The 115,343-nt window shown below is 35.6% G+C and carries 89 protein-coding genes (2 of these 89 cut by a window edge); 45 read left to right on the top strand and 44 right to left on the bottom strand.

Going from position 1 to position 115,343, the window contains the following annotated elements; genetic code table 11:
* The 4 genes from PSU83_RS06030 to PSU83_RS06015 all read left to right on the top strand — a co-directional run.
* Window positions 1–202, top strand: the end of a protein-coding gene (locus PSU83_RS06030; RefSeq protein ID WP_300587906.1) for a GxxExxY protein. It extends 212 nt beyond the left edge of the window; only the last 202 of its 414 coding nucleotides appear in the window; its start codon lies off the left edge, out of view; it ends in the stop codon at window positions 200–202.
* A 45-nt stretch (window positions 203–247) separates the two neighbouring features.
* Window positions 248–571 carry an SUF system Fe-S cluster assembly protein gene (locus tag PSU83_RS06025; protein WP_136151040.1) on the top strand — a complete coding sequence of 108 codons (324 nt, stop codon included), beginning with the start codon at window positions 248–250 and terminating at the stop codon, window positions 569–571.
* A 71-nt stretch (window positions 572–642) separates the two neighbouring features.
* Entirely contained in the window at window positions 643–1,149 is a 507-nt protein-coding gene (locus tag PSU83_RS06020; protein WP_300587900.1) for a DUF2480 family protein, read from the top strand.
* A 94-nt stretch (window positions 1,150–1,243) separates the two neighbouring features.
* Window positions 1,244–2,134, top strand: coding sequence for a DUF3078 domain-containing protein (locus PSU83_RS06015; protein WP_300587898.1), 891 nt, complete (start codon window positions 1,244–1,246; stop codon window positions 2,132–2,134).
* 71 nt (window positions 2,135–2,205) lie between these two features.
* Here the strand turns inward: PSU83_RS06015 and PSU83_RS06010 are convergent, their stop codons facing one another.
* The 4 genes from PSU83_RS06010 to PSU83_RS05995 form a co-directional block, all read right to left on the bottom strand.
* Window positions 2,206–2,451 carry a hypothetical protein gene (locus PSU83_RS06010; protein ID WP_300587896.1) on the bottom strand — a complete coding sequence of 82 codons (246 nt, stop codon included), beginning with the start codon at window positions 2,449–2,451 and terminating at the stop codon, window positions 2,206–2,208.
* A 188-nt stretch (window positions 2,452–2,639) separates the two neighbouring features.
* The gene (locus PSU83_RS06005; RefSeq protein WP_300587969.1) at window positions 2,640–3,806 is read right to left on the bottom strand and encodes a cystathionine gamma-synthase; all 1,167 of its coding nucleotides are present in this window, start codon (window positions 3,804–3,806) and stop codon (window positions 2,640–2,642) included.
* Between the two features lie 35 nt (window positions 3,807–3,841).
* Window positions 3,842–4,297, bottom strand: a complete 456-nt coding sequence (locus tag PSU83_RS06000) for a DinB family protein (protein WP_300587894.1) — start codon at window positions 4,295–4,297, stop codon at window positions 3,842–3,844.
* A 3-nt stretch (window positions 4,298–4,300) separates the two neighbouring features.
* Window positions 4,301–4,738, bottom strand: a complete 438-nt coding sequence (locus tag PSU83_RS05995) for an acyl-CoA thioesterase (RefSeq protein WP_300587892.1) — start codon at window positions 4,736–4,738, stop codon at window positions 4,301–4,303.
* 69 nt (window positions 4,739–4,807) lie between these two features.
* Here PSU83_RS05995 and PSU83_RS05990 point away from each other — a divergent pair, with 69 nt between their 5' ends.
* From PSU83_RS05990 to nadD, 5 genes are all read left to right on the top strand, one after another.
* Complete coding sequence (locus PSU83_RS05990; RefSeq protein WP_300587890.1) at window positions 4,808–5,161, top strand: ArsC/Spx/MgsR family protein; 354 nt, start codon at window positions 4,808–4,810, stop codon at window positions 5,159–5,161.
* Entirely contained in the window at window positions 5,161–6,051 is an 891-nt protein-coding gene (locus tag PSU83_RS05985) for a DMT family transporter (protein ID WP_300587888.1), read from the top strand. The genes PSU83_RS05990 and PSU83_RS05985 overlap by 1 nt, the downstream gene beginning before the upstream one ends.
* Before the next feature lie 85 nt (window positions 6,052–6,136).
* The gene (locus PSU83_RS05980) at window positions 6,137–6,997 is read left to right on the top strand and encodes a YicC/YloC family endoribonuclease (RefSeq protein ID WP_300587886.1); all 861 of its coding nucleotides are present in this window, start codon (window positions 6,137–6,139) and stop codon (window positions 6,995–6,997) included.
* Between the two features lie 106 nt (window positions 6,998–7,103).
* Window positions 7,104–7,673, top strand: a complete 570-nt coding sequence (gmk, locus tag PSU83_RS05975; RefSeq protein WP_300587884.1) for a guanylate kinase — start codon at window positions 7,104–7,106, stop codon at window positions 7,671–7,673.
* Between the two features lie 46 nt (window positions 7,674–7,719).
* Window positions 7,720–8,301: a nicotinate (nicotinamide) nucleotide adenylyltransferase gene (gene nadD / locus PSU83_RS05970; protein ID WP_300587882.1), complete on the top strand. Its 582-nt coding sequence runs from the start codon at window positions 7,720–7,722 to the stop codon at window positions 8,299–8,301.
* Here nadD and PSU83_RS05965 read toward each other — a convergent pair whose 3' ends face one another.
* Together PSU83_RS05965 and PSU83_RS05960 are read right to left on the bottom strand one after the other, a co-directional pair.
* A complete protein-coding gene (locus tag PSU83_RS05965) occupies window positions 8,302–13,710 on the bottom strand; it encodes an AAA domain-containing protein (protein WP_300587880.1) in 5,409 nt (1,802 codons plus the stop codon).
* Window positions 13,711–13,713: 3 nt separating this feature from the next.
* The gene (locus PSU83_RS05960) at window positions 13,714–14,913 is read right to left on the bottom strand and encodes a M48 family metalloprotease (RefSeq protein ID WP_300587879.1); all 1,200 of its coding nucleotides are present in this window, start codon (window positions 14,911–14,913) and stop codon (window positions 13,714–13,716) included.
* A 250-nt stretch (window positions 14,914–15,163) separates the two neighbouring features.
* Here PSU83_RS05960 and PSU83_RS05955 point away from each other — a divergent pair, with 250 nt between their 5' ends.
* The 4 genes from PSU83_RS05955 to PSU83_RS05940 all read left to right on the top strand — a co-directional run bounded on the left by PSU83_RS05955 (window position 15,164) and on the right by PSU83_RS05940 (window position 19,973).
* Complete coding sequence (locus PSU83_RS05955; RefSeq protein ID WP_300587878.1) at window positions 15,164–16,159, top strand: NAD(P)H-dependent glycerol-3-phosphate dehydrogenase; 996 nt, start codon at window positions 15,164–15,166, stop codon at window positions 16,157–16,159.
* 156 nt (window positions 16,160–16,315) lie between these two features.
* Window positions 16,316–18,526: an adenylate/guanylate cyclase domain-containing protein gene (locus PSU83_RS05950; protein ID WP_300587876.1), complete on the top strand. Its 2,211-nt coding sequence runs from the start codon at window positions 16,316–16,318 to the stop codon at window positions 18,524–18,526.
* Entirely contained in the window at window positions 18,527–19,114 is a 588-nt protein-coding gene (locus PSU83_RS05945) for an HD domain-containing protein (RefSeq protein ID WP_300587874.1), read from the top strand.
* Window positions 19,107–19,973 carry a YitT family protein gene (locus tag PSU83_RS05940; RefSeq protein ID WP_300587872.1) on the top strand — a complete coding sequence of 289 codons (867 nt, stop codon included), beginning with the start codon at window positions 19,107–19,109 and terminating at the stop codon, window positions 19,971–19,973. Before PSU83_RS05945 ends, PSU83_RS05940 begins: the two co-directional genes overlap by 8 nt.
* Window positions 19,974–19,984: 11 nt before the next feature.
* Here PSU83_RS05940 and PSU83_RS05935 read toward each other — a convergent pair whose 3' ends face one another.
* The 11 genes from PSU83_RS05935 to PSU83_RS05885 all read right to left on the bottom strand — a co-directional run bounded on the left by PSU83_RS05935 (window position 19,985) and on the right by PSU83_RS05885 (window position 31,302).
* Window positions 19,985–20,392: a hypothetical protein gene (locus PSU83_RS05935; protein WP_300587870.1), complete on the bottom strand. Its 408-nt coding sequence runs from the start codon at window positions 20,390–20,392 to the stop codon at window positions 19,985–19,987.
* Between the two features lie 152 nt (window positions 20,393–20,544).
* Window positions 20,545–21,564 carry a phenylalanine--tRNA ligase subunit alpha gene (gene pheS / locus PSU83_RS05930; protein ID WP_300587868.1) on the bottom strand — a complete coding sequence of 340 codons (1,020 nt, stop codon included), beginning with the start codon at window positions 21,562–21,564 and terminating at the stop codon, window positions 20,545–20,547.
* A gap of 99 nt (window positions 21,565–21,663) precedes the next feature.
* Window positions 21,664–22,020, bottom strand: a complete 357-nt coding sequence (locus tag PSU83_RS05925; protein ID WP_300587866.1) for a hypothetical protein — start codon at window positions 22,018–22,020, stop codon at window positions 21,664–21,666.
* A gap of 145 nt (window positions 22,021–22,165) precedes the next feature.
* On the bottom strand, window positions 22,166–22,912 hold the full coding sequence (locus PSU83_RS05920; protein ID WP_300587864.1) for a tetratricopeptide repeat protein: 747 nt from the start codon (window positions 22,910–22,912) through the stop codon (window positions 22,166–22,168).
* Window positions 22,912–24,675, bottom strand: coding sequence for a BatD family protein (locus PSU83_RS05915; protein WP_300587862.1), 1,764 nt, complete (start codon window positions 24,673–24,675; stop codon window positions 22,912–22,914). Before PSU83_RS05915 ends, PSU83_RS05920 begins: the two co-directional genes overlap by 1 nt.
* An 18-nt stretch (window positions 24,676–24,693) precedes the next feature.
* The gene (locus PSU83_RS05910) at window positions 24,694–25,473 is read right to left on the bottom strand and encodes a BatC protein (protein ID WP_300587860.1); all 780 of its coding nucleotides are present in this window, start codon (window positions 25,471–25,473) and stop codon (window positions 24,694–24,696) included.
* 15 nt (window positions 25,474–25,488) lie between these two features.
* Window positions 25,489–26,529 carry a VWA domain-containing protein gene (locus PSU83_RS05905; RefSeq protein WP_300587858.1) on the bottom strand — a complete coding sequence of 347 codons (1,041 nt, stop codon included), beginning with the start codon at window positions 26,527–26,529 and terminating at the stop codon, window positions 25,489–25,491.
* A gap of 69 nt (window positions 26,530–26,598) precedes the next feature.
* Window positions 26,599–27,600: a VWA domain-containing protein gene (locus PSU83_RS05900; RefSeq protein ID WP_300587856.1), complete on the bottom strand. Its 1,002-nt coding sequence runs from the start codon at window positions 27,598–27,600 to the stop codon at window positions 26,599–26,601.
* A complete protein-coding gene (locus PSU83_RS05895) occupies window positions 27,600–29,228 on the bottom strand; it encodes a hypothetical protein (RefSeq protein ID WP_300587853.1) in 1,629 nt (542 codons plus the stop codon). The genes PSU83_RS05900 and PSU83_RS05895 overlap by 1 nt, the downstream gene beginning before the upstream one ends.
* A 119-nt stretch (window positions 29,229–29,347) precedes the next feature.
* Window positions 29,348–30,214: a DUF58 domain-containing protein gene (locus PSU83_RS05890; RefSeq protein ID WP_300587851.1), complete on the bottom strand. Its 867-nt coding sequence runs from the start codon at window positions 30,212–30,214 to the stop codon at window positions 29,348–29,350.
* An 83-nt stretch (window positions 30,215–30,297) separates the two neighbouring features.
* Complete coding sequence (locus tag PSU83_RS05885) at window positions 30,298–31,302, bottom strand: MoxR family ATPase (RefSeq protein WP_300587849.1); 1,005 nt, start codon at window positions 31,300–31,302, stop codon at window positions 30,298–30,300.
* A 244-nt stretch (window positions 31,303–31,546) separates the two neighbouring features.
* On the opposite strand from PSU83_RS05885, the gene PSU83_RS05880 reads away from it, so the two are divergent.
* Both PSU83_RS05880 and PSU83_RS05875 read left to right on the top strand, forming a co-directional pair.
* A complete protein-coding gene (locus tag PSU83_RS05880; protein WP_300587847.1) occupies window positions 31,547–32,413 on the top strand; it encodes an aldo/keto reductase in 867 nt (288 codons plus the stop codon).
* A 71-nt stretch (window positions 32,414–32,484) separates the two neighbouring features.
* A complete protein-coding gene (locus tag PSU83_RS05875) occupies window positions 32,485–33,636 on the top strand; it encodes an ATP-binding protein (RefSeq protein WP_300587845.1) in 1,152 nt (383 codons plus the stop codon).
* On the opposite strand, the gene PSU83_RS05870 is transcribed toward PSU83_RS05875, so the two are convergent.
* On the bottom strand, window positions 33,637–34,812 hold the full coding sequence (locus tag PSU83_RS05870) for a carboxypeptidase-like regulatory domain-containing protein (protein ID WP_300587843.1): 1,176 nt from the start codon (window positions 34,810–34,812) through the stop codon (window positions 33,637–33,639).
* A gap of 108 nt (window positions 34,813–34,920) precedes the next feature.
* On the opposite strand from PSU83_RS05870, the gene PSU83_RS05865 reads away from it, so the two are divergent.
* From PSU83_RS05865 to PSU83_RS05855, 3 genes are all read left to right on the top strand, one after another.
* On the top strand, window positions 34,921–35,658 hold the full coding sequence (locus PSU83_RS05865) for a metallophosphoesterase (RefSeq protein WP_300587841.1): 738 nt from the start codon (window positions 34,921–34,923) through the stop codon (window positions 35,656–35,658).
* Window positions 35,659–35,751: 93 nt separating this feature from the next.
* Window positions 35,752–36,243 carry a DUF6646 family protein gene (locus PSU83_RS05860; RefSeq protein WP_300587839.1) on the top strand — a complete coding sequence of 164 codons (492 nt, stop codon included), beginning with the start codon at window positions 35,752–35,754 and terminating at the stop codon, window positions 36,241–36,243.
* Window positions 36,244–36,245: 2 nt separating this feature from the next.
* Complete coding sequence (locus tag PSU83_RS05855) at window positions 36,246–36,827, top strand: alkylphosphonate utilization protein (RefSeq protein WP_300587837.1); 582 nt, start codon at window positions 36,246–36,248, stop codon at window positions 36,825–36,827.
* Between the two features lie 63 nt (window positions 36,828–36,890).
* Here the strand turns inward: PSU83_RS05855 and PSU83_RS05850 are convergent, their stop codons facing one another.
* Entirely contained in the window at window positions 36,891–37,265 is a 375-nt protein-coding gene (locus PSU83_RS05850) for a hypothetical protein (protein ID WP_300587835.1), read from the bottom strand.
* A gap of 424 nt (window positions 37,266–37,689) precedes the next feature.
* On the opposite strand from PSU83_RS05850, the gene PSU83_RS05845 reads away from it, so the two are divergent.
* Window positions 37,690–38,508, top strand: a complete 819-nt coding sequence (locus PSU83_RS05845) for a hypothetical protein (protein ID WP_300587833.1) — start codon at window positions 37,690–37,692, stop codon at window positions 38,506–38,508.
* Between the two features lie 65 nt (window positions 38,509–38,573).
* On the opposite strand, the gene PSU83_RS05840 is transcribed toward PSU83_RS05845, so the two are convergent.
* From PSU83_RS05840 to PSU83_RS05830, 3 genes are all read right to left on the bottom strand, one after another.
* Complete coding sequence (locus PSU83_RS05840; protein WP_300587831.1) at window positions 38,574–40,127, bottom strand: aldehyde dehydrogenase family protein; 1,554 nt, start codon at window positions 40,125–40,127, stop codon at window positions 38,574–38,576.
* A 242-nt stretch (window positions 40,128–40,369) separates the two neighbouring features.
* Window positions 40,370–40,906, bottom strand: coding sequence for a 3-hydroxyanthranilate 3,4-dioxygenase (locus PSU83_RS05835; protein WP_300587830.1), 537 nt, complete (start codon window positions 40,904–40,906; stop codon window positions 40,370–40,372).
* Window positions 40,907–40,970: 64 nt separating this feature from the next.
* Window positions 40,971–42,080, bottom strand: a complete 1,110-nt coding sequence (locus tag PSU83_RS05830; protein ID WP_300587828.1) for an endonuclease/exonuclease/phosphatase family protein — start codon at window positions 42,078–42,080, stop codon at window positions 40,971–40,973.
* A 138-nt stretch (window positions 42,081–42,218) separates the two neighbouring features.
* Here PSU83_RS05830 and PSU83_RS05825 point away from each other — a divergent pair, with 138 nt between their 5' ends.
* From PSU83_RS05825 to PSU83_RS05815, 3 genes are read left to right on the top strand one after another with little or no spacing between them, the layout of a single operon-like run.
* Window positions 42,219–45,050 (top strand): carboxypeptidase-like regulatory domain-containing protein, encoded by a 2,832-nt coding sequence (locus tag PSU83_RS05825; protein WP_300587826.1) that lies wholly within the window; start codon window positions 42,219–42,221, stop codon window positions 45,048–45,050.
* A gap of 11 nt (window positions 45,051–45,061) precedes the next feature.
* Window positions 45,062–45,682: a choice-of-anchor J domain-containing protein gene (locus PSU83_RS05820; protein WP_300587824.1), complete on the top strand. Its 621-nt coding sequence runs from the start codon at window positions 45,062–45,064 to the stop codon at window positions 45,680–45,682.
* Between the two features lie 8 nt (window positions 45,683–45,690).
* Window positions 45,691–47,073: a DUF5689 domain-containing protein gene (locus PSU83_RS05815; RefSeq protein WP_300587822.1), complete on the top strand. Its 1,383-nt coding sequence runs from the start codon at window positions 45,691–45,693 to the stop codon at window positions 47,071–47,073.
* Window positions 47,074–47,204: 131 nt separating this feature from the next.
* Here the strand turns inward: PSU83_RS05815 and PSU83_RS05810 are convergent, their stop codons facing one another.
* The 7 genes from PSU83_RS05810 to uvrC all read right to left on the bottom strand — a co-directional run bounded on the left by PSU83_RS05810 (window position 47,205) and on the right by uvrC (window position 58,639).
* Window positions 47,205–48,731 (bottom strand): DUF6770 family protein, encoded by a 1,527-nt coding sequence (locus tag PSU83_RS05810; protein WP_300587820.1) that lies wholly within the window; start codon window positions 48,729–48,731, stop codon window positions 47,205–47,207.
* Entirely contained in the window at window positions 48,731–50,020 is a 1,290-nt protein-coding gene (locus tag PSU83_RS05805; RefSeq protein WP_300587818.1) for a M48 family metallopeptidase, read from the bottom strand. The genes PSU83_RS05810 and PSU83_RS05805 overlap by 1 nt, the downstream gene beginning before the upstream one ends.
* Before the next feature lie 83 nt (window positions 50,021–50,103).
* Window positions 50,104–51,264 carry a 4-hydroxyphenylpyruvate dioxygenase gene (hppD, locus tag PSU83_RS05800; RefSeq protein ID WP_300587816.1) on the bottom strand — a complete coding sequence of 387 codons (1,161 nt, stop codon included), beginning with the start codon at window positions 51,262–51,264 and terminating at the stop codon, window positions 50,104–50,106.
* 179 nt (window positions 51,265–51,443) lie between these two features.
* Entirely contained in the window at window positions 51,444–52,601 is a 1,158-nt protein-coding gene (locus PSU83_RS05795; RefSeq protein ID WP_300587814.1) for a homogentisate 1,2-dioxygenase, read from the bottom strand.
* 243 nt (window positions 52,602–52,844) lie between these two features.
* The gene (locus PSU83_RS05790; RefSeq protein WP_300587812.1) at window positions 52,845–54,482 is read right to left on the bottom strand and encodes an amino acid permease; all 1,638 of its coding nucleotides are present in this window, start codon (window positions 54,480–54,482) and stop codon (window positions 52,845–52,847) included.
* Between the two features lie 84 nt (window positions 54,483–54,566).
* Complete coding sequence (locus PSU83_RS05785; RefSeq protein ID WP_300587810.1) at window positions 54,567–56,843, bottom strand: patatin-like phospholipase family protein; 2,277 nt, start codon at window positions 56,841–56,843, stop codon at window positions 54,567–54,569.
* The gene (uvrC, locus tag PSU83_RS05780) at window positions 56,843–58,639 is read right to left on the bottom strand and encodes an excinuclease ABC subunit UvrC (RefSeq protein WP_300587808.1); all 1,797 of its coding nucleotides are present in this window, start codon (window positions 58,637–58,639) and stop codon (window positions 56,843–56,845) included. The genes PSU83_RS05785 and uvrC overlap by 1 nt, the downstream gene beginning before the upstream one ends.
* A gap of 105 nt (window positions 58,640–58,744) precedes the next feature.
* Here uvrC and PSU83_RS05775 point away from each other — a divergent pair, with 105 nt between their 5' ends.
* Entirely contained in the window at window positions 58,745–59,983 is a 1,239-nt protein-coding gene (locus tag PSU83_RS05775; RefSeq protein ID WP_300587806.1) for a pyridoxal-dependent decarboxylase, read from the top strand.
* The gene (locus tag PSU83_RS05770) at window positions 59,976–60,554 is read left to right on the top strand and encodes a 5-formyltetrahydrofolate cyclo-ligase (protein WP_300587804.1); all 579 of its coding nucleotides are present in this window, start codon (window positions 59,976–59,978) and stop codon (window positions 60,552–60,554) included. The genes PSU83_RS05775 and PSU83_RS05770 overlap by 8 nt, the downstream gene beginning before the upstream one ends.
* Here the strand turns inward: PSU83_RS05770 and PSU83_RS05765 are convergent.
* The 6 genes from PSU83_RS05765 to gdhA all read right to left on the bottom strand — a co-directional run bounded on the left by PSU83_RS05765 (window position 60,523) and on the right by gdhA (window position 69,810).
* On the bottom strand, window positions 60,523–61,140 hold the full coding sequence (locus PSU83_RS05765; protein ID WP_300587802.1) for a lipoprotein signal peptidase: 618 nt from the start codon (window positions 61,138–61,140) through the stop codon (window positions 60,523–60,525). The genes PSU83_RS05770 and PSU83_RS05765 overlap by 32 nt on opposite strands.
* Window positions 61,141–61,231: 91 nt before the next feature.
* On the bottom strand, window positions 61,232–61,612 hold the full coding sequence (locus PSU83_RS05760) for a TraR/DksA C4-type zinc finger protein (RefSeq protein ID WP_300587800.1): 381 nt from the start codon (window positions 61,610–61,612) through the stop codon (window positions 61,232–61,234).
* A 7-nt stretch (window positions 61,613–61,619) separates the two neighbouring features.
* On the bottom strand, window positions 61,620–65,021 hold the full coding sequence (gene ileS, locus PSU83_RS05755; protein WP_300587798.1) for an isoleucine--tRNA ligase: 3,402 nt from the start codon (window positions 65,019–65,021) through the stop codon (window positions 61,620–61,622).
* A 246-nt stretch (window positions 65,022–65,267) separates the two neighbouring features.
* The gene (recO, locus tag PSU83_RS05750) at window positions 65,268–65,981 is read right to left on the bottom strand and encodes a DNA repair protein RecO (RefSeq protein ID WP_300587796.1); all 714 of its coding nucleotides are present in this window, start codon (window positions 65,979–65,981) and stop codon (window positions 65,268–65,270) included.
* Between the two features lie 64 nt (window positions 65,982–66,045).
* Window positions 66,046–68,343: a two-component regulator propeller domain-containing protein gene (locus PSU83_RS05745; protein WP_300587794.1), complete on the bottom strand. Its 2,298-nt coding sequence runs from the start codon at window positions 68,341–68,343 to the stop codon at window positions 66,046–66,048.
* A gap of 123 nt (window positions 68,344–68,466) precedes the next feature.
* Window positions 68,467–69,810, bottom strand: a complete 1,344-nt coding sequence (gene gdhA / locus PSU83_RS05740) for an NADP-specific glutamate dehydrogenase (RefSeq protein ID WP_300587792.1) — start codon at window positions 69,808–69,810, stop codon at window positions 68,467–68,469.
* Between the two features lie 261 nt (window positions 69,811–70,071).
* Between gdhA and PSU83_RS05735 the strand changes: the two genes are divergently transcribed.
* Window positions 70,072–70,857 (top strand): glutamate dehydrogenase, encoded by a 786-nt coding sequence (locus PSU83_RS05735; RefSeq protein ID WP_300587790.1) that lies wholly within the window; start codon window positions 70,072–70,074, stop codon window positions 70,855–70,857.
* A 9-nt stretch (window positions 70,858–70,866) separates the two neighbouring features.
* Here the strand turns inward: PSU83_RS05735 and hflX are convergent, their stop codons facing one another.
* On the bottom strand, window positions 70,867–72,093 hold the full coding sequence (gene hflX / locus PSU83_RS05730) for a GTPase HflX (RefSeq protein ID WP_300587788.1): 1,227 nt from the start codon (window positions 72,091–72,093) through the stop codon (window positions 70,867–70,869).
* 188 nt (window positions 72,094–72,281) lie between these two features.
* Here hflX and PSU83_RS05725 point away from each other — a divergent pair, with 188 nt between their 5' ends.
* The 10 genes from PSU83_RS05725 to PSU83_RS05680 all read left to right on the top strand — a co-directional run bounded on the left by PSU83_RS05725 (window position 72,282) and on the right by PSU83_RS05680 (window position 93,459).
* Window positions 72,282–81,278 (top strand): fibronectin type III domain-containing protein, encoded by an 8,997-nt coding sequence (locus PSU83_RS05725; protein WP_300587786.1) that lies wholly within the window; start codon window positions 72,282–72,284, stop codon window positions 81,276–81,278.
* Between the two features lie 36 nt (window positions 81,279–81,314).
* A complete protein-coding gene (locus tag PSU83_RS05720) occupies window positions 81,315–82,235 on the top strand; it encodes a type IX secretion system membrane protein PorP/SprF (RefSeq protein WP_300587784.1) in 921 nt (306 codons plus the stop codon).
* Between the two features lie 20 nt (window positions 82,236–82,255).
* Window positions 82,256–84,121 carry an OmpA family protein gene (locus PSU83_RS05715; RefSeq protein WP_300587782.1) on the top strand — a complete coding sequence of 622 codons (1,866 nt, stop codon included), beginning with the start codon at window positions 82,256–82,258 and terminating at the stop codon, window positions 84,119–84,121.
* A 407-nt stretch (window positions 84,122–84,528) separates the two neighbouring features.
* Window positions 84,529–85,302: a DUF3108 domain-containing protein gene (locus tag PSU83_RS05710; protein WP_300587779.1), complete on the top strand. Its 774-nt coding sequence runs from the start codon at window positions 84,529–84,531 to the stop codon at window positions 85,300–85,302.
* A 3-nt stretch (window positions 85,303–85,305) separates the two neighbouring features.
* On the top strand, window positions 85,306–86,238 hold the full coding sequence (locus PSU83_RS05705) for a tryptophan 2,3-dioxygenase family protein (RefSeq protein WP_300587777.1): 933 nt from the start codon (window positions 85,306–85,308) through the stop codon (window positions 86,236–86,238).
* A gap of 10 nt (window positions 86,239–86,248) precedes the next feature.
* A complete protein-coding gene (locus PSU83_RS05700) occupies window positions 86,249–87,487 on the top strand; it encodes a peptidoglycan DD-metalloendopeptidase family protein (protein WP_300587775.1) in 1,239 nt (412 codons plus the stop codon).
* 90 nt (window positions 87,488–87,577) lie between these two features.
* Window positions 87,578–89,215: a glucose-6-phosphate isomerase gene (gene pgi, locus PSU83_RS05695; protein WP_300587773.1), complete on the top strand. Its 1,638-nt coding sequence runs from the start codon at window positions 87,578–87,580 to the stop codon at window positions 89,213–89,215.
* Window positions 89,216–89,434: 219 nt separating this feature from the next.
* Complete coding sequence (locus tag PSU83_RS05690; protein ID WP_300587770.1) at window positions 89,435–92,296, top strand: TonB-dependent receptor; 2,862 nt, start codon at window positions 89,435–89,437, stop codon at window positions 92,294–92,296.
* A gap of 103 nt (window positions 92,297–92,399) precedes the next feature.
* The gene (locus PSU83_RS05685) at window positions 92,400–92,822 is read left to right on the top strand and encodes a hypothetical protein (RefSeq protein ID WP_300587768.1); all 423 of its coding nucleotides are present in this window, start codon (window positions 92,400–92,402) and stop codon (window positions 92,820–92,822) included.
* An 82-nt stretch (window positions 92,823–92,904) separates the two neighbouring features.
* Window positions 92,905–93,459, top strand: a complete 555-nt coding sequence (locus PSU83_RS05680; RefSeq protein ID WP_300587766.1) for a septal ring lytic transglycosylase RlpA family protein — start codon at window positions 92,905–92,907, stop codon at window positions 93,457–93,459.
* On the opposite strand, the gene PSU83_RS05675 is transcribed toward PSU83_RS05680, so the two are convergent.
* Complete coding sequence (locus PSU83_RS05675) at window positions 93,460–93,927, bottom strand: CYTH domain-containing protein (protein ID WP_300587764.1); 468 nt, start codon at window positions 93,925–93,927, stop codon at window positions 93,460–93,462.
* Between the two features lie 200 nt (window positions 93,928–94,127).
* Between PSU83_RS05675 and dinB the strand changes: the two genes are divergently transcribed.
* The gene (dinB, locus tag PSU83_RS05670) at window positions 94,128–95,210 is read left to right on the top strand and encodes a DNA polymerase IV (protein WP_300587762.1); all 1,083 of its coding nucleotides are present in this window, start codon (window positions 94,128–94,130) and stop codon (window positions 95,208–95,210) included.
* Between the two features lie 50 nt (window positions 95,211–95,260).
* Here the strand turns inward: dinB and PSU83_RS05665 are convergent, their stop codons facing one another.
* From PSU83_RS05665 to PSU83_RS05640, 6 genes are all read right to left on the bottom strand, one after another.
* On the bottom strand, window positions 95,261–96,013 hold the full coding sequence (locus PSU83_RS05665) for a Bax inhibitor-1/YccA family protein (protein ID WP_300587760.1): 753 nt from the start codon (window positions 96,011–96,013) through the stop codon (window positions 95,261–95,263).
* A gap of 32 nt (window positions 96,014–96,045) precedes the next feature.
* Window positions 96,046–97,476 (bottom strand): pyruvate kinase, encoded by a 1,431-nt coding sequence (gene pyk / locus PSU83_RS05660; protein WP_300587757.1) that lies wholly within the window; start codon window positions 97,474–97,476, stop codon window positions 96,046–96,048.
* Between the two features lie 5 nt (window positions 97,477–97,481).
* Window positions 97,482–97,970 (bottom strand): IPExxxVDY family protein, encoded by a 489-nt coding sequence (locus tag PSU83_RS05655; RefSeq protein ID WP_300587755.1) that lies wholly within the window; start codon window positions 97,968–97,970, stop codon window positions 97,482–97,484.
* A 112-nt stretch (window positions 97,971–98,082) separates the two neighbouring features.
* Window positions 98,083–98,826 carry a ribonuclease III gene (gene rnc, locus PSU83_RS05650; RefSeq protein WP_300587753.1) on the bottom strand — a complete coding sequence of 248 codons (744 nt, stop codon included), beginning with the start codon at window positions 98,824–98,826 and terminating at the stop codon, window positions 98,083–98,085.
* 7 nt (window positions 98,827–98,833) lie between these two features.
* Window positions 98,834–100,087 carry a beta-ketoacyl-ACP synthase II gene (gene fabF, locus PSU83_RS05645; protein WP_300587751.1) on the bottom strand — a complete coding sequence of 418 codons (1,254 nt, stop codon included), beginning with the start codon at window positions 100,085–100,087 and terminating at the stop codon, window positions 98,834–98,836.
* 174 nt (window positions 100,088–100,261) lie between these two features.
* On the bottom strand, window positions 100,262–100,498 hold the full coding sequence (locus tag PSU83_RS05640) for an acyl carrier protein (protein WP_007137004.1): 237 nt from the start codon (window positions 100,496–100,498) through the stop codon (window positions 100,262–100,264).
* Window positions 100,499–100,660: 162 nt separating this feature from the next.
* Between PSU83_RS05640 and PSU83_RS05635 the strand changes: the two genes are divergently transcribed.
* The 4 genes from PSU83_RS05635 (at window position 100,661) to PSU83_RS05620 (ending at window position 105,093) form a co-directional block, all read left to right on the top strand.
* On the top strand, window positions 100,661–101,224 hold the full coding sequence (locus PSU83_RS05635) for a phosphoribosylglycinamide formyltransferase (RefSeq protein WP_300587748.1): 564 nt from the start codon (window positions 100,661–100,663) through the stop codon (window positions 101,222–101,224).
* A gap of 91 nt (window positions 101,225–101,315) precedes the next feature.
* Entirely contained in the window at window positions 101,316–101,795 is a 480-nt protein-coding gene (gene rnhA / locus PSU83_RS05630; protein WP_300587746.1) for a ribonuclease HI, read from the top strand.
* A gap of 320 nt (window positions 101,796–102,115) precedes the next feature.
* Entirely contained in the window at window positions 102,116–103,042 is a 927-nt protein-coding gene (locus PSU83_RS05625) for a PfkB family carbohydrate kinase (RefSeq protein ID WP_300587744.1), read from the top strand.
* Window positions 103,043–103,194: 152 nt separating this feature from the next.
* Window positions 103,195–105,093: an amidophosphoribosyltransferase gene (locus PSU83_RS05620; protein WP_300587741.1), complete on the top strand. Its 1,899-nt coding sequence runs from the start codon at window positions 103,195–103,197 to the stop codon at window positions 105,091–105,093.
* 617 nt (window positions 105,094–105,710) lie between these two features.
* On the opposite strand, the gene PSU83_RS05615 is transcribed toward PSU83_RS05620, so the two are convergent.
* Complete coding sequence (locus PSU83_RS05615) at window positions 105,711–106,316, bottom strand: superoxide dismutase (protein ID WP_300587739.1); 606 nt, start codon at window positions 106,314–106,316, stop codon at window positions 105,711–105,713.
* 107 nt (window positions 106,317–106,423) lie between these two features.
* Here PSU83_RS05615 and PSU83_RS05610 point away from each other — a divergent pair, with 107 nt between their 5' ends.
* The 5 genes from PSU83_RS05610 to PSU83_RS05590 form a co-directional block, all read left to right on the top strand.
* Window positions 106,424–106,948, top strand: coding sequence for a GNAT family N-acetyltransferase (locus PSU83_RS05610; protein ID WP_300587737.1), 525 nt, complete (start codon window positions 106,424–106,426; stop codon window positions 106,946–106,948).
* 81 nt (window positions 106,949–107,029) lie between these two features.
* Window positions 107,030–110,179 (top strand): UvrD-helicase domain-containing protein, encoded by a 3,150-nt coding sequence (locus tag PSU83_RS05605; RefSeq protein WP_300587735.1) that lies wholly within the window; start codon window positions 107,030–107,032, stop codon window positions 110,177–110,179.
* A 31-nt stretch (window positions 110,180–110,210) separates the two neighbouring features.
* Entirely contained in the window at window positions 110,211–111,410 is a 1,200-nt protein-coding gene (kbl, locus tag PSU83_RS05600) for a glycine C-acetyltransferase (protein ID WP_300587733.1), read from the top strand.
* A gap of 123 nt (window positions 111,411–111,533) precedes the next feature.
* The gene (locus tag PSU83_RS05595) at window positions 111,534–112,928 is read left to right on the top strand and encodes an OmpA family protein (RefSeq protein WP_300587731.1); all 1,395 of its coding nucleotides are present in this window, start codon (window positions 111,534–111,536) and stop codon (window positions 112,926–112,928) included.
* A 62-nt stretch (window positions 112,929–112,990) separates the two neighbouring features.
* On the top strand, window positions 112,991–115,343 hold the 5' portion of the coding sequence (locus tag PSU83_RS05590) for a PD-(D/E)XK nuclease family protein (protein WP_300587729.1). Its footprint extends 407 nt past the window's final position; the window shows 2,353 of its 2,760 coding nt (coding positions 1–2,353); the start codon lies at window positions 112,991–112,993; its stop codon lies beyond the right edge, outside the window.

Below are 115,343 nucleotides of genomic sequence, written 5' to 3'. Positions count from 1 at the left end.
TGATTTATTTATTGAAAATTGTTTGATAGTCGAGTTGAAATCAGTTGAGAAAGTTATGCCAATTCACGAAGCACAACTTTTAACTTATATGAAGCTTTTAAACGTGCCAATGGGTTTAATGATTAATTTTAACGTAACGAATATTTATAAAGAAGGTCAAAAAACATATGTCAATGACCTCTTTAGAAAACTTGAAGAATAACACTTATATGCCCTTATATGCCTTAAATGGTTAAAAACAAATAATATGGAAGAATTTAAAGATGATATCAACTTAGGGGAAAATGTGGTGAAAACCTTAAAAGGCATTTATGATCCTGAAATTCCTGTTGATATATACGAATTGGGATTGATTTACGATGTGATGATTAATGAAGATAATGAAGTGAAAGTCTTGATGACATTAACTTCACCAAATTGTCCCGTTGCAGAAACGCTTCCACGTGAAGTAGAAGAAAAAATCAAAAAAATTGACACCGTTAAAGCTTGCGAAGTAGAAATTACTTTCGATCCGCCATGGAGCAAAGATTTGATGAGTGAAGAAGCAAAATTAGAATTAGGAATGCTTTAAAAATAGTATTCGGTTTTCAGTCTCAGTTTTGAGAATACTGCGACTGTGAATTGCGGCTATAGACTAAAAAAATGGACGATATAATTAATAAAGTTGCCAGTTCTACCCTCGAAGTTTTCGACTTGGAAGATTATTATCCAAAAGGAATTCGAACACAAATTGACATTTCTCAATGGCTTTTGGAAGGTTTTTTATTGAAAGAAAAAGACTTTCGTGAAGCATTGAAAAATCATGATTGGAAGCAATATGAAAATCATTTCGTAGCGATTCATTGTGCTACCGATGCTATAATTCCAGCTTGGGCGACTATTTTGGTAACGGTTTATCTTGCTCCGTTCGCTAAAAAAGTAATTGCCGGAAGTCTTTCGGATTTAGAAACTTCACTATATCAAGAAATTCTTCCCACAGTAGATTATTCAATATATCAAGACAAACCAGTCATCTTAAAAGGCTGTTCCAAGAAACCTGTTCCTGAGAGCGCCTATATAATGGCTGTTCAAAAATTGCAACCTTTTGCCAAAAGTATTATGTATGGCGAAGCATGTTCTGCAGTTCCATTATATAAAAAAGCTAAATAAACTTAAATAATTTGTTTTCAAATAGTTATATTTTTTCTTGCATAAGAAAAATGTATCTGTACCTTTGCACCCGAAAAATTTAAATCTAAACAAAATGAAAAAAATTTTATTTTCAGCACTAGTATTGTTTGCTGTTGCTACTGTTTCTGCTCAAGTAAACGAGAAAGAATTGCTTAAAAAAAATGAAGAAGCTGCAGCTAAAATGAAAGAAGATAAGCCTATGGGCTGGACTAATAAAGGCATGTTTACGTTTTTGGCCAATCAAGCAAGTTTTAACAACTGGTTAGCAGGAGGACAAAGTAATATCTCTGGAAATATTGGTGTTAACTATGATTTCAATTACAAAAATGACAAATGGAATTGGGATAACAAAATCATTGCAGCGTATGGTTTGACAAAATTAAAAGGACAAGATCTTCAAAAATCGGATGACAGATTTATTTTCAATTCGTTAGCAGGAAGAAAAGCTAGTGGAGAATGGTTTTACTCCCTATTTTTTAATTTTCAGACACAATTTGATTCTGGTATCAATTTAGCTTCTGGAATTAAAACATCACATTTCTTTTCACCAGCATATTTCCAATTTGGACCGGGTATGTTATGGAAAAAAAACGACAATTTAAAAGTAAACTTTGCGCCAGCAACCTCTAAATTAATTGTTGTTCATCCTCATTTTACTGAATTAGGACCATCATTTGGTGTAGAGCAAGGTGATTCTTCGCGTTATGAATTTGGAGCAGCCATTAATGGTTACTACAAATTTAATCTTATGGAAAATGTTTCGGTTGAAAACATCTTAAATTTATATTCTAACTATTTAGAAGATCCACAAAATGTTGATGTTGATTATACTTTGAATATTGTTTTGAAAGTTAATAAATACCTTACCACAAACTTTGCCTTCCAAACTATTTATGACGATAATGCTTTTAGAGGTTTCCAAACGCGTCAAGTAATTGGAGTAGGAGTTAATTATGGTTTCTAATTCTAATATTCACATAAAAAAAGGAGCCAATTCAAACTGTGAATTGGCTCGTTTTTTTTTAACCATATTAATTATTTACTATTTGTGACTTTTAGCTTTATCCTAGAACTGCCATTATTTTTTAAAGCAGTATTATTCTTAGAATGCACAATAATTGGAGTCATATTTGTTGTTTTTTTTACATCTCCCATTTTTGTTCCATAATCACTAGAATTACTTTCCATGGGAAGTCTCGGATGAGAAAATGTTTTTGCGCTAAATAATATTAGCATAAATAGGACTAATTTAAAAAAACTTTTTGGGGTAATTGTTTTCATGGGTTAAGATTTTAATTATACAAGTTAAACTTAAAGAAAAAAAAATAAAAATCGACAAAACGCTCATAATAATCGTTAAAAAGCATAATATTTCAATATAAATAAGCTTTTTCTTAGTATAATAAAGATACTTTAAATAAAAAAACCAGAAATATTTTTCTGGTTTTTTACTCTTTAAAAAAATGATTTTATCTAAATGCCTGCTCTAAATCGGCTAATAAATCGGCGATATCTTCAACGCCAACGCTCAAACGCACTAAATCATCAGTTATCCCAACTTCCAGTCGTTTTTCTGCCGGAATTGAAGCGTGTGTCATCAAGGTTGGATGATTGGCAAGAGATTCTACACCACCAAGCGACTCTGCTAAAGTGAATACTTTTAGTTTTTCTAAAAATGAAATAGCATCTTGCATTTTCCCAGATTTGAAGGTGAAAGAAACCATTCCGCCAAAACCACTCATTTGCTTTTTAGCAATTTCATGATACGGATGGCTCGGCAATCCAGGATAATAAACAGTAGCAACTTCTGGATGATTGCTAAGGAACGCGGCTACTTTTTCACCGTTTTCACAATGACGTTGTACACGTAAATGCAAGGTTTTGATTCCTCTTAAAACCAAGAAACTGTCCATTGGTCCTAACGTTGCGCCAGTTGCAAATTGTTTAAAATGCAATTCGTCTCCCAAATCTTTGTCTTTAATGATCAAAGCGCCAGCAATAACATCTGAATGTCCGCCAAGGTATTTTGTAGCCGAATGCATTACGATATCAGCACCCAAATCCAATGGTTTTTGAAGATAAGGTGTTGCAAACGTATTGTCTACAGCAAAAAGAATATTGTGTTTTTTTGTGATTTTTGCGATTTCAGCAATGTCTGCCAATTTCATCAATGGATTTGTTGGCGTTTCAACCCAAACCAATTTCGTATTTTCGTTAATCAAAGACTGGAATTTGGTTGTATCATTCATATCTACAAAGTGAAATTTGATACCACTGTCTTTATATAATCTTGTAAAAAGACGGTAAGTTCCACCATATAAATCGTCCATTGCGATGATTTCATCACCCGCTTTGAACATTCTTAGTAAACAATCGGTAGCCGCTAATCCCGATGAAAACGCTAAACCACGAGCTCCATTTTCTATAGAAGCCAAAGCATCTTCTAAAGCCTGACGCGTTGGATTTGCAGCTCTTGAGTATTCATAATCTCCAACTGGTTTTCCCGGTGAAGTTTGTACATATGTTGAGGTTTGAAATACCGGCGGCATTACGGCTCCGGTAACTGGTTCATGATGTTGGCCACCATGTATTACTTTGGTATTGAATTTCATCTGTTTGTAATTTTGGGCAAAGATATTTTAATTTTTCGGATGTCGAAACGAGTTTAACGTTATATAAACTTCTTAATTTGCATCATAAATCCAATGTGAAGTGCTTCGTGAAAGTTGTTAAATTCGATCGCTTCTTTAGCGGATGATAAGTAGTATCCAGTTCCTGTCGTAAATTCTGCATAGTTTTGAAATACATTTTCTGAAAAATCTTTTTTGGTTTGTTCCAAGGTAGAAAACAAAAGTGCTTTGATTTCGTCTACCTGTCTTTGCTCAACATTATGTTCTGGTTTTGTGCCTTTTTTATAGTGCTCAACCATTTCATCCGAAATCATCATTGGCAAACCAGATAATTTGTAAACGAGCATTTGTTGAACCACAATAATGTGCCCAATATTCCAAATTAAATTATTATTAAATCCTTCGGGAATGGTATTAAGTTTTTCCAAAGAATGATTTTCTAAAAAAGTCAGTACTATATTTCGACTGCTTTTATTGATGTTGAATGTAGCTTCCATTTTTTATAATTGTGTAAAATGATCCGATTTAGGCATTAAGTTCATAACATCAATCGCAATTTGTGGCGTCGGATTTGCAATTTTTCGGAGTTTTGTATCCATCCAAGCGCCATCAACAGTAATTGTAGCCAGAAGTTCCTCTTTTTCGTTTTTTAATTCGTGTACAAGCGTCCAACGAGAAGCATCGTCTCTTATTTTCCCCACTTTAGTGCTAATGAAAACTTTGGTATTTTGTCTAATCTCTTTTCTGAAAATACATTCTTCCCGAAATAAAATGGGACCAAAATTGTTTTCCTGCATAATTCGCATATTCAATCCCAACTGCTCCAGAATTTCAACTCTATGTTGCGCGCCAAAATCATAATAAACGCTGTGTCGAACATGAAAATTAGGATCTAAATCTGACCAACGAACCGAAACTTCTTTTGTAAATGTTTGCATTATTTTAAATTTTTGATAAAAATACAGATTATAAGTTTCAAATGATTTTCCTTTGCAAAAAGAAATTTCATGACGAATAAAATCTACTATTTAGCTTCGTGCGATACGTGTCGAAAAATTATAAAATCACTGCCAAATACGGATCGATTGGAATTTCACGACATTCGTCAAAATCCAATTACCGAGAAGGAATTGGAAGAAATGCATTCTCTTTCCGGAAGTTACGAAGCACTTTTCAGCAAAAAAGCCCAACTGTATAAATCGATGGATTTGAAAAATAAAGCATTGACTGAAGCCGATTTCAAGAAATATCTCTTAGAACATTATACCTTTTTGAGTCGTCCTGTTTTTATCATTGACGACAAAATTTATATCGGCAACGGACAAAAAAATATTATTGAAGTTACAAAAGTGCTTAGCTAATGTCAAAAAGAACATGGGCGTTACTAGCCGCCATGATGGTTTCAATAATTTATGGAGTTTCGTTTACGATTGCCAAAGATGTAATGCCTACTTATGTGAAGCCCTACGGATTTATTTTGCTCCGCGTTTTAGGCGCCACAGTATTGTTTTGGGCCGTTTCTTTTTTTGGTCCCAAAGAGAAAATTCAACTGAACGATTTTCCACGAATTATTGCGGCCGCTTTTTTTGGAGTAGCACTAAATATGCTGACTTTTTTCAAAGGATTGAGCCTAACTTCTCCAATTTCAGCAGCGGTTCTCATGGTTACCACACCAATAATTGTATTGATTCTTTCGGCTATTATTATGAAAGAAAAAATGAAATTCAGAAAAATAATCGGTATTTTACTTGGCCTTTTCGGCACCGGATTTTTAATTTTGTATGGCAAATCTATTGGTAACGCTTCCAATGCAATGCTGGGAAATTTTCTCGTTTTTGTCAATGCGGTGTCCTATGGTTTTTATCTAATAGTAGTCAAAAAATTAATGGATAAGTACAATGCATTTACGTTTGTAAAATGGATTTATGCTTTTGGTTTACTGATGGTTTTGCCTTTCGGATGGAGCGAATATCATGAAATACATTGGACCACAATTCCCACTTACATTCTTTGGGAAATTGGGTTTGTAGTGCTCTTTACCACATTTTTCACCTATTTGTTCAACTTAGTTTCAATGCGCGAGCTCAAACCAACGACCGTAGCTGTTTTCATTTATCTGCAGCCGCTTTTCGCTACCATTTTTGCCATCGGTTTAGGAAAAGACGAACTAACTTTAGTTAAAATTGTTTCGGCAGTTTTGATATTTGTTGGCGTTTACTTGGTCACACAAAAGAAAGTGAGCAGTAATTAGTCTGCAGCAAACAATGTAGAACTGATTACGCAACACTGAACACTGAACACTTTTTCATATATTTGAAGTCTATTAAAAAATACCAATGATACAATCAATGACGGGTTTTGGAAAAGCAACTTTGCAACTCCCAACTAAAAAAATTACCGTAGAAATCAAATCGTTAAACTCTAAAGGTTTGGATTTAAATACCAGAATGCCGTCTGTTTTCCGCGAAATGGAATTGGGATTAAGAAACCAACTTTCCGTAAGATTGGAACGTGGAAAAATAGATTTTTCATTGTATATCGAAGTTACTGGCGAGGAAACGACATCTAAAATAAATGTTCCAATAGTTCGAGGCTATATCAATCAAATGAAAGCGGTGATTCCAAATGCAGATGAAACCGAATTGATGAAAATGGCTGTCAGAATGCCAGATGCACTAAAAACGGAGCGTGACGAAATCGATGAAAATGAATGGAAAAAAATCCAAACAGTAATCGATGAAGCTTTAGAAAATATTGCCCAATTCAGAAAAGATGAAGGCGTTTCATTAGAAAGAGAATTTTTGCATCGTATTGCCAATATCATGACGTTAATGAACAATGCGGTTGCGTATGATTCAGAACGAGTGGAAACGGTAAAAACACGTTTGCGAACTGCTTTGGATGAATTAAAAGAGAACGTAGATGAAAGTCGTTTCGAACAAGAATTAATTTTTTATCTTGAAAAATACGATATAACTGAAGAAAAAGTGCGTTTGGAGAATCATTTAAATTATTTCATCGAAACCATTGCAGGAACTGAAGCTAACGGTAGAAAATTAGGTTTCATTACCCAAGAAATGGGACGCGAAATCAATACAATGGGTTCCAAATCAAATCATACCGAAATGCAAAAATTGGTTGTAATGATGAAGGACGAATTGGAGAAAATTAAAGAGCAAGTACTAAACGTATTGTAATATTTGACACAGATTTCACAGATTCGCACAGATTGAAAAATCATTGTAATCCGTTAATCTGTGGCAAAAATAAATTTTAAGACTACTGAAATAAATTCAGCATATAATGAACAAAGGAAAATTATTAGTATTCTCAGCGCCATCAGGATCGGGAAAAACCACTATAGTAAGGCATTTATTGGCACAACCCGAATTGAATTTGGAGTTTTCTATTTCAGCTGCAACTCGCGAACTTCGTGGTGAAGAAGCACACGGAAAAGATTATTATTTCATGTCGATTGAAGAGTTTAAAAAGCACATTAAGGCTGATGATTTTATCGAATGGGAAGAAGTATACCGCGATAACTTTTACGGAACTTTGAAAAGTGAAGTCGAGAGAATTTGGGCAAAAGGGAAAAACGTAATTTTCGACATTGATGTTTCTGGCGGATTGCGAATTAAGTCAAAATTTCCTAAAGAAACCTTAGCCGTTTTTGTAAAACCACCAAGTGTTGACGAACTGAAACGCCGCTTAAAAGAACGCTCAACAGAAAGTGAAGACAAAATTAATATGCGAATCGCGAAAGCACACGTTGAATTGGCAACGGCACCACAATTTGACACTATCATCAAAAATTACGATTTGGATGTAGCCAAAGAAGACGCATATCAGTTGGTGAAAGAATTTGTTAAGTAAATAAAAGCTGTCAGCCGTTAGCTGTTAGTTGTTATCTTTTTAAAAAATGAAAATCGGATTATACTTCGGAACCTTCAATCCCATTCATATCGGGCACATGATTATTGCCAATCATATGGCCGAACATTCTGATTTGGATCAAGTTTGGATGGTCGTTACGCCGCACAATCCGCTTAAGCAAAAAAATACTTTACTAGACGATTATCAGCGTTTGCACATGGTCAATCTAGCAACGGAAGATTTTATTAAAATTAAACCTTCTGATATCGAATTTAAATTACCACAACCGAATTATACGGTCACAACTTTGGCACATTTAGAAGAGAAATATCCAAAATATGAGTTTGCCTTAATCATGGGTGAGGACAATCTCAACTCGCTTCATAAGTGGAAAAACTACGAAGTGATTTTAGCCAACCATAACATTTATGTCTATCCAAGATTGAATTCGGGTGAAATGGATAATCAGTTTATCAACAGTCCAAAAATTCACAGAGTTGGTGCTCCAGTGATTGAACTGTCGTCAACGTTCATCCGCGAAAACATTAAAAATAAAAAGAATGTTTCGCCAATGCTACCACAAAAAGTTTGGGAGTACATTGACAGTAGTTCTTTCTACAAAAAGTAACTACACTTCTCTGTAACCACGCGCTAATTTCTGGCGAATTAATGTCTGCATTTCGCGTGTTGCAATTTCTTCAGAATCAAATGCTTTTATGAGTTTTTGTCCTTTGGTTCCAATTTTACCATATTGAATTATCAATTCTCCATTCGTTACCGAAACTTCCCAAAACTTATTGCTGCCGTTTTCAGTGCTGATTAATTTGGTCGCATTCTGATTCGAATTAGAAATAACTGCCGGCTCTTCGCTCAGCAAAACAGTTACAGGTTTTTCGACTTCAAAAGGCACTCTTTTTTCAATGAGAACTGGTTCAAAAAAAGCTTCATTATTCAACGCACTTTTCAGCATTTTGATCACGCGATTTTGATTGTCAATCCAGTCTTTGGTATAAATTTGGCACAATTTCCAACCGTTGTGTTTCAGTAATTCGGGTTTCAAAAAGTATTGTTCCAAAACATCATCGTTGCCATAATGAGTTTCATCGTCAATGCTAATTCCTAGAATAAATTCGGTATCATCATTATGTTTTTTAACGCCAAGACTGCATTTGAAACTACTTTGACCCACGTTTTCTGTAACGAAATACCCTTGTTTTTCAAGTTCTAATTTTACAGCAACAGCCGTTGGTGACACATTGGCTGCAGCCGAATTATTCGAAATACTGTTCAGTACATTATTCGCCGCTTCCAAATTTCCGAGGCTCACTAATTCGGCATATTGAAGGTATTTTCTAAAGTAATTCGCACCGTCATTGTATTCATTTTTGATATCTGTGTATTTGATTGAACTCACGACACACATGCTTTTCTTCGCTCTTGAAAACAAAACATTTAGACGTTTTTCGCCGCCGCGTTTGTTGATTGGGCCAAAATTCATCAGCATTTTTCCACGTGGATCATAACCATAACACGTACTCATGATGATAATATCGCGCTCGTCGCCCTGAACATTTTCAAGGTTTTTGATGAATAACCCAACAAACTGATTGTCTTCAATTCGCTTGTATTCTTCTTCGAGTAAATTCTCAAAAACTTTATCTTTCACACATAAATCCTGAAGTGCCGTTTCAATTTCGTTTTGTTGTTCCATTGAGAAAGCCACAATTCCGACGCTGTAGCCATTGTTTTCAAAAAGAAGGCTTCTGGTCATTTCAGCAATATATTGCGCTTCTAAAACATTGCTACGCGCTTCATAAATTCCTTTGTTGATATAGTGATACGAAATTGGTTTATCATAAAGATGTTGAATGTTTTGAACAGCATCAGTCGTGTTTTCTACACTGATTTCCTGCGATTCATTCTGATGATCTTTCACATCCGGAATTGTCAACAATTGATTATTATAAAACGAGGCATTCGAAAATCCGATCAACGCTTCATGCTTGCTTCGGTAATGCCAACCCAACATAATTGAAGGGAATTTGCGCGCGCCTTGTGTCAAGAAACTATCAGCATCAATGGAGAATGATTCATTTTCGGAATCCGCTTCAAACCATAAATCATCCGTATTTCCAGAAGAACTTCCAAAGAAATTACTCGGCGGCATTTGCATTTCATCACCCACAATAATCGTTTGTTTGGCTCTGTAAATTGGTGGCAAGCCTTCTTCCAAAGTAATCTGGCTGGCTTCGTCAAAAATTACTACGTCAAAATAATTTTCATCTAACGGTAAAGTATCGGAAACACTCAGCGGACTCATTAGCCAAATCGGTTTCAGTTCCCGGATGATTTTTCCTGATTCTGATGTAGATAACTCGCGGATTGATTTATAACGCATCGATTTCCCGAATTCATTTTCTAGAATTTTTCGACCTTCCAGAATTGATTTTTTTTCGACTTTTGCCGCTTCACCCATTCCAGCAACGGATAGTTCTGATTTTTTGATGAGTTCGTTGAAATCGTTTTGCTGTTTTTGAATGATGAATTTTCCGTTTAAAGTCAGCAGTTCTTTGTTTAGCAAACCAATTTTCTGAATCGTATGATGCAATAAATCCAAATTAAACTTCTGATGATTGAAATGACTCGCATAGTAGTTTTGCAATGTTTTTTCAGCTAAAAGTTTTTGCAATTTGTCTAACGAAATCGGCTCTTTTCGCAATAATGAAATCACCGAAGCATTCAATCCCGTCAATTCTTCAAACTGATTCGCATACAATTGAAAGTAATGCTGATTGTCAATTATTTTTTTGATTTTATCGTCCAATTGCAATAGCGACAAGTTTTCAAAATGAACCAAATATTTTTTCAGTGTTTGATTTAAACTTTCCGTCAACGAGTCTATTTTTCGAATTTCATCATAAACATCTTGATTTTGCTGACTCAAAAACGAAAGAATTTCGTTATCAATAGTTTCGTGAAGCGCTTTTAAATTGATTTTGATAAACGGAATTTCGCCCAGATTGTATTTCTTTTTAATGCGGATTTCAAGTTCATGTTTAGCATTTAAAACTACATGCTGTTGGAGCATGTTTTTGATAACTAAACTCAATTTTGGCTTGATGTTGTGCTTTGAAACATCATATAATTTTAAAATCTGATTCTTGATATTCTTGTAATTTCCATTAAAGATATTCAAGAAACTATCCTCACTTTTTTCTAGAATTGGCAACGCATTTTGAGCATCAATTTCAGAAATTTTTTCGCTCCAATACGGATATTGACTTTCTAGTTTTCCAATTTCAATCGAATATTTTTCAAGCTGTTCCAATTCGTTATCCAAAGTAATAACAGTATTTTTCTTGTCTGATAAAATCGTTTCCTGATTGGTTTCATAAAACGGAATCGCTTGACGACATCGCGTTAAAAATGATTGAACATCGTTAAAACTCGAATCAGAATTGACTAAAAATCCAGCCGTATCGAGAATTTCCGTTAAATCATCAATTTTTTCATTTGCCAATTGCAGGTTTTCTACAATTTCGGCAACATTATTGAGTTTTCGCATCGCTTCCATAGAGAAATATTGAAAAGGATGCTGGCTCAAATACTCATTTTTGTTCGTTTCCAGATTGATTTGGTAAAGTGCATTGATTTTTTCATTGTAAATTTCCCAATCGGAATAACTTGCAAAAGGATCAAGCGCAACCAAATCTGCGGAAGAAATAGTTTCCGAATTAAAGACCAAAACTTCCAGAATATCTTTAATCGAAGCATCTGATTTTGGATTTTTGAATTTCATAAACTGATGAAATTCATGTAGAATATTTAGTTCACTTTCCAAAGATTGAGCAACAGTATCGCGTTCTTTTTTGGTAGATTCGAATATTTTTTTTGCTTTTGTAAAACTTTCATAAGTACTTTTTAAGTTCAGAACAAACTCTTTTTTATCCGATTGTGAATCGTGAATCAAGCAACACAATTCGTCTAATCCTTGATTTTTCAATCGATAGAAAACGACGTCAAGTGCGGCTCTTTTTTCGCAAACGAATAATATCTTTTTTCCATTCGCTACAAAATTTGCTACAAGATTGGCAATCGTTTGTGACTTTCCGGTTCCGGGCGGCCCTTGAATAATATAATTTTCGCCAGCTTCCGAAAGTAAAACTGCTTTGTTCTGCGTTGGATCCGATGCTACGACATTATATGTTTTGGTAAAAGCGTTGACCGAATTGGTTTCGGCTTTGAAATTCCGTTGCGATAAATCGGCAAACAAATGATCAAAAACCTGACTATTCAATTCGTTCTCAATTACCATATTGTAATCGCGCACGAGCGACATTTTCTTGTAATTGAAGTTTCCGATAACCATATTACAGGTATCAAATTCCCAAATAAACGGATTTACTTCACCTTCATCCAAGGTATAAAATTCGCGATCAATCGTCTTATTTTCGCTGAATTGTTTCGGGTTGAGTTTGATGTCAGAGTCGATTAAAAACTCCAATCCCGAAGCTTCATCTTCAATATATTGCTTGAATAATTGCAGTCCAAAAGGCTGAAAATCATCTTGCGAATACGAATAGGCAATGTTCTTAATGTCGGCTACAGCCTGACGTTTCGAGTTTCTTTTTTTGAATTGATGTAACGTGCTTTGCGCTTGTGTATGAATCAATTTTATTCTGGGCTTGTCAATATTTTCTAATGTTATCCCCGAATTATTGCTTTCAATTTGATGTTTCAATAACTGAAAAACATCGGTAATACTCGTTTCAGAAAGCTGAATTCTTTCAGGCAATTTGATGCCGTACAAATCCTTTAGCATATTCGCCAAAACCGGATTAATTTCAACTTCATCATCTACAAAATCTAACGTAAATTCATCTTTAACGCCTTTCTTTTTGGTTAGATTAATGGGTGTTAGCAAGAATGGCGTTTCGATTTTTTCGGTTGCATTTTCTTTAGTGTTGTACCAATTTAGAAAACATAAAACCAGTTTTAATTGACTAAAACCATATTCATTTACGTCTTTATTGGCTTCCAAACGAATCTTATCGAGTGTTGGAACGATGTACGGATTGTCCTCAAAACGCAAGTATTTATTCAGTGAAATGGAACTGTTGTTGCTTATTTTTTTAGAGATTTCTGTATTCCAATAAAACAACGAATTGGGGTCAATATTTTTATAATTTAGCACTTGCGGCACCGAAGCAATCGTAAGATTTAGAAATTTTAAATTCGGTTTATAATAGAGCAAACGGTTTCTTCGGCTGTTGTCAAACAAACGATTTCGCAGTTTTTCTTGAATGTATTGTTGTTTGCTGGTTTTCTTTGGCTGAATAATTTTTGAAATATCATATTCCGTTTCCGGATTGTAATCGCGATAATTTTTGAGTTTTTCGATGATTTCGTTTAAATCTTTCCAACGTTTTCTTCTGTCGAGTTGGGTCATACCCAAAATAATATTTGCAATCGCCGGATGAATTTTCGGATTAACAAAAACCATACTTTTTCGGTTTGCAACAAATTCATTTAAATCATCTACATCTGTAAAATCTAGGTTTAGCGCTTGGCTCGCCATAATCATTCCCAGAACATAAATGTCGGAAAGCGGATCATGATGGTTGAAGGCAAACTCAAAACAATCATAATTTTTGAGATACATTGGTTTTACAATCGGTTCGTCTGAACTTTGAACGGATTGGTCAAAATATGCTTCGGTCGTGTCGTCTTCACCAACGGCTACTTTTTGAACTACTTCACTGCTGATGTTAAACGTTTTACTTTGATCGGAAAAAAAAGAAGCAAATTGCGATGCGTTATTTTGTGTTTTGAATTCGTCTGAAACAATATTTAATTTTTCATCTTCAACAAAAATAGTTTCGAGTTTTTCTAACCCTGCAACTTTTCCTTGGTTGTGAATTTTAGCAACGGTTTGAAGCAACGGCATCATTACGGCAACTACATCGTCATTGGCAAAAAGGCCTTTATCAAAATGGGAAGTCAGGAATTTATAAAATTTGGTATCTTGTATTTTCATGTTCTAATAGCTGCTTTCAGATTCAGATTCCAGAATTTGATTTAGCGCAACCGTACAGTTTTTGCAAAAATCTTTAAAGCTTTTCTCAGTGAGTTTGTATTCTTTTTTGATGATAATTTTCAGAAATGTATCGAGTTCCAATTGTTCTGAAACATCTAAAGCATGACCAATCGCAATTTCCTTGAGTTCGGTATCGCACATAGCAAAATCGAACAAAATGTACGCGTAATAATTTTTCAGATTGTCTCTGCTGTTAGCAATCTTGGTTTTGAAATCAGCATCCAAAAGCAAGTCTCGATTCGGATTGTATTGTCCAAAATACTGTTTGTATAACACGATATTATGTTCCGACTGCATCCATTTGGGCTTCGTAAAAAGATCAATCAGGTTTTTAGTTATGCCATAAACTTCCTTTTTGCTGAAAAGTGTAAGCAACTGCAAATCGAGTTTTCCTTTAACAATTTCTTCTATTTTGGCAACATTTTCATCAGTGTAATTCGATAAAAGCTGCAATGATTTGGCACGAATATAAATTTCAGGATGTGATTCTCCCGAAGAACCAACTTCAATTCGGGTCAGAATTTCGTCCGCCTGTTTCAGGTAACTCTCGGCCGAAACTTTCTCTAATCCGGTTTCAATTTTAACCAAAGTTGTAATTACAGTTTCGAGGTTTTCGGTTACTTTTAATGCGCCTAAATCGCAGTATAATTCGGTAAACAGTTGAAAAATCCGTGCTGTTTCGTGATAGAACAATTCACTTTTATAGTCGTTGGCAATTGCATTTATGATTCGGTTGGTGACTTCAAAATCGCCATTTTCAATCGAATTTAAATGAATATGACTCAGTTCGTGTCCAAATAAAGCCAACAATTCATCATGATTTAAAAGTTTCAATATCGAGCCTGAAAGTATTAAATGCGCTTCATTTTCAAAGGATACGATTGCGCCGTTATTATAATCAACCTGCTGTGATTGGTACAAAGTTACGGATAGTGATAAGTTGAGTTTGTCCTTCGCCTTTTGCAGCAGCGCGTACCATTCCGGTTCGGTTACTGGATCTATTCGATAGGCATTTTTGAGTAAATCGGTTTTAAAACTTTCGATTTGTTCTTTCTGTACATTTTTATCTAAAAACCAAGCCCAGGTTTTGGTTTGATTTTTAAAATAATCCCGTAATTGGCATTGGAATGGAAATGGTTTCAAGGCGTGCTATTTGTTGTTTTTGGTATGCTACTAAATTAGTATAAAAAGTAGAGTTTTGCATGATTTAGTTCACAATTTATTAAAAGAAATTGAAAGTTAAGCCACAATTAACATTGGTTTTTTATTACGTCAAGATGAAAATATATTCGGCAACAAATTGATTGATAAAGGGTAAGAGATTTTGTGCTCTAAAAAGGTATTTAGTTCGTTTAAAAATCAGTATTTTTGATTGAAACAAAAGTTTATTTTTATGAATAACTATCCAAAGTTTGCAGTAATTGGCGGTGGAAGTTGGGCTACAGCCATTGCAAAAATGTTGTGTGTCAATCTTGACGAAATTGCTTGGTACATGCGAAATGAATCGGCAATTGATCATATAAAAACCCAAAAACACAATCCAAATTATTTAAGTTCGGTTGAATTTGATATTAAAAAACTCCGACTCACATCGGATATAAATGAAGCGGTGGAATATGCAGATTACCTAATTTTTGCGATTCCTTCCGCTTTCTTAAGTGCTGAATTAGCGAAGTTGACCGTTAGTTTAAAAGACAAAGTTATCTTTTCAGCAATTAAGGGAATTGTTCCCGAAACTTCTTTAATTGTGGGCGAACATTTCAACAGGAAGTTTGATATTCCGTTTGAGAATATAGGTGTGATTACGGGTCCATGTCATGCAGAAGAGGTTGCATTAGAGCGTCTTTCCTATCTTACGATTGCCTGTGGCGATTCGGATAAGGCTAAAGTTGTTGCCAAAGTTTTAGCCGGAAATTATATCAAAACTAAAATCTCAGACGACATCATCGGAACAGAATATGCTGCAATGTTGAAAAATATTTATGCTATTGCGGCCGGAATTGCCCACGGTTTGGGTTACGGAGATAACTTCCAGTCGGTGATTATGAGTAACGCCATTCGTGAAATGAAAAAGTTCATCCGCAAAGTGCATAAGATGAAACGAAATATTAATAATTCAGCTTATTTGGGCGATTTATTGGTTACAGGCTATTCGGTCTTTTCAAGAAATAGAATGTTCGGAAACATGATTGGAAAAGGATATACGGTTAAATCAGCCATGATGGAGATGTCCATGGTTGCAGAAGGCTATTATGCGGTGAAAAGCGCTTATAAATTAAACCAAGAATACAAAGCTAAAACACCTATCATTGATGCCGTTTATCAAATTTTGTATGAAGGAAAAGATGCGAAATCAGTATTTAAAAAACTAACGGACGAACTTGATTAATAGCAGCGGAAATTGAACTAGCAAATTAAAACTACTTTATCTTTAAAAATGAATATAGTATAAAAATTAACAATTTTATTGTCTGATAAATATAATTTTTACAAATTTTTTAGCCTAAACAGTTGTTGATTAACAAATAACAATTATTTTTGATATATGGTGAAAAATTATAAAGTTGTAGTTAGCACTTTGATTCTCTTTTCCGTAGTGCAAATTTATGCCCAGAAACAAGGACAATCACTTATAGATTCTCTTCTAACGGAACTTCCAAGAGCAAAGTCAGAGAAGCAAAAAGCCATGCTCCTCAACGACCTTTCAAACACCTACGGTCCAATCGATTCCAAAAAAGCAATTCAATATGGTGAAAGCGCCTTGAGCTTAGCCCAGAAAAATGGATGGAAAGATGTTTTGTCTCGTTCTTATAATTTGTTGGGGATGAATTACCAAAGGATAAAAAATTATGATAGCGCCATCGAATACTATTTGAAAGCACTTAAAATTAACGAAGACGCCGGGAATAAAAAGAACATGGCTTCTTTAACAGCAAATATCGGCTCTTTGTATTACAGTAAAAAGGATAATTCTAATGCATTAGATTATTACTTGCGGGCAGCTAAATTAAACGAAGAACTTGGTAACAAGAAAAGTCTTCCAGTATTGTACAGTAACATTGGAAATGTTTATAATGATATGTCCAATACTCCAAAAGCACTTGAATACTTCGTAAAATCATCCGATTTAAATGAAGCAGTTGGAAACCAAAAAGAAGTTGCTAGTACTTCTACAAACATTGGCAACATCTACAGAAGCCAGAACAATCCTAAAGCATTAGATTATTATCTAAAATCTCTTAAAATCCATGAGTCGCTGGATAATGTAAAAGGTGAGGCGCTAAATGCCAATAGTATTGGTTCGCTCTATTTTTCGCTGAATAATTATACGAATGCACTTGAGTATTATTCGAAATCACAAAAGGCCTTCGAACAAATTGGAAATAAAGAAGGTGCTTCAAGGAATATAGGTAATATTGGGATTACGTATTTAGAGATGGCGCAAGATGCTAAAAACACCGCGGACCGTCAGCAATTACTTCAACAAGCAATGGATAAACTTGACAGTGCCATTAAACAACTTACAGCTATCGGCAGTAATGATGTTAGCCAGCAATTTTCCAAATCCTTATCTTTTGCTAAAAGTTTATCAGCAGGAGATATTTCTACAAAAGAAAGTAGCGTAAAACGCACTAAAAAAGACACCGTTTATATACGCGAAGACCGATCAAAAGAATACAGTCAGGCACAAGCGAATTTAAAATCAGAATACAGTCGTAAACAAGATTCTATTAAACTAGAAAGCCGAAATAAGGAGCTAAGTTTAAGTAAAGAAATGGATTTGCAGCAGTTAAAATTTGAGTATGAAAAAAAACAAGCGCAGGCTAAGACTGATGAAGAGCGACTTCAATTAAAACAAGAAGAAGAAGCCAAACGTCAGCGGATTGAGAGCAATTATAAAACATTGATTAATGCGGTTCAAACTGAAAAGGCATTGGCCCAAGCAAAACAAGAAAAGAAAAATGTTTTAGCCCAAATAGAAATTAAACGGCAAAAGAACATACGCAATGCTACTACTGTTTTTGCAGTATTGATGCTGATAATGGCCTTTCTTGTTTATAGAAATTATCGAAATCAAAAGAAATCATATAAATTAATAACGGAAGCCAATCGCATAATTCTTATTGAAAAACAACGTTCAGAAGACCTTCTTTTAAATATTCTTCCAATTGAAATCGCAGAAGAATTAAAAACAAGTGGAAAAATTAAGGCACGTTTTTATAATGAAGTTTCAGTCTTGTTTACTGACTTTGTCGACTTTACGCATACTTCAGAAAAACTCAAACCAGAGCAATTAGTAGATGAACTTCATGCTTGTTTTTCTGCTTTCGATGAAATCATTGGACGAAATGGTTTAGAGAAAATCAAGACCATAGGAGATTCCTATATGGCAGTATGCGGTTTGCCTGATTTTTCAGAGGATCATGCAAAAAAGACAGTCCAGGCAGCAATAGAAATTAGGGATTTCATCAACGAAAGGAAAAAGAACGAAAATGTATTTGAAATTCGAATAGGAATAAACAGTGGTCAAGTTGTGGCCGGAATTGTAGGTGTAAAAAAATTCGCGTATGACATTTGGGGTGATACCGTAAATACTGCCTCTAGAATGGAAAGTAGCGGTGAAGCAGGAAAAGTAAATATCAGTCAAAGTACCCAAGAATTAGTAAAAGAGGACTTCCAATGTACCTACAGAGGAAAAATAAGCGCCAAGAACAAAGGAGAAATAGATATGTATTTTGCAGAAAAAAAGATATAAATGGAATTTTTAAAAGCAAAATCACACATAAATAAACGCCTCAAAAATGAATTGCCAAAGTACTTATACTATCATAGTACAGAGCATATTAAAGATGTGTATAATGCCGTAAAACAAATTGCAGCAGCAGAAGGAGTTAAAGGCGAAAATCTTAAATTGCTTTTGATTGCCGCAATGTATCACGATAGTGGATTTATGGTTCAGGCGAAAAACCACGAGAAACTCTCTTGCACTATAGTTAAGGAAACACTTCCTGATTTTGGATTTTCACCAGAACAAGTCAAAAAAATCTGCGGTATGATTATGGCAACTAAGATTCCACAAGATCCTAAAAATCATTTGGAAGAAATTTTATGTGATGCCGATCTTGATTATCTTGGTAGGGAGGACTTTTTTAAAATTGGTAACCATCTTTTTGAGGAGTTAAAGTGCTATAAGATAGTCAATACAAAACGAGATTGGAACCTTTTACAAATTCGTTTTTTGGAGCAACATAATTATTTTACAAAAACTTCTATTACTTTACGAAAGCCTCAAAAAGATATGTATTTTAAACTTTTAAAAGAAAAAATTGAAAGCAATGAGTGAAGCCAAAAAGTTACTAGTATTTGATTATTTATACATTTCCGTTGGGGCTATTATAAGTGGTTTTGCTTTAATGAGTTTTTTAGTTCCAGAACATTTTCTTGACGGTGGGGTTACTGGAATATCGTTGCTTCTCCATGAGATTTACGGTTGGAATATCGCGCTGTTGATTATACTATCCAATCTTCCCTTTATTATTCTGGGCGCCAGACAGATAGGTAAGGGTTTTGCAATTAAATCACTAGTAGGTTCGGTCATCTTTGCGTTGTGTCTTAGTTTTTTTCCCTATCCTGAGTTTCATTACGATAAATTGCTTACTTCAACTTTTGGAGGTTTTTTTCTTGGATTAGGAATTGGCCTAGGAATGCGCGGCGGATGCGCCTTAGACGGAATCGAAGTCTTAGCGCTTTACACCTTAAAACGGACCGGATTTACCATGAGTGAAATTATTCTTGGAATAAATGTGATTTTATTTTTAATAGCCGCCTTTTATCTTGGATTTGAAACATCACTTTATGCTTGCCTTACCTATTACACGGTTACTAAAACGATCGATTATATTGTCGAAGGGCTGGAGGAATATACTGGAATTACAATAATTTCTGGTCAAAGCGAATTAATTAAAGAAAAACTGGTGCTGGAACTTGGACGCGGTATTACAATATATAAAGGCGAACGCGGATTTTTAAAAGACAAATTTGAGGAAAGTCACGACTGTGATATTATATTTACAATTATCACAAGACTTGAGGTAAGGCGTTTGAAAAATATCGTAATGAATATTGATGAAAAAGCTTTTATCTTTACTTACACTATAAAAGAGGCTGCAGGCGGTGTATTAAAGCGTATTAAAGCACATTAATAAAGAGTTTTCTATCGTACAATAACGCCATCTATAAAAAGAATAGGCACTTCTTCAACATAATCCGGGGTTATACTTTGAGCTTTGAAGATGAATTTTTTGTCATAAAGTATGTTGTCGATGAAATAGGTTACCATAAACTCATTGTTGAGGCGAAGCACATTTTGTTCGACCATTTCTATTTTTACTACGGATACTGCAGGAACATGGATAAAAGCGTGACGCAATAATGACGTTTTTTTCATTTCACCATCTAGAGTACCAAAAGCTTTAGAAACGACCATTACCGAGTCTAAATCAAAGTCAGAATCGTTGATTAGATACACATACCAAACCTTTTCCATAAAGTCATCGCTCCATTCCTGAACGGCAGCGAGGAAAACGTTTTCAACTTCGGGAATTTGGATGTCGCTTTTCATGATAGACTACTTAGAAGAATTAGATTTTTAGACTGCTTAGATTAACTAAAGATGCCATTTAGCCCCGATTGCAATGGAAATCCTCGCAGAGATTGTAATGGAAAGCGGGAACAAGGTTTGTAAAAGTTTGCAAGCCTTTCCGCTCCTAAATTTTATATACTTGACTTAAACTGCTCTAAAAAACGCACGTCGTTTTCGTAGAACATTCGGATATCGCCAATTTGATACAGTAACATCGCGATACGTTCAATTCCCATTCCGAATGCGAAACCGTTGTATTCGTCAGGATTGATGCCACAATTTTTCAAAACATTTGGATCGACCATTCCGCAACCCATGATTTCCAACCAACCAGTTCCTTTGGTGATGCGGTAATCGGTTTCGGTTTTTAAACCCCAATAAATATCGACTTCAGCACTTGGTTCCGTAAACGGAAAATAACTTGGTCTCAAACGGATTTTTGACTTTCCGAACATTTCTTTGGTGAAATATAAAAGCGTTTGCTTCAAGTCGGCAAACGAAACCTCTTTGTCAATGTACAATCCTTCCACTTGGTGAAAAATACAGTGCGAACGTGAAGACACCGCTTCATTTCTGAAAACTCTTCCTGGTGAAATTGTACGGATTGGTGGTTTGCTATTTTCCATATAACGCACCTGAACGGATGAAGTATGCGTACGCAATAAAACATCGGGGTTGGTTTGGATGAAAAAAGTATCTTGCATGTCTCTTGCCGGATGGTATTCTGGTAAGTTTAGCGCAGAAAAATTATGCCAATCGTCTTCTATTTCAGGACCGTCAGAAACATTGAATCCAATGGTTGAAAAAATATCGATAATTTGGTTTTTTACCAATGAAATAGGGTGACGAGAACCGATAATTGTCGGTTCAGAAGGGCGCGATAAATCGCCATAGATTCCGATATTTTCCACTTTACTTTCTAAAGCTTCTTGGATTCCTTTTACCTTGTCTTCGCAAGTAGTTTTAAGCGTATTAATTACTTGTCCAAATTCTTTTTTTTGTTCGTTTGGAACATTTTTGAATTCGGCAAATAAGTCTTTCAGCAAGCCTTTGCTTCCTAAGAATTTAATTCGGAATTGCTCTAAAGTTGCAGCATCCTCCGTATTAAAAGCGGTTGCTTCGCCAATATATTCTTTAATCTTGTCTATCATCGGTCATTTTGTAAAGGTGCAAATTTAGGGAAAAGTTAGAAGCTAGAAGCTAGAAGTCAGAAGTTTTTATACCGAATACTGCCTTCTGAATACTGAGCACTATTTAATCACTTCGTTCTCTAAAAAATAATTGACAATTGCTTCTTTCATCAAAACCGATTGTTCACCAGCTTTTAAGGCAGGCAATTCTTCTTTGACGCTGTAATGTGGCCAACCGTCTTTGTCTACGAAATCAAATTCGTAATAACCATACGGCACCAACAAGCGACAAATGGCGATGTGCATGAGGTTTAGTTTTTCGTCTTTTTTGAAGGTTTCGTGTACTTTGCCTAATTCTTGTACACCGATTAAATATATGATTGCGTCTAAATCCAATACATCTCCTTCAGCAAACTGATTGGAAAGGATTTCTACAACGTTGTTCCAGCGGTTTTTTAATTGTTCGTCTCTTGACATAGTGAAAGTTAGAAGTTAGACGTTAGAAGTTAGAAGTTTAAAAATGAGTTTAGTGTCGAGAACTTTATTTTTAAATTCAGATTTCTTATTTCTAAATTAGTTTGCAAAGATAGTTAGCTAAAAGCTAAAAGCAGGCAGCTAAATGCTAATTCTTAATTTCTTTAATCGCGCTTTCTTCAATCCATCCGGTAGTTTCGTCGGTTAGTTCTACTTTTTTCCAGTTCGCGATGCTTTCTAAGATGAACACTTTTGTTCCTTCATGCAGCACGGTTGTTTCTTGTCCGCTCAATTTTGGTTCGCTTTTTAAAGGGGCATCTTCAGCAAAAACAATGGCTGGTCTTTCGTTATCATTTCGATTTTTTTCAAAGAATCCAGAAGCGGTACTAAGTAAAATTCCAACTAACCAAAGGAACATTCCGATAAAGAAAATGCGTTTCAAAAACGTTTTCTCCGAAAAATAATATCCGACAAAAAACAATAAAAATACAAATGCAAAACTAACGGCAATCCAAGCCCAAGTGTCATAATGGTATTTAGAAGTAAAATCGGCGAGTAGTTTATTAAAGCCCACTTTCGGAATGACTTTGATGTCGTCAACGGCCATTTTTTTGGCGAAATCTAAGTTCGTTTTTATCTCAGCATCATTCGGACTTAACAATAATGCTTTTTCATAATTATAAATCGCAGGCGCTACTTTATGCAACTTATAATAGGAATTTCCTAAGTTGAAATACAATTCAGCCGATTGTTTTCCAGAATTCACAACACTTTCATAACTAGAAATAGCAGCGTCATAATTCTCTTTTGCATAGAATTGATTGCCTTTTTCAAAAGCTGTTTGTGCCCAAGAAATTTGAGAAATAATAAGAAGTAGGATTAGTATCTTTTTCATTATTTTAATTGCTTTTCCAATTCAGAAATAATAACAACCGCTTTATCGTAATCGTTTTGAATTGCCGATTCAGAAGAAAAAGCATAACGTGCCAATTCACAGTTTTCGGTCAATTGGATAAAATTGGAAACCGTTTCAGGATTTGCTTTACGCGAAAGTAGAATTTCACTAATTTTTTCTTTGCTCATTTCCGAAGTTTCGATGTGTAATTTCGCTTTTAGGAAATTGTGCATGGCCTTTTCTAATGCGATATAAAAAGGTTCTTTGTTACCCAAATGTTTCTTTGCTTCACCAAGATATTTCTTCGCCAAAGCATTAGATTTTTTGATTCTGTTTCCAACAACATCATTGTCTGAGGCTTCTTTACGTTTCTTACCAACTACAAAAAACGGAATCGCTAAGAACGGTAAAAATACCAACGAATAGAATAATCCTGAACCTATGAAATCCTCTTTTTCCATCGACATTAAAGACGTTTTCTGTTTGATGTAAGCAAATGATTTAGCAACTTCCAACTTGGCTTTGGTTACATCATTTGGATTGGTTTTTCCTGAACTTGCGCTACTTGGACCGTCAAGAACATTGACCGTTATTGGTTCAGAAGTAATGGTTTTGTAACTGCCTGAGCCCAAATCAAAATAAGTAAAACTCAAAGGTTTGATTTGATAATTTCCTTTGTATTGTGGAATTATAGTGTATTTATCCGAAATTCTTCCTGTCATTCCGGTTAGTGGTGTTGTCACATTTTCATCGTGTACCGGATCATACATTTCTAACGCAGAAGGTAAAACTGGTTTAGGCAAAGTGAATAATTTGAGATTTCCCGTTCCGGCAACGCTAATGTCTAGATCCATAGATTCCCCATTTTTTAAAGTCGTTTTCGAAGGTTTAACTTTAAAATCAAAACGACCCACAGCTCCCGAAAAATCTTCTGGTTTTCCTTTTTCTGGCAAAGCTCTTACATTGATTATTTTGCTTCCTGCCGAAACACGTTTGCTGTCTTCGGTTAGTAAAGCTTGTCCCCAAAAATTTCTTTTATTGGTTGGTACTTGACAATCAATATCTAAAGAAAGTGGTTCAATTTCTAGTTTTCCAGATTTTTGTGGATATAAAACCGTTTTTCGTAAAACTACATAACGATAGCGTTCTCCTTTGAACGTTCCATCTTCGGCTTTGAGTTGTTTGATGTCGATATTCTGGCTCCAAAAATCGTTGTATTTTGGTTTGTTCAGCTCGCGCCAGTTTGTAATTCCGATATTATAACTGAAATATAATTTGTAAACCACAGTAATCGGTTCGTTGAGGTAAGGGTTCGTTTTTGAAATATCGGCAACCAAATATAAATTGTCGTCAGCGCTAACTGCGGGCATTTCGTTCGGATCTTTTGGAATTTCAACCGCATTGGTCACATTGATTTTGACGGGCAATGTTTTATAAATCTGTCCATTAATTTCAATTGAGGCTTGTTTTAATGTTAAAGTGCCTTTTTGAGTCGGTAATAGAATAAAAATATACGATTTGTTAAAGGAACTTCTTCCGTTAACCCACGACTGACTTACTGATTGACTTGGGCCACCTACAACTTTAAAACCGCATGCTTCAAAATTGGGCGCCACAAAATCATCACCGTCCGCATTCATTGTAAAATCCACGCGAAGACGTTCATTTAAACCCAAAGAAGTCTTGCTCACTTTCGCCTCAAATTGTACTTGGGCAAAAAGCGAATTGGTGATTAAAAACAATAAAATTAAAATCTTTTTCATCTTCAAATTACATTAAAACTACCAATCTTTCTCGGCTTTCTTCGGATTGGTTGGCACCTTTTGTTTATTTACTTTGTCTTGAACTTTTTTCTCTTCGTTGTTAACAGCATCTAATAAATTTTCTAAACGTTGTTTGGAAATTCCACCAGGCTGAGGTTGCGGTTTTCCTTGATCATTATTCTTATCCTTTTGGTCTTTGTCCTTGTTTTTGTCTCCTTCTTTTTTATCCTTGTCTTTGTCTTTTCGTTCGTCTTTTTTGTCGTCTTTTTTGTCCTTATCCTGGTTCTTATCTTTTTTATCGTCCTTCTTGTCTTTGTTTTTATCCTTGTTCTTGTCACCGTCTTTTTTAGGCGGATTGTTTTTCAGGTATTCTTTTGCCAAAGCATAATTGTAACGTGTTTCTTCGTCAGACGGATTATTTCGCAATGCATTTTTATAAGCTTCAACAGCATTTGAATAATCTTTGTCTTTCATAAACGTGTTTCCAATATTATGAAATGCCTGATGTTTTTCAGTTCTATTTTTGGCGTTTTTCAATGCTTTTGCATAATGATATTTAGCTTCTCCCGATTGATTTTGTCTGTAAATAGCATTTCCCAAGTTGTAAGACCCAATAGATTTCTTAGGGTTTTTTGATTCGGAAACTCGGTAATCTGCTTCAGCCTCGGCATATTTTTTCTCAGCAAAAGAATCGTTTCCTTTGGGCAAATCTTTATCTTTTTCCTTGTTTTGTGCTTTCGCCAAAAAAGAAAATAACAATAGAAAAAGTAAGGTCAAATATTTGTTTCTGTCTCTCATCTATCTGTCGATTATCTAATTATCTTTTTCATTAAACAGATTCATCTTTTTCACCCATTTTGTCTTTTTCTCTAAAAGGAAAACATCTAAAATCAAAAGGAAAAAGCCAAATCCTAAAAACCATTGAAACTGCGATTTAAAATCGGTCATTTGGGTACTTTCGAATTCTGTTTTTTGAATATTATCCAATGCATTTTTTACATAATCTATAACTTCTTTAGTAGAATTTCCGTCTACATAGCCTCCGCCAGAACTTTTAGCAATGTCTTTTAAAACTTCTGCATTTCGTTTGGTAATGACCACTTCTCCATTTTGATCGCGCTGAAAACTCTCCACAATTCTGTTTCTTTTTAGTGGAATCGTTCCGCCTTTTTCCGTTCCAACACCTATTGTCATTATTTTTAAACCTAACTTTTTAGCTTCTTCTGCTGCTTGTTTGGCGCTGTCTGAATGATCTTCACCATCTGTAATAATGATTAGAAGTTTGTTGGTTTTATCTTTTTTATCAATGAAAGTGGTTGCCAAATTTATTGCTTGATCAATCGAAGTTCCTTGCGATGAAATCATTCCGGGATTCATACTTTGCAAAAACATTTTACCAACACTATAATCTGTGGTGATGGGTAAAACTGGGAAAGCGCTTCCAGAATAAGCAATGATTCCGATTCGGTCGTTGCCTAAATTATTGATGATTTGCGAAACCAATTGCTTGCTTTTTTCCAATCGGCTTGGCGCAACGTCTTCGGCAAGCATACTTTTTGAAACATCGACAGCAAAAATAATATCAATTCCTTCTCGTTTTACGGTTTCTAATTTTGTTCCGATTTTTGGATTTACCAAACCAATAATCAGACATGTCAACGCTAATAAAATTACAACCAATTTTAACGCAGGTTTGAAAGTTGATTTTTCCGGGCTTAATTTTTTGATTAATTCCAGATCACCAAACTCGCGTTGTTTTTTTCTTTTCCAGAATTGAATATACAAGAAAAGCAATGCCATCAGCGGAATGACAGCCAAGAAATACAAATACCATTTTTCTTCTAACTCGTACATGTTCAATTATGAATTATGAATTTTAAATTATGAATTTTCATCTGCATAGTGCCTATTCGTATTTCGTAATTATATAAAACTTCTGTAAATTGTGTTTCTCAAACCAAATTCCACCAAAACTAAAATCCCCGCAATCCAAACAAATGGTCTGTATTTTTCATCATAATCATAGAATTTTAATTCCTGAATTTCAGTAGTTTCTAGTTTGTTGATTTCGGAATAAATGGATTCTAATTTACTGTTGCTGCTTGCACGGAAATATTTTCCACCCGTATTTCGGGCAATAGTTTGTAGCAATTTAACATCAATTTCAACGGGCATCATTCGGAATAAAAATCCGCCATTCGGGCCATAAGCATATGGAAATAGTGCATTCCCGTTGGTTCCAATTCCGATGGTGTAAACCTTAATTCCGTATTCTTTTGCGATTTGAGAAGCAGTTTCGGGTTCAATAAATCCAGCATTGTTAACACCATCCGTCAAAAGAATAATCACTTTGCTTTTGGCTTTGCTGTCTTTCAAACGGTTTACAGCTGTTGTTAAACCCATTCCAATTCCAGTTCCATCCTGTAGCACATTGTTGTATTCAATGCTTTTAATTGCTTGTTGGACAACAGCTTTGTCGCTTGTAACCGGTGTTTTCGTATACGCTTCAGAAGCATAAACTACGATTCCGATTCGGTCATTTGGCCTTCCTTCAACAAAATTTTCGGCTACTTTTTTTAAAGCTTCCATACGGTTTGGCTTTAAATCTTTAGCTAGCATACTTCCCGAAACGTCAATCGCCATTACGATGTCAATTCCTTTTGTAGATTTTGTTTGACTGCTGATATCCACTTTTCTTGGTCGCGCCATCGCAATAATCAATGAACTCAACGCTAATAAACGCAATACAAATAAGAACGGTTTTAATTTGGCCAACAGCGATTTTTGCGCTTTGAAACCTTTAACTGAACTTATTTTTAAAGTGGCAGTTTGCTGTTTTCTTTTCCAAATAAACCATGCAACAGCTGCCGGAAGTAGTAAAAACAACCAGAAGAATTCAGGATTTAAAAAACTAACGTCTTTCATTATTGTGCTGGTGTTTGTAATTCAACCGAGTTTAACATTCGATCAGAAATTTGTTTTCCGTATTTATCGTCTTCTTTATACATTACGGTTATTTGTTGGATGCCGCCATTTTGTCCAAAAATTATGACTTCATAATACATCTTGGTCGATTTGTTTCTAATTTTATCAATAATAGTCATTGTACCATAAGCTTTCTTGCCCGAAATGCCCTTTTGCGTATCAAAATCTTCTGTTTTGACAATGATGTTTGTCGCACCTTGTTGCTCGAATAATTTCAATGAAGTTTCGGCAACCTTATCTAAATCCAATTGACTTTCCTGTTTGAATTTAGTTGTGTTGACCACGATGTAAAAATCGTCTACTAAACTACCATAAATAAAGGTTTGCATTTCTTTTATCAAGGCAGCCGCATCTTTTGGAAGCGATTTGGAAGCATCAATTCGTTTTAAAACTTTTGGTGTTTCAATTTTAACGCCCGGATTTCCATATTCGCTGTAAATCCATTTTCCTTCTACTAATTCTTTAGTTGGATTCCCGATAAGATTATCTTTTACATAGTCAAATCCTTTGAAATAGATCAATCCCAAAACAAAAATAAATAGCATTGCAAAAGCAATTCCGATAGCGGAAATGATTCTTGTCCGTTTTTGTTTTTTTAGCTTTTCTAATCGCGCTAACTCTTTTTGTTGTTCGTTCCATTCTGTTAATTCGTCATCAACTACTACAATTTCTGGAATCGATTTGTGAATGGTTACAATCGAATTTGAAATCCGTTTTTTGTCTTCTTCAATTTCAAAATCCAGTGGTTTTACTTTAGCGAATTTTACTAAATCAGCTTGCATCAGAACTTTTTCGAGATTCTGAACGGTTTCGTTTGAAAGCTTTAATTTTTGTTGTTTTGCCGCTTTTCGCAAGGCTTCTATTAGTTCAGAGGTAGTGCTTTCCATTGCTGGAATATGAATTTCTTCTTCAATATAATTACGAGCAATATCGGTTAATTCAGAATAATAATGCTTGATTTCCCCTTTCTGCCAAAGTTCTTTTCCTTCCAATTGTTGTAATAAAGTCGTCGCTTTTTCGATTGGCGATTTGAAAATGATTTCTTCAACTTTAGGTTCGCTTTGTCTTTTCTTGATGTATTTGTAAATGAAATAACCAGCAACACCAATTGCAAAAAGGATTAAAAGATAAATCCACCAAGTTCCAAGCGGACTTTCAACCTTAGCGATATCTTTAATGTCGTACATTTTTTGTTTCAATGTATCGACTTTTACATCATTAACTTCTACTTTAATACTGTCTGAAAATACCGGTTTTCCATTAATTAAAACCGGAATTCTCGGAATCATATATTTTCCGCTATCGAATTGCGTTAGACCATAATTCTTGATTAATTGGTAACGCGCGCCGCTTTTAACCGTATCCATTTTATACGATTGAATAACTTCAAGAGCTCCAAAGTTTTTAGCTTCCGGAAATTTTACTTTCGATAAAGTATCCACATCTGTTTTCAGCGTAAGCTTGAATTCGGCACCAATTTTATTTTTGGTAACATTCACCAACGTCGTCACTTTTTGGGCAAAAAGCGAAGATGTGAAAAGTAATAATATATATAATTTAATTCTCATTTATTTTTTTATTTAACCGCAAAGAGCACAAGGTTTTCACAAGTTTCGCAAAGATGAAATTTTAAACAACAAAGCTGGTGTACTGTGCGTATATTTTTGCGAACCTTGCGGTTAAACTTTTATCTCGATTTAAAATAACCCAATAATTTTGTAACGTAACTTTCGTCAACACGAGTATTAACCGTTCCTGAACCACATTTTGAAAAGATATCTTTAAAGTAATTCACTTTTTCTTGATAGTGTTTTTCATAACTCAAGCGCGCTTTTTTTGAACCGGTATTTACCACTAAAATCTCTCCAGTTTCAGCATCTTCCATTTCGACCATTCCGATATTTGGCATTTTTTCTTCCCGAATATCATAGACGCGAACTCCCGTAATATCGTGTTTTTTTGCAGCAATTTTTAATGTTTTTTCGTAATCGTCATCGACCATAAAATCAGAAATCACGAATACAATCGCTTTCTTTTTTTGTGTTCCTGATAAGAATTTTAAGGCTTGTGACAAATCGGTTTTATTGCTTTTAGGTTTAAATTCAATTAACTCACGGATGATTCGCAAAACATGAGATTTTCCCTTTTTTGGCGGAATGTACAATTCGATTTGGTCTGAAAATAAGATCAACCCAATTTTATCATTATTCTGTGTCGCCGAAAAAGCCATCGTTGCCGCGATTTCAGTTACGATTTCACTTTTCAATTGGTTTTTGGTTCCAAATCCTTCCGAACCCGAAATATCAACCATTAGCATCATGGTTAATTCGCGTTCTTCTTCAAAAACTTTCACGTAAGGTTCGTTATAACGCGCCGTAACATTCCAGTCAATCGCACGTATGTCGTCACCAAATTGGTATTGTCGCACTTCTGAAAACGTCATACCACGGCCTTTAAACGACGTGTGGTATTCGCCCGAGAAGATATGATCGCTCAGTCTTCGGGTTTTGATTTCGATTTTACGAACTTTTTTGAGTAAGTCTTTTGTTTCCATTTTTTTAGCCTTCAGCGGTTAGCCTTCAGCTATTAGCTATCAGTATTATGCTGACTGCTGACTGCTGAAAGCTAGAAGCTAATTTAAGGTACTTCGATTTCGTTAACGATTTTGTTGATGATGTCAACAGAAGTAATGTTTTCCGCTTCAGCTTCATAAGTGATGCCAATTCTGTGACGCAACACATCATGAACTACAGCACGAACGTCTTCTGGAATTACATAACCACGACGTTTGATGAAAGCATAACATTTAGCAGCGTTCGCCAAGTTGATACTTCCTCGAGGAGAAGCTCCAAATCCAATCAATGGTTTTAAACTTTCTAATTTATATTTTTCAGGATAACGTGTTGCAAAGACAATATCTAAGATGTATTTTTCGATTTTTTCATCCATATACACTTCTCGAACGGCTTCTTGTGCTCTTAGAATTTGTTCGACAGAAACTACGGCATTTACTTTTTCGTAAGCACCTTTAAGATTCTGACGAATAACCATTCGTTCTTCGTCCATTTTTGGATAATCGATCACGGTTTTCAACATAAATCGATCCACTTGCGCTTCTGGTAACGGATACGTACCTTCTTGCTCAATGGGGTTTTGCGTAGCCAAAACTAAAAAGGGTCGGTCTAATTTAAAAGTGGTATCGCCAATCGTAACTTGTTTTTCTTGCATCGCTTCTAGCAAAGCAGACTGCACTTTGGCTGGCGCACGATTGATCTCATCGGCTAGAACGAAATTTGCAAAAATTGGTCCTTTTTTGATTGAGAATTCGTTGGCTTTAATATTATAAATCATGGTTCCCACAACATCGGCGGGCAATAAATCTGGCGTAAATTGGATACGGCTGAAACTTCCTTGAACCGCTTGCGATAGCGTGTTTATGGCTAAAGTTTTTGCTAATCCGGGTACGCCTTCTAACAAAATGTGTCCTTGACCCAAAAGTCCAATTAGCAATCGTTCTATCATGTGTTTTTGGCCGACAATGACTTTGTTCATTTCCATAGTCAGCAAGTCAATAAAAGCACTTTCTCTTTCTATTTTTTCATTAATTGCTCTAATGTCTAAAGCTGTACCATTTTCTTCCATAGTTACTCTATTTATTCTAATGTGAGACCGTTATAAATTTAACATTTCAAAAATGAAAATTTTATCCCGTAACAGATGTTAACAATGCGTTAAAACTTTAGAAATCGTCACCATTTTAAGGATGATTTATGATTTTCTTTTTATAATTTTAAGACCGAATACGTTTGCGGAAATTTTCGTTGGCAAAATACTAAAATTTTCGAAATTCATTAAAAACTTCCATAACAGTAAAAAAGAAATTAAAATGAAAACAAAATTATCGCCCATCGTTGCCGGAACTATGAATTGGGGAATTTGGGACAAGAAATTAGCTACCTCGGAAATGGAGCATCTCATGAATATTTGCATCGAAAATAAAATAACGACTTTTGATCTTGCGGATATTTACGGAGATTATACTACAGAATCTGATTTTGGTAAAGCTTTTAAGCAAAGTAAAATCGACAGAAAGAAAATGCAGCTAATTTCAAAATGTGGAATTCAGCATACTAATGGAAGAAATAATCCGGTTAAGCATTATGATTATTCGAAAAAGTATATTATTTGGTCGGTAGAAAACTCTTTAAAAAACTTGCAAACGGATTATATTGATGTTTTATTATTGCACCGACCAAGTCCGTTAATGGTTGCTGATGAAATTGCTGAGGCTGTTGCCCAATTAAAAAAAGAAGGGAAAATTATTGACTTTGGACTTTCCAATTTTACGCCATCGCAAACCGAATTAATCCGTCAAAAAACAGAAGTTAATTACAACCAGATACAGTTTTCAGCTACGCATCACGAAGCAATGGTCGACGGAAGTTTAGATTATATGGAGTTGCATAAAATTCGCCCAATGTCCTGGAATCCGCTTGGAACAGTTTTTAGAGAAGACATTGAGCAAACTAGAAGACTTAAGAAACTCTTGGCACAGTTGGTTGAAAAATACCATTTGGGATCCGATACTATTCTTTTGGCATGGGTTATGAAACATCCTGCCAAGGTTATTCCAGTTGCGGGAACTGTTAATATTGCCCGAATTCAGGCCTTAATGAAAGCCGTTGAAATGGAGTTGGATCCGTTGGATTGGTTTGCCATTTGGACCGAAAGTATGGGAAATAAAGTGCCTTAAAAAAGAGCATTCAGTGTTCAGTAATTAGTTGGCAGCAACTGAACACTAAAAAAATTACCACTGACCACTTTATGATAAATAAGCGTCTTTTGATTAAAAACCTTTTAGCTCACAATGATGAGAGCAGTTTTTATGATAAAAAGCGTCAGTTGAATTTACATACTAAAGAAGGAAAGGCGAAGTTTTTGAAACACATTTGCGCGTTGTCGAATTCTAATCCTTCCAATAATTCTTACATTGTTGTTGGTGTCGAAGATCAGGACAACGAAATTGTTGGCGATGATTTTTTTGATGACAGTCGGATTCAAAATTTGGTAAATGCGTATTTGGAAAATCCACCAAAAATTCAATATGAGAATGTCCCGTTTCCGAATCTTTCCAAAGATAAAGTAGTGGGATTGGTCACCATTAAGCCCAAGAATAAAACTTCGAGGTTCAAAAAAAACATTCATACTATTTTGGCAAATAGTGTTTTTGTTCGTATCGGAAGCAATACGATGCCCACGGAAGATAAGATTCCGTATTCAAAACAGAATATTGAAACGGTTATCAGTATCGAAAATGGCTCGCATAATAGCATTGCACACACTTTGGATGGCGTAGTCGATTTTATATATAACCGGCATAAAGACATGACCTCAAAATATAATGTTTTTAAAGAATTGTTCGTTATTTGCTGGGCCGGTGTTCCAAAAAAAATTAGGGATGTAACCTATCTTTCACGGGTCGATATTGAATTAATAAACGAACAAGTCAAGCTATTTTATTCTGCGCTTGATGTGGTTTCCATTAGCTATAATGAGCAAAGTTTTACTATTGTTGAATATGTGCCACTCGGGTTGAATGATAAAACAAGTTATTATCCATTGGAACAATTGACGATTCATTTTTTTGACAACGGTTATTATAAAATGGAAAACAAAATGTTGTTTGAGCCACCAGCTTACAACAAAAAAATGCTGCATCATATTTATAATTCAAATATCAGCTTGATTCATAAAATGCAAAAAGGAATGGTGTTATCAGAACGCGATGATAAAGATCTGGAAAATCTTCCCTCAACTTTGATGATTTGTTACCTCAATGGTTTTGATAACGCAAAACAGAAACTAGTAGAAGCGAAACCATTATTAAAGGCACAGAAAAGCCCAACAGTTTATTTGAGTTTTAAAGAAGCTATGCGAATATTACGGAAAATGAAATACGATTCGGAAACTAAATAACTATTTAAGGCTGTTGATTATTTTTTCTTCAGAATCGCTTAACAAGACTATGTTGTACTTCTTCCAGAATTCTTCTGTGTATTTATTCCCATTTTCAAATAAACTTCTCTCTTTGTATTTTTTGTCTTTAGCCAACTTGAACTCTCCTTCAGCATAATCCAATGTGGTCATATCATAGACGCTTTCAAATGTATTATTTATCATTTTGCCAAACTTCATATAGAAATTAATCTTAATCTGATTGTAAATCATTACATATTTATCGCCATCTATTTTAAACTTTGTTTTTCGGGCAAAATCATTAAATTTTGCTTTAGCGATTATTAAATTATGAAGAATATTAAATTTTTTATGCTCAGGAGAAAAGCGTAAATCAATCTCCAATATGAGTTTAGTTTTAGCATCGTATGTTACGGAGCCTTCATATATTTGTTCCTCTTCAACGCCTGCTTTTGGCTGAATGGTTATAACTTCAATGCTATTTCCGTTCTCCTCTGTTTTGGTTTCAACTTCAAAAAAATAATTATCATCTTTTATTATTTTACTTACTGCTTTAAAGTTATAAGCAGTAGTAACAGCATCCCTTATATCATTTAAATTGACAGACTGAATGGCTTTTTCTCTTTCGGAAGCCTTTTCATCCTTTAAATCAAAAACTCGGCTTTGCCTTACCTCTACTTCAGAAGCGCCACTTTTCCTTTTCACATAATAATCTACAAGACCTTCAGAAAAGGAAGTGTATTTAGTGTCAACATTTACAAATTCACGATAATAGGTGTTGAGTAGTATTGATCGCTCCAATTTCTCTTTTGAAGCATCGATAGCATTAATAAGCAATTCTTTTCCAGGTCTGTGATTTATGACTACTTCATCCAATATAAAGGATTTTGGCGTTAGCAGTATTTCGATTTCGCTGTCATTTTTGTTAATGGTATGCGTTTCTGAATTATATAGCAAATGCGTAAACTCTATTTTGCTGCTATTTTCCGGCAGTGTTATGCGGAACTTTCCATCCTCATTTGAAATAGTTCCCAAATTGGAATTGCTTACACCAATGGAAACGCTTTGTATGGGCACTAAAGAAGAAATGTCTTTGATAATTCCAGAAATAGTTTTTGATTGTGAAAAACTGAAATTAATAAAAAGAATTAAAAAAATGGCGCAAATTTTTTTCATATATGAAAGAATTTTGGGTTATAAAATGCAACTTCAAAAGTAAATAATTTTCCAAGTAAAATAACATGCTACGTTTATTTCTGTTATTTTTACATTTATAGTATGTATATGAAACGAACATTAGTAATTGGCGATATTCATGGTGGATTGAAAGCTTTGAGACAAGTTTTAGAAAGAGCCGTTGTCACGAATGAGGATACCTTAATTTTTCTCGGAGATTATGTAGATGGCTGGAGTGAATCGCCACAAGTCATAGATTTTCTAATGGAGGTAAGTAGAACTAATGAATGCATTTTCCTTCGTGGAAATCACGATGAATTACTGCTGGATTGGATGCTAAATGACAATAAAAACATTGATGAAGGAATGTGGTTCAAACACGGCGGAAAAGCAACTGTTTTGGCCTATTCCTGCGTGACCAATGAAAAAAAGCACATTCACATGGAGTTTCTTAGGTCGCTGAAGGATTTTTATTTAGACGAACAAAATCGATTGTTTATTCATGCGGGATTTACTAACATCAATGGGGTAGAACACGAATATTTTCCAAGAATGTTTTATTGGGATCGATCCCTTTGGGAAATGGCATTGGCATTGAACGAATCCTTTCCGAAAGACAGTTTGTATTATCCAAAAAGATTCACTTTATATGATGAAATTTATATCGGGCACACGCCAGTAACTAAAATAAACGAAATCGTTCCCATTAACAAAGCTTGCGTTTGGAATGTGGACACTGGAGCAGCCTTCATGGGACCATTAACGTTGATGGATATTGATACGAAACAGTTTTGGCAAAGCGAACCCCTATACGAATTGTATTTTAACGAGAAAGGAAGGAATTAGATTTTTGATTTATTCAGTGCTTCATACAATTCGGCTGTAAGTCTTGGGTCAGAATTTTCAAAATCTGTATATTTGCAATTAAAATAAAATAAAATGAGAAGAATAATTACATTAGTCGCCATTGTATTCGTGAGTTTGGCAAACGCGCAAGCTTTTAAAGGAAAAGGGGATATGAAATTACAAGTTGGCGCAACATTACAAGAACATGCTGCCGGTATTGCAACTACTTATGATTATGGTCTTGGAGAAAATATTTCGATTGGCGGACAAATATCGTACTTGTTAAATACAACAAATGCCGTTGGGACGCCAAAATTTGATGATCGATTTGATGCTAAATTTCGTTTCAATGCTAACATTGGAAACGTTTTAAAAATTAGTGATAAATTCGATGTATATCCAGGCTTAGATTTGGGGTTACGTAATTTTGGAGCGCATCTAGGAGCACGTTATTTTTTTACTAATGGATTTGGAATTTATACAGAAGCCGGAATTCCATTAGCAAAATACAATACAAATGCTGAAGGATATGAGCGTCTTAACAATCAGTTTGTATTTCAAATTGGAGCATCTTTTAATTTATAGTCATGAGTGTTATAGATAAAAAGTTAGACGAGAGAAGTGGCTCTAAATGCGAAATGTGTGGCGCTACTGAAGATTTAAGAATTCACCTCACTAAAGAAGAAGCCATTTCACTTGACAATTCTGTTTTGGTATGTAAAACGTGCAAAGACCAAATAGAGAATACCACAGCAACAGATGCTAATCATTGGAGGTGTCTGAGCGAAAGTATGTGGAATGAGAATAAACCGGTACAAGTTGTAGCATGGCGTATGCTGAACCGATTACGATCTGAAGGTTGGCCACAGGATTTACTCGACATGATGTATCTTGATGAAGAAACCTTAGTTTGGGCGGGCGCAACTGGTGAAGGAGAAGATGAAGAGGGTAAAATAGTTCATAAAGACGGTAACGGGAATATTCTAAAAGATGGCGATTCGGTTGTTTTAACAAAGGATTTGGATGTAAAAGGAGCTAATTTTACAGCAAAACGTGGTGCTGCCGTTCACAATATTAAATTGGTTTGGGACAATGCGGAACAAATTGAAGGAAGAGTTGACGGACAGCATATTGTTATTTTGACACAATACGTGAAGAAAACGAAATAGTTCAATTTTACTGTAAATTTAAAAGCGTCCCGAATCCAATAGAATCGGGACGCTTTTTTATGTTTATTCCGGTTGTAAATTGACCGTTAAAGATTGTGCTATTACATGACAAACATTCGCCGGAACGTTAATTGGTGGTGCTATAAAGGTTTGGTATCCTTCTTTTGTAACTGTTATAGTGTAGGTGCCAATTCGTTCTCCAGCTCCGAAGAATGTGGTATCCAAACCTGAAAGATTATACAAAACTTCCTGATACGAACCATCTACAGCTAAAACCTGAACGCCATCAACTAAGGGTTGTTGCGTAACAGCGTCAAGAACCACAACATTTAATCCGTACACAAATTCTGTGGTACAAACAATTGGGTCTTCACTGCTTTCGCATGAAGTAGTCAATAATAAAGGGGTTAATAGGAATACAAATAGTAATTTTTTCATAGTTCTAAAAATATTGGTTTAACCCTAGATAGGATTTGGCATATAAAGTTGCGTAAAAAAGCCGACTAAATTTAGTTGATTTTGAATTTTTTATAAAAAGGAGGTATTGCAAATCAAAATTAATTTGGTGTATTCAGGGCAAACTAATAGTATAATTAATTGTATTTGTTTGTCTCCTCAGCTGTGCTTTCCATTCATTACAACCCCATTCACGACTACCACTAGTTGCTCTCTTGCCACCTAAGAAAACTACCAATTTCTTAATTGACTTTACCTTTAACCAAGTAACTTCATATTTTTTATAAAGGGACAAAACTTATAATTATAGATTGAAATTTCAATCAATTATGCATATACTTGCAAGATTTATTATTAAAATCACAAAAAAACAAATTAACCTAACCAAATTTTAAAAATTATTATAATGAAAAAACTAAGTCTTATTGTATTGCTAATAATTTCAAATTGCTATAGCCAAGAAATTAATACAGATATCAGAGAGTATATATCTTTTAAAGAAGGGACAACTTATTTTGTTAAGTCTAATGACTCAAAATATAATAAGATTGTTAATGACATTTTAATAAAATATTGGACAGTAAATAAATTTGAAATGATTACTTCCAATCAAGTCGAAAAATTAAAAGGAGACAGTTCCTTCTTTGTTGATCAGGTTGAGTACAGTTTTTCTAGAACAGGAGGAACAACAGGAGCTTTAAACATGGAATATGGAGTGCCAAAACTTGCGATGTTTAAAGAATATAAAAAAGGCGCGCCCAAAGGGGTTATGTCTTTAATACAATTAGATAAAATATCGCCAATAGAAATCCTTGTTGGAATACAGCTTCTACAAAGTCAAATTAATTTTGTTTTCGAATTGAACACGAAAAAAGATTTAGATTTAAAAGATTTACTGGAAGAAGTAATCGAAAAAAAGAAAAACACGATAAAGGAAAAAACATTATACCTAACCCGAAGCAATCTTAAAGATGATATCGACAGCGAGGAGGAAATGAAAAAAATATATAAACATAAACTTGAATTTACTACCGAGGACAGAATACAACAAGCAATTGTAGATCAAAAAGAAGATGTGGTTTATGCGAAAGTGATGAATTACCGGAATTTAAAATTTGTCCTTTTTATCAATGCAAAAAATAGCGAACTGCTGTATGGACGTGTAATGACAGGATTCAATCAAGCACAAATAGGGCCTAAATTTTTCAAAGATATTAATGAATAATTAGTATAGTTAAACAAAAAAGTCCCGATATATTCGGGACTTTTTTGTTGGGATATATTTCAAGATTACAAATCAAATTTAATTCCTTGCGCTAAGGGTAAACTAGTAGTATAATTGATTGTATTTGTTTGTCTTCTCATATACACTTTCCAGGCATCAGAACCTGATTCTCTTCCACCACCCGTTTCTTTTTCACCACCAAAAGCACCGCCGATTTCAGCTCCGGAAGTTCCGATGTTTACGTTAGCGATTCCACAATCAGAACCCGCTACAGATAAAAAGGCTTCTGCTTCACGAAGATTGTTGGTCATAATGGCTGAGGATAAACCTTGAGCTACGCCGTTTTGAACAGCAATAGCATCATGAACATCTCCAGCATATTTTAATAAATATAAAACAGGTGCGAATGTTTCGCGCTGAACGATTTCAAATGAATTTTTAGCTTCTGCAATCGCCGGTTTTACGTAACAGCCACTTTCATATCCAGCGCCAGATAAAACGCCGCCTTCAACCAAGATTTTTCCACCTTCTTCCACAACTTTTGACAGTGCTTTGTTGTACATTTCAACAGCATGCGTATCGATAAGTGGTCCAACGTGATTGTTTTGATCTAGTGGATTTCCGATTCTTAATTGACTATAAGCGCCAACAATAGCGTCTCTTACTTTGTCATAAATACTTTCGTGGATGATCAAACGGCGTGTTGAAGTACAACGTTGTCCTGCAGTTCCAACAGCTCCAAATACGGCACCGATAACGGTCATTTTGATGTCGGCATCTGGAGTTACGATAATGGCGTTGTTTCCGCCTAATTCTAATAAAGAATTTCCTAAACGCGCCGCACAAGCCTGAGCTACAATTTTACCCATACGAGTAGAACCAGTTGCTGAAATCAAAGGAATTCGTTTGTCATGCGTCATTAATTCACCTACTTTATAATCTCCGTTTATCAAACAAGAAATTCCTTCCGGAAGGTTATTTTCTTTTAAAACTTCGGCAATGATATTTTGGCATGCGATGCCACATAAAGGTGTTTTTTCAGAGGGTTTCCAAACGCAAACATCTCCAGCAATCCAAGCTAAGGCTGTGTTCCAAGCCCAAACTGCCACCGGAAAGTTGAATGCAGAAATGATTCCGACTACGCCAAGCGGATGGTATTGCTCGTACATTCTGTGTCCAGGACGCTCCGAGTGCATGGTTAATCCGTGAAGCTGACGTGAAAGTCCAACAGCGAAATCACAGATATCGATCATTTCCTGAACTTCTCCATAACCTTCTTGCAAAGATTTCCCCATTTCGTAAGAAACTAATTTTCCTAAGGCATCTTTGTTTTTACGTAATTTTTCACCAAACTGACGTACGATTTCACCACGTTGAGGCGCTGGCATTAGTTTGAATGTTTTGAAAGCAGCAGTTGCTGATTGCATTACTTTTTCGTAATCTTCGGCGGTTGTTGCTTTAACTTTTCCGATTAATTGTCCGTCTACCGGAGAATAGGATTCGAAAGCTTCTCCATTTGAAAACCAGCTGTTTCCTGTTGAAGTTCCTTCGTTTATGGCTTTTACTCCAAGAGTTTCTAGCGCTTCGGTCATGCCGAATTGTTTAGCAATTGTTGACATTATATATTATTTATGTTTTGATTTTTAAAAAACCTGATGCAAAAATAGTGGTTTATTTTTGAATTACAACCCTAGCCCTGATTGCAACGGAAATCCTTTTATGGAATGCAATGGAATAAAAGATTGAAGTGTAAAGCGGGAAACAGCTCCTGAAAAAATTTAACCATATAAGATATGTTAGAAAAGACTTCGATGAACTTATATTTCTTATATGGTACAAAAACCAAAATGGATATTGTGAATTATTTTGCTGTAAATCGCGGATCAGTTTCCATTACGGTTCCACATTTATCACACGTTCGCAATTCTTTTGAGTTATAGAAATGTTCGAAATGCCGCAGAAAATCTTTTTCGATATCGGTTAGTGGAAAATAGACTTCGTAGAGTTTGTGGTTGCAGTTGTCGCAAAACCAAAGCAAGCCGTCTTTTGCATCAGAACCTGCACGTTTTCTTTCTATTACTAAGCCAATGGAGTCTTTACTTCTGTTTGGAGAATGTGGTGTTTTTGCCGGATGCAGGTACATGTCGCCAGCAGAAAGAGACATAGCTTTCTTTTCGCCGTCGTCCTGAACATAGACGGTTATTTCGCCTTCGAGCTGATAGAATAATTCTTCAGTTTCGTTATAATGATAGTCTTTTCGGGCGTTTGGACCAGCAACTACCATTACGATATAGTCTTCGGAATCGATATACAGATTCTTATTTCCAACAGGGGGTTTCAATAAATGACGGTTGTTTTCGAGCCATTTCGTGAGGTTGAATGGTTTTGATATGGACATGATAAAATGTTTTCACGAAGTTAGTAAAAATAAAAAAGGCTAGCGCGAACTAACCTTTTAAAATTTATTTGGTTTCCTTAATCAGATAAATGAAGGAAGGAAAGTGATCGCTATAACCAATTTCGGTAGCGCCGTGTCTTAATGGGTAACCTTTATATTGTCCGATGGTTGTTATCATATAAGGTTTGTTGTAAATTCCAGCTTTCCAGTAACGGAAAGAAGAGCGATCATTTTGAATCAAACTTTCAGAAACCAGAATTTGGTCAAATATATCTCCGGCGTCACGATAGAAAAGGGTTGCATTTCCTTTGTAGAACATTTCTTCAAATGGGTTGTATACCCCATATGGTTTTACTTCCTCTTTTTTACGCATTGCTCCAATGCCTTCTTTTACACTTTTATTGTAAGTTCCGTCATTCAAATCACCCATGGTTATAATTTTGGCATTTGGATTTATTTTGTAAAGGGAATCCATTATTTTCCGATTTAATCTTCCCGCAGCTTCTCGGAAAGGAGAACTTTTTTTCTCACCACCAGACCGTGATGGCCAGTGATTTACCATGACATTAATTTCTTCACCATCAAGAAAACCGGTTACTAACAGAATATCTCTGGTATACACTCTTTCCGAACTTGCTTCAACCTCAGATTTATCATCAGAAGCATCATCTGTTGCATTTTTTCGTTTGGCATTAGCGTTCATTTGATTTTTATAAATCAGTAAAGGGATATTTTTATAACTAGTAGGTTTAAAGTGTTTTTTTTGATAAAGTAACGCTACATCAATTCCCCTTCTGTCTGGAGAATCAAAGTGGACAATTCCGTAGTCTTTATTAATAAGTAAAGGTTCTTTTATAAGATCTTCGAGTACACCTCTGTTTTCAATTTCAGAACCACCAATTAATGTTGGTGCATTATTTGGGTTTTCAGTAGTGCCTATTTCTGAAATAACTCTTGCTAAATTGTGTAATTTTTGTTTGTATTTTCTGGAAGTCCAATTTTGAGCACCGTTTGGCAACCATTCTTCATCGTTGTTTGCCTGATTGATAGTATCAAATAAATTTTCGAAATTGTAAAATGCTACAGTATGCACAATGTATTTTTTTGACTGTGCATTTGAGTTAAAAATTGCGAATAAAACAAAAAAAATGGCTACTGATTTTCTAATTCTCATAAAACGTATATTAATTTAATGTCAAGTTTTATACAAACTTTGGGCCAAATGTATATAATATTATTAAAAGATGTACATTTGCCCGCTTTAAGTTTTAGTTAAGACTTAATTAAAGAAAAAATTAATTTTATTTTATTTATGAAAAAACTTGTTATTAGTACATTATTCGTAATGCAAGTGCTTTTTAGTTTTGCGCAAACAACAACGGGAATAACTGGAAAAGTTGTTGATTCTAAAGCTCAAAAGCCATTACAAAATGTTGTCGCTTCTATTCAAAACAGTGCTTTAACTGCTTTAACAGATCGTAGTGGTGTGTTTACTTTTAAAGACCTTCCTAAAGGTGGTCAGTTAGTACAAATTAAAAGTGCTGGTTTTAAAGATCAGTTGTTATCAATTGAAGTTGAGGAAGGTAAAATGCTAGACTTAGGCGTAATTGTTCTTGAAGAGGATATCACGTCAGAACAACAACTAAGTTTAATCACGATTACTGAAGGTGATTTGGGTGATGACAATAGTGGTTCTGAAAGCACCGCTGGATTATTACAGGCTTCAAGGGACGTTTTTCAACAAGCTGCGGCTTTCAATTGGGGTCAAGCGCGTTTTAGAATTAGAGGTCTTGACAACGAGTACGGGACAACCATGATTAATGGTGTCACAATGAATAAAATTTACGATGGTAGGCCGCAATGGTCTAATTGGGGTGGATTGAACGACGCTACAAGAAATCAAGAATTCACAAGTGGCTTAGCGCCTTCAGATTATACTTTTGGCGGTATCCTTGGTACACAGGAAATTAATACCAGAGCATCTATATATAGAAAAGGTTCAAGAATTTCATTTTCAGGAACAAACACAAATTATACTTGGAGAACCATGGCAACCCATGCTTCAGGTATGAGTACGAGCGGTTGGGCCTATGTAATTTCTGCATCTGGTCGTTGGGCAAAAGAAGGGTTTTTTGAAGGAACAGACTATGATGCAAAATCATTGTTTGCCAGCGTTGAAAAGAAATTCAATGATAATCACTCGTTGAACTTTACTTCTATCTATGCTGAAAATAGCCGTGGTAAAAGTTCGCCAAACACAGAAGAGGTTAGAGGATTGGCTGGGAAAACTTACAACTCTTACTGGGGTTGGCAAGATGGAAAGAAAAGAAATTCAAGAGATAAAGTTGTTGATGAACCAATCTTATTGTTGACGCATTATTGGAAAATTAGTGATAAAACAAATATGACTACAAATGTTAGTCATCAGTTTGGTAGAATTGGGAACAGCCGTTTGGATTTCCAAGGAGCTGATAATCCAGATCCAACTTATTACAGAAATTTACCAAGTTTCTATACTTCGGTTTACAATCCTGATGATTACACAGATTTTCAAGGTGATGATCCTGCAAATATTGCTCTAGGTCAACAAGCTACAGCCAATTTCTTAGCAAACCGACAGATCAACTGGAATCAAATGTATCAAGCGAATACTAATACGTCCGACGGTCATAGTGCTTATATATTATACGAAGACAGAACAGATGATAAAACGTGGACAGCAAACTCATTTATCAACTCACAATTGGCTGATAATATTAGTATGAATGGTGGCGTGACTTTCAGAAAATTGAAATCACATAACTTTGCTAATCTTTTAGATTTATTAGGAGGTCAGTATTTCCAAGATTATGATAATTTTCAGACCGGCTCAGAACAGCAATCTGATTTGAACAACCCAAACAGAATTGTAACACTAGATAATAACGGTGATACCAAATTTGCTTACAACTATAACTTGTTAGCGAATACCCTTGATGCATTCACCCAATTCAAATTTAGCTACAAAAAAATTGATTTCTTTTTGGCTCAATCATTCGCAAGAACTCAGTATCAAAGAGAAGGTTTATATAAAAATGGTATTTATCCAACCAATTCATTTGGAAAAAGTGAAAAGTTCATTTATGAAAACTTTGGTTTCAAAGGTGGTTTGACTTATAAAATTACAGGGAAACAATTCTTCGCTTTCAATGCCGCGTATTTGACCAAAGCACCAACGTTGCGAAATCTTTTCCCTAACGCACGTCTTAACAACAACGCTACTATTGGACTTAAACCAGAAAACATTACTAGTGGTGATGTGAGTTACATCATTAAAGCACCAAAATTCAAATCAAGACTTACTGCTTTTTACTCAAACATTAAAAACGCAACAGAAACTTCATTTTTCTTTGGAGAAGGAATTTTTGCGGATGACGGTGGAGATGGTGGAGATGCATTCGTAGCTGAGACAGTTACCGGCATTGAAAAACAAAATATTGGAGTAGAATTAGGTATGGAATACCAATTGACTTCTACTATTAAAGTATCATTTAGTGGAAACTATGGCGAATACACTTATAATAATAATCCAAATGTATCTTTGAATAGAGATGATTTGGCGAGCCCAACGAATACGAATCCTATTACAGATTTTGGACAATCTTCCTTAAAAGGATACCGACTTTCTGGTGGACCACAAACTGCTGCTTCATTCGGAATCGAATATAGAGATCCTAAATTCTGGTGGATTGGTGCTAATGCCAACTACCTTGCCGATAATTATATGGATATATCTGCATTGTTAAGAACAGATAATTTCTTCAGAAATCCGAATGATCCTTTTGGTCTGCCTTTTCCTGAAGCAACAAACGATCGTGCCAAAGAATTATTAAAACAAGAGAAATTTAATGATTTTACTTTAGTAAATTTAACGGGTGGAAAATCATGGATGATTGATTCAAAAACTAGAACTACCGTAGGATTTTTTGCTTCGATTAATAACGTATTTGATGTTGATTACAAAACAGGTGGTTTTGAGCAAACAAGAAATGCTAACTTTAGAGAAGTAAATCAGGATATTTCTAGCGGAACTCCAGCGTTTGCTCCTAAATATTTCTACGGATATGGAAGAACGTATTTCGTAAACCTTTATATTAACTTTTAATTAAAACAGTTATGAAAAAAAATAAAATAATATCAATTTTAGGATTGGTAGCCTTATTATCTTTCTCAGCATGTTCTCCGGAAGATGATATTAGAAATCCGAATTTACGACCAGTGCTGTTCTCAGAAGATTTTGCAGCTGGTGCAGTTGATAATGTCGTTTTAACTACTGCAGGGTGGGAAAATATTGCAGAAGTAGGAATGGCTAAATGGAAAACACAAGTGTATAGCGGAAATGCATATGCCGAATTCACGTCATTCCAATCGGGAGATGCAATAAATATCGGATGGTTAATCTCTCCAAAAATTAATATGGATGCAACTGAAAATGAAGTACTTCAATTTCAAGCCTCTCAAAGTTTTGTTTCCTCTTCAGCGAACTCTTTAGAAGTTTTAATTGCTACAGATTATGACGGGACTAATTTAACGACGGCCAATTGGCAACCTGCAACGGGAGCTGTGTTACCAACTTCAACTTCTCCGTTTTTTGCTTTTATAAAATCAGGAGAAGTAGATTTATCGAGTTACACAGGAAGTATCACTATTGCATTTAAAGTAAAAGGATCGGGCACTAACACTGCTTTGGACGGTTCTTACCAAATTGATGACATTAAAGTTTACACTAAAAATTAATAACCACTATGAAAAAGATAATTTTAAAATCGGGTTTACTATTGTCAATGACAGTAGTGCTGTTTTCAGGTTGTGCGTCGGATGATCATTACACCACTCCAGAAAATACTTTGACTACCTATGAATTAACGACTACACGAACTGTGGCTTCTGTTAATTCAGCGGCTACTGGAACTCCGGTTCAGTTTACTACAGATGATATTATTGAAGGGTATGTAACTTCAAGTGATGAGAAAGGAACATTCTACAAATCGATTTCGTTTCAAACTATCCCTACAGATGGTTCGGATCCAATAGGATTTAGCGTGCCAATTAATGTTACAACCTTGTATGGTAGAGGATTTACGCCGGGTAGAAAAGTGTACATTAAGTTGAATGGTTTATATGCTGCTCGAGTTTTTGGTTCATTACAAATTGGTTCCTTGTTTGAAGGTGGAATCGGTAGAATTTCGGAATTCGAATGGAAAGATTATTTGTTCCCATCGGCTACAATTGAGCCTGAAAGTAAAATGGTTAGAACATTGACTTTGGCTCAAGCCTACACAGATGTTGTACAAAATACTTTAGTCGAATTAAGCACAGTTCAATTTTCAGACGGCTCAATTAACAGAACGTACTATGATGTGGATTCAGGCGGAGGCGCTACAAACCATACGCTAGTTTCATCGGCGGGAGGGCCTGAACGAATTATTCGCTTCAGCAGTTTCGCTCCGTTTACAGGAAATACAGTGCCTTCAGAAAGTGGACAAATCAGAGGTGTATTAACAAAGTACAACAGTGATTTCCAATTCATAATTAGATATGAAAGCGATATTAAGCTAACACAAACTCGTTTTGATACAAGCCCAGCAATTGGTGGAACAGCGTTGGTATATTCAGGTACATTAAATGAGCCATTTACTTCCTATACTACAACTAATCAATCGGTATTTCCTAAATATATTAATGATCCAGTAGTGGGAAGCAGAGTTTGGCAACTTAAAACATTTAGCGGTAATAAATATATTGAAATGAGTTCTTTTGGCGGATCAGGTAATCCTGGAGTTCCTGCTAAAGTTTTGTTTTTTGTTCCAGTTGATTTTACGGCAGCTAATACATTTACCTTTAAAAAATCAATTCGATTTAATGCTGGTGAAGCTTTAAAAGTATACTACGTAACAGCAGCTAATTATACTCCATTATCGCCAGTAAATCAGAGTGCTTTTGTTAATATCACTTCAAGCTTTACCATTGGTTATCCTGCAATTGGTTCCTCAGATAGTGCTTTTTCAGCTGTTGGGACATATGCAATTCCTGCTAGTTTGACAGGTGATGGTTATTTTGTCTTTGAATATGTTGGAACTACAACTGTTACAACAACTGTTCAAATAGATGATATTGTTATAAATTAGTACGATTAAAAACTATAGGTTAAATAAAAAGAGAGTCCCGAATAATAAATTCGGGACTCTCTTTTTGTTACTAAAATGCATTCAACCTTTTGATAGAGTTCCTGTTAACGTTTAGCTAGTTTGAAATAAAGCTAATAATTAATTTTTTCTAGACGTATTTCTGTTGACTTCCCTTTTTCATCGAAATTTTCCACCAATGTAATATATCCTTTTTTAGATGGAAAGGCACTTATTGTACTGGTTTCTGTTTTGAGATTAAGTGTTTGATTATTGAATTTTCCATCAGCATATGAAACGACACCATATAAAGTACTTTTCTTTCTGTTTCTTGAACCCTTTTCATTATCGTTTAAAAAGAATAAAAACTCGTCGTCACCCAAATTCTGATAGTCCATAAAATCAAACATTCCATATTTTTTTATATCGTTTGAATGAGCACTTGTACCTGGAAACTTATTTTTAAACTTATCAACCTCAAAAACCTGATTAAGTTTTAGATCTTTAGATAGTTCCAAAAAGTACATATTGTTTGTTGTAATGGGCTGTTGTAGAAAAGCTTCACAAACAGCGATGATTCTACCATCACTCATTGGTAGCATATTGTGAATAAAAATGTGGCCTTCATTTTTAATATAACCATTTGCTTTAATATCTAATTTAGCGCCAATATCCTGCCAATAAATAAAATTCTTGTCTTTCATTTTTCCTGTCGTTTTATCTAAGCGGTAGCTAAAAAGGCCTGTATTATCCGTGTCATTTGTATATCCAAATTCTGATTTAGCTGAAAAATTACCTAAAAGAATTACTTCATTGTCAGTTAATTTAACATCGACAACCTTATAAGCAAAGTCTTCCATATTTGGAAATAAAAATTCAGTAATCAGTTTTCCGTCTTTGGAATTAAAAATTAATACTGAAAAGGCATTTAACATTTTTGCCCAATTTTTCTGGATATGATTAAACATCACAATTACATCTTTATCTGAATTTAAATAAGTGATAACCCGTGTCTTCTTTTTGGTAGTTCCATCTTCATAAATCGTTTTCCATACCGGATTGAAATTCTCGTCGAGCTTTGACAAGTAGCCAGTTTCATTTTTGGAAGTTTTGTCTAATTGCGTTGCGTTGACCATCAACCCAACACCATTATAATAGCTCATGTTTTTTGATTCATTCCCATTATAGTTCTTCAGCTTTCTATCAAACGTTGGATTTACTATAATTTTGTCATTGTTATAAATAAATGGCTCACTAAGTTTATTAGTTTTTAAATCCAACGTTCGAAATCTTTTATAAACTTCATACATCCCCGGTCCAAAATCATCATTGAAGCGGATCAGCAATTTGTTGTCAAAAAGTGATACTACTACTTTTATACCTTTAGCATCCATTGCCCATGACTCATACTTCATTTCGGTTATAAAGCCATTGGTGACCTTTGCAAGGTTTTCATCTAAGACCACATATTCAAGCTCATAAGTTTCTTTAGCAATTTTATCAGTTTCAAAAAGGAAAAAATATCCTTTGATATTGTTGTTTGAATCTTTAATGGCATCCGATGAATAGAATTTCCCTTTAGATAATTTGTTCAAATCCGTAATTTGTGCTTTTGCTACGAAAGAAATAAAGAGTAAGCCCGCTAGCAGTTTTTTTTTCATTATGAAGGTTTAAAGGTTGTAGTTATGATTTCCAAATCGGTAATTTGTATGTTGTTAATGAAAGTAATAAAACGATTTTCACTGGCGGTATTTTGTTTCTTATCGTATGACTGAACATAGCGGTTTATCGTATAATTTCTCCTTGATTTGTAGATTTCCTGGAGATTCAGATAGATAATGCTTTTATAAAAAGTGTTTGCTTTGTCATTCTTATAAAGCTTCAAGGATTCATAAAGCGAAGGTCCATATTGCTTTTGGGAATATAAATTAAACAGGTTTTGATAGATGCTGTGTTGCTTGATTTCTGTAAAGGCTTTCGAAACCGTTACCTTTTCCTGAAGCGGATTCTGAATCATGTTTTGAACCAATTTAATACGTGCAGCACAATCGGGATGCGACTTCAATGAATCAATATGGAGACGCCTTTCCCCGTCATATTGCTTGAAAAGGCTTTCTTCCTCTGTAAAATACTTGTCCTTTATTTTAAAGTCAGTTTTTTCAAAAAAAGCTTTATAATCTTTGACACTCAACGAATCCTTTTCTTCGTCTACCGTATCTAATTTTTCCAGAATCGCAAGCGCAGCTTTTGGATTCCGAAGTGTTTTTTTATAAAAAACCAATCCAAGGGAATCGGCAGCTATTTCCTTTTTTCTTCGCTGGCTGTAATTTTGGTATACAATGGTTTTTAGCAAATCATTTGCCTTTGTTGCCTTTCCGTATTTTTGTTTTTGTATTTCTTTTGTCTTTTTTATAATATCTTCCGAAGTCGAAATTTTCGCAAAATTCTCGATTTGATTTTTCACATGATTCAGAAACTGATGACCAACTTCGTGTGAAATTACGAAAGCCAATTCATCTTCATTGTCAAGTGCCAGAAACATTCCATAATTTAAAACGACGATTCCGTTACCTAAATTAGAAGCGTTGACTTCAGAATCTTTTGATAAAAGGATTTTATAATCAGCAGTATTGATATTGTTTTTATTCAGAATCTCATTAAAAATTCCCTGTAAGTATGGATTTACGTCGCTGTTGCATAAAAATTCTCCGTTTTTAATTCTTTCCAGAAATTCATTTTGCGTTTCATTAAAAACTTCCTTGATGATATTTCTTTCTGCCGAATTGGAATACGTGATATTCTTATTTACAACCTCAAATTTTTTCTTGAATTCAGTATACAAACTTGTTTTACACTCCGCCGCTGCAGTTGTATCAATACGTTGAGGACTTACTTGCGCGAACAAAAAGAGGCCTTTCAATAAATAAACAAACAATAAAAAGTTTCTCATCTACAAAAATTAGGGCGAAAAAAAAGGAGCTTGAAACTCCTTTTCCTGATAAATATAAAAAAAATAATGAATCACAATGATTATTACAATGTTCCTCTCAACATTTGTTCTCTTTCGATGGATTCAAATAATGCTTTGAAGTTACCAGCACCAAAACCTCGTGCACCCATTCTTTGAATTACTTCGAAGAATAAGGTTGGTCTGTCTTCAATTGGTTTGGTAAATATTTGGAGCAAATAGCCTTCTTCATCCGCATCAATCATAATCCCTAATTTCTGAAGCTCATTAATGTCTTCCTTAAACTTATGCATGTGATCCTTCAATCGTTCCGGAATCGCATCGTAATAGGCTTGTGGAGGCGTGCTAAGGAACTCGATCCCTCTGGAGCGCATATCTGCAACAGTTGTGATGATATCATCTGTAGCAACCGCTATATGCTGAATTCCTGGGCCTTCATAAAAATCTAGATATTCTTCAATTTGAGAACGCTTTTTACCTTCTGCGGGTTCGTTAATTGGAAATTTAATTCTTCCATTTCCGTTGCTCATTACTTTTGACATCAAGGCAGAATAGTCGGTTGTAATTTGTTTGTCGTCAAACGAAAGGAAATTTACAAATCCCATCACGTCTTCATACCATTTTACCCAAGTATTCATTTCGTTCCAACCCACATTTCCAACCATATGATCCACATATTTTAATCCAACTGATTTTGGATTGTAGTCGGATTTCCATTCCTTATAACCTGGGAGGAATGCTCCTTTATAGTTTTTACGTTCGACAAACATGTGAACAGTTTCTCCGTAAGTATAAATTCCGGCACGAATAACTTCTCCGTGTTCGTCGGTTTCAACTGTTGGTTCCATGAAAACTCTTGCGCCACGTTTTGTAGTTTCTTCGAATGCGGAACGCGCGTCTTCAACCCAAAGAGCGACAATTTTTACACCGTCTCCGTGTTTCTTAACGTGTTCGCCAATTGGAGAATCACTATTCAATGCAGTTGTAAGTACCAAACGAATTTTGTCTTGTTTCAAAACATAAGACGCTCTGTCTCTCAGTCCCGTTTCTAATCCTGCGTAAGCGAATGACTGGAAACCGAAAGCTGTTTTGTAAAAGTGGGCCGCTTGTTTTGCATTTCCGACATAAAATTCAACATAATCGGTTCCTAAAAGCGGCAGAAAGTCTTGTGCTCCTTCAAATATTTTTTCTAGTCCGTATTCAACGGATTTTAGTTCTTTACTCATTGTGTTATTTTTAGTTCGATTAGTATCGAAAGTTTTTAATTTTTAGCCCCGATTGGAATGGAAATCCTTTTATTGCGTTATAAAGTGTGGTCCAAATGTGCTTGGCTCATCTAAGCGATAAAAGATTGCAGTGGAAAGCGGGAAATAGCTCCTTCCTTTGACTGCATTTAGGATAATATTTATTCTACCCAAGATTTGTAATATTGGCCATCGTCAATTCCCATTGCTTCTTCAGTAACCATTAATGGTCGGAAAGTATCTACCATAACGGCTAATTCTTGTGTTTCTTTGTGACCGATGCTTCTCTCCATTGCGCCAGGTGCTGGTCCGTGCGGAATTCCTTTTGGATGCAACGTAATATGACCAACTTCAATATTATTTCTGGACATGAAATCGCCATCCACATAATACAAAACCTCGTCACTGTCTATATTACTATGATTGTACGGCGCTGGAATTGCCTTTGGATGGTAATCGTATAATCTTGGAACAAAAGAACAAACTACGAAAGTGGAAGTTTCAAAGGTTTGATGAACCGTTGGTGGCTGGTGCACTCTGCCGGTTATGGGTTCGAAATTGTGAATCGAAATTCCGTACGGAAAATTATAGCCATCCCAACCCACAACGTCAAAAGGATGTGTAGCATAAATCATTTCGTGCATCATTCCTTCTTTTTTAATTTTAATTAGAAAATCTCCTTTTTCGTCGTGCGTTTCTAATTCGGTTGGTAATTTGAAATCGCGTTCACAAAATGGCGAATGTTCTAAATGTTGACCCGATTCGTTTTTATAGCGTTTCGGTGTATAAAAAGGCGCAAACGATTCGACGTATAAGAGTCTGTTGTTTTCTGTTTCAAATTCGATTTGGTAAATCATTCCGCGTGGAATAATAAGATAATCACCTTCTTCAAAAGAAATATTTCCCAGCATGGAGCGCAATTTTCCTTTTCCTTTGTGAATGAAAAGCATCTCGTCTGCATCAGCATTTTTATAGAAATAGGTGGTCAATGATTTTCTGGGTGCTGCCAATCCGATAATACAATCTTTATTGAGAAGCATTGCTTTTCGGCTGTCTAAAAAATCATCTTCGGGTTTTAATTCAAACCCTTTTAGTAATAATGATTTTATGTTTTTACCGATGGCAATTTTTGGTTCAACTGAATAGGATTTGGTAATTTCCTTTACTTGTGTTGGTCTGTGAACGTGGTATAAGAGCGAGGCGTGTCCATGAAATCCTTCAGTTCCAAAAAGCTGTTCGTAATACAAACCGCCTGTTGGTTTTTCAAACTGCACATGTCTTTTTTGAGGAAAATCGCCGAGTTTATGATATAATGGCATTATGTAAAATTTAGATATTAGATATTAGATTTACGATGAGAAAACCCATAAAATCATTCCGGATTTCTTTTAATCAGGAACTTTAAGTGTGCTAATAAATTTACCCACGGTGTTTTCATGTACACAAATATCGGAAAAATTTAAATTTTGGACTTCTTTATTGTGAAATATTTATAAAGGAGAAAAGGTATTGAAAAATTGACAAATCAACCTTCAATACCTTTTCTATAGTAATTTCTATATTTATCTTCCTTTGTTAAAGCTATAAGCGTAAATCAACGTATGTAAAGCGGCAAATCCTAACGAGAAATAAAATAGGAAGTGATCATCGATTGCCGGATCTGAGTGATGAATAAAAGCGATAACAACTAACGCTATAACCATTCCAATGCCTGAGCCAGCTACTGTTTTGTAATTTTTTAAGCTGAATGCACCTTTGTTTAAAATACTGTGTTTCATGCCGTAGAACAAATACAAGTCAAAACCAATCATCATCCATACAATAAGCCTAATCCAAGTGTCTAATGGTAAAAACACCATCATAAATAAACAAACCAAAACACCTGCAATTGGAACAAATGGCACAAAAGGAGTTCGGAAAGCTCTTGGCGCTTCAGGCATTTTTTTACGCATAATTAAAACACCGATACAAACTAAGATGAAGGCAAATAGTGTTCCGATGCTTGTCATTTCACCCACAACTCTGGCCGGTACAAATGCTGCAAAAAGACTCACAATTACCATAAACAATAAATTGTTTTTTGCTGGAGTTCTGAATTTAGGATGTACTTCTGAAAATACCTTTGGCATTAGACCATCTTTACTCATAGAGAAAAACACTCGACTTTGTCCCATTAGCATAACCAAAATAACAGAAGCGTAACCTCCTAAAATAGCTAATAAAATAGCATTGTTTAACCAAGGATACGCCGGAGTAATCATTCCGTCTGGACCAGCAGTTCCCATTGCTTCAACTGCAATTGCTACTGGAGCAATTCCGTCTTTACCTGCAAATGCCTGATAGTTTACAACTCCAGTCATAACGTGAGCAAAAAGAATGTATAGAATGGTACAAATTGCTAATGATAGTAGTATACCGATTGGCATATCGCGCTTTGGGTTTTTAGCTTCCTGAGCTGCAGTCGACACCGCGTCAAAACCGATATACGCAAAGAACACAATTGCGGCTGCTCTAATAATTCCTGAAAAACCAAATTCCCCAAATTTTCCGGTGTTATCTGGAATATAAGGCGTGTAATTTTCGGGTTTGATGTATTGCCATCCCACCGCTATAAATACCAAAACAACGGTAACTTTTAATAATACTATAATTCCATTTACAAAAGCAGATTCCCTTGTACCTCGAATTAGGATCAATGACATTATCATTACAATTATTACTGCTGGAACATTTAGTATTCCGCCTTCAAATGGCGATAACATGTAAGCATCATCAATATGAATTCCGTAACCGCCTAAAAATTTTCCAAAATACCTGGACCAACTAATAGATACGGTCGCGGCGCCGACGGCATATTCTAACACTAAATCCCAACCAATAATCCAAGCTACAAATTCGCCCATTGTGGCAAATGAATAGGTGTAAGCACTTCCTGCGACAGGAATCATTGATGAAAATTCGGCGTAACATAATCCTGCAAAAATACATCCAAAGGCTGCTACAAGAAATGAAAGTGTAATGGCTGGTCCCGCATTCATAGATGCAGCTAATCCTGTGATTGAGAATAGCCCAGCACCAATAATTGCTCCAATTCCTAAAGCTACTAATCCCGATGCTGTCAATGTTTTTTTCAATCCTTTCTCAGAATCAGATGCTTCATTGAGCAATTGAGATAAAGGTTTTCTTCTCCAAATAGACATATAATGTGGTTTTTTAAATTAAGGTTTAGATTTCAAATATAGTTTTTTCTGTTTAATTATGATAAAAAAGTAGTTTGATTGCTTTTAAAACGCAAATCCAACGGTAAAATAGGCATAGCCTTTACTCAGTTCTGGAGACCAAGAATATTTGATTTCTACGGGGCCAACAATCGATTCTAATCCGTAGCCAATAGCATAACCGCTGTAGGTTGGTTTAGAAAGCCAGTTTCCATTTTCAAATAAACCGTCTGCTGCAGTGGCAAAGTTCGCCGCAAAATTAATGTGGTTTTTCTTGAAAATCTCGTAGTCCAAAGTAACACAGGATTTGATGTAACTATCGGCAGAAATGCTTAGGTAATCATAACCGTAAAAATGCCTGAAATTATTAATGGTATTGAATCCGTAGCCGCCTAAAATAAAGTCGAAAAAGTGAACACTATTTTCACCGATTGCGAAACCAGCTTCTGACTCTAATTTTATAGTGAATTTTTCATAGAAAGATTTCGCAATTGCAATTTCTCCTTTTGCAATAGAATAGCGGCTGAATTCTTTGGTATAATCAGAAGAATGAAGATAGGATTGAATATCGCCACTAAACAACCAGCCTTCCTTTGGGAAAAACTTATTGTCAAAGGAATCGTATTTCATATAACCAAATATACTGAGGTAACTACTTTTTTCAAATGTGGTACCACTTCCAATTAAATTGTCAGATTTAATCTTTAAAAACTTATGTTCAATTCCTACTCCAAGCAAAAACTTCTGGATAAAAACAGTTTGCATGTATGCCTGATTCGTTAGGTCTTGAAAGTCAATGTTAATGCTGTTTAGACCAAGTTGCGCCAATAATTCTCCATTTCTGAAATCTGTAGTAACATTTTGGTTGAACGCATTGTATCTTGACTTTAAACCAAAACTCCAGTAAAAACCATTGTCAAGATAATAATCCAAATTGTACCGGATGTTATCTCCAAGTCCGAGATCAAAGGAAGCCACATCATTTTTAAAAAGTATTTTTTTCTGTGTAATATTGGCCAATACCGCACTTTTGTATAGACCGTCGTAATGAATTCCAAATTTAAGATAGGTCTTTATCGGATTTTCTGTTAGACTTAGTTTTAGCTCATCTTCGCCTTCTTTTCCTTCAATAGTGTAGCTAATTCTGCTAAAGTTCTGAGTCGCATTTATCGTATTTATACCTTTTTTTAAATCGTCATAGGAAATTCTACTTCCGTTTTTAAAACGTAGTTTTCCTATAATATAAGATCTCGTATAATTATCCAATTTGTTTATCGAAATGTTTTTTAATGTTAAGGAATCATAAGTTATTTTTGCGGTAGTCACTTTATAGGTTTCTGATGTATTCCCAAGTTTTTTAATCTCTTCGTACATCGGAAAAACTGCTTCTTCGCCTTTTTTAATAATTTCCCTTCCCTCGGAAAAAGATATAACTCCATAACCAGAAACATCCGGTTTGATGTAAATATCAGTTAGCTTAAGTTTCTCCTTCATCTCTTTTATCATATCCAGATTAGTAATCTGAACCAAAATACGCGTGGCATCTTTCAAAGAATTTCGATCTTTTAAATCATCTTGAACATCAACGCCAATTACAATATCGGCACCCATTTTACGAATCTCTTCCACAGGATAATTATTGATAACACCACCGTCGATTAGCAATTTACCGTCTATTTCTACGGGAGAAAATAAGGATGGAAAAGCCGAACTGGCCAACATTGCTTGTGCTAAATAACCGTGATCCAAAGTCACCTGTTCGCCTTTTTCAATATCAGTGGCAATACATAAAAAAGGAATAGGAAGTTTGCTGAAATCACTAACGTGCCTTACTTTATGCGTAAGTTTTGATAACAGATTGTAGTTGTACATGCCTTTTGAAAGCGCTATTGGAATTCCAATTTTTAGTTTATTGAAGGGTAACGTAAGAGCATACATCTGGTCGTTGTGCTTTTCATAAAAACTTTTGGAAGCACGCGGAATATAATCTTGAAGCAGTTCGTCAAAATCGGTATGGTAAAAAATAGAATCTATTTGAGTCGCACTATAACCCGAAGCATACAATCCTCCAACAACTGCACCCATACTCGTTCCTGCTATGTAATCTACCTTAACACCGGCTTCTTCCAATACTTTGAGTACTCCAATATGAGCAAATCCTTTGGCGCCACCGCCACTCAAAACCAATCCTATTTTTGGACGTTTTTTTGTTTCTTGAGAAAAAGAAGCAAGAGGATGTAGTAGGCCAAAAGCCAAAAGCCAAAAGACAAAAGACAAAGTGCTGTAGAAAATTTTTTTTCTAACTTTTCCCTTTTCCCTTTTCCCTTTTTCCTGTTTTAGCATTATAATTCTTTTTGGTAAAAATCGGAAATTTTTTTGGCTTTAGAAGCACCAATAACCTCCGAAATTTCTATTTCTGTAGCCAATTTTAATCTTTTAACACTTTTAAAATGTTTTATCAAGGTCAACATAGTTTTTTCACCAATTCCAGGAATGGTTTCCACAGAAGAATTTAGTGCCGATTTACTTCGCTTATCGCGATGGTGCGTAATTCCGAATCGGTGTGCTTCGTTACGCAACTGCTGAATAACTTTCAAGGTTTCTGATTTTTTGTCCAAATATAACGGAACCGAATCGCCTGGATAAAACAGTTCTTCCAATCGTTTTGCAATACCGATGATGGCGATTTTACCACGCAATCCTAACGCATCAATACTTTTTAATGCCGATGATAATTGTCCTTTTCCACCATCAATAATGATTAATTGGGGTAACGGTTGCTCTTCGTCCAAAAGGCGTTTGTAGCGTCTGTAAACTACTTCTTCCATCGAAGCAAAATCATCTGGACCTACAACCGTTTTAATATTAAAATGGCGGTAGTCTTTTTTGCTGGGTTTACCATCTTTAAAAACGACACAAGCCGAAACCGGATTGGTTCCCTGAATGTTAGAGTTGTCAAAACATTCAATATGTCGGGGTTCTACCGAAAGGCGTAAATCCTTTTTCATTTGCGCCATAATCCGATTCGTGTGACGTTCCGGATCCACTATCTGTATTTGTTTTAACTGTTCCAATCGTTGGTATTTGGCATTTCTTTCGGATAAATCGAGTATTTGCTTTTTATCACCTAGTTGTGGAACGGTAACTTTTATCGTGTCGCCAAAATCTAAGGCGAACGGCAAAATAATTTCTTTAGAAGTCAAATGAAAACGCTCGCGAAGTTCTACCACAGCCAATTCTAATAGTTCTTCGTCGGTTTCGTCCAGTTTCTTTTTGAGTTCTAAAGTGAACGAACGAATAATAGCGCCGTGTGCAATTTGTAAAAAGTTGACATACGCTACAGCTTCATCCGATACAATCGAAAACACATCAATATTCGAAATCTTCGGATTTAAAACAGTAGAACGCGACTGGTAATTTTCTAAAACATTAATTTTTATCTTGATTCTCTGTGCTTCTTCAAACTTCATTTCGGAAGCCAATTCAATCATTTGTTTTTTGAAATCGCGCAAACTGTCTTTAAAATTTCCTTTTAAAATCTCCCGAATGGCATTTACCTGTTGTTGATAATTTTCTAAGGTTTCCAATCCTTCACACGGCCCTTTGCAATTGCCAATATGATATTCTAGACATACTTTAAACTTATGCGATTTGATATTGCTTTCGCTTAAATCGTAATTGCAAGTTCGCAGCGGATATAATTCTTTGATTAAATCCAAAATAGTGTGCACAATTTTGAAATTGGTGTATGGGCCAAAGTATTCCGAGCCGTCTTTAATCATTCTTCGGGTGGAAAATATTCGCGAAAAAGGCTCTTTTTTAATGCAAATCCAAGGATACGTTTTATCATCGCGCAACAAAACATTATACCGTGGTTGGAGTTTCTTAATCAGATTATTTTCGAGCAAAAGCGCATCTTGTTCAGACGAAACCACGATGTGTTTAATCGTGACAATTTTCTTAACCAAAACATTGGTCTTGGCATTATCATGTTGTTTGTTGAAATAAGAAGAAACTCTCTTTTTAAGATTTTTGGCTTTACCAACATACAGTATTTTACCTTCTTTATCATAATACTGATAGACTCCGGGATTGTCCGGCAGGGTTTGTATTTGAAGTTCAAGCGAAGGTGTATTCATGAAAACAAAGTTAACTGAAATCTCTAGAAATACAAACACGCATGAGACTAACATTTATCATGTTTTTTAGTTTTATAAAAATGTAGTTTTGGAAAAATTTTGGGTATGAAGTACTGGAAAAGACTTAGTCAACAAGAACGACAAAAGAGAATAGAAATGGCTTTGCATGAAAATGTTGACTTTTCAAAAGACATCTCATTAGGGTATCCGGCATCCAAACTTGACGGCAAAGTGTTTAACGATGACGCTCCTTTTTTAAGAGATGCACCCATTTTACAAACCTATGTTGCCAACCCCAATAACATTGGATGTCATACTTACGGCACTTCAGAAAAAGCATTTAATGGTACGCATGAAATTGAACGGGAAGTATTGAATGTGTTAGCCGTTGATGTTTTTAAGATAAAACCCGGTTCGTTTGACGGCTACATTTCACCAGGTGGAACAGAAGCTAATATTCAGGCCATTTGGATGTTTCGGAATTACTTCATAAATACTTTTGGCGCAAACCTTAACCAAATTGCCATCATTGCTTCATTCGATACACATTATTCTATTCCAAAAGCTGCAAATTTGTTGCAACTAGATTGGCTTAAGGTTCCAGTCGATTTTAATACTAGGGCGATAGATAAAGGGCAACTCAACGCTTTAGTAAAAACCGCGAAAGCAGCGGGGAAAAAATATTTTATTGCTGTGGCTAATATGGGTACAACCATGTTCGGTTCTGTTGACAATCCGGAAAATTATATTGAAGTCTTAGAAGACCATCAGTTGTACTATAAGCTTCACGTTGATGGTGCCTATGGAGGATTTGTATATCCATTCAGTAATCAACAATCTATAATTAATTTCAAGAATCCAAAAATCAGTTCCATCACCATTGATGCACATAAAATGCTACAGGCTCCATATGGAACGGGAATTTTTATTTGTCGTAAAGGTTATATAGAAAATGTATTGACTCAAGAAGCAGAATATGTTGAAGGCATGGATTTGACTTTGTGCGGAAGCAGAAGCGGTGCCAATGCTGTGGCGGTTTGGATGATATTGTTTACCTATGGCCCAAATGGGTGGTTTGAAAAAGTAAGCGTGTTGCAAATGAGAACCTCTTTCTTATGTAAAGAATTAGACCAACTCAACATCAAATATTTTAGAGAACCTTTTATGAATATTGTGACTATAAAATCGCAATATATTCCGCAGGCGCTAGCTGAAAAATATAATTTGGTGCCACAACAGCACAACGACGAAAACCAATGGTACAAAATTGTGCTAATGGATCATGTTGAAGTCGAACATTTAACTACTTTTATAGATGATTTGAAAACGTCAATTTATGTTTAAAAAAGAGTTAAGAATTAAATACAGAGCACTGCGTCAGGAATTATCGCATAATGAAATTGAAGATAAAAGTCTGGCAATAGCCAATAGAATTTTGCAACTTGATATTTGGGACAAAACGTACTTTCATTTGTTTCTGACTATAGAAGAGCAAAAGGAAGTAGAAACCGAATATATTCTTCAGGTTTTAGCCGGACGCGATAAAGAAATTGTTGTTTCCAAGAGCACTTTTCAAACATTGGAAATGACGAATTATTTGCTAACAGACAATACCAAATTTCAAAAAAACGAGTACAATATTTTTGAACCTGTAGATGGAATTGAAGTTCCGAATGCTAAAATACAGGTGGTTTTTGTACCGCTTTTGGCATTTGATAAAAAAGGAAATAGAGTTGGCTATGGTAAAGGATTTTACGACAAATTTTTATCCAAATGCAATGAAGATGTGATTAAAGTCGGCTTGTCCTTCTTTGAAGCGGAAGAACATATTGATGGTGTTTTTGAAGGTGACATCTGTTTGGATTATTGCGTTACGCCAACTACTAACTATGCGTTCCGACAGATTCTTTCGTAGCAAATGCTTTTTTGTTGAATACAATCAGAATTCCAACGCCGGTTGAAATTGCCATATCGGCAATATTAAAAATAGCATTGAAGAATTTGAAAGGTTCTCCGCCATAAACGGGAAGCCATTTTGGGAAAGTGCCCTCAAAGAAGGGAAAATAAAGCATGTCCACTACTTCGCCATGAAACCAGCTTTGATAAGGTTTGTCGGTAAAAATTTCAGCTAATTGCTGATGACTGTCGCTAAAAATAACACCATAAAATACGGAGTCAATTATATTTCCAACGGCACCAGCGAATATTAGCGCAATAGCAACCATTAAATAGTTGGAGCTATGCTTTTTGCTGGCATCATATAACCAATAGCCAATCCCGAAAACAGCTAAAATTCGGAAAACGGTTAAGATAAGTTTTCCATTTTCTCCCGGAATTTTAGTTCCCCAGGCCATTCCATCGTTTTCAATAAAGTAAATTCTGAACCATTCAAATACTCTTATTTCTTCTCCAAGAATAAAATTCATCTTGATGTAGATTTTGACAAATTGGTCCACCAATAAGACGATTGCAATAATTAAAACGGAATTTCTTAATGACATTTTGTGAAATTTGATTGCGCAAAAATAGTATTATTTTTCTAAAAAATAACGCTCCGTTTTGGAGCGTTACAGTGTGAATTGTACTAATATATTATCGTTGCATATTTTTTGCTTCAATGCTCATAGTAGCATGAGGAACAACACGTAATCTTTCCTTAGAAATAAGTTTACCTGTAACTTTACAAACGCCGTAAGTTTTATTTTCAACACGAAAAAGAGCATTTTTCAAATCTCTGATGAATTTCTCTTGGCGAATCGCTAACTGCGAGTTGGCTTCTTTAGACATTGTTTCGCTTCCTTCTTCGAATGCTTTAAACGTTGGCGATGTGTCATCGGTTCCATTATTTGAGTCATTCATGTATGCACTTTTTATCAACTCTAAGTCGGCTTTCGCCTTCTCCATTTTGTTTACAATAATTTCTTTGAACTCTACTAAATCTGCGTCCGAGTATCTCATTTTTTCTTCTACCATCTTTTTGCTATTTTGAGATTAATATTTTTGTTTTTATGTTGTCAAATTCTATTTCTATTCCATCTTTCAAATCAGCTTCAAAAACTAATGTTTCTGTTAATGTTTCTGATTTGATGTAATTTTCATTGGCACTTACCGCTTTTTCTAGGGCTTGGTTGCTTTGCAAATGAACTTTAATCTTGTCTGTTACTTCAAATCCCGAATCTTTTCTAATGTTCTGAATTCGGTTAACTAATTCTCTCGCAATTCCTTCTTTAATCAATTCTTCGGTTAGTGTAACGTCTAATGCAACCGTAATTCCATTTGCATTTGCGACCAACCAGCCCGGAATATCTTGTGAAGAAATTTCTACATCATCCGACGTTAAAATTATACTATTTCCCGAGATAACAAGCGTTAAGGCACCTTTGTTTTCCAATTCGTTAATTTGATCTGCTGAAAAACCTTGTATCTCTTTGGAAATCAATCCCATATCTTTTCCGAAACGGGGTCCAAGTGCCTTGAAATTCGGCTTGATCTGCTTCACCAAAACGCCTGACGCATCATCCAAAAGTTCGATTTCTTTAACATTTACTTCGGCTTTTATCAGGTCAGCAACTGCATTGATTTCAGCCTTGAAATTAGCGTCAAATGCAGGAATGATAACCTTTTGCAAGGGTTGACGTACCTTAATCATTTCCTTTTTTCGAAGTGATAATACCAGTGACGAAACGGTCTGTGCTTTCATCATTTTGCTTTCTAGTGATTTATCAACAAAGTTTTCAACCGAAACTGGGAATTTTGCCAAGTGAACACTGCTAAACTCCTCGCTTTTAGTAGTGGTGACTAAATCGCTGTATAATTTATCCATAAAGAATGGAGCGATCGGGGCGCCGAGTTTGGCAACGGTTAGCAAACAAGTATACAATGTTTGGTAGGCTGCAATTTTATCTTTCTCGTATTCGCCTTTCCAGAATCGTCTTCTGCACAAACGAACATACCAATTACTCAAGTTTTCTTGAACGAAATCAGAAATCGCTCGAGCTGCTTTTGTTGGTTCATAATCGGCGTAAGCTTCATCAACTACTTTTATCAAAGTGTGCAATTCTGATAAAATCCAACGGTCAATTTCGGGTCTTTCGTTTAGTGGAATTTCCGCTTCAGCATATTTAAAGCCATCGATATTAGCATATAAACTAAAGAACGAATAGGTATTGTATAATGTTCCGAAGAATTTACGACGTACTTCCGCAACACCTTCAATATCGAATTTCAAATTGTCCCACGGATTGGCATTGGCTATCATATACCAACGTGTGGCATCGGGACCATATTCTGCAATGGTTTCAAAAGGATCGGCAGCATTTCCTAGACGTTTAGACATTTTTTGCCCGTTTTTATCCAAAACCAAACCGTTTGAAACTACATTTTTATAAGCAATTTTATCAAATACTAAGGTTCCAATAGCGTGTAATGTATAAAACCAACCTCGAGTTTGATCCACACCTTCTGCAATAAAATCGGCTGGAAAATCTTTATTTTCGTCAATTTTATCTTTGTTTTCAAACGGATAATGCCATTGAGCATAAGGCATCGCGCCCGAATCAAACCAAACATCTATCAAATCGCTTTCGCGTTTCATCGGTTTTCCTGATGGAGAAGCCAAAGTGATTTTATCAACTACATTTTTGTGTAAATCAACTAAATCGTAATTTTCGTCCGTCATGTTTCCGATTTCAAAATCTTTGAACGGATTTACGGTTTCAACTCCAGCTTGGATTGCCTTTTCAATTTCGTTATACAATTCTTCAACCGAACCGATAAGAATTTCTTCGGTTCCGTCCTCCGTTCTCCAAATTGGCAATGGAATTCCCCAATAACGTGACCGCGATAAATTCCAGTCGTTGGCATTTTTCAACCAATTTCCGAAACGACCTTCGCCTGTTGCTTTTGGCTTCCAATTGATGGTTTCGTTCAGGTCGAACATTCGGTCTTTGACTTCGGTTACTTTGATGAACCAAGAATCTAGCGGATAATATAATAAAGGTTCGTCGGTTCTCCAACTGTGCGGATAACTGTGAACGTATTTTTCAACTTTAAAGGCTTTATTTTCTTCTTTTAATTGGATGGCAATTTCGACATCGGCAGAACGTTCGGGTGCTTGACCAGCATCGTAGTATTCATTCTTAACATACTTCCCAGACAAATTGCCTAAACCTTGGATAAACTTACCTTGTAAATCAACTAACGGCACTGGAGTTCCATTAGCATCCAAAACCAACATCGGCGGAACTTCTGGTGATGCTTCTTTGGCAACTTTAGCATCATCGGCACCAAAAGTCGGCGCAGTGTGAACAATTCCGGTTCCATCTTCTGTCGTAACAAAATCTCCAGAAATAACTCTGAAGGCATTTTGTGCATTTTGATAGGGTAAAACCAATTTCATCAATTGTTCGTAACGAATTCCGACTAAATCTTTTCCTTTAAATTCGGTTATAACTTTGAACGGAATTGTTTTATCGCCAGCTTTGAAATTTTTAAAATCTGAGGGTTCGTCGCTAGCAAAAAATCCTTTTCCAAATTGTTTCCCGACTAAGTTTTTAGCCAGAATAACTTTTACAGGAAGGAATGTATATTGGTTAAAAGTATCAACCAAAACATAATCGATTTTTGGCCCAACTGTTAACGCAGTATTTGAAGGCAATGTCCAAGGCGTTGTTGTCCAAGCCAAAATGTGAACGTCTCCAAAACCTTGTAAAAAGGGTGGCAATGTTTCTGGCACTGTTTTGAATTGTGCGACAACCGTAGTATCCGTAACATCTCTATAACTTCCGGGTTGATTCACTTCGTGCGATGATAATCCGGTTCCAGCTTTTGGTGAATACGGTTGGATTGTGTAGCCTTTGTATAATAAATCTTTGTTGTAAATCTGTTTTAATAACCACCAAACCGATTCCATATATTTGGATTTGTAGGTTACATATGGATCTTCCATATCCACCCAATACCCCATTTTTTCGGTAAGATCATTCCAGACATCCGTATAACGCATCACGGTTTTTTTACACGCTTCGTTGTATTCTTCTATGGAAATGGTTTTTCCTATGTCTTCTTTGGTAATGCCTAATTCTTTTTCGGTGCCTAATTCAACAGGCAAACCGTGCGTATCCCAACCAGCTTTACGCTTAACTTGGAACCCTTTCTGAGTTTTATAACGACAAAAAATATCTTTAATCGCACGCGCCATTACGTGGTGAATTCCGGGTAAACCATTTGCAGATGGCGGCCCTTCAAAAAACACATACGGCGTGGCACCTTCGCGAGAAGTTACGCTTTGTTCGAAGATATTATTTTCTTTCCAAAATGCAAGAACTTCAGATGCCACTGCGGGCAAGTCAAGTCCTTTGTATTCAGTAAACTTAGTACTCATTTTTATCCTTTTCTTTAATAGAGGTGCGAAAGTAATAAATTTAAGTCGAAAGTCGAAAGTCGAAAGTCGAAAGTTGTGTTTTATGCGATAAATTGGCTCCAAAGTTATTTAACTGCCAAGAACGCAAGGGAAGTAAAATCGCGAATTGGGCAGCGTTTGGTTTGGATATCTGTCGAATTTAATATGAGTTGTAACTATCGTGCTTTTCGAGCTTTGCGAAAAACTTTGTGTTCTTTGCGGTTAACCTTATGCAAAAACTTCTTTTAAAACGTCGAGTGATTTTGGCTTTTTGAAACCATCAAGATGGATAAAGTAATAATCGAGCAGGATTTTGAGCAGCATTTGACGTTCTATTCCAGTGAAAACTTTTTGGTCGCTGTCGAATTTTAAATCGATTAATTTTTTAAACAGAAAAGTTCCGTGTTCCGATAGGCAATTGGTTCCTTGAAAAGCAGAAAATGTACCTTCTTTGATATCAAAAAATTTGGAATCAATTTCAGTATTATCGGGATAAAACCCGAGGAATTTGGTCATTTCGAGCATTAGAATCAAATGAAAGTTTGCCATTTCATCATGAGCATCTAGCCACAGCAAAGCTGATTCGAGAAAGTCAAATAATTTCTCGTTTTTCTCTTCTTCGTGAATACTGTGATGCATTATTTCGGACAAGAAAATAACAATAGTGCTTTTGACAATATTCATGGAAATAGTCTGATAAGCGTGCGCCAATTTTATTTCCTTGAAATATTCTAATGTTCCTTTATTCTTGTGATTGGCTTCGATTTCTAAAATAGAAAGGGGTTGAAAATAGGCAATTTTCTGATTGGATTTTTTAGCAGCAAAAGCATTTGGAACAAAATAACTTTTCAAACCGTCAGACAACGTCAAACATTTTACAATCAGGCTTTTTTCCTGATATTTTAAAGATGAAATTACGATGGCTTTGGTTTTGACGAGCATATTTAATTCCGAATTTAGAATTACGAAGTACGAATTTTCATGTCCGTAATTGATGACTCGTAATTTATCTTATTATCATTACTTTTTTTACGGCAGTTTCCGAGGCATCTTGTGCTGAAACAAAAATCATGTAAACTCCTGAGGCTACTTTGTATTTGCCAAAAGCAGTCGTATCCCATTCAATGGTTCCGCCTTCTGAGGTGGTTTCATAAACAAGATTTCCTTCAATGTCGGTTATTTTGATGATTGCTTTTGAAAGTAGTCCAGCGATTTTTACGGTTCCATCAAAGTTGGGGCGAACCGGATTTGGGTATACATAAACAGCGTCTAAATTATCGGCAGGCCTGGTTGAAGTTCCTTTAAAAGAAACCAATCCTTTGTCGGTTGCAAAGAAAACCTCTCCAGTAACGACATTAATTTCAATGTCATTTACGGTATTGCTGGGCAAAGGAGAATTGTCTTTAGTAAATTGATAAATAGTTTCTTGTCCATTTGGCGAAAGAAGAAATACACCTGAATCTGCTGTTGAGATCCATTTTTGATTGGACCCATTGACAGCTATATCCGTGATGAATTGTTCAAATAAAAGTTCTTGTGCTAAATCATTCTCTAGAATAATTATAGCATTGGCTTTCATTTGGGTGTCACTATTGTAACTTCCAGTACTAGATAACACCCGTAAACCTCGGTTTGTGCCAATCCAAACTTGATTTCGATTATCAACGGCAATAGCTCGTACATCAGCAGACGGAAGATTTCCTAAATCGGCACCAATGGATAGTTTTTTAAAGACATTGGCGTTTTCATTGAAAGCAATCACGCCATTTTTAGAAGAAGCCATCCATTTGGTTCCGCTTTTATCAATGGCAATTCTACTGAAATCATTATCTGAATAATTGTCTAAAATGGCTTCCATACTATAAGACTGCCATTGTCCGCCCGATTTTAAAGTTACTAAACCTCTTTTAACTCTACTATTGGTGAGCCATAAATTACCCGATCTGTCGAATGTCGTTCCATTGGTTCTGATGGTTGAGTTGTCTGACAACGTTTCCAAACCATTTCCGCCAGTGTTGGTTTGGTTGAATAGTGTTGTTGGTATATCATTTTCAATTTTCAATACACCGCTGTGATAGGAAGCCATGTAGACCTGATTTTCGTCGTTTGGGTTTATTCCAATTCTGACCATTGCTTTAGTGTCTAAAACTTCGCTGTAAGGAATGTTTAACCATCCATCTTGTTCGTTGTATTTGCTTACGCCAAATTGTGATAATGTGAAACCGATGTATAAATACGGGTTGTAGTTAATGTCATATCCACCGTATACGGCCCATAAATTGGTTGGAGAGCTATGTATTGAAAACATATTATTCATCTTTGGACCATCGGGTAAAACAAATTCAAAGGTTGTTGGAGCCGTAATTGTTGATGAAAGTAAGCCGTTTTCATTGGTTCCAATAAAAATATTAGAAGCAATTACGGTTGCACAAGAAAATGTTACTGGAATAGGGGTTACCTGCGAATTAAGAGCAGTAGTTGTCTGAAGTAATGATTGGTTAAAGATTAAAACCTTAGTGGCGCCCGTCACCACTAAATAATTTGGGGTAGCTCTTATATCTATTCCGGCTTGGCCTAAGTTTGCAATTGTTTGAAAACTACTGCCATTATACTTGTAAATATTCGTGTCGCTATTCATTCCGATCAACTGATTATTGAAGGTAACTAAGCCCGTCCAAGAACCCCCATCAAACGATGACCATTGCGCAAAGTCGTTCAGGTTTGGATTGGTTATACTTGCTTTTTTAATACCGTAATTTTGGGTAACGGCGTAAATTTCATTATTGAATAAAGTAGTTTGATAGACTTTTATTTCTAGTCCATTCGGGCCGATAAAATAGGTGTCGCCAAATTCTAATGTGGCTAATTTGTATTGTACAATTCCAAAATCACAGGAAATATAGAGAATTCCATCGTACTCCGAGAAATGATTGACTTTTTTGATATTAGCTGGAATGTTTTTGTTGATAATATCGACCACATTCAACATCGTTCCATCCACATCATTAATCACAATAATTAGTCCGTCTTGATAACCCACTACTGTTTTGTTAAAGGCATCACTATGATAAAGCGCAGAAATTGTTTGTCCGGAAAGTCCATCTATTGAGTTGATGGTTTTGATTTCGGAGGTAGTTAAGTCTTTGGTAAATAACGCATTTTCGGAAGCAGCATAAACTTTCGTAGTTGATTCTGAAATATCTTTTATGACGTTGTAAGAGAAATATCCTTTCCAATTTAGGTTTTGCTGACCAAAACCAAATTGAAATAGAAATAGGATAAACCACAAAAGATACTTTTTCATTTGAAAAAAATTAGTTTACAAATATAGTCTAAACGTAAAAATTACCAATTTGTTGTTTGTGCATAAAAAAGGCCATCATTTTTTGATGGCCTTTCATGGTTTACTAGGTTGATTTATTATGTGTTACACGATTCCTTGCGCTAACATAGCATCGGCAACTTTTACGAAACCGGCAATATTTGCACCTTTTACGTAATCAGTATAACCGTTTTTATCAGTGCCATATTTTACACAAGCTTCATGGATGTTTGCCATTATATTTTTTAAACGTTGATCCACTTCTTCAGATGTCCAGCTTAAACGTAAAGAGTTTTGAGACATTTCAAGACCTGAAGTTGCTACACCACCCGCATTTGATGCTTTTCCAGGCGCGAAAAGAATTTTAGCTTTTAAAAATTCAGTAACGGCCTCTGGGGTTGAAGGCATATTGGCACCTTCGGCAACACAGATACATCCGTTTGCAATTAATAGCTTAGCTTCATCACCGTTTAATTCATTTTGAGTTGCACACGGCAATGCGATATCACATTTAAGATCCCATGGACGTTTGCCTGAAACGAATTTTGCAGAAGGATATTTAGCAATATAGTCACTAATACGTCCGTAATTTACATTTTTGATTTCCATGATGTAAGCCAATTTCTCCGCTGTAATGCCTTCTGCATCATAAATATATCCTGAAGAATCAGAAGCTGTAACTACTTTCCCGCCAAGTTCTGTTGCTTTTGCAATAGCGTATTGAGCGACGTTTCCAGATCCAGAAACGACCACAGTTTTTCCTTCGAAGCTTTGTCCTTTAGTGGCCAACATGTTTTGTGCGAAATAAACATCACCATAACCAGTAGCTTCCGGACGGATTAACGAACCTCCGAAAGTAATTCCTTTTCCAGTTAAAACTCCTGTAAATTCGTTTCGTATTCTTTTGTATTGACCGAACATGTATCCTACTTCTCTTCCTCCAACACCGATATCTCCTGCAGGAACGTCAGTATCAGCTCCGATGTGTTTCGACAATTCAGTCATGAAAGCTTGACAGAATTTCATAATTTCGATATCTGATTTTCCTTTTGGATCAAAATCTGCTCCACCTTTTCCTCCACCCATTGGTAAAGTTGTTAAGCTGTTTTTAAAAGTTTGTTCGAAAGCCAAGAATTTTAAAATACTCAAATTTACAGAAGGGTGAAAACGAATTCCTCCTTTGTAGGGTCCGATAGCCGAGTTCATTTGAATTCTGTATCCACGATTTACCTGAGTTGTTCCAGCATCATCAATCCAAACAACTCGGAACATAATGACTCTTTCCGGTTCAACCATTCTTTCCAAAAGCATTTTGTTTTGGTATTTTTTATTTTCTTCAATAAATGGAATTACTGTTTCTGCAACTTCCATAACTGCTTGCATAAATTCTGGTTCGTGGCCATTTCTTTGTGCAACCATATCCATAAACGCATTGATACTTTGTGACATAAATTAGTTCTATTAATATTTTAAGAAATCGATTTCGTAAAATCAGACAAAGATACATTTTATTCAAAATATAAAAAGATATTTTTTTACTTCTGACCGTTTTTGTGCCTGTGATAAGAAAACTCAACTAATGGTCTTAAAACAGTAGTTGTTAAAACTTAGAATTATTTTTTGGGATATAAATCAACTATTTTTTATTTTATTTTATAACTGATTGATGTTTTTATATATTTGTCGATATTTGAACTAATTAGTATACAGATGCCCAAAAATTTTATTCTATCCGTGTTGATGTTATTTGCTTTGTCAAATACCATAAATGCTCAGTTTGGCTTTTCCCATGAAATCGGAGCTATAGCCGGGCCAGTGGCTTTCCAATCTGATTATGGTGAACGTCATGATTTTTCTACTAATGCAGGAAATACCGGATATGGTATCGGCATCGTGCACTATTTGAATTTCTCCTACAAAGCGGAATGTAACTGCTATACTCCAGAAACTTTTTTCAACGACCACTTCAAATTGAGAAGCGAATTGTCTTACAACAAAACAGAATTACAACATTTTGGACAATATGTTGATCCATCAAAAACATCTACATTTGCAAATCAATTGAGAGCCATGCGAGGGAGCACGTCTGTTACTAATATTGGTATGCAACTAGAGTTTTTCCCGTTAAGTATTAGAGAATTTACGGCGACAATAGGTTCATTTGCTCCGTTTATAAGTTTGGGAGGTCAATTTAGTTTTTACGATCCGCAAGCATGGTCCGAATTAGGCCCTATAGGTTCACCCATTTCGACACCTATCAAATATGCAGACGGTTCTTGGACAGGTCAAGGTGGAACTGTTTGGTCTATAGTTACGAGTGTTGGTACTAGGTATAAATTAACTGAATTGTCAGATTTGATGCTTGATTTAAGATTTCAATACTACTTTTCAAATTGGGTTGATGGCCTAAATCCTGACCCAACAAGATATAAGGAAAATAGAGCAAACGATTGGAATGGTTGGTTTAATTTTGGATACATTTATTATCTGCAATAGGATTTAGATTTAATCTTCTTTTTCGACAGCATCTTTATAATCTGGATATAAGAATTTATTGTAAGGAAATCTTGTAATATGAATCTTTCTAACTGCTTCGTAGACTCTTTCTTTAAATTCTTCAAAGTTTTCCTTATTCGTGGCCGAAATAAATAAAGCATTTTTTTCTCCAACATTGTCCATCCAAGTTTTTTTCCATTCTTCTAATGTGTAATGTTTGGATGTTCTTTCTGTCATTAGATCATCTTCTTCAATCACTTCATTTTTATAAGCGTCAATCTTGTTGAAAACCATTATCGTTGGTTTGTCATCGCTTTTAATATCTTTTAAAATCTGATTTACTGAACTTATGTGTTCTTCAAAATCGGCATGGGAAATATCAACAACATGCAACAACAAATCAGCCTCACGTACTTCGTCCAACGTGCTCTTGAAAGAATCAACCAATTGAGTTGGTAATTTTCTAATAAAACCAACAGTGTCGGATAACAAGAAGGGCATATTTCTAATAACCACTTTTCGTACGGTTGTGTCAAGAGTCGCGAATAATTTGTTCTCTACAAACACTTCGCTTTTGCTGATAACGTTCATTAAGGTCGATTTTCCAACATTGGTATATCCAACTAAAGCAACCCGAACCATTGCGCCGCGATTGCCTCTTTGAACAGACATTTGCTTATCAATCGTTTTTATTTTTTCTTTTAACAGCGCAATTCGGTCCCGTACAATTCTTCTATCCGTTTCGATTTCAGTCTCACCAGGACCACGAAGTCCAATTCCCCCTTTTTGACGCTCTAAGTGTGTCCACATTCCGGAAAGCCTAGGAAGCAAGTATTGACATTGAGCGAGTTCAACTTGAGTTCTTGCATAGGAGGTTTCAGCTCTTTGGGCAAAAATGTCCAAAATTAAGTTGGTCCTGTCAAGTACTTTACAGTCTAATATTTTAGATATATTTTTTTGCTGGGATGGCGATAATTCATCATCAAAAATTACAGTAGAAATGTTTTTCTCTTTGATGTAGATACTAATTTCGTCCATTTTACCTGTGCCTAAAAAAGTTTTAGGGTTTGGACGTTCTAGTTTTTGTGAGAATCGCTTTATTACCTCGCCACCTGCTGTAAAAGTCAAAAACTCTAATTCGTCAAGATATTCCGTTAATTTTTCCTCATTTTGATTTTGTGTAACGATTCCAACAATTACAGTTCTTTCAAAATTTATAGTTTCTTTTTCTAACATTTGATTTTAATTGATTACAAAATTAGTGATTTGAAAATTAAAAAAACAGATAAATACTCAATGATTGCAGGACAAAAGCTAATGATTTATCACAAAAAAATTAATATTCATAATTATTTCATAAATTTTACTAAATTTGGACTTCAAAATTCTAAAAACTTTTATCCAAAACTCAAATTTTCATTGTTATGAAAAAAATTACTTTACTACTATTTTTTCTTTTCATCTCTGTAAGTAGTTATTCCCAATTATTTGGACTTACCGAGGGATTTGAAGATCCAGCACCATCAGGACCACTTCCTCAAACTTGGTCTTTAGCTACGGGAAACTGGGCGGTATTTGAACGAAATTCAGACGCAGCTTTCGGAACCGGACAGAGCTGGGGAATCAATGCCTTCGCTGCAGGATTACAATACCAAGGAAATCAATGTGCATCTGTCAGTAGAGAACAAATAAATCAAGGAAATGTTTCTGAAGATTATTTGGCAACCTCAATTGTAAGTGTTCCGGCTTCTGGCGTGACCGAGTTACACTTTTGGACCAGAATGTTCACAAGCGGAATTCAGCAAGGAACTGTTTACAAACTTATGGTGGCGTCAGCTGCTCAAAGTCAGACAGATCCTGATGCATACGTATTAGTTCAACAATGGACGGACGCGGATTTAATTCTTCCAACGTCGAACTTTAATGTTTGGACAGAAAAAACGGTTTCTTTACCTAGCTTCTTGCAAGGTCAAGATGTTTATTTTGCATTTGTTAGAGAATACACGCAGCCAACAAGCGCCTTAGATGGCGACAGATGGTTGATTGATAATGTAGGAGTTAATGTGCAATGTACATCACCTGTTACGGCTGCAACAGTTGTTACTGGTTCTACTACCGCCAATTTGTTTTGGTCAAATCCAAGTGGTGCGACATCATGGAATATCATTGTAACTCCATCTGGAGGTGGTGCTCCAATTACCTATCCACCCTATTCTGGCGCACTGCCATTTACCGCTACGGGCTTAACCCCAAATACAACTTATTCCTATCAGGTAAGTGCCATTTGTTCGACTGGATTTTCAAGTCCATTATCTAATGTCTCGGCCAACTTTACTACGCAAATTGCACCTCCAGTCTGTGGAGGTAATCTTGTAGATTCAGGAGGTCCTGCTGGAAACTATGGTAATAATGAAAACGTTTCGACAACTGTAAATCCCGTTATTCCAGGTGAGGTAGTGACGGTTACCTTTACACAATTTAATACTCAGGCTAACTTCGATTTTTTGAAAATATATGATGGTCCTGATGCTACGTTTCCATTATTAGCAAATCTTTCAGGAACTGTATTGCCAGGATCTTATACAGGAACTTCTGTTTCAGGAGCTTTAACATTTGTATTCACTTCAAATGCTACAACTGTAGCAGCTGGTTACGCCGCAAATATTTCTTGTGCACCTGCACCAGCGTGCAGAATACCAACAGGTGTTTCTATTGTTGCCGGGTCAATTACAACAACAAGTGCTTCATTAAACTGGATACAACCAGCAAATGCAGATACAAGTATTGCCACAGTTTGGGACGTAATAGCTTTACCTGCAGGTTCGCCTGCACCTAATGCTGGGTCAGTACCAACGGCTAACGATATTACAGGACCGCTTCCTTTTAACCTTACTGGTTTGACTTCTGGTGTGTGTTATGATGTATATGTAAGAGCAGTTTGTAATGCAACAACTAATAGTGCTTGGAGTACGGTATCTGTAGCAGTTTGTACTTTAGTTGCGCCACCTGTTTGCGGAGGAAACTTTGTAGATTCTGGAGGTATAGCCGCTAATTATGCTAATAATGAAAACCTAACAACAGTAATAAGTCCGATAAATGCGGGAGATGCTGTTACAGTTACTTTTACACAATTTAATACAGAGGCAGGTAATGATCTTTTAAAAGTGTATGATGGTAATGGAACCATTGGTACAACATTATTAGCTACTTTGTCAGGAACAACTTTGCCGCCTTCATTTACATCATCTGCAGTTGGGGGTCAATTAACATTTGTATTTACTTCAAATGGCACGACTATAGCTGCAGGATGGTTAGCGAATGTTACATGTGCTCCACCACCAGCTTGTCCAAAGCCTATAGCTTTAAGTGCTGGAAATGCAACTTTTAATTCTGTTCCTTTAACTTGGGTACAGCCTGCAAATCCTGATACTTCTCAATCAAATAGCTGGCAAGTTTTGGCTTTGCCATGCGGATCACCAGCGCCAAATGCAGGTTCGACAGGATTTGTAACAGCTAATTCAAACAACCCATTTCCACTTACAGGTTTAGCTTCTAATACATGTTTTGACATCTATGTTAGAGCGGTATGTAGCGGAAGTGATGTTAGTACATGGGCAGGACCAATAACTAGTACAACTTTAATTGCACCACCAGTTTGTGGCGGTAATTTTGTGGACGTAGCTGGACCAACAACCAATTATGCAAATAGTTCAGATTCAACTGTAGTTATTTGTCCTGTTACTCCTGGAGATCTTGTAACGGTTACTTTTACATCTTTTGCTACTGAAGCAAATTTCGATGGATTATATGTTTTTGATGGTAATTCAATCGCAGCACCTCAAATTGCTAGTCTTAACCCTGCGGGGAATGTACCAGGTGGTTTAGCAGGTTCTTATTGGGGAACTTTAACAGGAGGAAATCTTCCTAGTTTTACTTCTACTAGTGCGGATGGATGTTTGACATTTAGATTCAGAAGTGATCCATCAGTTAATAATCCAGGATGGATTGCTAATGTAACTTGCGCACCACCACCAACATGTAGAAAGCCTACTGCGATAACGGCTGCCACAGTTACTTCAAATTCAGTTATTTTAAACTGGACACAACCAGTTAATCCTGATACTACAACAGCTTCGGCTTGGCAAGTTTTAGCATTACCATGTGGTTCACCTGCTCCTACGGCATTATCAACAGGTTTTGTTAATGCAGCAACAAATAGTTTCCCACTTACCGGATTAACCTCTGCTACATGTTATGATATATATGTAAGAGCCGTTTGTAGTGGAACAGATAGCAGTTTATGGGGAGGTCCAACAACGATTACAACTCAAGTTGCACCACCTATTTGTGGAGGTAACTTTGTAGATGCAGCTGGACCAACAACTAATTATGCAAATAGTTCTGATGCGACCACAACTATTTGTCCTGTTACTCCTGGAGACGTGGTAACGGTTACTTTTACCTCGTTTACCACTGAAGCAAATTTCGATGCTTTATATGTTTTTGATGGAAATTCAATCGCAGCACCTCAAGTTGCTAGTGTCAATCCTGCAGCGAATGTGCCAGGTGGTTTAGCAGGAGGATTTTGGGGAGCAGCAATTCCTGGACCATTTACTTCTACTAGTGCTGATGGATGTTTAACATTTAGATTTAGAAGCGATCCGTCAGTTAATAATCCAGGATGGATTGCCAATGTAAGTTGTGCACCGCCACCAACCTGTAGAACCCCTACAGCAATATTAGCAACTCTTGTAACTTCTAATTCAGTTGTTTTAAACTGGACACAGCCAGTTAATCCTGATACTACAACAGCTTCGGCTTGGCAAGTTTTAGCATTACCATGTGGTTCACCTGCTCCTACGGCATTATCAACAGGTTTTGTTAATGCATCAACAAATATTAATTTCCCACTAACCGGATTAACTTCTGCTACATGTTATGATATCTATATCAGAGCAGTTTGTAGCGGAACAGATAGCAGTACTTGGGGCGGTCCAAGAACAATTACTACTTTAGTTGCGCCACCTGTTTGTGGTGGTAACTTTGTAGATGAAGGAGGCGTAGCAGCAAACTATAATAATAGTTCAAATGTGACAACAATTATTTGTCCAACAAATCCTGGAGAAATAGTTACTGTAACGTTCACTTCATTTAATACTGAAGCAAACTGGGATGGGCTTTATGTTTATGACGGCAGTGGAATTAATCCTGCAACACAGTTTGCAACTGCAAATCTGCCCGCAAACGTTCCTGGAGGTATAGCGGGTTCTTATTGGGGTAATTTGGTAGGTGCAAATCTTCCTGGCCCATTTACTTCTACTAGTGGAGACGGATGTTTAACTTTTGTATTCAGAAGTGATGGATCTGTAAATAATCCAGGTTGGGTTTCTAATGTGACATGTTCACCTGCACCAACGTGTGCACGACCAATTATTGTACCAGCGCAATTAGTAACGCAAACAGCTGCCACATTAGGTTGGACACAGCCGTTAAATCCAAATGGATCAGTGGCTTCAGCTTGGGAATATTTAATTTTACCAGCGGGTGCTCCAGTTCCAACAGGTCTTGGAATTCCTACAACTTCAACAACATACCCTGCAGTTGGTTTATCGCCTGGAACGGGATATATATTATATGTAAGAGCAATATGTTCAGGTACGGATGCAAGTGTTTGGGCAGCTTATAATTTTGCCACATTACCAACTAATGATGAATGTGCTAATGCCACATTTGCCATTGTAAATCAAAATTTAAACTGTGTTCAAACCACACCTGGAACTTTAGCTGGTGCAACTGCATCATCTCCAGCCACTACTTGTGCTGGCGCTGGAGCTGCTAATGATGATGTTTGGTTTACATTTACAGCTACAGCAGCAACACATGTTATTTCATTTAATAACGTTGCACCAGCTACAGCTTTGAGTTATGCGATTTATTCAGGTACTTGTACAGGTTTGACAGAAGTTGGTTGTAATACAGGGGCTGGTTTAACTAGTGGAACTGTCTATTACATCAGAGTCTTTTCAACGGGTACAGCTCCAGTATTTACAAATTTCAATTTGTGTATTGGTACTTTACCATGTACAGAAGCACCTGCATTCTGTACGGGACAAACTGTTAGTTATGCGAATGCAACCAATGTACCTAGTTTAGGTACAATAGGCTGTTTGTTTACTTCTCCTAATCCAGCATTTTTCTTTTTACAAGTGAATCAAGCTGGACCATTGAGTTATTTAATATCTCAGGTAGATAATGCAGGAGCACCGAGGGATGTAGATTATGTTGCCTGGGGTCCTTTTACCGATTTAAGTAGCGCCTGTTCTGGAGTTCCTGCAAATCCTCTTCCAGGACTTATCCCAGCATTAACGCCTGCTCAGGGCTGTTCAGGAGCTTTACATGCTTGTAGTTATTCAGCAGCTCCAACAGAAATCATGTGTATTCCTAATGCGCAATTATGCCAAGTGTATGTTATTATGATAACAAACTTTTCAAATGCAGCGGGAACGGTAACATTTACACAGACGAACGCAGGTGGTGGAACAACGGCATGTTTCCCAATAAATACGTTTAATTACGGACAAACATTTTATTGTCAGAACCAACCTAATCCAACGCCAGTATTGGCTCCTGCAGCAGTTGCAGGGGTCTATACATCAACTCCTGGATTGGTAATAGATAGTGCTACTGGAACAATTGATCTTTTAGCCAGCACACCTGGAGCTTATGTTATTACCAGTACATCTGCAACAACTATCGGAGGAACATGTACTTCAATACCGTTCATCACAACAACAAGAACAGTAATTATTACTGCTCCTGCAAGTGCAACTATTGCTTATTCTTCACCTTCTTATTGTAATAACATTACAACGACTCAACCAGTTGTGTTAACAGGTACCACAGGAGGAATTTATACAGCATCGCCGGCAGGTTTGTTAATCAACGCTATAACAGGCGATATTTTGCCAATAGCAAGTGCGGCGGGTAATTATACAATAACCTATACAATTGCAGCTTTTGGTGGATGTGCAGCGTTCACAACTACAACACAACTTGAGATTATTGATGCAGTTGTACCTACGTTTACTCAGGTAGCTCCAATTTGTCCTGGCGATACTTTGGCTCCGTTGCCAACGTCGTCTAACGATACACCTCCGATTATTGGAAGTTGGTCTCCTGTTATTGATAATACGCAGACCACTACGTATACATTTACACCTGATACAGGGCAATGTGCCAGAACAACAACTATGACAATCAATGTTGGTTCAACAACACCATCATTTGATCCGATTGCTCCAATTTGTCAAGGAGCACCATTGGCAGCATTACCTATATTATCTAATAATGGAATTACAGGTAACTGGTCACCAGCTTTGGATAATACCCAAACAACGACTTATACATTTACCCCGACATCTGGAGTTTGTGTTGGATCAACAACATTAACTATACAGATATTGCCTGCAACCATTTTACCAACGTTCAACGCTATACCGCCAATTTGTCCAAACGGAGTAATTGCGGCTTTGCCAACAACTTCTCTTAATGGTATTACAGGTTCTTGGTCTCCAACTTTAGATAATACTCAGACAACCACTTACACATTTACTCCTGATACAGGACAATGTGCACTTGACGGAACATTAACTATTATTGTTAATCCACCATTAGTGGTAAGTGTAAATAACCCAACTTTCTGTCCAGGTTCGACAGGAACAGTAGTTGCTACACCAGCAATTCCTGGAAGTTATACTTATACATGGACTGTCCCAGCGGGAGTTATGGATCCAGGTAATGTGGCTTCATTTGATACATCAACACCAGGAACTTACACGGTTGTTATAGATCAAGTAAGCAGTTTCTGTAATACAGATTTTGAAACACCAGCAGCAGTTGGAGCATCACCTAACTTATTTAACGAAAATTTAGTTCCTTGTTGGGATACGACAGCTGCAGATGGAATAATTGAAATATGGCCTCCAGGATTTGAAGGAGTGACTGCTTATTCAGGAAATCAGCTTATTGAGTTGAATGCAAATACAGTTGGTACGTTGTTCCAAGACTTCGTAGTTATTCCAGGAACAACAATGTCTGTTTCGTTTGCACACAGAGGTCGTCAAGGAAACGATGTTGTTGGAGTTGAAATAGGACCTGTTGGTGGGCCATATGTAAGTTTAGGAAACTTTACTGATGGCAACACGGCATGGGGATTGCATACAGTAAATTACACTATCCCAGCCGGTAGTGGAAATAATTATACTTTACGTTTTGTTTCTGTATCTAGTACAGGTGGAGATCAAAGTGTTGGAAATCTTTTAGACAGTATTTCTATTTCAGCGTTAAGTTGTACTTCAGCGCCAGCTTCTGGTATAGCAACTTTCCAAACATTACCAGATCCAACAGTTTTTGTTACTGATCCAACTTGTACTGTTCCAGGAACTATTAGAGTAACTAGCCCAACAAACTCTGGTAGTTTACCAGCTAATTTATTTATTTCTGAAGTAACGGATGCCAATGCTGGTTCTTTAACTTATATAGAATTGTATAATGGTACCGGAGCTGCTGTTGATTTGAGTAATTTTAAATTACAAACATTTAATAATGGTTCAGTCACGGTTACAGGTGTTTGTGATAATGTATTGTCTGGAATATTGAACAACAACAGTACATATGTTGTTGCTGTAGGAAGTGCTACAAATTTAGGCAGCGTTAATCCGAATCAAGTTTTCGCTGATTGTACGGGCGTTAATGAAAATGATTGTATTAAATTAACAACTCTTACAGATGCAGTTGTTGATTTATGGGGAAGAACAGATGGAGTGAACTTCACACCATCTAATCAACCTGGATATACTTTTAGAAGAAACAATATTGCAACAGTTCCTAGTACAACATGGAATCCAGCAGATTGGACTACTACTGATCCAGAAGATTACACCAACATTGGTTCTTATAGTCCTGCATCATCTACATATGAGTATAGCTTAGACGGAGGTACTTATACATCTAATCCTTTATTTACTAATGTGACTTCAGGGTCTCACACAATTACAGTTCGTGATTTAGTAACAGGTTGTTCATCATTGCCTTTTAACGTTATTGTTGGCCCACCAGTTGGTCAATTACCAACTGTTACAACAATTACTTATACTACTCCAGTATGTCAAAGTTCTGTTACACCTGTACTTCCTGATACATCAGCACCAGGATTTACATCAGGCGGAACTTATTCTGAAGATACTACAGTTTCAACAGGCTTGTCAATCAATGCTACAACTGGAGAAATTAATTTGGCAGCATCGACAATAGGTTTCCACACGGTTAGGTATGAAGTTTTATTTGATCCAATAACTTGTCAGGCTGCTGGAGTTTCAACATTTGTAGTTGAAATTAAAACAGTTATTACGGCTGTAGTTGGGTTTAGTTATACAACGCCAGTTTGTAAAATTGCCACTGTAACTACTATACCTCCTACATTGAACACAGGATTTACATCTGGAGGAACATTTAGTTCTACAACTGGATTAGCAATTTCAGCTTCAACTGGAGCTATTGATTTAGTTAACTCCACTGCTGGGACTTATACAGTAACTTATACAATAGCTGCAGATCCGGCAAATTGTCAAGCAGCTAATAGTGATACCGCTTTGATTACAATTACACCAGCATCTACGCCAATTATAGGTTTTAGTTATAATTCTCCAATATGTGATGGTCAAACAACTAATCCATTGCCTATTTTAAATGCAGGATTTGTCACTGGTGGAGTTTTTGGACCAGCAAATTTAGTTGATCCTATAACTGGAGAATTTTTACTTCCAGCAACAGCAGGTCAACAATATACTGTAACATATACTCTTCCCGCTGATGCAGCTAATTGTCAAAATGCAGGTACTAGTAGTGCAACAATCTCAATTTCATTACCAATTCAGATTGAGTTAAGTGGTGGTTGTCAAAGTGTTAGATATGTTTTAACGGCCTTGCCTATAAATAATTCATTTGATCCACTAACAGCTACTTACTCTTGGGAAAATTCTCAAGGTATTGCATTTGCAACTACACAAAGTATAGATGTTACCGAGATTGGCACATATACAGTTACGGTTACAGTTGATGGTTGTTCTACAACATCATTACCTTTCGATGTTGACTCAATTAATTGTGTTATCCAAAAAGGTATTTCTGTAAACAATGATGGACTAAATGATACTTTCGATTTGACAGGTTTTGACGTTAAAAAACTAACTATTTTCAATAGATTAGGTATGAAAGTTTACTCTCGCAGTAATTATGTCAACGAATGGGGAGGAAAATCAGATGACGGAGATGATCTGCCGGATGGAACTTACTATTTCATTATTGACAGAAATAGTGGCGAAACCAAAACGGGTTGGATTTACATCAATAGAGCACAATAACAACTATATAATTTGTATTCAAAAAAACAAAACAAAATGAAGAAAATATATTTCATTGCGATATTGGCACTAGCGATTACCGAGTTAAGAGCGCAGCAGGATCCGCATTATACACAATATATGTACAACATGAGTGTAATGAATCCGGCATACGCTGGTTCAAAAGAGAGTTTATCAGGTGGACTTTTATATAGAAAACAATGGATTGAAATTGAAGATGCACCAACAACGGGAACATTTTTTATTCATAGTCCTGTGGGTAGAAATGTAGGTCTTGGACTATCTGTGATATCAGATAAAATCGGTCCCGTTGAGGAAACGAATGTTTATGGAGATTTCTCATATACCCTAAATTTAGGAGGAGAACATAAATTAGCATTCGGTTTGAAAGGTGGTTTAACTATGCATAAAATAGATTTTAACTACATTTTCACGACATTACCACAACAATCGCCGTTAGATCCCTTTAGCGCAGGAAATCCTAATAGTACATTTTTAAATATTGGATCAGGAATGTTTTACTACACAAATAAATACTATGTGGCTTTATCCGTTCCAAATATGCTAAAATCTAAATACCTTGATTTTAGCGGAAGACAGTATGGAACTGAGGTAATACATTATTTCCTAACAGGAGGTTATGTATTTGACCTTAATCCAAACTTAAAATTCAAGCCGTCTACTATGATTAAATCATCTGTAGGTGCACCAACTTCAATTGATGTTTCAGCCAACTTCATGTTTTATGATAAGTTAGAATTAGGAGCAACCTATAGAAGGGAAGACTCATTTGGAGCGATGGTAAACTTTGCCATCACCCCAGGTCTAAGAGTTGGATATGCTTATGACCATGTTATATCTGATTTGAAAACAGTAACACCAGCTTCTCACGAGGTAATATTGCTGTTTGATATAAACTTCCCGAAAAAAGTATCACGTTCACCAAGATATTTCTAACCTATAAAGTACTTCTAAAAATGAAAAATCTATATATAGTATTAAGTTTTGTAGCTATCAGTTTAACTGTTACGGCGCAAAATAAAAGCACAAAAGCAGCCGATAAATTATTCGCTAGATTTGAGTATGTCGATGCCGCTAAAGAGTATCTAAAATTGGTTGAAAATGATAAGAGCGATCCTTATGTTTACAAGCAATTAGCGGAGAGTTATTACAACGTTTTTAATACTACTGAAGCTGCTAAATGGTATGCAAAGTCAACAGAGACGAGTCAAGATGCAGAAACATATTATCGTTATGCGCAGATGCTTAAAGCCAATGGAAAATACGAAGAGGCCAACAAGCAAATGAAAAAATTCGCTACTGCTGCACCAAATGACCAACGTGCAAAGGCATTCAATGAAAACCCTAACTACATTCCAAGATTGTTGGGTAAAGAAAAACTTTACAATGTTACTTCTTCTGATATGAGCAGCGACAAATCTGATTTTGGCGCAATTCTTTATGATAACACCTTATATTTTGCAAGTGCCAGAAATGGTGCTAGAAAAACATATGGTTGGACAGATGAGCCTTATTTAGATATATATAAAGCTGATTACAATTCAGACGGAACGATTACCAATGCTGTGCCTGTTAGAGATTTAAACTCAAAGTGGCATGATGGTCCAATTACGATCAGCGCTGATGGAAATACAGCTTATTTTGCTAGTGAGAGTTACAAAGAAAAAGAATCTGAAAAAGATAAAAAAGCAAATGCTAAATTCAGTCAGGTTTATTTATTTAAAACTACTAAAAATGGTGATAAATGGGGTAATGTTATTGAGGTTACATTTAATGATAAAACATTTTCAAACAGTAATCCAAGTTTAACTCGCGATGGTAAAACTCTCTATTTCTCATCGGATAGACCAGGAAGTGTAGGCGGTGTTGATATTTGGAAAGTAGCCATAAATGATGACGGAACTTATGGCGAACCGCAAAACTTAGGGAGCAAAGTAAATACAGAAGGTAATGAAAGCTTTCCTTTTATATCGGATGATGGTAAAATTTTATTTTTTGCATCAAGCGGAAAACAAGGTTTTGGCGGATTAGACGTTTTCCAAATTGATTTAGCAGGTGGCGAAGCAAATAATCTAGGTAAACCCGTAAACACTGAAAAAGATGATTTTGCATTTACCTTCAATAGTATCAAAGGAGTTGGATTTTTGTCTAGTAATAGAAATGGCAACGATGATATCTTTGCTGTAGCACCAATTTGTGGAGTCGATGTTATGATCGTTGTAACCAATGCTAAAACTGGAGCCATTTTATCTAATGCAAGTGTTTCTATTCTAGATGATAAGAAAAACGTTATCGCGACAGAAATGTCAAATGCTAATGGTGAAGTGAAATATAGAGTGGAGTGCGACAAACCTTATGTAGTTCAAGCTTCAAAAGATGGTTATGAAGGAAATACTTTTGCAGTAACTAAAAGTACAGGTCCTAGTGCTAAAGTTGATGCAGCATTACAACCTATCGATGTTATCGTTACTGAAACAGAAATCATCCTAAAACCTATTTACTTTGAATTCAATAAAAGTAATATTACACAAGAAGGAGCTTTTGAGTTAGACAAAATAGTTCAGGTTATGAAAAATAATGACACAATGGTTATTTTGGCTAAATCTCACACTGACAACAGAGGAACTGATAAATACAATTTGGCCTTGTCTGACAGAAGAGCAAAATCTACCGTTCAATACATTATTTCTAAAGGAATTTCCGGAGATCGAATTTCTGGAAAGGGAATGGGCGAATTAGAGCCTAAAGTAGATTGCGGGAAAGACTGTACAGAAGAGCAACACGCGCAAAACCGTCGTTCAGAATTCTTAATAGTTAAGTAATTTAATTACTCATAAAAAAAACCGAACATTACGTTCGGTTTTTTTTTTTGGATAAATTTACCTTAAGGATTAAATACAAATGTTTAACGGCTATTTAATTTAATAAAATGTTGATATAAAGCGGTTTTTTTGCATATTGTTCAAAAATAGCACTTACAACACCTTGTTTTTTATTAATTAAGTGTTAAAGTCGGCATTTTGATTGTAATTATGCAATTGTTTCAAGTATCTTTGCATTATCAAAAAAACGAGGAGTGGTTTCCTCATATTTTTGGATAAATTTTCATAATTTATAGTTTTTTGGTTGGTTAATAGCATAAAAACTCAGTCATTAATTTGATTGGGTTTTTTTGTTTCGTTACATTTGGAACGGATATTGTAAAACAGTATAAAAAACAATTGAAGACATGAAAAAGTATTTATTACTATTATTGGTTTTTATTACTGTAAGTTTTGATACGCAGAAGCCTGATGCATATGATTCGGGAGAATGGTTCAAATTCAGAATACATTATGGATTTGTCAATGCGGGTTTTGCAACTCTTGAAATAAAAGATGCTGTTAAAGACGGAAAGAAAGTATACCATGCTATCGGAAAAGGATATACTGTCGGTATGTCGCGTTTCTTCTTTAAAGTAGATGACAATTATGAAAGCTACTTTGACAAGGTAACTAATAAGCCTTATCAATTTGTTAGAAAAATAGACGAAGGCGGTTATAAAAAGAATCAAGAAGGTTTCTTTAATCAAGATGCAAATAAAGTATTGATAAAAGATTACAAGAATAAAACTGAGAAAACGTTTTCTGTAACTGAAAATGTTCAGGATATAATTTCAACTTTTTACTTTCTAAGAAATCATCCAAATATTGACAAATTAAAAGTGGGGGAATCTATTGTTGTAGATATGTTTTTTGATGACGAAACTTTTAAGTTTAAGTTAAAATATATAGGTAAAGAAGATCTAAAAACTAAATTTGGAACCATTTCTACTATGATTTTTAGACCCATAGTACAATCAGGAAGGGTTTTTAAAGAAGAAGAAAGTTTAACGGTTTGGATATCAGACGACGAAAATAAAATTCCATTAAGAATAAAAGCCAGTTTAGCTGTTGGATCAATTAAAGCTGACATAGAAGGCTTCAAAGGATTAAAAAATCCATTTAGGGTAAAAACGAAATAGTCAATGAGTAATAGTACAAATTCTGAATCGATATTAGAGGCATTAGAACAAAAGTTTGACGCTATAAACCAAAAAACCGAAACGCATCTTGAAGGTTTGCTTTGGTCAAAGCCAATAACATATTGGGATTATATTCAAACCGATGTATTATTGAATTTACAAACACAGCGTACCGTTCTGCCTGATGAAATGGTATTTATTATGTACCATCAAGTAAATGAGCTACTTTTTAAAATGATACTTTGGGAAATTAATCAACTGTGTCATACCGAAAAACCACAAACCGAATTTTTTACCGAAAAGCTGAGAAGAATAAGTCGCTATTTTGACATGCTTACCACTTCTTTCGATATTATGGGTGACGGAATGGAAGTAGAGCAATACATGAAATTCAGAAATACATTAACACCCGCTAGCGGATTTCAAAGCGCACAGTACCGTTTAATAGAGTTCTCTTCAACAGATTTAATAAACCTAATAGATTATCGATTTAGAGCTTCGATTGACAGAGACACGCCTTATTCTCATGCATTCGAGCATTTGTATTGGCAAGCAGCAGGAAAAGATTACGAAACTGGCGAAAAATCATTCTTGATTTTAGAATTTGAAAGAAAATATAGAGAAGAATTTCTTCGGTATATGGAAGAATACAATACGATTAATATTTGGCAGAAATTCAAACAATTGCCGGATGAAGATCAGAAAAAAACAGAATTGATTAAAGCAATGCGTCATTACGATCATACCGTAAATATAACTTGGGTTATGGGGCATTTAAATGCTGCCAGAAAATATATTGACAGTGGAAAAGGGTCTGGCGAAGCTACTGGTGGAAGCGATTGGAAAAAATACATGCATCCAAAATACCAACGTAGAATATTTTTTCCTGAATTGTGGAGTGATGAAGAATTAAAAATTTGGGGCGAAGGATATTAAGCAATACATGATGTCAAGAATCTTTCAAAAAATACTTTTCCTACTTATTCTTATTTCTTTAACAATATCATGTAATGAAAAGAAAGATGAAAAAATTATAGTTCCAAAAGTTCAGCCTAAAACGGTTGAGTTTGGATTCAATCTGAATGATTTTAATGTTGTTAATGACACCATTCAATCAGGTGATACTTTTGGGAGCATTTTAGATACTCAAAACTTAAACGGTTATGAAGTCTATGACATCGCCGCTAAAGTAAAAGATACTTTCAATGTCAAAATTATCAAAATAGGAAAGCCTTTTACAATACTTCGCAGTAAAGACAAAACCAATAAAATTCAGGCTTTTATCTACCAACCAGACCGATTGAATTATTATGTAGTTGATTTTAGAGATTCTATTAGTGCCTTCAAAAAAACAAGACCTCTTACTTTTAAAACACGGACGATTGCAGGGGCATTAAATGGTTCGTTGTCAGAAACACTTCAAAATTTAAAAGTTGATCCATCGCTTGCGCCAAAAATCGCTAAAATCTATGCTTGGTCAATCGATTTCTTTAAACTTCAAAAAGGAGATGAGTTTGGTTTAAAATTTACCGAAAGATACATTAACGATACGATTTATGATGGCGTAGACAGTCTAAAGGCTGCTTTTTTCGAATACAAAGGCAAAAAAATTTATGCTTTTTCTTTTTCACCAGATGAGAATACCAAAAAGCAACAATATTATGATGAAGAAGGAAAAACACTGAAGAACTTTTTCCTAAAAGCGCCACTTAAATTCGTAAACATCACTTCCAGATATACTAAAAATAGGTTCCATCCTGTTCAAAAGATATGGAAAGCACATAACGGAACCGATTATGCAGCCCCAACAGGAACTCCAATTATGACAACGGCCGCCGGTGTAGTCGAACAAGCCGGATATACTGCAGGAAACGGAAATTTTGTAAAAGTAAAACACGATCAAACCTACGCAACGCAATATTTGCACATGTCAAAAATATTGGTCAAACGCGGACAAAGAGTAACTCAAGGTCAAATCATTGGAAAAGTGGGAAGTACAGGTTTGGCAACAGGACCACACGTTTGCTATCGTTTTTGGCAAAAAGGAGTACAAGTTGATGCATTGAAATTGAAATTGCCAACATCAACACCAATGGATAGTAGATATAGACAAAAATTTATGACTTACATGAAACCAATCAAAAGAGAATTGGACAGTGTTGCATCCCTGAATGCTAAAAAGTAAAGATTTTTTCTTCACTACAACGTTAGCGTAAAAACATTCCGCAAGTTTATACAAATCATATTTGTAAATTTGTCGTTCAAAATTTAAGAAATGGCTTTACCAAATATAAATCCGACGCATACAACCGCTTGGAAAAAATTAAAAGAGCATTACGCCGATATGAAAAACGTTTCTATGAAAGAAATGTTTGCATACGATGAAGCAAGGGCAGAAAAATTTCATATACAATGGAATGATTTTCTAGTGGATTATTCTAAAAACATCATCAGTGAAGAAACCTTGACATTGCTTCAAGAATTAGCCAAAGAAGTGCAGCTAAAATCAGCAATGGAAAAGTATTTTTCGGGCGAAAACATCAATCAGACCGAAGATAGAGCTGTGCTTCATACCGCTTTACGTGCGCCGCAAACTGCAACTATTGTAGTTGAGGGAGAAAATGTAGTTCCTGAAATTTATCAAGTAAAAAACAAAATGAAACGTTTCTGTACCGAAGTCATTTCGGGAGAACGAAAAGGCTACACCGGAAAATCATTTACAGATATAGTAAACATTGGTATTGGCGGTTCCGATCTTGGTCCGGCGATGATTGTCGAAGGCTTACAATTTTATAAAAATCATCTGAATCTTCATTTTGTTTCCAATGTAGATGGCGATCACGTTAACGAAGTAATCAAAAATCTAAATCGGGAAACTACTCTTTTTGTAATCGTTTCTAAGACTTTTACCACTCAGGAAACGTTGACCAATTCCGAAACCATTCGAACTTGGTTTTTGAAATCAGCAAATCAGGAAGATGTGGCTAAACATTTCGTAGCAGTTTCAACAAATATCCAGAAAGTAACCGATTTCGGAATCAATCCGAATACTATTTTCCCCATGTGGGATTGGGTTGGAGGACGATTTTCACTTTGGAGCGCCGTTGGACTTTCCATTAGTTTGGCAGTCGGATTTGATAATTTTGATGATTTATTGAAGGGCGCAAACGAAATGGACGAGCATTTCAAAACTACCGAATTTGACCAAAATATTCCCGTCGTTTTGGCCTTACTAAGCATTTGGTACAACAATTTTTTTGGAGCAGAAAGCGAAGCATTAATCCCATACACTCAGTATTTACAAAAATTGGCGCCCTATTTGCAACAAGGCATTATGGAAAGCAATGGAAAAAGTGTTGCACGAAATGGGGAAACAGTTAATTATCAAACAGGAACTATTATATGGGGTGAACCAGGAACGAATTCTCAACACGCCTTTTTCCAATTAATCCATCAAGGGACAAAATTAATTCCAACTGATTTTATCGGATTTATAAAACCACTTTACGGAAATCAAGATCATCACGACAAACTGATGTCCAACTTCTTTGCACAAACAGAAGCTTTGATGAATGGAAAAACAGAGGCACAAGTGAAAGCTGAATTTGAAAAACAAAATATCATTGGTGAAAAAGCTGCTTTCCTGTTGCCTTTTAAAGTTTTTGCAGGCAATAAACCAACAAATACTTTTTTAATTCAAAAACTCACGCCAAAAAATTTGGGTTCTTTAATCGCCATGTATGAGCACAAAATATTTGTACAAGGAATCATCTGGAATATTTTTAGTTATGACCAATGGGGAGTCGAATTAGGAAAACAATTGGCTAATTCTATTTTGGACGAAATAAATGCTAAGGAAATTAACAACCACGATAGTTCTACAAAATTGCTTCTTGAGTATTTCTTGAAGTAAGAATAAATCCGTTGGCTACTTATATACCATAACCTCATTCTATCAATTGTTTGAGGTTTTTTTATTGATTTAAATAATATGATGCAGATAGTGCAATAAAAATCCACATAAATCTAAACGACTGATAAAAACGCAATAATAAGCCATTTAGTAATGTTTCCTTAACAACATAAAGATTTTAAAGTTTCAATTTTGCAAAAAATTTTAACAAACGAAGAAATGAAAAACTTTAAGACTAATTTGCTCACTTGTTTATTTTTATTGATCAGCGCAGCTGTGCTTTCTCAAGGAAAGATAAAAGGAACTATTGTTGACAACGAACTAGGCGCAACTTTACCTGGCGTAAACATTCTTATTAAAGGTACTACAACTGGAACATCAACAGACGTTGATGGGAAATTTTTGCTGACAACAACACAATCTTCCGGACAAGTTGTTATTACTTACATTGGTTTCGGATCAATAACGCGCAACTTTAAAGTTAGCAATAGCGAAACATTTGATTTTGGCACTATTAAATTGCAACCCGATGCCAACGCATTAGAAGAAGTTGTTATCAGAAGTACCGTAATTGATATTGCAAAAGACAGAAAAACCCCTGTTGCGGTTTCCACCATCAAAGCTGCAGAAATTCAGCAAAAATTGGGAAATCAAGAGTTTCCAGAAATATTAGCCAATACGCCTTCTGTTTATACAACAAAATCGGGTGGTGGTTTTGGAGATTCAAGAATAAACATAAGAGGTTTTTCGCAAGAAAATATCGCAGTAATGATAAACGGTGTGCCGGTAAATGACATGGAAAACAGTCGTGTTTTCTGGAGTAACTGGGCAGGTTTGTCAGATGTGACTTCTGCAATGCAAGTACAGCGTGGTTTAGGTTCTTCTAAATTGGCAATTTCATCTGTTGGTGGAACGATAAATGTTGTTACTAGAACTGCTGACATTAAAGAAGGTGGCGTGGTTTCATCTACTGCAGGAAATGACAATTATTTGAAAACGTTAGCTAGTTATTCTACTGGTAAAATGAAAAATGGTCTTTCGGTTTCAGTTTTATTAAGTCAGACTTTTGGAGCAGGATATGTTGACGGAACTAAATTTGCGGCAGGAAATTATTTTATTGGTGTTGGATATGAATTCAATAAAAACCATGATGTTCAATTTACATTTACTGGCGCACCACAATGGCATAACCAAAGATCGGCAGCACCAACTATCAGTGATTATATCAAATATGGAGAAGGTAATAATGAGCCAAACATTAAATACAATTCAGATTGGGGATATTTAAACGGTGAAGAATATAGCTTCAGAACAAACTATTACCACAAACCAGTTGCATCATTAAACTGGGATTGGAAAATCAATGAAACAACAAAATTGTCGACAGTATTATACGCCTCTTGGGGTCGCGGTGGAGGAACAAGTGGTGCTGGTGCCATTAGAGGAAATCGATTTTTTGCAAACAATTTAAAAACGCCTAACGGATTAATTGATGTTGATTTAATTCAAGCATGGAATTCAGGTCAACCAGTGTCAATTATTCCAGCTTCTGGTCCGCAAGTGCCAAACTCAAATCCAAGAGCACAAATTGGCGGTAGCTATCAAAATAGCGCATCAACAAGTAACAATGGAACAAACGGTATTTCTAAAATAGCATCTGTTAACTCGCATAACTGGTATGGCGGTGTAATCAATTTAAACAAGAAATTATCTACTAATTTAACTTTAGACTTTGGGTTAGACGCAAGAACTTACAGAGGAATTCATTATCAAAATATTACAGATTTAAATGGTGCTGATAACTATGCTGACAACACGGATATAAACAATCCTGGAAGAGTTTTAAATTTTGAATATGCTGCTCAACCAAACGGGAATCCACTTTTTAACAGTGACTATCAGCAAAAAATAAACTACAACAACGATGGTTTAGTTACATGGTATGGCGCTTTTTCTCAATTAGAATATAGCACAGGTAACTTGACGGCTTTCATTCAAGGTGCAGTTTCGCAACAAGGTTTCAGAAGAGATGATTTCTTTAAATATTTAGTAACTGATCCATTGTATTCAACAGATTATAAAAATATTTTAGGTGGTAACGTTAAAGGTGGCGTAAATTACAACATCAACGAATATCACAATGTATTTGCTAATGCAGGTTATTACTCTAAACAACCATTCTTTAATGCTGTTTATCCAAACAATGCCTCAGCATTAAATGAAAACTTGACTAACGAAAAAATCATGGGTCTTGAAGCTGGTTACGGTTTCCGTTCTTCTAAATTTAATGCAAATGTGAATGTTTATAGAACGACTTGGAAAGACAGATTTATTAGAGTCACAGCTAATATTGATGACGATTTAAATGCTTCAACACCAACAGTTCTTGGTTCTGCCTTTATTCAAGGTGTGGAACAAATTCATATGGGTGCAGAATTAGACTTTAATTACAAGCCTGTTACTAAACTATCTATTAATGGTATGGTTTCGGTAGGAAATTGGAAATATGGATCTGATGTAACTGCAAATTATCAAGATGATAATAATAATGTGATCACAAACCCTTCAGGTGACGCATTTGTTGAAAAATTGTACATCAACGGAATAAAAGTTGGTGATGCTGCTCAAACTACTGCTAGCATTGGAGCAACTTATGAAATACTAACACGATTCAAAATTGATGGAAATTATAGATACATTGATCAATTGTTTGCAAGTATCGATCCAACATCATTCAAAACACAAAGTGCTAACGATAAAGGTTCTTTATTATTGCCAGCTTATGGTTTAATGGATGCTGGTTTCTCCTATAAAATGCTTGTTGGTAAAGACAATACAAATTCGGTTAATTTCAGATTTAACATGAATAACGTTCTAGACAAGATTTTTATCGCTGAATCTAGAACAAACATTCATATTAAAAATCAAGAAGATTTCGTTAATACGAATGGAACACCAAATACAACAGCATACAATACTTACTTGACAAATTTAAAAGTGTATGACGGTTTAGACCAATCTAACCAAGTATATTTTGGTTTTGGAAGAACTTGGAACTTCGGAATTTCATATAATTTCTAAGGTAAACACAAGTTAAAATTAAGTTTAAAAACGGCATTCTGTAATCAAGAATGCCGTTTTTTTATGTCTTTTTGTTATATTTGTTATTCTAAAATTTAAAATAATGTACGATTTTATTCAAAAATTCCATTCCGGCTGGGCTTATTTAGCTTTGTTGGTGCTACTAGTTACTATTATAAACTCTTGGATTGGAATGACCTCCAAAAAAGAATTTACTCCAAAAGACAGAAAGATTGCTATGTTTGGTTTGATTGCCACCCACATACAATTAGCAGTAGGTTTGATTCTGTGGTTTGTTTCCCCATTGGGAAAAGCAGCCTTCGGAAATATGAGCGATGCCGCTACCAGATTAACTTCGTTAGAACATCCGCTTACGAATATTATTGCAATAGTCTTAATAACAATCGGTTGGTCAAGACACAAAAAGGCAGCAACCAATGAAGCCAAATTCAAATCAATAGCCTTGTTTTACAGCCTCGGACTAGCATTAATCTTGATAAGAATTCCATGGCATTTGTGGTTTTAGCATAAACATAAAGTCCTGAAAAGGGCTTTTTTTATCAAGGCACATTTTTTGCAATGTAGTTTTCAAAACAAAAATACCACTTATGAATAAGAAGCTATTTATACTCCTTTTTGCACTACTAATTTCCTTCTTTGGAAATAGTTTTACTGGAAATAAACCACAGCAAAAGGATAAAAACAAAGACAAACCAACTAAAAATTCTGAAACAAAAGAAAAAGTAAAGGAGAAAGAGAAAATGGCTGTCCTAACCGCCAAACTCGATACGGCAACGGTCAAACTTAAAAATATACTGCCAAAATTAGATTCTTTAGATTTACTAAATTCCAAGTTAAAGGTTATTAAAAAAAATGCGCACGCTTCCTATTATCATAATAAATTTAACGGAAGAAGAACAGCAAGTGGGAGTAAATTTAACAATGACGCATATACCGCAGCTCACAAAAAATTACCTTTCGGAACAAAACTAAAAGTTACGAATGAAGCTAACGGAAAGTTTGTAATTGTAGAAGTGACCGATCGTGGACCCTTTTCAAAAGCGCGTGAAATTGACCTAAGTAGAAGAGCATTTATGGACATTGCCGATAATAAAAATTCGGGCGTAGTTTTCGTTACGGTAGAAGTTATTGAGCCAAAATAATTACCAGCTTTTAAATGGATTGTTGCTCAGATAAGCATTGTAATACCGATTGTCATTAGTGACTTCTTCACCAAGCCAAATCGGTTTTTCGAAAGATTCGTCTTCCGATTGCAATTCGATTTCTGCTACAATCAATCCCTCATTATCTCCAAAAAAAACATCAACTTCATATACGTGAGCACCAACATTTACTTCGTGTCTGATTTTGTCAATCACGCCTTTTTCACAAATAAGCAATAACTTTTCAGCAGCTTCAACCGGAATTTCAGTTTCCCATTCCAAGCGCGTTGTTCCCGTGGCATTTCCCTTTCCTTTTATAGTTAAAAAAGCGTTGTCTTCTTTAATTCTGATACGCACTGTTCTTTCAGGATTCGAATTGAGATAGGCTTGCACAATTCTTTTTTTGGTAAAAGCATCGTTCATAAAATCATTCGAAAGCACCAAAAATTTACGTTCTATTTCTACCATTTTTAAAGATTAATCTAATTTATTTTAGGAGCTATTTCCAGCTTTCCACTCTATCTTTTAATTGTTTTATCGCCCTGAGCGCAGTCGAAGGGTATTTTTATAAGACAATAAAAAGGATGCCTTTCTTAACACGTAGTGTTCACCGAACATCAATAACAAATAAATACTTGATCAGGTAAATATATTATAAATTTGTCGAAATGACTGAACCAATTCCAAACAGAAAAATTATCCACGTTGATATGGACGCATTTTATGCTTCGGTAGAACAAATGGACAATCCTGAACTGAAAGGAAAACCATTGGCAGTCGGCGGAAGCGAAAACCGTGGCGTAGTCGCTGCAGCGAGTTATGAAGCCAGAAAGTTTGGCGTTCGCTCTGCCATGAGCGGCATTCAAGCCAAAAGGAATTGCCCCGATTTGATTTTTGTTCCGCCCCGATTTGATCGGTATAAAGAAATTTCTAAAAAAATTAGTGCTATTTTTCACGAGTATACCGATTTGGTAGAGCCTTTATCTTTAGACGAAGCCTATCTTGATGTAACTCAAAATAAAAAAGGAAATCCAAGCGCCACTTTAATCGCACAGGAAATCAGAAAACGAATATTTGAAGAAGTAGGCATAACAGCTTCAGCCGGAATTTCAGTGAATAAATTTGTGGCCAAAGTTGCCAGTGATTATAACAAGCCCAATGGACAAAAAACAGTTTATCCTGAAGAAGTAGAAGGATTTCTAGAGAATTTAGAAATCAAAAGATTCTATGGTATTGGCAAAGTCACCAAAGAAAGAATGTATCATTTCGGAATCTTTACGGGCAAAGATTTAAAAACAAAATCACAAGAATTTCTAGAAGAGCATTTCGGCAAAAGTGGATTGTATTTTTATAACATAGTGCGCGGCATTCACAACAGTCAAGTTAAACCAAATAGAATTGCAAAATCAGTAGCTGCCGAACATACGTTTAATGAAAATCTAACTTCAGAAATTTTCATGATGGAGAAATTAGAGCGCATTGCAGAAGAACTAGAACGACGGTTAAAGAAATATAAAATTTCCGGAAAAACAGTAACACTCAAAATCAAATACAGCGATTTTACGACACAAACTAGAAGCAAGACATTGCCTTATTTTATTTCCGATAAAGGATTGCTCTTAGAAACTGCAAAAGACCTTCTGTTTCAAGAACGCATGAAGGATTCGGTTCGGTTATTAGGCATTTCACTCAATAATTTAAACACAGAAGTAAAAAAGACCGTTGTGGTTCAGTTGCGATTTGAGTTTTAGACATAAAAAAACCAGCCATAAAGCTGGTTTCAATTTATAGCTATAGAAGATTATTTCTTGTTCAATTTTGACAACAATCTCAAGAATTCAATATACAACCAAACTAAGGTGATCATTAATCCCATTGCGCCATACCATTCCATGTATTTTGGCATTTTTTGCTCCACGCCTTTTTCTATTTGATCAAAATCTAAGAATAAATTCAAAGCAGCAATTACAATTACAAAAGCACTTATTCCAATGCTAATCAAAGAATTTCCATGATGAACAGGTTGGAAACCAGTAAACATCGATAACAACCACGAAATCAAATAATAGGAAGCAATAGCTAGAGTTGAAGCTAAAACTACGGATCTGAATTTCTCAGTAACTTTTACAATTTGATATTTAAATAATCCAAAACACACCATAAAAGTCACGAAAGTACAACTGACCGCTTGTATCACAATTCCGGGATATCTAAGTTCGAAAATGGCTGAGATTCCACCAATAAACAAACCTTCAAAAATAGCGTAACCAGGGGCTAAGTATCCAGAAAGTTGAGGTTTAAATACGGCAATCATCACCAATATAAATCCAATAATAGCACCGCCAATGGTAAATACTATTGGGTTTTGACCGTTATTCGTCATAATCCAAGTGATGGATGCACTGGCCACTAACAAAATCAACATTAGAAAGCTTTTATTAATTGTTCCCGAAACGGTCATAGTTTGGTCATAATCAATAACAACGGCGTCGTGCGTCACTTCACTGTTTTCTTTAAAAGATTTTGTTTTAAAAAACGGATTGTTTGAATTCATAATAATTTTATTTTTAAAAAAAGTAAAGGTAATTATTCTATTTCAGATACACGTAAAGTGTTTACCATTCCTTTATCGGCAACTGGCATTGCAGCAAGATTGATAAGCATGTCGCCTTTTTTAACGTATCCTTTTTGTTTAGCTATATCATTCACATCGTCAACGGTATCATCCGTACTTACAAATTTATCATAATAATAAGCATTTACACCCCAAAGCAAACTCAGTTGAGTTAAAATTCTTCTGTTTGAAGTAAAGACTAAAATGTGTGCTGAAGGACGCCAAGCCGAAATCTGAAATGCAGTGTAACCGCTATTGGTTAATGTTGAAATTGCTTTTGCTTTAATCGCATTCGCCATAATTGCTGCGTGGTAACAAATCGATTTTGTAATAAAACGTTTGGTCCTAACGTGAGGCGGATTTTGCGGCACAATGATTAACGGAGAATCTTCAACGGCTTCAATAATTTGGGTCATTTTTTCGATTACTTGAACCGGATAATTTCCAACAGACGTTTCTCCAGATAACATTACGGCATCCGCACCATCCATAACTGAGTTGGCAACGTCATTTACTTCGGCGCGTGTTGGCGTCAAACTCGTAATCATCGTTTCCATCATTTGTGTTGCTACAATTACTGGAATTCGAGCCGTTTTTGCTCTATGAATTAATTTTTTCTGAATTAGCGGAACTTCGTGTGCCGGAATTTCAACTCCCAAATCACCACGAGCCACCATTAACCCATCACAGAAAGCAACAATTTTATCAATGTTTTCAACTGCTTCTGGTTTTTCTATTTTGGCAATAATCGGAATTTTATAATCCGAATGCTTTGCAATTAAATCTTGTAACTCTTCTAAATCGGCAGGCGTTCTAACGAAGGAAAGAGCAATCCAGTCTACTTTTTGTTCAATGGCAAAAATGGCATCTCGAATGTCTTTTGTAGTCAAAGCCGGAAGTGAAACTTTAGTGTTTGGAAGATTAACTCCTTTTTTAGATTTTAAGGGGCCGCCTTGAATTACTTTACAAACCACTTCTGTTGTTCCGTTAGTTTCCAATGCTTCAAACATTAACTTACCATCATCTAAAAGAATTTTTTCGCCTGGATTTACATCTCGCGGAAACTCTTTATAATTCATGTAAACACGTTCTTTTGTTCCCGGAATATCTTCTGCAGTTTGAAAAGTTATAATATCGCCAGGATTTACAACAACATCTTCTTTCATCACACCTACGCGAAGTTTAGGTCCTTGTAAATCGCCTAAAATTGCAGTGTTATATCCAAATTCATCATTTAAACTTCTAATGATCTTTATTCTTTCTTTTACATCTTCATAATCAGCGTGAGAGAAATTAACACGAAACACATTCACTCCAGCATCGATCATTTCCTTAATTACTTCTCTCGAACTACATGCAGGCCCTAAGGTCGCTACAATTTTAGTTTTTTTTCTTGTTGGCATTATGTTTAAAAAATTAAATTATTTTTAGATTTTATATTTTCAACATTAACAGCATAAACTGCGCTAATTCGGTCTATTTTATTGATATGATTCGTTATTTCTAAAATATCAATCGCGGTTTCAGTATTTTCAATTTTCAAGAAGTAATCTACTTTTTTAAATTCAGGAATAAAATAGATTTTGGTAGAAAATTTGTTATTAGTTTCAGCAAAAAGTCCCTGATTTAAAGTCTGAGTACCAACCAATATGTTGTTTTTGTTCTGGATTAAATTCCAGTAAACCGATGCTTTTTCGTCTTCAAAAATAAATCGTGAAAACTGACTTTCACCGTCTTTATTGTTAATCTGAATAGTGCTATTGCTTTTTTTTAGAATAATCGGTAAGTTTTGATTAATGTAGTACGCCAACCTATAATCCTCTAATGAAGTATGGATCGCAATCAACTGATAATCGATCTCGTTGTACTCTTCAAGATGCAATTTGTGAACTGTCATATATTGCAAAATTAGTTGTAAATATACTATATCTGACTCAAATTTTACAAACAACAAATTAGGATTGTGTTAATTTATGAACGAAAACGTTATAGTTTTTGAAGAATCGGGTTTATTTATTTTCTATTTTTTCTTGAAATGCAAAAAACGCGCGTTGAGATGCTTTTTCTTCCGCTTTCTTTTTTGATGTTGCTCTCGCTTTTGCAATTACTTTATCGTCGATACTTAGTTTTACACCAAAGTATTTTTGCCCATCATTTCCATTGTCATCAAAAACATCATAATGAAACGTTTTTTTCTCTTTCTGACACCATTCAATCAAGAGACTTTTATAGCTAATTACTTTCCCCTCTAATCTTGCAATATTTACGTAGGGAATAATGACACTTTTCTGAATGAATTTTTCGCAAAACTCATATCCTTTATCCAAGAAAATAGCACCGACTAATGCTTCAAAAATATTGCCATGAATATTTTCTCCAAAGTGTTGCGTTGGCACTTTACTATCGATATAATGGATTAAATCTAAATCTCTTCCCAGTTCATTTAAATGCTCACGACTTACGATTTTAGAACGCATTTTGGTCAGATATCCTTCGTCACCAGTAGGAACTTCATTATATAAATGAGCTGCAATAACGGCACTTAACATAGCATCACCTAAGAATTCTAGACGCTCATAATTCATCGGATTTCCCTTAGAATCCATTTTATTGGTAGAACGATGTGTAAATGCTTTTTCGTAATAATAGATAGCTTTTGGTTTAAAACCTATTATATTTTGAATTGCTGTAAAAAAAATCCCGTCCTCAGATGAACGGGATTTCTTAGTAAATATGTTTTTTAAAATTTTCATTCGAAAATTATGCTTCTAATTTTTTGAATAAAACACAGGCGTTATGTCCGCCAAATCCAAAAGTATTGCTCATAGCAACATTGATTTCTCTTTTTTGAGCTTTGTTTAATGTTAAGTTCAAACTTGGATCAATATTTTCATCCACAACAGTGTGATTAATTGTCGGAGGAACAATTCCATATTTCATAGCTAAAATCGATGCAATAGCTTCAATAGCACCCGCAGCACCAAGTAAATGGCCTGTCATCGATTTCGTTGAATTGATGTTAATGTTTTTAGCATGATCGCCAAATACAGCACTAATGGCTTTTAATTCGGCAACATCACCAAGCGGAGTCGAAGTTCCGTGAGTGTTAATGTGATCTACTTGTTCTGGTTTCATTCCAGCATCACGTAGTGTATTATTCATAACCGCAATAACTCCAATTCCATCAGGATGTGGTGCCGTTAAGTGATAAGCATCAGATGACATTCCGCCACCGCCAACTTCACAGTATATTTTCGCGCCACGTGCTTTTGCATGTTCGTATTCTTCAAGAACTAATGCTCCCGCGCCCTCACCCAAAACAAATCCGTCACGGGTAGCATCAAAAGGTCTTGAAGCTGTTTCGGGACTGTCATTTCTGGTTGATAAAGCCTGCATAGAATTAAATCCACCCATTCCAGCAATAGTTACTGCAGCTTCTGATCCACCAGTTATAATGACATCACAGATTCCTAAACGGATGTAGTTGAAAGCATCAATCATAGCATTGGCAGAAGATGCACAGGCAGAAACCGTTGTATAATTTGGACCCATAAATCCATTTCGCATCGAAATGTGAGCTGGAGCAATATCTGCAATCATTTTTGGGATAAAGAAAGGATTAAAACGCGGAGTACCATCGCCTTGCGCATAACTGATTACTTCCTCTTGGAATGTTTCCAATCCGCCGATTCCAGCACCCCAAATTACACCCACTCTTTGTTTGTCAACATTGGAATCGGTAATTTCCGCATCGGAAATAGCTTCCTGACTTGCCGCAACAGCATACTGAGCAAATTTGTCCATTCTTCTTGCCTCCTTGCGCTCCATATAATCTTCAATGTTGAAGTTTTTTACTTCGCAGGCAAATTTTGTCTTATGCTTTTCGGTATCGTAATAGGTAATTGGAGCGGCACCGCTAACGCCATTAATAAGAGCGTTCCAATATTCCGCGATGTTATTTCCAATAGGGGTAATGGCACCTAAACCTGTTACTACAACTCGTTTTAACGTCATAATTTATTTTTTAGAATTGTATTTAAACAATAATACCCATGTTTTCTTCAAATATAATCATTAAAGAGACAAGGGTATTTCAATATTGTGAGGATTGAATATCAATCGTTTTACTTCGTAGTAAAAATAATAAAAATCCGTGAAGCTACAACTAGTTACACGGATTAATACTTATTATTTTTTTGCTTCTTCGATGTAAGAAATAGCTTGACCTACAGTAGCAATGTTTTCAGCTTGGTCGTCTGGAATCTGAATATCAAATTCTTTTTCGAATTCCATAATCAATTCAACAGTGTCTAATGAATCAGCTCCTAAATCATTTGTGAAGCTAGCTTCTGTTACAACTTCGTTTTCATCAACGCCTAATTTGTCTACAATAATCGCTTTAACTCTTGATGCAATGTCTGACATAATTTCTAATTTTAATTTTTAATTTGTTGGCAAAAATAAAAAACTTTATTTTAAAACAACCTATTTGTTAGTAAATGTGACCACGAAAATAAAAAAATTATTTAAGAATCTGATATTATCATGGTTTAAATTCTTTTTTTTGTGCTGTAATATTATTTCAAAATGAAAAAGGTTTTGCTTTTTGCTTCTGGCACGGGTTCCAATGTGGAAAATATCATTCACTACTTTAAAAATAATGATGCTGTTGCAATAGTAGGTGTCTTTTCAAATAATTCGAATGCCCAAGTTTTAGATAAAGCAAAAAAATATGGTGTGCCCACATGTATCTTCAACAAAGAAGAACTTGCCGGAGATTTTGTTTTGAATAAAGTAGATCAACTTAAGCCTGATTTAATCGTTCTTGCCGGTTTTCTTTGGAAGTTTCCAGAACACATCATTGCAAAATATCCTAATAAGATTATCAATATTCATCCAGCATTGCTCCCAAAATATGGCGGAAAAGGAATGTACGGCATGAAGGTTCACAACGCCATTCTAGAAAATAAAGAAACAGAAACCGGTATTACCATACATTATGTAACCGAACAGTATGACGAAGGCGAATTCATTCTGCAGCAGAAAGTAACTATCGAAGATTGCGCTTCCGCAGATGAAATAGCATCAAAAATTCACGAATTAGAACACGAATATTTTCCGAAAACTATTAAAAGATTGTTAGATCATTAGACTAACTTAGACTTCTTAGACAAAATCTAATCAGTCTAAAAATCTAACCAATCTAAGTAGTCTAAAAATCTAACCAATCTAAGAAGTCAAAATGTCTCACCAAGTCCACATCTACACTGACGGCGCTGCCAAAGGAAATCCCGGAAACGGCGGTTATGGCGTGGTAATGGAATTGGTGGGAACCAACTATAAAAAAGAATTCTACGAAGGGTTTCGCCACACTACTAATAACCGAATGGAATTACTGGCTGTTATTGTGGGTTTAGAAAAGATAAAAAACCCAGGAACAAAAGTGTTAGTCGTTTCCGATTCAAAATATGTGGTCGATTCTGTGGAAAAAAAATGGGTTTTTGGTTGGGAGAAAAAAGGCTACAAAGACAAAAAGAATCCCGATTTATGGATGCGTTTCTTGAAAATTTATAGAAAACATCAAGTTGATTTTAAATGGATCAAAGGACACAACAACCACAAGCAAAACGAGCGCTGTGACGAATTAGCCGTTTATGCCTCTGGCTTGCCGAATTTATCTATTGATGCTTTTTACGAAAAAGAAGAGCAGAAGCTGTTGTGATTTCTACCTAAAATCATAAATAATCGATTCGTTCAGGAGCTATTTCCCGCTGTCCGTTATATCTTTTTCTTTAAAAAAAGAAAAAGGATGCCACTTCCATCAGGGCTATAGAATTGCTATTGTGAAATTGAAACCTTGTTCGGTCTTTGTTCGATACTTGTTCGGGGTTGTAGTACCCTATATGGGCGTTTTACCGAAGGAGTATAGAGCAAGTACAGAACATGACTGCACTATAGTCCAAATCATGCCGCTTTAAACTTCCGTGTTGCAACTCTGAAACATAAAACTTATCTTTGCGCCTTTAATTTGAAACACAGATAATGAACAAACTTTTAATAGTAGGAACGGTTGCTTTTGACGCTATCGAAACGCCTTTTGGAAAAACAGACAAAATTTTAGGCGGAGCCGGAACGTTTATCGGACTTTCAGCTTCTCATTTTAACTTACAATCGGCTATTGTTTCGGTTGTTGGCGATGATTTTCCACAAGAATATTTAGATTTATTAACGTCAAGAAACATCGATATTTCAGGACTTGAAATCGTTAAAGGTGGAAAAACCTTCTTTTGGAGCGGTCGGTATCATAATGACATGAACTCAAGAGATACCTTAGCTACGGAACTTAATGTTTTGGCTGATTTCAACCCAGTTGTTCCTGAAAATTTTAAAAATGCTGATGTTGTGATGTTAGGAAACTTGCATCCCATTGTACAAACGGGTGTTTTAAACCAAATGACACAAAAACCAAAATTAGTGGTTTTGGACACTATGAATTTCTGGATGGATTGTGCTTTACCAGAATTATTAGACGTAATCAAACGTGTTGACGTAATTACAATCAACGATGAAGAAGCACGTCAATTATCGGGAGAATATTCTTTGGTAAAGGCTGCGGCTAAAATCCACACGATGGGACCAAAATATGTGGTGATTAAAAAAGGAGAACACGGTGCGTTGATTTTCCAAGACCACGAAATCTTCTTTGCTCCGGCATTGCCTTTGGCAGATGTTTTTGATCCAACAGGTGCAGGAGATACTTTCGCAGGTGGATTTGCTGGTTTCATTACCCAACAAGGCGACATTTCATTCGAAACCATGAAAACAGCCATAATTCAGGGGTCAAACTTAGCCTCGTTCTGTGTAGAGAAATTCGGAACCGAAAGAATGTTAGAACTGACAAAAGAAGAAGTTAACCAACGACTAAAACAATTCAAAGCGTTAACACAATTTGAAATAGAATTATCATAAATTTATGCCTCGAAGTTTCGGGGCATTTTTATTTTAATGACAATTTTGAACCATTAAGAAATTAAGAAAAAGTAAGACTTAATGAAACTTAATTTCTTAATGGTTCAAAAAATAATGTGAATGCAAAACAACACAACTAAATTACAACTACAATGAGCGACGCATTAAAACACGAATGTGGAATTGCACTTTTACGATTAAAAAAACCGTTAGAATTCTATAAAGAAAAATACGGCTCTGCTTTCTATGGCATACAAAAAATGTATTTGCTAATGGAAAAGCAGCACAACCGCGGGCAAGACGGTGCGGGATTAGCTTCCATAAAATTAGATGTAGAACCTGGTGAACGCTACATCAGCAGAGTTCGTTCTAATAAGGCACAAGCGATTCAGGATGTTTTTGCCCAAATCAACGAAAGAATCAATGAAGAATTAACGTTGCATCCGGAATATCAAGATGATGTTCAGTTGCAAAAAGATAATATTCCCTACATCGGAGAATTGTTTTTAGGACATGTTAGGTATGGAACTTTTGGAAAAAACAGTATCGAAAGTGTTCATCCATTTTTAAGACAAAACAATTGGATGCATCGAAACTTGATTTTGGCAGGAAACTTCAATATGACTAATGTTACGGAACTTTTTACTAGTTTGGTCGAACTAGGTCAACATCCAAAAGAATTGGCGGATACCGTAACGGTAATGGAAAAAATTGGACATTTTCTAGATGATGAGGTTACCGATTTATATCTGGAATGTAAAAATAACGGCTTGTCCAAAAGAGAAGCCTCTCCAGTAATTGCTGAAAAACTAGATATTCCTAAAATTTTAAAACGCGCTTCCAAAGGTTGGGATGGCGGTTATGCTATGGCTGGATTATTAGGTCACGGTGACGCATTTGTGTTTCGGGATCCTGCGGGAATCCGTCCAGCATATTTTTATGAAGATGATGAAATTGTAGTTGTGGCTTCTGAAAGACCAGTTATTCAAACGGTTTTCAATGTAGCTTTTGAAGAGGTAAAGGAATTACAACCAGGACATGCCCTAATCATTAAAAAAAACGGGCAAGTTTCTGAAGAAGAAATTATTACGCCAACAGAAAAAAAAGCATGTTCATTTGAGCGTATCTATTTCTCAAGAGGGAGTGATGCCGAAATTTATCAGGAGCGAAAAAAATTAGGAAAATTAATTCTTCCTGCTGTTCTTGATGCCATAGAAAATGACACCGACAATTCTGTTTTTTCCTATATTCCAAATACAGCCGAAACTTCCTTTTACGGAATGGTTGAAGCTGCCAATGATTTTTTGAACCAAAGAAAAAACCAATTCATTCTGAACAACAGAAAGACTTTGACTAAGGAAAAGTTGGAAGAGATTCTTTCTGTAAAAATCAGAACCGAAAAAATAGCCATTAAAGATGCTAAATTAAGAACATTTATTACAGAAGACAGCAGTCGAGATGATTTGGTTGCACACGTTTATGATGTTACTTATGGTGTAATTAAACCAACAGATAATTTGGTAATTATTGACGACAGTATCGTTCGAGGAACTACGCTTAAAATGTCAATTATTAAAATGATGGACCGATTGCATCCCAAACGAATTGTAGTTGTTTCATCGGCGCCGCAAATACGTTATCCTGATTGTTATGGGATAGATATGGCACGATTGGAAGGTTTGATTGCTTTTCAAGCTACCATGGAATTGCTGAAAGAACGCAATTTATACCCTATTGTTGACGAAGTGTATGTCAAATGTAAAGCACAAGTAAATTATAAAGATAACGATGTCGTTAATTATGTAACCGAAATATACAAACCCTTCACAGACCAGGAAATCTCAGATAAAATCGCCCAGCTGTTAACGTCCCAAGATATAAAAGCTGAGGTTAAAATTATCTTCCAAACCGTCGAAAATTTGCACATAGCTTGTCCTAAAAACTTAGGCGATTGGTATTTTACAGGAGACTATCCAACTCCGGGAGGAAACCGTGTTGCAAATACGGCATTTATGAATTTTTATGAGGGTAAAAATGCACGAGCTTATTAAAATTTTAACATTTTTAGCGTTTTAACGATTATTGCTGTAGTTCGTCTAAATAATTTGTACTTAGGATTCTATACCTTATATATTTGTTGAACCATAGCATTAGTAGGTTAAGTTTATGGTAGATTTGGGGCAAAAAGGGTGAAAAGAAATTTTCACCTTTTTTATTTTCTACAAGTTCCAAATTTTTCTTAAAAAACATCAAAAAATCGACTTTAACGATTATTATTGTATTTCATCTGAATTATTTGTTTACAAGTTTTCCTGCCCTTTATATTTGGTAAACCATAGCATTAGTAGGTTAAGTTTATGGTAGATTTGGGGCAAAAAGGGTGAAAAGAAATTTTCACCTTTTTTATTTATAGTACTCATAAAATCGTTGAAAATTAGAGATTTCACTCTCATTTGCCTATCATCCCAATATATTTTTAACAAAAATCCTTGTTTTTTCACAACTTGTGCTTAGTTTTGCCGTACCATAGTATTTAGTAGGTTAAGTTTATGGTAGATTTGGGGCAAACAGGTGGAAGCAATTCCGCCTGTTTATTTTTAGAGAAATTCCAAATAAAAAAACCGACTGCTCTCACAATCGGTTTGTAAACCTAACCAAAGAATTCTTGTTATTTTTCTATTGCATATAATCTCGCTACTTCCGTCCAGTTAACTACATTAAAGAACGCTTCAATATAATCAGGACGACGGTTTTGATAATTTAAATAATAAGCATGTTCCCAAACATCCATTCCAAGAAGAGGAGTTCCGCCGCAACCTACTCCAGGCATTAATGGATTGTCTTGATTTGGCGTGCCACAAACTTCAAGTTTACCCTCTTTTAGACAAAGCCAAGCCCAACCTGAGCCAAATTGTGTTGCACCTGCTTTAGAAAAACGAGCTTTGAATTCATCAAAGTTGCCAAAAGCAGCATCAATTGCATCAGCTAATTCGCCAGTTGGTTGCCCTCCACCCGTTGGTGACATCCCTCTCCAAAACAAATTATGATTGTAAAATCCGCCACCGTTATTTCGAACCGCAGCATTTTTCATATCCAAATTAATCAAAAGATTGTCAATTGTTAATCCTTCTAAATCTGTTCCTGCAATAGCAGCATTAAGATTGGTAGTATAGGCTTGATGGTGTTTTGTATGGTGAATTTCCATAGTTCTCGCATCAATATGTGGCTCTAATGCATCGTATGCATAAGGTAATTGCGGTAATTCGAAAGACATAATATATCGTGTTTAAAAGTTAGTAAAAATAATTGAATTCAAATTTAAACATTTAACTTCGTAAATGAAAATTCTATTTTTCAATTAACAAATAATTAAAGCTAGTAATGTCCTTCGATTTACAACCTGACTTCCTTCAAGACGATTTAATAAAATTAATACCGCTTCAGGAATATGATTTTGATAAATTATTTGAAGTAGCATCTGATCCCTTAGTTTGGGAACAGCATCCAAATTCGAATCGCTATAAATTGGAAGATTTCACCAACTATTTCAAGGGCGCAATTGAATCGAAAGGCGCTTTTCTGATTCTAGATGCTGTTACAAATGAAGTGGTTGGCTGTAGCCGATATTATGCCTACAACGAAAAGGATAATTCAGTTTTGATTGGCTATACTTTTATCGGAATTAAATTCTGGGGCAAAGGATATAACAAAGCCTTGAAGAAAATCATGCTTGATTATGCATTTCAATTTGTGGATAAAGTGTATTTCCATGTCGGTGCATCAAATTATCGTTCTCAAAAGGCAATCGAAAAAACAGGAGCAGTTAAAGTGGATGAATTTGAAGTTGAATATTATGGCGAATCCAGCAAGTTAAATTTTGTGTATGTAACAGAAAAGAAAAAGTAAAATGTTTACCTAAACACGCTCTAAAGATTAAGGATTGTGAAATATGTGTACACCCTAGAACTTATAAAAGAATAGAAAAAAATGCAAAAACCAGCTTTCTCAATATACGATGCATCAGCAGGATCCGGAAAAACGTATGCCTTGGTCAAAGAATACCTTAAAATTATTCTATTATCTAAAAAGCAAGACGCTTATCGCAATATTCTTGCCATCACATTTACCAATAAAGCGGTGCACGAAATGAAAAGTCGTGTGGTGGAAAGTCTTTCGGAGTTTGCTAAAGAAAATCCTTCTGATAAGGCCTTACAATTAATGCAGGATATTAATGCGGAAACTGGTTTGAGTTTTGCCTCAATAACCGAAAAAGCCAAAAGCATTATTAAGAATTTAATTCACAATTATGCCGCTTTCGATATTTCGACGATTGATAAATTCACGCACAAAGTTATTCGCGCGTTTGCACACGATTTGAATTTGCCAATTACTTTTGAAGTTACATTGGATCCCGAAAATCTTTTGACAGAAGCCGTTGATGCTATAATTGCCGAAGCCGGAAATGATGAACAATTAACCAAATTGCTGGTCGATTTCACAATGGAAAAAACCGATGATGATAAAAGTTGGGATGTTTCACGCGATATTATGGAAACAGGGAAACTGATTCTGAATGAAAACAATCGAGAAGAAATCACCCATTTCAACACTAAAAAAATTGAAGATTTTATCGAAATCAAAGCTAAACTGATCAAACTTTGTGAAGAATTAAGAGCTGAAAGTGTAACGTTGGCGAACAATAATTTAGCTTTAATTGAGAAGAATGGAATCAATGAAAAATCATTCTCTGCCGGGCATTTTCCGAATCATTTGAGAAGTGTAGTAGATGGAAAATTCAATCCGAAAAATAAAACCTATCACGAATTTGAAGACATAAAGATCAACAAAACGGCATCCGATAAGGAAATTATTGAATCTATAATTCCAGAATTACTTGTGGTTTTGGCTTCTATTTATGCGATTCATCAGAAAATCGATTTCTATGAAGCCTTCTTAAAAAACATTACGCCACTTTCCTTACTGAATACGGTTAGTAACGAACTGAATAAAATCCAAAAAGAACAAGGAATTCTATCTATTTCTGAATTTAATAAACTCATTTTCGACCAAATACAAAATCAGCCTGCACCTTTTATTTATGAACGTTTAGGCGAAAAGTACAAGCATTTTTTCATTGACGAATTTCAAGATACTTCTGAAATGCAATGGTGCAATCTGATTCCGCTAATAGACAATTCACTTTCGAGTGAAGATTTGTCTGGCGAAAGAGGAAGTTTGATGATTGTTGGAGATCCAAAACAGTCGATTTACCGCTGGCGTGGTGGAAAAGCGGAACAATTTATAGCGTTAAGCAAAGAGATAAATCCATTTGTGAATCCGGACAAAAAGCTATTTTCATTGGAAACGAATTGGAGAAGTTATTCTGAAATTGTCAACTTCAATAATAATTTCTTCGGATTTTTATCGGATGAATTTACGAATGAGGATTATAAAGAATTATACAAAAACCATAGTTTCCAGCAGGAAAACTCTAAAAAGGGCGGATATGTAAATATTTCGTTTGTTCCAAAAATGGAGAAAGCAGAATTTGGTGAAGAAGAAAATCTGGCAAAAAACGAATTGTATCTTCAAGCAGTTTTAGCAACGATTCACAAGGTAAAATCCAGTGGATTCCGCAATAAGGACATCGTAATCCTAACGCGAAAAAAATCGCACGGAACCGAAGTTGCCAACTATTTAACGGAAAATGGAATTCCGATTTTGTCAACTGATAGTTTGTTGCTTGGAGCGTCTTCAGAAGTGCAAAGTATACTTTCAGTTTTGTCTTATTTGAATAATAAATACGATTTATTGGCGAAAGCAAATTTCCTTTATTATTTAGCTTTAGAGCAAGATCGACTTCAAACGCATGATTTTATTGCAGAAGGAATGAATTTAAGCGATGAAACCGAGTTCCAAAAATGGTTGAACGGATTCGCGATCGATTTTTCGTTTGCTAACATTCGTAAGAAGTCATTATACGAAGCTACCGAGATCATTATTTCGAAAATTATTTCGATTCAGAAACGAAATGCCTATGTTCAATTCTTTTTGGATTTGGTTTTGGAACACGATTTGAAGAAGCAAGCCGGAATTTCGGAATTTCTGAATTATTGGATTGCCAATTCTGAAAAGTTGAGTATTCCGTCGCCTGAAGGCAATGATGCCGTTCGGATTATGACGATTCACAAATCAAAAGGATTGGAATTTCCGGTGGTGATTTTTCCTTTTGCCGATGAAGATTACAGTAAAGGTCCAAAAGAGAAAATTTGGCTCAACGCCGATGCAGAGCAATTTGGTTTGCCAAAAGTTTTGGTCGATAAAAGCAATATGGTTTCGAATTATGGCGAAGAAGCTGCACTACTTTACAGTCAGAAAAAGCAGGAAGATTTGCTTGATGATGTCAATGTTTTATACGTAGCGTTAACAAGAGCCGAAGAGCAACTGTTTATTATTTCGGGTATGCAAACGCCTAATAAAGAAGGGAATTATCCAAATACTATGGCCTCGTTTTTCATTCGGTTTTTGGAAGACAAAGGCTTTGAAGAAAGTAAATTGGACTATGAATTTGGTATGCCCAATAAATTATCGGTAACGAAAGAAATCATCGATCAAACCAAAACGATTCCACAACTTGCAGCGACATTAAATCCGAAAAATATCAAAATTGCGCAACGTGAAAGTTTGATGTGGAATACGCATCAGCAAAGAGCCATTGAATACGGAAACATTCTGCACGAAATTTTATCATTCATAAAAACTAAAGACGATATTGATTTGGCTTTAACCAAAGCTATTGAAAACGGATTGATTGTTTCGAGTCAAAAAGAAGTGGTTTTGAAAACAATTAATGAAATTGTAAATCACACGGAGTTAGAATCATTTTTCGCAATTCAAAATAAAATCTTAAATGAAAAAACCATTATCCAAAAAGAAGGAAACATTGTGAAGCCAGACAGAATGGTGCTTAACAATCAGAACGAAATCTATTTATTGGATTATAAAACGGGTTCACATCAGCCAAAATACCAATTGCAATTAGAAAGTTACCAAAGCGCAATTGAAAATATGGGTTTTAAAGTCACTAAAAAAGCGCTCGTTTATATTGGAGAAACTTTGGAAGTGGTAAATTTGTAACCAGAAAAAAAATAAACAACAACTAAATACCATGTACGGAAAAATTCAACAACACCTACAAAATGAATTGAACGCCATTGAGCAAAATGGAATTTTCAAAAAAGAACGCATTATTACATCACCGCAAGGAGCAGAAATTACGGTGAATGGCGAAACAGTTTTAAACTTCTGTGCCAATAATTATCTAGGATTGTCTTCACATCCGGAAGTCGTACAAGCAGCAAAAGATGCTTTGGATACACATGGTTTCGGAATGTCGTCTGTGCGTTTTATTTGCGGAACTCAAGATATTCATAAAACATTAGAAAAAAAGATAGCCGATTTCTACGGAACCGAAGACACGATATTATATGCGGCGGCTTTTGACGCGAATGGTGGCGTTTTCGAACCTTTATTAGGAGAAGAAGATTGCATTATTTCAGATAGTTTGAATCATGCTTCTATTATAGATGGTGTTCGTTTGTGTAAAGCAGCGCGGTATCGTTATGAAAATTCCAATATGGAAGATTTGGAAAACCAGTTAAAAAAAGCGGTTGAAGCCGGACATCGTTTCAAACTTATTGTAACGGACGGAGTTTTCTCCATGGATGGATTAGTAGCGCCATTAGATAAAATCTGTGATTTGGCCGACAAATATGATGCCTTAGTAATGGTTGACGAATGTCACGCCGCGGGCTTTATTGGCGCAACCGGAAAAGGAACGATGGAAGCAAAAGGAGTACTGGGACGCGTCGATATTATCACAGGAACATTAGGAAAAGCGTTGGGCGGCGCAATGGGTGGCTATACTACAGCAAAAAAAGAAGTTATAGAACTTCTGCGTCAGCGTTCGCGTCCTTATTTATTTTCAAATTCATTGGCCCCGGCAATTGTTGGTGCCTCCATCAAGGTTTTCGAATTATTAGAAAAAGACACTACACTTCGCGATACATTAGAATGGAATACAAATTACTTCAAAGACGGCTTAAGAAAGGCCGGAATTGATTTCATTGATGGTGATTCGGCAATTGTTCCAGTTATGTTATACGATGCAAAATTATCTCAAATTATGGCGGACGAACTTTTGAAAAAAGGAATTTATGTTATCGGCTTCTTTTTTCCAGTGGTGCCAAGAGACAAAGCGCGTATTAGAGTACAGCTCTCCGCAGCTCATACCCAGCAACATTTGGACAAGGCAATAAACGCTTTTGCTGCCGTTGCCGAAATGCTAAACATTGAAAAAAAAGTATAAAAATTTCAGAATTACTGTTGAATCCTTATATAATTCACACATTTTAACATTTTGATTTTGATATTAGAATATTACGTATTACTTTTGTCCCATTATAATTATTATAATCTAATCAATTTAAGTATGAAACATCTTAACAAATTATTCGTTGCTTTGGTGATGTTGGCTGGGTTCAGCTCACAAGCTCAAGACAGCAACAATCCTTGGGCGATTTCGTTTGGGGTTAATGCAGTAGATACAAGAGTTAGCGCTGCTACTAAAGTAGAAGACCAATTCTCTCAGTATTTTAATGCTAAAAAGAACTGGAATATCCTTCCTTCAGTGTCTTATGTAAACGTATCTAAATACGTTGGAAGTAATTTCTCTTTTGGAATTACAGGATCTGTTAACAGAATTACAAGGTACGTATTACCTAGAGTTGGTGAAGGACCTTACACAGTCGTTAATATTGGAGACAAAAATTACTATGCGGCTGATGCAGTTATCAATTACAGTTTAATGAATTTGATTAAATCTAAAAAAATTGATCCATCTATCCACGTAGGTGGAGGTTACACATGGATTGGAGATGAGTTGCACGCAGGTACTGTAAACGGAGGTTTAGGTTTAACATATTGGTTTACTGAAATGGTAGGTCTTTCGGTTCGTTCTACTTACAAATATTCTTTCGAAGATGTACGTGAAGATATGCCAACTCACATGCAACACTTCGCAGGTCTTACTTTCAAATTTGGAGGAAAAGATACAGACGGAGACGGAATTTACGACAAAGATGATGCTTGTCCAGAGGTTGCTGGTTTAAAACAATTCAACGGATGTCCTGATACTGACGGAGACGGAATTGCTGATAAAGATGATGCTTGTCCAGATGTTGCTGGTCCAGTTGAATTCAACGGATGTCCTGATACTGACGGAGACGGAATTGCTGATAAAGATGATGCTTGTCCAGATGTTGCTGGTTTGAAATCATTAAACGGTTGTCCTGATATTGACGGAGACGGAATTACTGATAAAGCTGACAAATGTCCAGATGTTAAAGGTCCAAAAGAAAACGCAGGTTGTCCTTGGCCAGATAGAGATGGAGATAAAGTATTAGATAAAGATGACAAATGTCCAGATGTAGCAGGAACTGTTGCTAACAATGGTTGTCCAGAAGTATCTGATGAAGTTATGAAAAAATTGAATGATTATGCGAAAACTATCTTATTTGATAGCGGTAAATCTTCATTCAAACAACAAACTTACCCAGTATTACAAGCTATGGTTGCTATCTTGAAAGAATATCCTAATTCTAACTTCTCATTAGAAGGTCACACTGATAGCGATGGTTCAGATGCATCTAACCAAATACTTTCTGAAAGTAGAGCTAAAGCCGTTAAAGATTTCTTAGTTGAAAACGGTATTGCTTCGGATAGATTATCTTCAGTTGGTTTTGGAGAATCTAAACCAATCGATAGTAATAAGACTAAAGCTGGTAAAGCTAATAACAGAAGAACAGAAGTAAAATTAATAAAATAATTTTTCTAAAATATTTTTAAGAAAACGCTCCGATATTCGGGGCGTTTTTTTATTTTTATAGCATGTCAAAACCAACATTTCTTCATCACCTTGCCCAGGAAGTTTTAAAAAATCATTCAGATACTTTATCAGAGTTAACCATTGTTCTTCCTAATAAAAGAGCCAAAGTTTTCCTAATTGATGAATTGAAGTCATTAATTACCAACACTATATTTGCACCTGAAATCATAAGTATTGAAGATTTTATTCAGGATGTTGCCGGAATTCGTTCTATTGATAGCGTCGAACTCTTGTTTGAATTTTATGAAGTCTATCTTTCTATTACAGATATTGACAAACAGGAATCCTTCGAAAACTTTGCTAATTGGGCCAAAACACTGCTGCAAGATTTTAACGAAATTGACCGTTACCTTCTTGTCCCAAATAAAATTCTAAAATACCTTGAGAATATTAAAGAAATTGAACATTGGTCTGTTGATAGCAACAAACGAACCGATTTGATTGAAAAGCATCTTGCTTTCTGGAAAAAACTTCCCGACTACTATCATGCTCTTTATCAATACTTACTTAACAAAGGTGTTGGTTATCAAGGATTAATTTATCGCGAGGCCGTTCAAAATTTAGATCATTTCTCGGAAAATAATAGTGATAAAAAATTCGTTTTTGCCGGTTTTAACGCATTGAATCAAGCGGAAGAAAAGATATTTCAACATCTTTTAGCTTTGGATAATGCTAGAATCTATTGGGATATTGATGAAACCCTTCTGTACGATTCTTTCCACGATGCCGGACTTTTCCAGCGCAGATTCAAATCAGATTGGATCTATTATAAAACCCATCCCTATGAATGGATTGTAAACGATTTTAAGGAAGAAAAGAATATTCATGTCATTGCTACTTCCAAATCAATTGGACAAGCTAAAATTGCAGGCAGCATTATCGAAAAACATATCGAGGAAAACAATGCTAACCTCCAGAATGTTGCTTTGGTACTTGGCGAAGAGAATTTGCTTTTACCGATTTTACATTCTTTACCCAATACTGTTGACGCATTAAACATCACTATGGGATTTTCGAGTAAAAATAATCCGGCTCAGTTGCTTATTGCCAAATTATTCAAAATGCACAGCAATGCTTTATCCAGAAATGCGGCAAGCTATGTGATGTATTATAAAGATGTTCTCGATATTTTAACGCATCCCTTAGTTGAACCTTTCGTCAATGCAGGCGAATTGGTGTATCGAATTAATAAAAATAACTATACGTTCATCACTCATAAAAAAGTCGAAGAATTGCATCCAGAAGGCAATGAATTATTCCAATTTATTTTTAAAAAGTGGGATACGAATTCGGTTGCAGTTTTAGAGAATCTTTCTCAAATTCTACTGAAGATAAAAGACAATTTAAACTATGAAAACGAAGAGGAAAAGATAACGAATGCTTTTGTGTATTCGATATTTAAAGTCGTTAATAAGATGATTTCTTATTTCGCAGACCATAAAAAAATTGACGATATCAAAACGCTGCAAGCCATTTACAAACAAGTTATTGAGGTAGCCGAAGTTTCCTTTGAAGGCGAACCGCTGAATGGGTTGCAAATTATGGGAGTTTTGGAAAGTCGTGTGCTCGATTTCGAAACCGTGATCATAACATCAGTTAACGAAGGTAAATTCCCTGCCGGAAAATCAACGAATTCTTTTATTCCGTATGATGTAAAGAAGGAATATGGTTTGCCCACTTTCAAAGAAAAAGATGCCATTTATACGTATCACTTTTATCATTTATTACAACGAGCAAAGAATATTTACCTGATTTATAATGCCGATAGCGAAGGTTTTGATGCTGGTGAAAAGAGCCGTTTTATTACCCAATTGGAAGTGGAAAAACAACCCAAACACAATTTGACTTTTCAGCATTATAATCCTGATGTGCCGAATATTGCGCATCAACCCATAGTCGTTCCAAAGACCGAAAGCATCATGCTGCGTCTGCGCGAAATTGCCGAAAAAGGATTTTCTCCTTCTTCATTGACGACTTATATTAGAAATCCGATTCAGTTTTATTTTCAACGAGTATTGCGCATTTCTGAAACGGATGAGGTTGAGGAGAACATTGCTGCCAATACTTTAGGAACCATAATTCACGGCGCCCTAGAAGAATTATACAAACCTTTTATTGGTCGAATTTTAACGACTGCAGATATTAAAAATTGCCTTTCGAAAATAGATGATGAGGTTTTGAAACAATTTAAGGAAGTTTATAAAGAGGGCGAAATCAAAAAAGGCAGGAACTTATTAGCGTTTGAAGTGGCTAAACGAAATGTACTCAACTTCCTGAAACTCGAACTCGAAAGTTTAGAGCAAGGCGATATAGTTCAGATTGTAGCCTTAGAAACTACTTATGAACGAACTTTAT

It is taken from the genome of Flavobacterium sp. (assembly GCF_029945805.1).
Lineage (GTDB): Bacteria > Bacteroidota > Bacteroidia > Flavobacteriales > Flavobacteriaceae > Flavobacterium.
This window is presented reverse-complemented; position numbering and strand designations above follow the sequence as displayed.

Excerpts from the sequence above, each read along its gene's own strand:
- PSU83_RS06000 (WP_300587894.1), bottom strand. The coding sequence starts at position 4,297 with ATGGAAGCTACATTCAACATCAATAAAAGCAGTCGAAATATAGTACTG.
- PSU83_RS05705 (WP_300587777.1), top strand. The coding sequence starts at position 85,306 with ATGAGTAATAGTACAAATTCTGAATCGATATTAGAGGCATTAGAACAA.
- PSU83_RS05830 (WP_300587828.1), bottom strand. The coding sequence starts at position 42,080 with ATGAGAATTAGAAAATCAGTAGCCATTTTTTTTGTTTTATTCGCAATT.
- PSU83_RS05760 (WP_300587800.1), bottom strand. The coding sequence starts at position 61,612 with ATGGTAGAAGAAAAAATGAGATACTCGGACGCAGATTTAGTAGAGTTC.
- PSU83_RS05795 (WP_300587814.1), bottom strand. The coding sequence starts at position 52,601 with ATGCCATTATATCATAAACTCGGCGATTTTCCTCAAAAAAGACATGTG.
- PSU83_RS05860 (WP_300587839.1), top strand. The coding sequence starts at position 35,752 with ATGAGAAGAATAATTACATTAGTCGCCATTGTATTCGTGAGTTTGGCA.
- PSU83_RS05900 (WP_300587856.1), bottom strand. The coding sequence starts at position 27,600 with ATGAAAGACGTTAGTTTTTTAAATCCTGAATTCTTCTGGTTGTTTTTA.
- PSU83_RS05985 (WP_300587888.1), top strand. The coding sequence starts at position 5,161 with ATGTCAAAAAGAACATGGGCGTTACTAGCCGCCATGATGGTTTCAATA.
- PSU83_RS05995 (WP_300587892.1), bottom strand. The coding sequence starts at position 4,738 with ATGCAAACATTTACAAAAGAAGTTTCGGTTCGTTGGTCAGATTTAGAT.
- PSU83_RS05950 (WP_300587876.1), top strand. The coding sequence starts at position 16,316 with ATGGTGAAAAATTATAAAGTTGTAGTTAGCACTTTGATTCTCTTTTCC.
- PSU83_RS05820 (WP_300587824.1), top strand. The coding sequence starts at position 45,062 with ATGAAAAAAAATAAAATAATATCAATTTTAGGATTGGTAGCCTTATTA.
- PSU83_RS05615 (WP_300587739.1), bottom strand. The coding sequence starts at position 106,316 with ATGTCTTTCGAATTACCGCAATTACCTTATGCATACGATGCATTAGAG.
- PSU83_RS05655 (WP_300587755.1), bottom strand. The coding sequence starts at position 97,970 with ATGACAGTTCACAAATTGCATCTTGAAGAGTACAACGAGATCGATTAT.
- hppD (WP_300587816.1), bottom strand. The coding sequence starts at position 51,264 with ATGAGTAAAGAACTAAAATCCGTTGAATACGGACTAGAAAAAATATTT.
- PSU83_RS05990 (WP_300587890.1), top strand. The coding sequence starts at position 4,808 with ATGACGAATAAAATCTACTATTTAGCTTCGTGCGATACGTGTCGAAAA.
- PSU83_RS05915 (WP_300587862.1), bottom strand. The coding sequence starts at position 24,675 with ATGAAAAAGATTTTAATTTTATTGTTTTTAATCACCAATTCGCTTTTT.
- PSU83_RS05605 (WP_300587735.1), top strand. The coding sequence starts at position 107,030 with ATGCAAAAACCAGCTTTCTCAATATACGATGCATCAGCAGGATCCGGA.
- PSU83_RS05785 (WP_300587810.1), bottom strand. The coding sequence starts at position 56,843 with ATGCTAAAACAGGAAAAAGGGAAAAGGGAAAAGGGAAAAGTTAGAAAA.
- PSU83_RS05790 (WP_300587812.1), bottom strand. The coding sequence starts at position 54,482 with ATGTCTATTTGGAGAAGAAAACCTTTATCTCAATTGCTCAATGAAGCA.
- PSU83_RS05945 (WP_300587874.1), top strand. The coding sequence starts at position 18,527 with ATGGAATTTTTAAAAGCAAAATCACACATAAATAAACGCCTCAAAAAT.
- PSU83_RS05875 (WP_300587845.1), top strand. The coding sequence starts at position 32,485 with ATGATAAATAAGCGTCTTTTGATTAAAAACCTTTTAGCTCACAATGAT.
- dinB (WP_300587762.1), top strand. The coding sequence starts at position 94,128 with ATGACTGAACCAATTCCAAACAGAAAAATTATCCACGTTGATATGGAC.
- PSU83_RS05885 (WP_300587849.1), bottom strand. The coding sequence starts at position 31,302 with ATGGAAGAAAATGGTACAGCTTTAGACATTAGAGCAATTAATGAAAAA.
- PSU83_RS05895 (WP_300587853.1), bottom strand. The coding sequence starts at position 29,228 with ATGAGAATTAAATTATATATATTATTACTTTTCACATCTTCGCTTTTT.
- gdhA (WP_300587792.1), bottom strand. The coding sequence starts at position 69,810 with ATGTCACAAAGTATCAATGCGTTTATGGATATGGTTGCACAAAGAAAT.
- PSU83_RS05770 (WP_300587804.1), top strand. The coding sequence starts at position 59,976 with ATGTTTAAAAAAGAGTTAAGAATTAAATACAGAGCACTGCGTCAGGAA.
- PSU83_RS05810 (WP_300587820.1), bottom strand. The coding sequence starts at position 48,731 with ATGAAAAAAAAACTGCTAGCGGGCTTACTCTTTATTTCTTTCGTAGCA.
- PSU83_RS05595 (WP_300587731.1), top strand. The coding sequence starts at position 111,534 with ATGAAACATCTTAACAAATTATTCGTTGCTTTGGTGATGTTGGCTGGG.
- PSU83_RS05815 (WP_300587822.1), top strand. The coding sequence starts at position 45,691 with ATGAAAAAGATAATTTTAAAATCGGGTTTACTATTGTCAATGACAGTA.
- PSU83_RS06020 (WP_300587900.1), top strand. The coding sequence starts at position 643 with ATGGACGATATAATTAATAAAGTTGCCAGTTCTACCCTCGAAGTTTTC.
- fabF (WP_300587751.1), bottom strand. The coding sequence starts at position 100,087 with ATGACGTTAAAACGAGTTGTAGTAACAGGTTTAGGTGCCATTACCCCT.
- PSU83_RS05855 (WP_300587837.1), top strand. The coding sequence starts at position 36,246 with ATGAGTGTTATAGATAAAAAGTTAGACGAGAGAAGTGGCTCTAAATGC.
- PSU83_RS05980 (WP_300587886.1), top strand. The coding sequence starts at position 6,137 with ATGATACAATCAATGACGGGTTTTGGAAAAGCAACTTTGCAACTCCCA.
- PSU83_RS05745 (WP_300587794.1), bottom strand. The coding sequence starts at position 68,343 with ATGAAAAAGTATCTTTTGTGGTTTATCCTATTTCTATTTCAATTTGGT.
- PSU83_RS05610 (WP_300587737.1), top strand. The coding sequence starts at position 106,424 with ATGTCCTTCGATTTACAACCTGACTTCCTTCAAGACGATTTAATAAAA.
- PSU83_RS05965 (WP_300587880.1), bottom strand. The coding sequence starts at position 13,710 with ATGAAAATACAAGATACCAAATTTTATAAATTCCTGACTTCCCATTTT.
- gmk (WP_300587884.1), top strand. The coding sequence starts at position 7,104 with ATGAACAAAGGAAAATTATTAGTATTCTCAGCGCCATCAGGATCGGGA.
- PSU83_RS05850 (WP_300587835.1), bottom strand. The coding sequence starts at position 37,265 with ATGAAAAAATTACTATTTGTATTCCTATTAACCCCTTTATTATTGACT.
- pheS (WP_300587868.1), bottom strand. The coding sequence starts at position 21,564 with ATGATAGACAAGATTAAAGAATATATTGGCGAAGCAACCGCTTTTAAT.
- PSU83_RS05935 (WP_300587870.1), bottom strand. The coding sequence starts at position 20,392 with ATGAAAAGCGACATCCAAATTCCCGAAGTTGAAAACGTTTTCCTCGCT.
- PSU83_RS05680 (WP_300587766.1), top strand. The coding sequence starts at position 92,905 with ATGAATAAGAAGCTATTTATACTCCTTTTTGCACTACTAATTTCCTTC.
- rnhA (WP_300587746.1), top strand. The coding sequence starts at position 101,316 with ATGTCTCACCAAGTCCACATCTACACTGACGGCGCTGCCAAAGGAAAT.
- PSU83_RS05625 (WP_300587744.1), top strand. The coding sequence starts at position 102,116 with ATGAACAAACTTTTAATAGTAGGAACGGTTGCTTTTGACGCTATCGAA.
- PSU83_RS05685 (WP_300587768.1), top strand. The coding sequence starts at position 92,400 with ATGTACGATTTTATTCAAAAATTCCATTCCGGCTGGGCTTATTTAGCT.
- PSU83_RS05840 (WP_300587831.1), bottom strand. The coding sequence starts at position 40,127 with ATGTCAACAATTGCTAAACAATTCGGCATGACCGAAGCGCTAGAAACT.
- kbl (WP_300587733.1), top strand. The coding sequence starts at position 110,211 with ATGTACGGAAAAATTCAACAACACCTACAAAATGAATTGAACGCCATT.
- PSU83_RS05955 (WP_300587878.1), top strand. The coding sequence starts at position 15,164 with ATGAATAACTATCCAAAGTTTGCAGTAATTGGCGGTGGAAGTTGGGCT.
- PSU83_RS06025 (WP_136151040.1), top strand. The coding sequence starts at position 248 with ATGGAAGAATTTAAAGATGATATCAACTTAGGGGAAAATGTGGTGAAA.
- PSU83_RS05825 (WP_300587826.1), top strand. The coding sequence starts at position 42,219 with ATGAAAAAACTTGTTATTAGTACATTATTCGTAATGCAAGTGCTTTTT.
- PSU83_RS05845 (WP_300587833.1), top strand. The coding sequence starts at position 37,690 with ATGAAAAAACTAAGTCTTATTGTATTGCTAATAATTTCAAATTGCTAT.
- PSU83_RS05865 (WP_300587841.1), top strand. The coding sequence starts at position 34,921 with ATGAAACGAACATTAGTAATTGGCGATATTCATGGTGGATTGAAAGCT.
- PSU83_RS05635 (WP_300587748.1), top strand. The coding sequence starts at position 100,661 with ATGAAAAAGGTTTTGCTTTTTGCTTCTGGCACGGGTTCCAATGTGGAA.
- PSU83_RS05675 (WP_300587764.1), bottom strand. The coding sequence starts at position 93,927 with ATGGTAGAAATAGAACGTAAATTTTTGGTGCTTTCGAATGATTTTATG.
- PSU83_RS05805 (WP_300587818.1), bottom strand. The coding sequence starts at position 50,020 with ATGAGAAACTTTTTATTGTTTGTTTATTTATTGAAAGGCCTCTTTTTG.
- PSU83_RS05905 (WP_300587858.1), bottom strand. The coding sequence starts at position 26,529 with ATGTACGAGTTAGAAGAAAAATGGTATTTGTATTTCTTGGCTGTCATT.
- PSU83_RS05870 (WP_300587843.1), bottom strand. The coding sequence starts at position 34,812 with ATGAAAAAAATTTGCGCCATTTTTTTAATTCTTTTTATTAATTTCAGT.
- pyk (WP_300587757.1), bottom strand. The coding sequence starts at position 97,476 with ATGCCAACAAGAAAAAAAACTAAAATTGTAGCGACCTTAGGGCCTGCA.
- pgi (WP_300587773.1), top strand. The coding sequence starts at position 87,578 with ATGGCTTTACCAAATATAAATCCGACGCATACAACCGCTTGGAAAAAA.
- PSU83_RS06010 (WP_300587896.1), bottom strand. The coding sequence starts at position 2,451 with ATGAAAACAATTACCCCAAAAAGTTTTTTTAAATTAGTCCTATTTATG.
- PSU83_RS05940 (WP_300587872.1), top strand. The coding sequence starts at position 19,107 with ATGAGTGAAGCCAAAAAGTTACTAGTATTTGATTATTTATACATTTCC.
- rnc (WP_300587753.1), bottom strand. The coding sequence starts at position 98,826 with ATGAAAATTTTAAAAAACATATTTACTAAGAAATCCCGTTCATCTGAG.
- PSU83_RS05890 (WP_300587851.1), bottom strand. The coding sequence starts at position 30,214 with ATGGAAACAAAAGACTTACTCAAAAAAGTTCGTAAAATCGAAATCAAA.
- PSU83_RS05735 (WP_300587790.1), top strand. The coding sequence starts at position 70,072 with ATGCCCAAAAATTTTATTCTATCCGTGTTGATGTTATTTGCTTTGTCA.
- PSU83_RS05710 (WP_300587779.1), top strand. The coding sequence starts at position 84,529 with ATGAAAAAGTATTTATTACTATTATTGGTTTTTATTACTGTAAGTTTT.
- ileS (WP_300587798.1), bottom strand. The coding sequence starts at position 65,021 with ATGAGTACTAAGTTTACTGAATACAAAGGACTTGACTTGCCCGCAGTG.
- PSU83_RS05920 (WP_300587864.1), bottom strand. The coding sequence starts at position 22,912 with ATGAAAAAGATACTAATCCTACTTCTTATTATTTCTCAAATTTCTTGG.
- PSU83_RS05665 (WP_300587760.1), bottom strand. The coding sequence starts at position 96,013 with ATGAATTCAAACAATCCGTTTTTTAAAACAAAATCTTTTAAAGAAAAC.
- PSU83_RS05835 (WP_300587830.1), bottom strand. The coding sequence starts at position 40,906 with ATGTCCATATCAAAACCATTCAACCTCACGAAATGGCTCGAAAACAAC.
- PSU83_RS05775 (WP_300587806.1), top strand. The coding sequence starts at position 58,745 with ATGAAGTACTGGAAAAGACTTAGTCAACAAGAACGACAAAAGAGAATA.
- PSU83_RS05620 (WP_300587741.1), top strand. The coding sequence starts at position 103,195 with ATGAGCGACGCATTAAAACACGAATGTGGAATTGCACTTTTACGATTA.
- PSU83_RS05715 (WP_300587782.1), top strand. The coding sequence starts at position 82,256 with ATGAAAAATCTATATATAGTATTAAGTTTTGTAGCTATCAGTTTAACT.
- PSU83_RS05640 (WP_007137004.1), bottom strand. The coding sequence starts at position 100,498 with ATGTCAGACATTGCATCAAGAGTTAAAGCGATTATTGTAGACAAATTA.
- uvrC (WP_300587808.1), bottom strand. The coding sequence starts at position 58,639 with ATGAATACACCTTCGCTTGAACTTCAAATACAAACCCTGCCGGACAAT.
- PSU83_RS05880 (WP_300587847.1), top strand. The coding sequence starts at position 31,547 with ATGAAAACAAAATTATCGCCCATCGTTGCCGGAACTATGAATTGGGGA.
- PSU83_RS06015 (WP_300587898.1), top strand. The coding sequence starts at position 1,244 with ATGAAAAAAATTTTATTTTCAGCACTAGTATTGTTTGCTGTTGCTACT.
- PSU83_RS05725 (WP_300587786.1), top strand. The coding sequence starts at position 72,282 with ATGAAAAAAATTACTTTACTACTATTTTTTCTTTTCATCTCTGTAAGT.
- PSU83_RS05925 (WP_300587866.1), bottom strand. The coding sequence starts at position 22,020 with ATGTCAAGAGACGAACAATTAAAAAACCGCTGGAACAACGTTGTAGAA.
- hflX (WP_300587788.1), bottom strand. The coding sequence starts at position 72,093 with ATGTTAGAAAAAGAAACTATAAATTTTGAAAGAACTGTAATTGTTGGA.
- PSU83_RS05765 (WP_300587802.1), bottom strand. The coding sequence starts at position 61,140 with ATGTCATTAAGAAATTCCGTTTTAATTATTGCAATCGTCTTATTGGTG.
- PSU83_RS05720 (WP_300587784.1), top strand. The coding sequence starts at position 81,315 with ATGAAGAAAATATATTTCATTGCGATATTGGCACTAGCGATTACCGAG.
- PSU83_RS05700 (WP_300587775.1), top strand. The coding sequence starts at position 86,249 with ATGTCAAGAATCTTTCAAAAAATACTTTTCCTACTTATTCTTATTTCT.
- nadD (WP_300587882.1), top strand. The coding sequence starts at position 7,720 with ATGAAAATCGGATTATACTTCGGAACCTTCAATCCCATTCATATCGGG.
- recO (WP_300587796.1), bottom strand. The coding sequence starts at position 65,981 with ATGCTCGTCAAAACCAAAGCCATCGTAATTTCATCTTTAAAATATCAG.
- PSU83_RS05690 (WP_300587770.1), top strand. The coding sequence starts at position 89,435 with ATGAAAAACTTTAAGACTAATTTGCTCACTTGTTTATTTTTATTGATC.
- PSU83_RS05910 (WP_300587860.1), bottom strand. The coding sequence starts at position 25,473 with ATGAGAGACAGAAACAAATATTTGACCTTACTTTTTCTATTGTTATTT.